This window comes from Pseudomonas sp. TE3644 (genome assembly GCF_056278815.1).
The window spans coordinates 5570069-5684341 of record NZ_JBWBQF010000001.1 but is presented as its reverse complement, the minus strand read 5'-3'; the positions used below and the strand labels follow the sequence as shown (position 1 = coordinate 5684341).

The window sequence follows — 114273 nt, the reverse complement described above, 5'->3', positions numbered from 1 at the left end:
ATCGACCAGTTTCTGGATCGGCGCCTTGGCCGCCTGGGCGTCCTCCACCAGCCGGATGATCTTCGCCAGCGTGCCTTCACGCCCCAGTGCCTGGGCCTGGACCAGCAGGCGGCCTTCGCCATTGATGGCGCCGCCAATCACCTTGTCTCCCGGCTGCTTGGCAACTGGCAGGCTTTCGCCGCTGATCAGGGATTCGTCGGCATGGCTGCGACCTTCCAGCACCTGGCCATCGACGGCAAAGCGCTCGCCTGGCCGCACCACCACTTGGTCACCCAGGCGTAATTGATCAATGGCCACATCCTGCTCCACGCCGTCACGCAGGCGCACCGCCCGCTCAGGGCGCAGTTGCTCCAGGGCGCGGATGGCGCTGGCAGTCTGGCGTTTGGCGCGGCTTTCCAGGTATTTGCCCAGCAGCACCAGGGCAATGACCACCGCCGAGGCCTCGAAATACAGGTGCGGCATGCCGCCTGCAGGTGTGCGGGCCCATTCATACAGGCTCAGTCCGTAACCGGCGCTGGTGCCCAGGGCCACCAGCAAATCCATGTTGCCGGCCCGGGCACGCACCGCCTTGAAGGCAGCAATGTAGAAGCGGGCGCCCAGAATGAATTGCACCGGCGTGGCCAGCGCCCACTGCAGCCAGGGCGCGAGCATCCAGTTGAGCCCGAAAGGCTGCACCAGCATGGGAGCGATCAGCGGCAGGGCCAGCAACAGCGCCGCCACCAGGGCCAGGCGCTCACGCAGCAGCGCAGGGGCGGGGTCGATGGGCGGCGCATCGGGCAGGCTGGCGTTATAGCCGGCCTTTTCCACGGCGGCCACCAACTGCGCCGGGTCCATGGCCTGGGTCAGTTCCACATGGGCACGCTCATTGGCCAGGTTGACGCTGGCCAGGCGCACGCCCTCGACTTTATTGAGGGCGCGCTCCACCCGGCCGGCGCAACTGGCGCATGTCATGCCGCTGATGGGCAATTCGAGGGTCAGGGTATCGGACATCCGGGGTCCTCCTTGGCAGAGGACCCTAGAATCAACCTTGCCACCTTGGCAAGGTCAAGTGTCGGCTCAGTACTGATCCGCGGGGGCGTTCTTCAGGTACAGCCCGTTGGGGCCATTGGCGATGCGGTACTTTTGCACCGCACCGGCACGCAGTTCGATGGCCGTGGCATTGGGAGCGGGCAGGCCGGGCGCGCAGCCCGGGGCCTGGCCAGGCTCCTGCATCAGGCGTACCACCACCTTGCCCGGCGGCAGGTTGAACGACACCTCCTGCTCCTGAAACAGGCGGCCCACCTTGTTGTCGCCGATATAGATGCCCAGCTCGCACGGCGTGCCGACTTCCAGGCGTTCACGGGAAATGATCAGGACACTGTAGTCCTGGATGCTCTCGGCCTGGGCCCAGAGCGACAGGGTCATCAAACCCAGGATGGCCGTCAGGCGGGAAAGGGACCTGCGCATGGCGCGTTGCTCCTGCTATGTGGATCGTCGATCACCCAGCTTGGCGGACCCGAGCATTAATTTCCAGCCCGGCAGGTTGCGCCAGAACTTGACCTTGTCATGATGGCAAGGTTGAAGCTATACCTTCATCCAGTATCAGGAGGCACCAGCATGCAAGAGTTCAACGTACAAGGCATGACCTGCGGGCACTGCGTGCGGGCCGTGACCCAGGCTGTTCAGGCGCTGGACGCGGCGGCCGTGGTGGAGGTCGATCTGGCCAATTCCAAGGTGCGCGTGCAAAGCCAGCAATCGCCGGCCGCCATTGTCGATGCCATTCAGGAAGAAGGTTACAAAGTCGCCGAGTGACATAGCGTCGCGGCTTTCGCCTTTGGGGATCCTGTGCGGTTAAACTGTCCCGTTGCCTTGTCTGCAACACTTCACTGGATCCTCGATGAACCTCAGAACCATCCTCATTCTCGGCGCGCTCAGCGCTTTCGGCCCGCTGGCCATCGACTTCTACCTACCGGGTTTCCCGGCGATGGCCCAGGCGTTCGGTACCGACGAGCAGCATATCCAGCTGACCCTGGCCGTGTACTTCCTCGGCCTGTCCATTGGCCAGTTGGCCTACGGCCCAATTGCCGACCGCTTTGGCCGCCGCACCCCGCTGTTGGTGGGTGTCAGCCTGTTCACCCTGGCGTCGCTGGCCTGTGCCTTCGCGCCAAACCTGGAATGGCTGATTGCTGCGCGCTTCGTCCAGGCGTTGGGTGGTTGCGCGGGCATGGTGCTGTCGCGGGCCATCGTCAGTGACAAGTGCGATGCCGTGGGCTCGGCCAAGGTGTTCTCGCAACTGATGCTGGTGATGGGCCTGGCGCCGATCCTGGCACCGATGCTGGGCGGCGCCTTGGTCAACACCCTGGGTTGGCAGTGGATCTTCTACCTGCTGACGGCGTTCAGTGCCCTGGCCGGCGCGGCCGTATTTATGGGCCTGCCGGAAAGCATGCCCGCCCACCACCCGCGTCAGCCGCTTAGCGGTGCGCTGGGGCGTTATGTAGGGTTGATCAAGGATCCGCTGTTCATGGGCAACGCCCTGACCGGCGGTATCGCCATGGCCGGCATGTTTGCCTACGTCGCGGGCTCGCCGTTCGTGTTCATCAAGCTTTACGGCGTGCCTGCCGAGCACTATGGCTGGCTGTTCGGCAGCAACGCCGCCGGCTTCATCCTGGTGGCCCAGGTCAACGCGCGGCTGCTGGCCAAGCGTGGTCCGGCCTGGTTGCTGGCGCGCGCGGTGTGGGTGTACCTGGCAGCGGCACTGGCGTTGTTGGGCGTCAGCGCCTTGCACACCACGCAGCTGTGGCCGCTGCTGATCCCGTTGTTCATCTGCATCGCCAGCCTGGGTTGCATCATCCCCAACGCCTCGGCCTGCGCCATGAACGGCCAGGGCGCCCGGGCGGGAAGTGCTTCGGCCCTGCTGGGTTGCCTGCAATTCAGCGTGTCGGCCGGCTCGGCGTCGCTGGTTGGCGCGCTGTATGACGGCAGCGCCATTCCCATGGCCCTGGTGATCAGCGGATGTGGCCTGTTGGCCGTGACGTTGGCGATGCTGACCCTGTGGGTACGACGCGCACGCGCAGCCTAGTTGGCGGCGCGCTGTTGGCGGTAGGGGAGTCTGTGCGGTGCGGCCAGGCGTGATTCCAGGGTCTGGATAAACGCCCGGGCCTCGGCTTCACTGCGGAAGGTCACTACGTGTTGGTCGAGGCGTACCTGCCAATGGCTGCCGTTTTCCCTCGCAAGTTCGGTAAGCGCAATCTTCATGGCGGATGCCTCCGGGGGTCAGAGGCCTCAAGTGTAGATCGGGTTGCTGCTGGATGGGTTGATCCAGAACAACCTTTGGACTGACGGTAGCCACCCACCCCGTGGGAGCGGGTTCTACCCGCGAAACGGCCACCGCATAATACCTGGGGTCACGCGGCGCCCTCTTCGCGGGCAGAGCCCGCTCCCACAGAATAATCTGCGGCGACGGCTCAGAAGCCTTCGAGGACGATCTTGCCGCGGGCCGTTCCGCTTTCCAGCAACGCATGGGCCCGCTTCAGATTGGTCGCATCGATGCGCCCGAAATGCTCGCCCACCGTGGTACGCAATGTTCCGGCATCAACCAGCTCCGCCACTCGATTGAGCAAATGATGCTGTTCAATCATGTCGGCCGTCTCGTACAGCGAGCGGGTGTACATGAACTCCCAATGCAGCGACAGGCTCTTGCGCTTCAGCAGGCCCACGTCCAGCGTCTTGGGGTCGTCGATCAACGCCAGCCGACCCTGGGGCGCCAAGGCCTCCACCAGTTCGGCCAGGTGCTGGTCGGTCTGGGTCAGGCTGGCCACATGGGTGACCGGCCCCAGCCCCAGGCGCTTGAGTTCTGCGCTCAGCGGTTGGCTATGGTCGATGACATGGTGGGCGCCCAGCTCCCGCACCCAGTCCTGGGTCTGCGGCCGCGAGGCGGTGCCGATCACGGTCAGCCCGGTGAGCTGGCGGGCCAGTTGCGTCAGGATCGAACCTACCCCGCCAGCGGCACCGACGATCAGCAGGCTTTGGCCTTCATCGGCCTGGCCTTGCTTGATCTGCAAGCGTTCGAACAGCAGTTCCCAGGCTGTAATGGCGGTCAGCGGCAGTGCGGCCGCGTCGGCAAAGCCCAGGCTGGCCGGCATGCGGCCGACGATACGCTCGTCCACCACGTGCAGTTCACTGTTGCCACCGGCACGGGCAATGGAGCCTGCGTAATACACGCGGTCGCCGGCCTTGAACAGGGTCACGTCGCTGCCTACGGCCTGCACCACGCCAGCCACGTCCCAGCCCAGTACTTTCGGGTTGCCGCCCTCAGGGGCCATGTTCAGGCGCACCTTGGTGTCCACCGGGTTGACCGAGATCGCCTTGACCTCCACCAGCACGTCGCGTGGGCCGGGCTGGGGGGCGGGCAGTTCGATGTCCTGCAGGGCGGCGGGGTCGGTGATGGGCAGCGAGGCGTAATAGGCAATGGCTTTCACGTTTGGGGCTCCAAAGTCAGGTAGCCGCTGCCGCCAGGCTGCGCTGGCCCGTATTACAACCTGGAATCATCGGGTGTACATCAGGGCCAGCGCAGCCTTCGGCAGCGGCTACGGAAGGTATAGGTCATCATTCGCTATTTCCAAGGCAGGTAAAACCGGCTAAAAGCACAGGCTCTTTCAATATTTTTTTGATAATGGCCATGCTGCGATTCGATGATCTGCAACTGTTTGTGCGTGCCGCCGACCTGGGCAGCCTGTCTGCCGCCGCCCGGGTCATGGACCTGTCGCCCGCCGTGGCCAGCGCCGCGCTCAAGCGCATCGAGGCGCAACTGGGCGCGCGGCTGCTGGCCCGCTCCACCCGCAGCCTGCGCCTGACTGCCGAGGGCGAGGGCTTTCTGGACTATGCCCGGTCGGCGCTGGGCAGCCTGGAAGAGGGCCGCCAGGTGTTGGCCCGTGGGCAGGCGCAGATCAGCGGTGTCATCCAGTTGTCGGCGCCCTCGGACTTTGGCCGCAACGTGCTGTTGCCTTGGCTGGACGAGTTCCAACAGCAATACCCCGAGCTGTCGGTGCGCCTGCTGCTGGGCGACCGCATTGCCGACCTGTTCCGTCAGCCCGTGGACCTGGCGTTGCGCTACGGCGAACCCGAAGATTCAAGCCTGGTGGCTTTGCCGGTCAGCCCGGACAATCGCCGCGTGCTGTGCGCCTCGCCTGCCTACTTGTTGGCGCATGGGCGCCCGCAACAGGTGGAGCATCTGGCCCAGCATAATTGCCTGCTGTTCATGCTGGGGGGCCGTGTGCATGATCACTGGCGCTTCGAGGACGGCAAGCGCGAGATCAGCCTGACGGTACGCGGCGATCGCTTCAGCGATGATGCCGATGTGGTGCGCCGCTGGGCCCTGGCCGGGGCTGGCATCGCCTACAAGTCCTGGCTGGATGTGGCGGCCGACGTTCTGGCAGGGCGCCTGGAGGTGTTGATGCCCCACCTGGCGGGCGAACGTACCCCACTCAATTTGCTGTGCGCGCACCGTTCCCAGTTAAGCAAAACCGTCAAATTGTTGCATGAGCGACTACGAAAAGGATGTACTGAACTGTCCGATAGTTGCCGTCGCCTGTAGTTGTCTTCAGACTTCTTTTGCAGGTTTTTTTTACTTTGGTTGTAGGTATTTACTACCTGTGATTAAAGTTACAGTAAGTTTCTCTCGCGGCAAGTCATTGCCGCGACTCGCCTGGCATCTTTTTCAAGGCAAGTTTCGTCTGTTTTATTTCCCTGTCCGCCATTGCTCAGCTTGGCGTACACATCGCCATTACTGGCAACGCGCGGCGTCTTATACCAACTTGTACAAAATCGCACGCTTATAATAGCCAGGCAGCCATTGCCATCGAGAGAGGACAGCCTTGGCCCGGTGCGCCCTCAATCCTTGCATGGGGCAACTTCCACGGGAAATGAAGTGCAGGTGCCTGCGCTTCCTTGACGGGCCCATATCAGGCTTCCACAGCCTCGTTCAGGTTGAACGCGGAATGCTATCCGGCTTTTGGCACTTGTAACCTCTTTCGTTGGAGCTGTTTCAGTGAGCGCTGATCGCAGCGATCAAATAGACGAATGTTTCGACAGGGAGTTATTACATGGAACATGCACCTAGCATTAGCCATATCGCCATGCTGTTGGCAGACCCCAAGCGCAGCGCGATGGTCTGGGCGTTGATCGATGGTTCGGCACGCGCCTCGGAGGACCTGGCAAAGCTTGCCGGCCTGACCCCGTCCTCGGCCAGCGCCCATTTGGCGCGACTGGCCGCAGGGGGGCTTTTGAAGCTTGAATCACGGGGGCGAAAACGCTTTTTCAAGCTGGCCACTCCCCAGGTAGGCACGGCGGTGGAGGCGTTGGCCAGTGTATGCGCCGGGCGCGGCGATATCCCCCAGGGGCTGGCGTTGGCCAGCCTGCCACCGGCTCCGCCATCCATGCGCAAGGCACGGTTGTGCCATGACCATTTAGGTGGCGAACTGGCGGTGGAACTGATGCAGAGGCTGCTGGAGGCGGCCTGGCTGGAGCAGCGTGATCATCGTCTGGAGGTCACGCGCAAGGGCGGCGAGCAACTGGCCCGCAAGGGTATCTACATACAGGCGCTGGCGCGGCATCAGGATCAGGCGGTGGGCAGTTGCTGCGATTGGAGCACCAATAGACCCCACCTGGGCGGGGCGCTGGGGGCCAGCCTGCTGAGGTTGTTCCTGCAGTCCGGCTGGGTGCGCATGAGTGATGAGACCCGGGTGCTGCAGGTCAATCAGGCCGGGCTGAGAGCCATGCGCAATTTTGCCTGCGAGGCGGCCCTGCCTGATGTGATTTAGCGGGTGCAGCCACGACGCCCGCAGGCCAGGGCTGTCGGCGTCGTTCACAGGGGCGGCGGGGTCGCTGTCAGGCATTGGCCATGGTGTCGTTCCCGCACACTCGCTGCAGGACAATGACAGCGAGGAGCGGCCCATGCCCATTCACGGTTTCAGTGCGGCGGAGCGGCTTGAACGGCTGCCCGTCAGTGGTTATCACCGCGTGATCTTCATCGTCATCGCCCTGGCGTTCCTGTTCGACTCCATGGACCTGGCGATGATGACCTTCCTGCTGGGCTCGATCAAAGCCGAGTTCGGCCTCAGCAGCGCCCAGGCCGGGATGCTGGCCAGCTCCAGTTTCTTCGGCATGGTGGTAGGCGCTTCCCTGTCAGGCATGCTGGCGGACCGCTTCGGTCGCAAGCCGGTATTTCAGTGGAGCATTGTGCTGTGGGGCCTGGCCAGCTACCTGTGTTCCACCGCCCAGGACGTGCACACCCTGACCCTGTTCAGGGTGCTGCTGGGGTTCGGCATGGGCATGGAATTCCCCATTGCCCAGTCGATGCTGTCCGAGCTGATCCCGGCGCGCCAGCGTGGGCGCTACATTGCCTTGATGGATGGATTCTGGCCGTTGGGGTTCGTTGCGGCCGGGGTGTTGTCGTACTGGCTGCTGCCGCTGATTGGCTGGCGCGACATTTTCCTGGTGCTGGCGGTGCCCGCGGTATTCGTGCTGGCGGTACGCTTTTGCATTCCCGAGTCGCCGCGCTGGCTGGAGCATTCGGGGCAGCATGACGAAGCGGACCGCGTGCTCAAGGGCATCGAAGCCAAGGTCCAGCGTTCGCTGGGCGGCGCGCCGCTGCCTGAACCTGTGGTCATGCCCCGCCAGGCGGCGGTACCCAATGGCTTTTTTGCAGCGTTCGCGGCCTTGTGGTCGCCGCAGTATCGCCAGCGCACGGTGATGATCTGGAGCCTGTGGTTCTTTGCCCTGCTGGGGTTTTATGGCCTGACGTCGTGGCTGGGTGCGCTGCTGCAGCAGTCCGGTTTTGCGGTGACCCAGTCGGTGTATTACACGGTGCTGATTTCCCTGGGCGGTATTCCCGGCTTTCTGATGGCGGCCTGGCTGGTGGAACGCTGGGGGCGCAAGCCTACGTGCGTGGTGACGTTGCTGGGCGGCGGGGCAATGGCGTTCGTGTATGGGCAGAGCGCGGTGTTTGGCGGCAACGTCGGGTGGCTGATCGGCTCGGGGTTGCTGATGCAGTTCTTTTTGTTTGGCATGTGGGCGGTGCTGTACACCTATACGCCTGAACTGTATCCCACGTCGGCGCGGGCCACGGGGTCGGGGTTTGCTTCGGCGATTGGCCGAGTGGGGTCGCTGCTGGGGCCCATGGTGACGGGGCTGGTGTTCCCGTTGACGGGGCAGGGCGGGGTGTTTGCGTTGGGGGCGCTGTGCTTTGTGCTGGCGGCGCTGGTGGTATGGCTGTTCGGGATCGAGACGCGGGGGCGGACCCTCGAAGAACTTACACAAACCCTGTAGCCGCTGCCGCCAGGCTGCGCTGGCCCTCGTGTACACCGAGGATCCAGCGCTGTAATACTGGCCAGCGCAGCCTGGCGGCAGCGGCTACAGGTTGCTTCAGGTCAAGGCTTGACCAGTCGCGCATCCAGGCTGTTCTGGGCCAGACGTTTGGCCTGGTCCTGGGTCATGCCCAGGTCCTTGTACAGCGCATGGAAGTTCTCGGTCACGTAGCCGCCGAAGTACGCCGGGTCATCGGAGTTCACCGTTACCTTCACGCCACGCTCCAGCATGTCGAGGATGTTGTGCTGGCTCATGTGGTCGAACACGCACAGTTTGGTGTTGGAGAGCGGGCACACGGTGAGCGGGATCTGCTCGTCGATGATGCGCTGCATCAGGCGCTCGTCTTCGATGGCGCGCACGCCATGGTCGATACGCTGGATCTTGAGCAGGTCCAGGGCTTCCCAGATGTACTCGGGCGGGCCTTCTTCGCCGGCGTGGGCCACGGTCAGGAAGCCTTCGCCGCGGGCACGGTCGAACACGCGCTTGAACTTGCTGGGCGGGTGGCCCATTTCCGAGCTGTCCAGGCCAACGGCAACGAACGCGTCACGGAACGGCAGGGCCTGGTCCAGGGTTTTCTCGGCTTCTTCTTCGCTCAGGTGGCGCAGGAAGCTGAGGATCAAACCGCTGCCGATGCCCAGTTGCTCACGGCCATCCTTGAGGGCGTGATTGATGCCGTTGAGCACCACTTCGAACGGGATACCGCGGTCGGTGTGGGTTTGCGGGTCGAAGAACGGTTCGGTGTGAATCACGTTCTGCGCCTTGCAGCGCTGCAGGTAGGCCCAGGTCAGGTCGTAGAAGTCCTGCTCGGTGCGCAGCACGTCGGCGCCCTGGTAGTACAGGTCGAGGAATTCCTGCAGGTTGTTGAAGGCGTAGGCCGCGCGCAGGGTTTCCACGTCGTTCCACGGCAGGGCGATCTTGTTGCGCTCGGCCAGGGCGAACAGCAGTTCCGGTTCCAGGGAGCCTTCCAGGTGAAGGTGCAGTTCTGCCTTGGGCAGCGCGTTGAGCCAATCGTACATAAAGGTGTCTCTTAAGGTGCAATGGGCCGCATTCTACAGAGGTTATCGCCCGGGCGAGCGATAACCTGACCAGCCGGTTCAGATCGCCTCGGCCTGCTCGCGTCGGTAGGCATAGGTATCGGCGAAGCGGGACAGTAGAAATTCGGCGCACGTGGTGGGCGGGTACTTGGCCGGATGACCGATATCCTGACAGCCCGGCAGGCACTCGATGGGCGTGTCGGGGTGGGGTTCGGCGAAGAACGGCATGGAGTAGCGGTGCACCCCCAGCGGGCTGATCACCCGGTGCGGCGTGGACACGTACTGGTCGTTGCTCCAGCGCGCCATCATGTCGCCCAGGTTGACCACGAAGGTGCCGTCGATGGGCGGCGCGTCAATCCACTGCCCGTCTACGTTGCGCACCTGCAGGCCGCCGGCGGCGTCCTGGTACAGCAGGGTGATGCAGCCGTAGTCGGTGTGGGCGCCGGCGCCTTGCTGCTCGGGCGAGCTGGCGGTCTGGCGCGGCGGGTAGTGGATCATGCGCAACACGCTGACCGGGTCCTTGAAACGCTGGTCGAAGAAGTGCTCGTCGATGTCCAGCGCCAGGGCGATGGCGCGCAGCAGGGTCTGGGCCAGGGCCTGCATGTCCTGGTAGTGGGTTTCCATCAGCGTCTGCCAGCCGGGCAGGCTGGGGTGGCGGTTGGGGCCGCGCAACGGCTTTTCGGCCAGTACCTCCGGGTGGTCGGCCGGCAGGTGCAGGCCCATGTCGAAGGTTTCCTTGAGGTCGCTGGGCAGGTTGGGGTCCAGCTGCTCGGTGGCGATGGCGCCGTAGCCGCGGTGATGGCGGGTCTGGGTGATGTCGATGCTCAGCTTGTCGGCCAGCGGCTGGGCGAAGAAGGCGTGGGCGGCGGCTTGCAGCTCGGCAATGCGCTGCGCACTGATCGGGTGGCCCTTGATGTAGAAGAAGCCCCAGTGCCGGCAGGCGTGGTCGATGGCCTTGGCCACGGCCAGCCAGCCCTGGCGGTCGCCCTGGTACAGCGGGGCGATGTCGATGATTGGAAGTGAGTCCATCAGCAGTGTCCTGTAGGGCCGCCCCGGGGCGGCCCGTGTTGTTGTTATTGGGGCAGCTTGGCGCTCAGGCCTTCGACGTAGTAGTTCATGCCGGCCAGGTCAGCCAGGGTGGCGGAACTGCCCGCCGGGATTTTCACGGTGCCGGCCTGGTCCTTGATCGGGCCGGTGAACGGCTGGAACTCGCCGCTCTTAATGCTGGCGATCAGTGTTTCGGCTTCGGCTTTCACGTCGGCCGGGACCACGTCGCTGATCGGCAGCTCCACTGTGCCGTCTTTCAGGCCGCCCCAGTAGTCTTCGGACTTCCAGGTGTGGTCGATGACGTGCTGGGTGGTCTGGGTGTAGTACGGGGTCCAGTTGTTGACGATCGAGGTCAGCACGGCCTTGGGCCCGAAGTGGGCCATGTCCGAGGCATAACCCACGGCGTACACGCCGCGGCGCTCGGCGGTCTGGATCGGTGCCGGGCTGTCGGTGTGCTGGAAGATCACGTCCGCGCCCTGGTCGATCAGGGCGTTGGCGGCGTCGGCCTCTTTGCCCGGGTCGAACCAGGAGTTGACCCACACCACTTTCAGTTCGGTGCCGGGGTTGTACTTGTTCAGGGCCAGTTGGATGGCGTCGATGTCGCGGATCACTTCCGGGATCGGGAACGAGGCCACATAGCCGATCTTCTTGGTCTTGGTCATCTTCGCCGCCAGGAAGCCGCCCACGTAGCGACCTTCATAGGTGCGCGCCAGGTAGGTGCCCAGGTTCTTGCCCTGCTTGTAGCCGGTGGCGTGTTCGAAGATCACGTTGGGGAACTGCTGCGCCACCTTGGCGGTGGGGTTCATGTAGCCGAACGAGGTGCTGAAGATCAGGTCGTACTTGTCCTTGGCCATGTTGCGGATCACGCGCTCGGCGTCGGCGCCTTCGGGCACGTTTTCCACGTAGGTGGTGTTGATCTTGTCGCCCATCTTTTCCATCAGTTGCTTGCGGGCCACTTCGTGCTGGTAAGTCCAGCCGTGGTCGCCGATCGGGCCCACGTAGACGAAACCGATTTTCAGCGGGTCGGCGGCGCTGACCGCAAGGCTGGTAGCCAGGCCGATGGCCACGGCGAGGGTCCCCAACAGCGTCTTCAACGGGCGGTTTTGCATGAGTGTTCGAAGCTCCATGTTGTTGTGTGTGCAGCAGGCCAATGCAAAAAATTGACCAACAGGACAACAACGCCGCTTCGGCAATCACCCCCACCCCGTAGCCGCTGCCGACACGCTGCGCTGGCCTGTATTCCAACGCTGGATTCTCGGGTGTATACGGGGGCCAGCGCAGCCTGGCGGCAGCGGCTACGGGTGTCGAGTAGTGCACGGTAGCGCAATGTTGCTTTGTACTGGTGCGAGGGAAACCATCCGCCCCGGTCTACAGTCACTAGCTCAACGCCCCAACGCCGAGCCCCCGATGCTGACCTTATTGAAACAAGAGAAATACCTGCTGCTGGCGTTGATCGTCACCTGCGCGGCCTACCCGCTTGAGCCCTGGCTGATGGGCCACGGCCACGGCATGGCGCTGCTGGCCGGCGTGGTGCTGGTAGCGGCCATCGTCTGCGCCTCGGTGCAGGTCGCCCAGCACGCCGAGTTGCTGGCCGAAAAGGTGGGCGACCCCTACGGCACCATGATCCTGACCCTGTCGGCGGTGCTGGTGGAGGTGGTGATCCTGGCGATCATGATGAGCAACGAGGCCTCGCCCACGCTGGTGCGCGACACCATCTATTCGGCAGTGATGCTCGACATCAACGGCATCCTCGGCCTGTGCGCCTTGATGGGGGGTATCAAGCACGGTGAGCAGGTGTACAACGACGATTCGGCGCGCTCCTACGGGGTGATGATCATGACCGCCATGGGCATTTCCATGGTGGTGCCCGAGTTCATTCCCGAGGCCGACTGGAAGCTGTATTCGGCGTTCACCATTGGCGCCACGGTGATTCTGTACACGGTGTTCCTGCGCATGCAGGTGGGCCCGCACAGCTATTTTTTCAGCTACAGCTACCCGGAAAAAAAGCGCCGCCAAAGCAGCGGTGCACAACCCAAGCCGGTCAACCTGCCGTTGTCGGTCGGCACCCTGGTGTTCGGCGTGGTCGTGATTGGTGCGCTGGCCGAGGTAATGTCCAAGACCCTGGACTATGGCCTGGAAGGCAGTGGGGCGCCGCCGGTGCTGATGGCGATCATCGTTGCCGCGATCTCGGCGGCGCCGGAGATTCTCACCGCGTTGCGGGCGGCGCTGGCCAACCGCATGCAGTCCACCGTCAACGTGGCGCTGGGGGCATCGTTGTCGACGGTGATCCTGACGGTGCCGGTGATGGAGGCCATGGCCCTGTACACCGGGCAGCCGTTTCAGATGGCGATGACGCCGGTGCAGACGGTGATGATCGCCATTACCCTGATTGTCAGCGCCATCAACCTGAATGACGGCGAGACCAACGCGATCGAGGGCATGACGCACTTCGTGCTGTTTGCCACCTTCATCATGTTGGCCTGTCTGGGTCTGTAAACCTGTAGCCGCTGCCGATAGGCTGCGCTGGCCCTCATATACACTGAAGATCCCCAGTGAAGCATAGGGCCAGCGCAGCCTGCGGCAGCGGCTACAGGATGAGTGCCTTGGCGGCTTGCCGGTGATCAGCTATCAACCCCTGCACATCCAGCCCATCCACCTGCCCATCCACCACCCGCCACACGCCACCCACCATCACCCGATCCGCCCGGTCTGCGCCACACAACAGCAACGCACTCAACGGATCATGACTCCCCGAAAACCGCAGTTCATCCAGCTTGAACAACGCCAGATCCGCCTGCTTGCCCACCGCCAGCTCACCAATGTCATCACGGCCCAGCAACCGCGCCGACCCCCGCGTGGCCCAGCCCAGCACCCCTTCAGGCGTGATCGCCTGAGCGCCGTAGCGCAACCGTTGCAGGTACAACGCCTGACGCGCTTCGAGGATCATGTTGGAGGCATCATTGGACGCCGAACCATCGACACCCAGGCCAATGGGCGCCCCAGCCGCCAGCAGATCCTGGGTTGGACAGATGCCAGACGCCAGGCGCATGTTCGACGTAGGGCAATGGCAGATACCGGTCCCCGCCGCCCCCAGCCGGGCGATCTCGTCGGGGTTGAAGTGGATGCCATGGGCCAGCCAGGTGCGCGGCCCCAGCCAGCCGACGCTGTCCAGGTAATCCACGGTGCGCAGGCCGAACCGTTGCAGGCAGAAGTCTTCTTCGTCCAGGGTCTCGGCCAGGTGGGTGTGCAGACGCACATCCAGGCTTTCAGCCAGCTCGGCGCTGGCCCGCATGATTTCAGGGGTGACCGAGAACGGCGAGCAGGGTGCCAGGGCGATCTGTATCTGCGCGCCCGCACCGCGCTGGTGGTAGCGCTGAATCAAGCGCTGGCTGTCGGCCAGGATCACTTCGCCTTGTTGCACGGTCTGTTGCGGCGGCAGGCCACCGTCGGCTTCGCCCAGGCTCATGGAACCGCGGGTGAGCATGGCGCGCATGCCCAGTTCGCGTACCACCTCGACCTGCACGTCGATGGCCTGCTCCAGACCGTCGGGGAACAGGTAGTGGTGGTCCGCCGCCGTGGTGCAACCGGACAGCAACAGCTCGGCGAGCGCGACCTTGCTGGCCAGCGCCAACTTTTCCGGCGTCAGCCGCGCCCACACTGGGTACAGGGTTTTCAGCCAAGGGAACAACGGCTGGTTGACCACCGGCGCCCAGGCGCGGGTCAGGGTCTGGTAGAAATGGTGATGGGTATTGATCAGGCCGGGCAGCACCACGTGCTCGCGGGCGTCGAATATTTGCTGGCAGGGCAGGGCGGGGCTTTGTCCGGCGGCCAGTACTTCGCTGATGACGCCATCGTGCAGCACCAGGCCGCCGCGACCATCGAGGTCGTTGCCGGTGAACAGGGCGAGGGGGTTCTTGATCCAGATACGGGGTGCGGGCATGAGCCGGCTCCTCTGAAAGTTATGTTCAGGTTAGCCAGCTCAGTGATTGCCCTGTCTGCTGATCCAGGGGCGCCGGGTCTTGCAACAACCGGACGCGGGCAGATGTTAGCGCATTACCAGGGAATCGTCTCGCCCCGGTAATTGACGAAATGATGGCCGCCTTTGCCGGCGTAATCGTTTACCTGCTGGACCAGGCCGCGGGTGCTGGTCTCCACGTCCAGGTCGGCGCCTTCGCCGCCCATGTCGGTCTTCACCCAGCCGGGGTGCAGGCTGAGCACCGTCAGCGCAGTGTCGCCCAGGGTGGTGACGAAGGTGCTGGTCATGGAGTTGAGCGCGGCCTTGCTGGCCTTGTACAGCGCCAGGTCCGGCGCGTCGGGCATGGTCACGCTGCCCAGTACCGAACTCATGAAAGCGATCACGCCGCCTTGGGCACGCACCTGGTCCTTGAAGTGGTTGGCCAGGCGAATCGGCGCTACGGCGTTGGTGTAGAACAGCGCGCCGATGTCCTCGGGGCTGACCTTGTCGGCGCTCTGATCGTTGGGGCCCTTGACCCCGGCGTTGACGAACAGCAGGTCCCAGGTCTGGCCTTTGAGGGTCTGGGTGAGTTCGGCCAGCTGGCTGGCGTCGTCCATGTCCAGTTTCTCGATACGCACGCCGGGCACAGCCTGAAGCGCTTCGGCGGTGTGCAGGTTGCGCACCGTGGCGGTGATGTTCCAGCCGTCCTCGTGCAGGCGTTGCACCAGGCCCAGGCCCAGGCCGCGGGAGGCGCCGATGATCAAGGCGTTCTTGCTCATGATGGGAGTCCGTTGTCAGGCAAAGAGCATCAGCATACACCCCGATATCTGTAGCCGCTGCCGCCAGGCTGCGCTGGCCCTCGTTTACACCCGAGGATTGAGCGTTGAAATACGGGCCAGCGCAGCCTGGCGGCAGCGGCTACAGTATTTCAGTGCCCAGGTTGCCAGGGCTGGCCCAGCGACACCGGCGCATACAGCCGCGTGCGCAGCGCATCGCGTGACAACAGCACCAGCACCACGATGGTCGCCACGTACGGCAGCATCGCCAGCAAGTTGGACGGAATCGACAAGCCGATCCCTTGGGCGACCAGGTGCAGAATGCTGGCCAGGCCAAACAGATAGGCCCCCAACAACACCCGCCACACCCGCCAGCTGGCAAACACCACCAACGCCAGCGCAATCCAGCCACGCCCGGCACTCATGTTCTCCGCCCACATCGGCGTGTACGCCAGCGACAGATAAGCCCCCGCCAGGCCCGCCATGGCGCCGCCGAACAGCACCGCCAGGGTACGCACCCGCAGCACCGGCAAGCCCATGGCGCTGGCCGCATCCGGATTTTCACCCACCGCCTGGACGATCAAGCCCACGCGGCTTTTCAGCACCACCCACGCCACCAGGGCAAACAGCGCGAACGATAGATACACCAGCAAATCCTGGGCAAACAGCATGCGCCCGATCAGCGGAATGCTGCTCAGGACGGGAATGGCCACCGGCTCGAACCCGGTCAGCGGCTTGCCCACCCAGGCGGCGCCGACAAAGGTCGACAAGCCCACCCCGAAGATGGTCAACGCAAGGCCCGTGGCCACCTGGTTGGCATTGAACACCAGCGCCACCAGGGCAAACAGCGACGACAGCAGCATGCCGGCGACCATGGCCAGCAGCACCCCCAGCCACAGGTTGCCGCTGTTGAACGCGACGATGAAACCCACCACCGCGCCAAACAGCATCATGCCTTCCTGGCCCAGGTTGAGTACCCCGCTTTTCTCGCAGATCAGTTCGCCCAGGGCCACCAGCAGCAGCGGCGTGCCGCAGCGCACCATGGCGTAGAGAATGTTGCTCAGCAGATCGATATCCATCACAAGGCTCCCACGGTCGCGACCGAGGTGGTACGGCGAGCCCAGCGCAGCTTCAGGCGCGGGCGGTAAAGGATCAGCACGTCACAGGCCAGCAGGAAGAACAGCATCATGCCCTGGAACAGCTGGGTGATTGCCTGGGGCAGGTTCATGGCCATCTGTGCGTTCTCGCCGCCCAGGTACAGCAGCGCCATCAACAGGCTGGAGAACACGATGCCGATCGGGTTCAGACGCCCGAGGAAGGCCACGGTGATGGCCGCGTAGCCGTAGCCCGGCGATACCTGCGGCACCAGTTGGCCGATTGGGCCGGTCACTTCGCACACGCCCGCAAGGCCTGCCAGCGCACCGCTGATCAGCAGCGCCAGCCACACCAGGCGTTTCTCGCGAAAGCCGACGAAACCGGCAGCGCGCTGGTCCAGGCCCAGCACCTTGATCTGGAAGCCCACAAAGCTTTTCTGCAGCAGCACCCACACCGCCACCAGCGCCAGCAGCGCGAAGTACAGGCCCGCATGCAGGCGTCCGCCTTCGAACACCAGCGGCAGGCGGCTGGCGTCGCCGAACATGGCTGATTGCGGGAAATTGAAGCCGGCCGGGTCTCTCAACGGCCCGTGGACGAAATACAGCAGCAGGTTCAGGGCGATGTAATTGAGCATGATGCTGGTGAGGATTTCATTGGCATTGAAGTGCGTGCGCAGCCAGGCGGTCAGCCCGGCCCAGGCCGCACCGGCCAGGGTGCCGGCCAGCAGCACCATCACCAGCGCCCAGCGGCTGTCCATGCCGATGATGTTCACCGCCACGGCGCTGCCGCCCAGGGCACCGATCAGCAACTGGCCTTCGGCACCGATGTTCCAGATGCGCGCCTGGTAGGCCACGGCCAGGCCCAGTGCGCACATCAGAATCGGCAGCGCCTTGACCAGCAGTTCGCTGACACCGTAAAGGTCGCTGATCGGCTCGATCAGCAGGGTATGCAAGGTGTGCAGCGGCTCATGGCCCAGGGCGATGAACAGCAGCGAGCCGCAGCCCAGGGTCAACAGCGCCGCCAGCAACGGCGAGCACCAGAGCATTAGGCGCGACTGCTGGCCACGGGGTTCGAGGGAAAGCAACATGAAGGGCTCCGTTATCCGGCCAGGGCGGGGGAAAGTTGTGGGCTATCGGCAAAGCGGCCGGCCATCCAGCCGCCCAGTTCCACCTGGGTGGTCTGGGCCGTGGCTTGCAGGGCGCTGAGGCGGCCGCCGCTGAGGGCGCCGAGGCGGTCGCTGATCTGGAACAGTTCATCCAGGTCTTCGGATATCACCAGGATGGCCGCGCCGGCATCGCGCAGCGCGATCAAGGCACGGTGGATGGTGGCCGCCGCGCCCACGTCCACGCCCCAGGTCGGGTGCGCAGCCACCAACAGGCGCGGCTGTTGGAGGATTTCGCGGCCCAGGATGAATTTCTGCAGGTTGCCGCCCGACAGGCTGCGTGCCGGGGCCTGGGCATTCGGGGTTTTCACGGCGAAGCGGCGGATGATCTCGTCAGCCAGGGCCAGTACCTTGGCCGTGCGCACCATGCCGTTCTTCACCAGGCCCTGCTGGAAGGCGGTGAGCAGGGCGTTGTCGGCCAGGCTCATTTCCGGAACGGCGCCATGGCCCAGACGTTCGGCAGGCACGAAGGCAAGGCCCTGGCTGCGGCGTTGGTCGGGGCGCAGATGGCCCACGGGCACACCAGCGAATTTGATGGTGGCGGCTGCCTGAGTGCGCTGCTCCCCGCTGAGCAGGGCCAACAGTTCGTCCTGGCCATTGCCGGCCACCCCGGCGATGCCGACGATCTCGCCGCTGCGCACTTGCAGGTCGACCCCGCGCAACGAGCAGCCGAATGGATCGGGGTTGTGCCAATCCAGTTGTTCCACTTGCAGGAACGCCGCGCCGCCGCTCGCCTTCGGGTATTGGGCGACCAGGCCTTCGGCGTCGCCGACCATCAGCCGCGCCAGTTCCAGGTCGCTGCAATCGGCCGGCACGCAGTGGCCCGACACGCGGCCGCCGCGCAGCACCGTGGCGCTGTGGCACAGGGCGCGCACTTCGCCCAGCTTGTGGCTGATGAACAGGATGCTGCAGCCTTCGGCCGCCAGGCGGCGCAGGGTGATGAAGAGCTCGTCGGCTTCCTGTGGGGTAAGCACCGAGGTCGGCTCGTCCAGAATCAGCAAACGGATGTCCTGCATCAGGCAGCGCACGATCTCCACACGCTGGCGCTCGCCGATGGACAGGCTGTGCACCAGCCGGTCCGGCTCCAGCGGCATGCCGTAGCGCGCCGACACTTCGCGAATCTTTGGTTCCAGTTGCGCGGGCGTCTGCCCCGGCCCCATGGCCAGCGCAATGTTCTGCGCCACGGTCAACGTTTCGAACAAGGAAAAATGCTGGAACACCATGCCAATGCCCAGTTGGCGGGCCTGGGCCGGGTTGCGCATCTGCACCTCGCGCCCCTGCCACAGCACGCTGCCGCTGTCGGCCTGGGTCACGCCGTAGATGATCTTCATCAGCGTGCTCTTGCCGGCACCGTTTTCGCCCAGCAGTGCACGAATCTCGCCCGGTTGTATGCTCAGGTCGATGTGGTCGTTGGCCAGGCAGCCGGGGTAACGCTTGCTGATCGCGCGCAATTGCAGGCGCGGGGTGTTCGCAGGGTTGGACATGACGGGCTCGGTTGAAATGGGACGCTGGTGCTTAAGCAATTTCCTGGCCAGTGGGTCAGGAAATGCATTTCAGAGCCTCGCGTCTGTTTTCGAGCCGGCTTGCTGGCACCAAGCCAGGGCAATGATGGCCACCGCGCCTCGGAACGGGGCTGATCAAAAAATGATCAGCTTGGTGCGGGAGCGATGCAGCCAGCGGCTTGCGCAGGCTTGCACGGCTTATCCACAGATTGATCCACCGTTTTTGTGCGAAAGGCCTGGGGGTGGGTATAAGCCGGGGCCGGCTATCTTCGAATGGCGATAACTGTGCATAAGTGATTGATCGGGCGTTGTTTTTGGTTGTGGACAAGCGGATTGATCAAAAAGTGATCAAAAGTCTGCAGCCCTTGATCTGCAAGGCCTGGAGCCTGTTGCGCAGAGGTTATCCACAATCGGGTGCACAGTAGATGTGGGCAGTTTCGCGCGGGCACCTACTGTCTGTGTGGGAGCGGGTTCTACCCGCGAAAAGCACACCGCGGTATGCCAGGGAGTCCGCGTTGCCTTCTTCGCGGGTAGAACCCGCTCCCACAAGGTAGGGCAGCCATTGCGCGGCGCCTGTGACGCGACCTGGCGGCCGCTGCTACGGGGTGTGTAGCAAAATGCGGCCGCGGCTCAGGTCTGCCAGTTGCTGCTGCAACCGCGGCACATGCTCACGCCCCAACGCCAACTGCAGGTCGACACCATTGGCCGTGAAGTCCTCCTGCACCACCAACCCATCCAGCTCCGCCACCCGCAGCTTCACCAACGCCAGCTCACTGAAACTGCACGAACACGTCACTGCAATCCGGCTCACCAGCACGCGCTTTTCCGCCTGCTGCAGGCACTTGTTAGCACCGCCACCGTACGCGCGCGCCAGGCCGCCGGTGCCCAGCTGAATCCCGCCATACCAGCGAATCACCAGCACCACCACCTGGTCGCACTCCTGAGCCTCGATGGCCGCCAGAATCGGCCGCCCCGCCGTACCGCCCGGTTCGCCGTCGTCATTGCTGCGGTATTGCTCGCCCAGCTTCCAGGCCCAGCAGTTGTGGGTGGCATCGGGCACGCTGTGCTGGTCGATGAACGCCTGGGCGTCGCCGACGCTGTCGATGGGGGCGGCGAGGGTGATGAAGCGGCTCTTGCGGATTTCTTCGCGAAACTCGCAAGGGCCGAGCAGGGTAGAGGGCATTCAGGGCAGATCCGCGCAAACAGTCATTGGACAGGGGTGAGGCCACAGCCTTTGAGGATTATACGGATCAATTGCTCGCCGGCTTCATCGAAGTCCTGCTTGGTCAGGCGCGTGCGGCCGGTGACGCGGCAGATCTGCGTGGCGAAGTCGGCGTAATGCTGGGTGCTGCCCCACAGCAGGAAGATCAGGTGCACCGGGTCTACCGGGTCCATCTTGCCCGCGTCGATCCAGGCCTGGAACACCCCGGCACGGCCCTGGAACCAGGCGCGGTAGTCCTGGCTGAAATAGTCGTTCAGGCACTGCCCGCCACTGATGATCTCCATGGCGAAGATGCGCGAAGCCTGCGGATGGCGGCGCGAGAACTCCATCTTGGCGCGGATGTAGCGGGTCAGCGCCTGGGCGGGGTCGTCATGGACGGTAAGGGTGTTGAAGGTGCTGTCCCACAGTTCCAGGATGTTGCTCAGCACCGCGATGTACAGGCCTAGCTTGTTGGTGAAGTAGTAGTGCAGGTTGGCCTTGGGCAGCCCGGCGTTGAGGGCGATGGTGTTCATGCTGGTGCCCTTGAACCCGTGGCGGGCGAATTCGTCCTCGGCGGCCTTGATGATGGTTTCTTCGTTCTTCTGACGGATACGGCTGGCAGGTTTGCCGTTGGCATGGGCGCTGTGCGCGGGGACTTCGAGGGTCATGGGGCGGTTCCGAACAGATCGTGTGGGTGCATCCTGATGCGTTGATAACGCACCCACACGTCGCAGACAAGTCCTGTGCGGCAAAACCTTCAAACGCGAGTTTCAAGTGCCTCGCTTTCCACCGGCGCTTGGCTGGCCTGGGGCTTTGCCTCGGGCAGCAGCAGGCACATGACCAAAGCGGTCAGGCCGCCACTGGTGATGGCCGAATCGAACAGGTTCTGTACCAGCTTGGGCAGCAGGTGGAACAGCGTCGGCTGTGCCGCCACGCCCAGGCCCACGCCGAAGGAGGTGGCGATGATCAGCATGCTGCGCCGGTCCAGCGGCCCCTGCGCCAGAATGCGCACGCCCGCCGCCGCGACGCTGCCGAACATCACCAGGGTGGCGCCGCCCAGCACCGGTTTGGGGATTTGCTGCAACACGGCGCCAATGGCCGGCACCAGGCCCAGCAGGAACAGGATGGCGCCGATGTACAGGCCCACGTAGCGGCTGGCCACGCCGGTAAGCTGGATCACGCCGTTGTTCTGGGCAAAGGTGGTGTTGGGGAAGGCGCTGAAGGTGGCGGCCAGCATGCAGCTGAAGCCGTCACCCAGCACGCCGCCCTTGAGCCGGCCGATGTAGCTGGGCCCCGTAATGGGCTGGCGCGACAGCATGCAGTTGGCGGTCAGGTCGCCCACGGTCTCGATGGTGCTGATCAGGTAGATCAGCGCCACCGGGAAGAACGCCGCCCAGTCGAAGCTGAAACCGAATTTGAACGGCACCGGCACGCTGAGCAACGGCAGGACCGGCAGCGCCTGGGGCACCAGCTTGCCGCTGAACCAGGCGGCGATGCTGCCCACGGCCAGGCCGATGATGATCGCCGACAGACGCACCCATGGGGTGCTTGAGCGGTTGAGCAGAATGATCACCAGCAGCACGAACGCGCCCAGTGCCAGGTTGCCGGGGGCGCCGTAATCCGGGGCGTTGAAGCCGCCACCCAGGTCGGTCATGCCCACCTTGATCAGGCTGATGCCGATCAGGGTAATGACGATGCCGGTCACCAGCGGCGTGATCACCCGGCGCAACTGGCCGATGAAGCGGCTGAGCACGATCTGCACCGCAGCACCGAAAAAGCACACGCCGAAGATCATCGCCATGATGTCCTCGGGGCTGCCCCCGCGCTGCTTGACCATGAAGCCGGCCGACAGCACGGCGCCCAGGAAGGCGAAGCTGGTGCCTTGCAGGCAGATCATCCCGGCGCCGATGCCGAACGGCCTGCGTGCCTGGATGAAAGTGCCTACACCCGACACCATCAGCGCCATGCTGATCAGGTAGGGCAGGTGTTCGGTCAGGCCCAGCGCCGAGCCGATGATCAGCGGCGGGGTGATGATGCCGACGAAACTGGCCAGCACATGTTGCAGTGCGGCCAGCACGGCGGCCATGGGGTTGGGGCGATCGTTCAGACCGTAGATCAGTTCGTTGGGCGACGATGATTCTGGTGGCATGGGAGGCTCTCGGCACGGGGTCGTGTATCAGATACACATCCCGTTGCAAAAAGCTGTCCAACTGCTCAGGTTTGAAATGAGTGTTTTATCTACAGGCCTTAAAAATCATAGGGTTGAGATATTTTTATTGAGTTGTGGAGGTGCTGGCCCTTGGGTTGCTTTGGCTAGCAATGCACTACCGTGTAGCCGCCAGGCTCTCCAGAAAGCTTTCCAGCACCAAATGCGGGCGGCGGCCCTTGCGCGTCACCCATGACAGGCTCAGGTCATAAAAGCGCTGCGCCGGCTTGAGCGCACGCAGGCGCCCCTGTTGCACCCAGAAGCTGGCGTAATGATCGGGCAGGTAGCCGATGAAGCGCCCGGTCAGGATCAGGAAGGCCATGCCCTCGCGGTCCGAGGCGCTGGCCGTGCAGTTCAGGGCTTGATAGTGCGCCTGGATCTCGGCCGGCAGGCGAAAGGTCGGCGCGATGGCGTCCTGGGCATTGAGGCGCTCATCGTCAAGGTCCGCGTCGGCGGCATAGAACAGCGGGTGGCCGACCGCGCAGTACAGAAGCGAGCGCTCGCTATACAGGGGCGCGTATTCCAAACCTGATAACGGACTGGCCTGGGGCACCACGCCCACGTGCAGGCTGCCGTCGAGCACACCTTGTTCCACCTGGCTGGGGGCGATCATGCGGATCTGGATGCGCACGTCCGGCCCCCGGTCCTTGAGCTGCGCCAGCGCGTGGGTGATGCGCATGTGCGGCAGGGTCACCAGGTTATCGGTCAGGCCGATGTTCAGCTCGCCGCGCAAATGCTGGTGCAGGCCGTTGACCTCGGTGCGGAAGCTCTCGATGGCGCTCAGCAATTGCAGCGCCGAGTGGTAAACCTCGCGGCCTTCCTCGGTCAGCGAAAACCCGGCGCGCCCGCGTTGGCACAGGCGCAGGCCCAGGCGTTGTTCCAGGTCGCTCATCTGCTGGCTGATGGCCGAGCGGCCAATGCCCAGCACGTTCTCGGCAGCCGAAAACCCGCCGCATTCCACCACGCTGCGGTAAATCTTCAGCAGGCGAATGTCGAAATCGCTGACTTGTGCCAAAGGATCGGGACGTCGGCTCATAGTTTAGTCATCGCCTAACCAAAGATTGGAAAAACAGGATTTTCCAGACTTTATCGCCGTGACAACGTAGCTGCAACAACACTCGTCCTTCCTGATTCGAGGTCTTGCACGCATGAACATGCCCGAAACCGCACCTAACGGCATCGCCAGCCAGCTCAAGCTGGATGCTCACTGGATGCCCTACACTGCGAACCGTAGCTTCCAGCGCGACCCGCGCATCATCGTCGCCGCCGAAGGCAGCTACCTGACCGACGACAAGGGCCGCAAGATCTACGACAGCCTGTCGGGCCTGTGGACCTGCGGCGCCGGGCATACCCGCAAGGAAATTCAGGAAGCAGTGGCGCGTCAGCTGGGCGTGCTGGACTACTCGCCGGCGTTCCAATATGGCCACCCGCTGTCGTTCCAACTGGCCGAGAAAATCACCGAGCTGACCCCCGGTGACCTGAACCACGTGTTCTACACCAACTCCGGTTCCGAGTGCTGCGACACCGCGGTGAAGATCGTGCGTGCCTACTGGCGCCTCAAAGGCCAGGCCACCAAGACCAAGCTGATCGGCCGTGCCCGTGGTTACCACGGCGTGAACATCGCCGGCACCAGCCTGGGCGGCGTCAATGGCAACCGCAAAATGTTCGGCCAGCTGATGGACGTCGACCATCTGCCGCACACCCTGCTGGCCAGCAACGCCTTCTCCAAAGGCGCGCCGGAGGAGGGCGGCATCGCTCTGGCCGACGAAATGCTCAAGCTGATCGAGCTGCATGACGCCTCCAACATTGGCGCGGTCATCGTCGAGCCCATGGCCGGTTCCGCCGGCGTACTGCCGCCGCCCAAGGGTTACCTGAAGCGTCTGCGCGAAATCTGCACCCAGCACAACATCCTGCTGATCTTCGACGAAGTGATCACCGGCTTCGGCCGCACCGGCAACATGTTCGGCGCCGACACCTTCGGCGTTACCCCGGATTTGATGTGCATCGCCAAGCAGGTCACCAACGGCGCCATCCCCATGGGCGCGGTGATTGCCAGCACCGAGATCTACCAGACCTTCATGAACCAAGCCACGCCTGAGTACGCCGTGGAGTTCCCGCACGGCTACACCTACTCGGCCCACCCTGTGGCCTGCGCCGCCGGCCTGGCCGCGCTGGACCTGCTGCAAAAGGAAAACCTGGTGCAGCAAGCCGCCGAATTGGCGCCGCACTTCGAAAAAGCGCTGCACGGCGTCAAGGGCAGCAAGAACATCATCGACATCCGCAACTTCGGCCTGGCTGGCGCTATCCAGCTGGCCCCGCGTGACGGCGACGCCATCGTGCGCCCTTACGAGGCCTCGATGAAGCTGTGGCAAGCCGGCTTCTACGTGCGCTTCGGCGGCGACACCCTGCAGTTCGGGCCAACCTTCAACGCCCAGGCCCAGGACATGGACCGCCTGTTCGATGCCGTTGGCCAGGCGCTGAACGCGATCGACTGATCCCTCTATATATAGGAAGCGGGACAGCCCGCTTCCTGGCACCCTTTTCCAGGAGTTCTACATGAGCAGCATTCAGCACCTGATCAATGGCGATCTGGTTTCCGGCGGCGACCGCACCGCTGACGTCTACAACCCATCGACCGGTCAGGTTATCCACAAGCTCCAGCTGGCTGACCTGCAAACCGTGCAGCAGGCCATCGACTCGGCCAAGGCCGCCTTCCCGGCCTGGCGCAACACCCCTCCGGCCAAGCGCGCCCAGGTGATGTTCCGCTTCAAGCAACTGCTGGAGCAGAACGAAGCGAAAATCTCGCAGCTGATCAGCGAAGAACACGGCAAGACCCTGGAAGACGCTGCCGGTGAACTGAAGCGCGGTATCGAGAACGTCGAGTACGCCAGCGCCGCCCCCGAAATCCTCAAGGGCGAGTACAGCCGCAACGTCGGCCCGAACATCGACGCCTGGTCCGACTTCCAGCCCCTGGGCGTGGTCGCCGGCATCACCCCGTTCAACTTCCCGGCCATGGTGCCGCTGTGGATGTACCCGCTGGCCATCGCCTGCGGCAACTGCTTCATCCTCAAGCCCTCCGAGCGCGACCCAAGCTCCACACTCTTTATTGCCCAGTTGTTGCTGGAAGCCGGCTTGCCTGCTGGCGTGCTGAACGTGGTGCATGGCGACAAAGTCGCCGTGGATGCCCTGATCCAGGCGCCGGAAGTCAAAGCCCTGAGCTTCGTGGGTTCGACGCCAATCGCCGAGTACATCTACAGCGAAGGCACCAAGCGCGGCAAACGCGTGCAGGCACTGGGCGGCGCCAAGAACCACGCCGTGCTGATGCCCGACGCCGACCTGGACAATGCCGTCAGCGCACTGATGGGCGCCGCCTACGGTTCGTGCGGCGAGCGCTGCATGGCCATCTCGGTAGCCGTGTGCGTGGGCGACCAGGTAGCTGACGCCCTGGTGGCCAAGCTGGTGCCGCAGATCAAGGCACTGAAAATCGGTGCGGGCACCTCGTGTGGTTTGGACATGGGCCCGCTGGTAACCGGCCAGGCCCGTGACAAAGTTGCCGGGTATGTCGAAGACGGCGTCCAGGCGGGCGCCAAGCTGGTAGTCGACGGCCGCAGCCTGGTGGTGCCGGGCAACGAAGATGGTTTCTTCCTGGGTGGCTGCCTGTTCGACAACGTCACCCCCCAGATGCGCATCTATAAGGAAGAGATCTTTGGTCCGGTGCTGTGCATCGTTCGGGTGAACAGCCTGGAAGAGGCGATGAAGCTGATCAACGATCACGAGTACGGCAACGGCACCTGCATCTTTACCCGTGACGGTGAAGCGGCGCGGTTGTTCTGTGATGAGATTGAAGTGGGCATGGTCGGCGTGAACGTGCCGCTGCCGGTGCCGGTGGCTTACCACAGCTTTGGTGGGTGGAAGCGGTCGTTGTTTGGTGACCTGCATGCCTATGGGCCGGATGGGGTGCGGTTCTATACGCGGCGCAAGGCGATTACGCAGCGCTGGCCGCAGCGGGCGAGTCATGAGGCTTCGCAGTTTGCGTTTCCTAGTCTTTGAGGTTGTAGGGTGAGACAGGGCGGGCCGTTAGGCCCGCCTTTTTTGGGTTTTGGGGGGCATGGTTGAAGGTTGCGTTATGGCTGCCAGGTGCCAGTCTTTGTCCTTCTAGCGCCCTTGAGATCGAGCGCCGCCCGCGCGGCGCTTCCCGGGCAGAGCCCGGTCCTACATCTGTTTCGGGCCAGTTATGCCAGTGCCATCGCCTGGTCCGCCTTGTCTGCCCACTGGAGATCTGTGTTGGTGCCGCCAGGCTGGCAACCCCACTCCTGAGCGGGGCACGTTGCAACAAATGTAGGACCGGGCTCTGCCCGGGAAGCGCCGCGCGGGCGGCGCTCGATGTCATGAGGCATGAAACTCTTCCGGCATGCACCTGGTGGCCCTGATACGGTGGGATGTGGGGAAGCTTTTGACTTTAAAGACAATTTGTTGAAATTACCCCTTGACCTCCCCCTGAATCTCTCTATAATTCGCCCCACTTCCGGCGCAGACCAAACGGAAAACTCCTTGAAACTCAATGAGTTAACCGAAGTAACCAGCCCTGAAGTGTTTCGATCTTAACGTCGAAAGCGGCAAAAAAAGGCAGTTGACAGCGACTCAAATCACTGTAGAATTCGCCTCCCGCTAACGAGAGATCGAAGCGAGCCAAGTGTTTGAAGTTCAACGAGAAATTCTGAAAAACTTCAAAATAAACGCTTGACAGGCCCTGAGGAAAGCGTAGAATGCGCGCCTCGGTTGAGACGAAAGAATCAACCAACCGCTCTTTAACAACTGAATCAAGCAATTCGTGTGGGTGCTTGTGACTCAGACTGATAGTCAGAAAGATTATCAGCATCACAAGTTACTCCGCGAGAAATCAAAGATGTAACCAACGATTGCTGAGCCAAGTTTATAAGGTTTTCTCAAAACCTAATTGCAGTATTAAACTGAAGAGTTTGATCATGGCTCAGATTGAACGCTGGCGGCAGGCCTAACACATGCAAGTCGAGCGGATGAGAAGAGCTTGCTCTTCGATTCAGCGGCGGACGGGTGAGTAATGCCTAGGAATCTGCCTGGTAGTGGGGGACAACGTTTCGAAAGGAACGCTAATACCGCATACGTCCTACGGGAGAAAGCAGGGGACCTTCGGGCCTTGCGCTATCAGATGAGCCTAGGTCGGATTAGCTAGTTGGTGAGGTAATGGCTCACCAAGGCGACGATCCGTAACTGGTCTGAGAGGATGATCAGTCACACTGGAACTGAGACACGGTCCAGACTCCTACGGGAGGCAGCAGTGGGGAATATTGGACAATGGGCGAAAGCCTGATCCAGCCATGCCGCGTGTGTGAAGAAGGTCTTCGGATTGTAAAGCACTTTAAGGTGGGAGGAAGGGTTGTAGATTAATACTCTGCAATTTTGACGTTACCGCCAGAATAAGCACCGGCTAACTCTGTGCCAGCAGCCGCGGTAATACAGAGGGTGCAAGCGTTAATCGGAATTACTGGGCGTAAAGCGCGCGTAGGTGGTTTGTTAAGTCGGATGTGAAATCCCCGGGCTCAACCTGGGAACTGCATCCGAAACTGGCAAGCTAGAGTATGGTAGAGGGTAGTGGAATTTCCTGTGTAGCGGTGAAATGCGTAGATATAGGAAGGAACACCAGTGGCGAAGGCGACTACCTGGACTGATACTGACACTGAGGTGCGAAAGCGTGGGGAGCAAACAGGATTAGATACCCTGGTAGTCCACGCCGTAAACGATGTCAACTAGCCGTTGGGGACCTTGAGTCTTTAGTGGCGCAGCTAACGCATTAAGTTGACCGCCTGGGGAGTACGGCCGCAAGGTTAAAACTCAAATGAATTGACGGGGGCCCGCACAAGCGGTGGAGCATGTGGTTTAATTCGAAGCAACGCGAAGAACCTTACCAGGCCTTGACATCCAATGAACTTTCCAGAGATGGATTGGTGCCTTCGGGAACATTGAGACAGGTGCTGCATGGCTGTCGTCAGCTCGTGTCGTGAGATGTTGGGTTAAGTCCCGTAACGAGCGCAACCCTTGTCCTTAGTTACCAGCACGTAATGGTGGGCACTCTAAGGAGACTGCCGGTGACAAACCGGAGGAAGGTGGGGATGACGTCAAGTCATCATGGCCCTTACGGCCTGGGCTACACACGTGCTACAATGGTCGGTACAGAGGGTTGCCAAGCCGCGAGGTGGAGCTAATCTCACAAAACCGATCGTAGTCCGGATCGCAGTCTGCAACTCGACTGCGTGAAGTCGGAATCGCTAGTAATCGCGAATCAGAATGTCGCGGTGAATACGTTCCCGGGCCTTGTACACACCGCCCGTCACACCATGGGAGTGGGTTGCACCAGAAGTAGCTAGTCTAACCTTCGGGGGGACGGTTACCACGGTGTGATTCATGACTGGGGTGAAGTCGTAACAAGGTAGCCGTAGGGGAACCTGCGGCTGGATCACCTCCTTAATCGACGACATCAGCTGTATCATGAGCTCCCACACGAATTGCTTGATTCATTGAAAAAGACGATAGAAGCAGCTTTAAGCTCCAAGCTGATAGCTGAACTAGCTAACAGTTACGCTCGAAATTGGGTCTGTAGCTCAGTTGGTTAGAGCGCACCCCTGATAAGGGTGAGGTCGGCAGTTCGAATCTGCCCAGACCCACCAATTTTTGTGTGGGAAATGCCTGTATACGGGGCCATAGCTCAGCTGGGAGAGCGCCTGCCTTGCACGCAGGAGGTCAGCGGTTCGATCCCGCTTGGCTCCACCACTTAACTGCTTCTGCGTTAAAGCTTAGAAATGAGCATTCCATCCAAGTGATGGTGAATGTTGATTTCTAGTCTTTGATTAGATCGTTCTTTAAAAATTTGGGTATGTGATAGAAAGATAGACTGAACGTTACTTTCACTGGTAACGGATCAGGCTAAGGTAAAATTTGTGATTCAAATTGCAAATTTTCGGCGAATGTCGTCTTCATAGTATAACCAGATTGCTTGGGGTTATATGGTCAAGTGAAGAAGCGCATACGGTGGATGCCTTGGCAGTCAGAGGCGATGAAAGACGTGGTAGCCTGCGAAAAGCTTCGGGGAGTCGGCAAACAGACTGTGATCCGGAGATGTCTGAATGGGGGAACCCAGCCATCATAAGATGGTTATCTTGTACTGAATACATAGGTGCAAGAGGCGAACCAGGGGAACTGAAACATCTAAGTACCCTGAGGAAAAGAAATCAACCGAGATTCCCTTAGTAGTGGCGAGCGAACGGGGACCAGCCCTTAAGTGGCTTTGAGATTAGCGGAACGCTCTGGAAAGTGCGGCCATAGTGGGTGATAGCCCTGTACGCGAAAATCTCTTGGTCATGAAATCGAGTAGGACGGAGCACGAGAAACTTTGTCTGAATATGGGGGGACCATCCTCCAAGGCTAAATACTACTGACTGACCGATAGTGAACTAGTACCGTGAGGGAAAGGCGAAAAGAACCCCGGAGAGGGGAGTGAAATAGATCCTGAAACCGTATGCGTACAAGCAGTGGGAGCAGACTTTGTTCTGTGACTGCGTACCTTTTGTATAATGGGTCAGCGACTTATATTCAGTGGCGAGCTTAACCGAATAGGGGAGGCGTAGCGAAAGCGAGTGTTAATAGCGCGTTTAGTCGCTGGGTATAGACCCGAAACCGGGCGATCTATCCATGGGCAGGTTGAAGGTTGGGTAACACTAACTGGAGGACCGAACCGACTACCGTTGAAAAGTTAGCGGATGACCTGTGGATCGGAGTGAAAGGCTAATCAAGCTCGGAGATAGCTGGTTCTCCTCGAAAGCTATTTAGGTAGCGCCTCATGTATCACTGTAGGGGGTAGAGCACTGTTTCGGCTAGGGGGTCATCCCGACTTACCAAACCGATGCAAACTCCGAATACCTACAAGTGCCGAGCATGGGAGACACACGGCGGGTGCTAACGTCCGTCGTGAAAAGGGAAACAACCCAGACCGTCAGCTAAGGTCCCAAAGTCATGGTTAAGTGGGAAACGATGTGGGAAGGCTTAGACAGCTAGGAGGTTGGCTTAGAAGCAGCCACCCTTTAAAGAAAGCGTAATAGCTCACTAGTCGAGTCGGCCTGCGCGGAAGATGTAACGGGGCTCAAACCATGCACCGAAGCTACGGGTATCACCTTAGGGTGATGCGGTAGAGGAGCGTTCTGTAAGCCTGTGAAGGTGAGTTGAGAAGCTTGCTGGAGGTATCAGAAGTGCGAATGCTGACATGAGTAACGACAATGGGTGTGAAAAACACCCACGCCGAAAGACCAAGGTTTCCTGCGCAACGTTAATCGACGCAGGGTTAGTCGGTCCCTAAGGCGAGGCTGAAAAGCGTAGTCGATGGAAAACAGGTTAATATTCCTGTACTTCTGGTTATTGCGATGGAGGGACGGAGAAGGCTAGGCCAGCTTGGCGTTGGTTGTCCAAGTTTAAGGTGGTAGGCTGGAATCTTAGGTAAATCCGGGATTCTAAGGCCGAGAGCTGATGACGAGTTGTCTTTAGACGACGAAGTGGTTGATGCCATGCTTCCAAGAAAAGCTTCTAAGCTTCAGGTAACCAGGAACCGTACCCCAAACCGACACAGGTGGTTGGGTAGAGAATACCAAGGCGCTTGAGAGAACTCGGGTGAAGGAACTAGGCAAAATGGCACCGTAACTTCGGGAGAAGGTGCGCCGGTGAGGGTGAAGGACTTGCTCCGTAAGCTCATGCCGGTCGAAGATACCAGGCCGCTGCGACTGTTTATTAAAAACACAGCACTCTGCAAACACGAAAGTGGACGTATAGGGTGTGACGCCTGCCCGGTGCCGGAAGGTTAATTGATGGGGTTAGCTAACGCGAAGCTCTTGATCGAAGCCCCGGTAAACGGCGGCCGTAACTATAACGGTCCTAAGGTAGCGAAATTCCTTGTCGGGTAAGTTCCGACCTGCACGAATGGCGTAACGATGGCGGCGCTGTCTCCACCCGAGACTCAGTGAAATTGAAATCGCTGTGAAGATGCAGTGTATCCGCGGCTAGACGGAAAGACCCCGTGAACCTTTACTATAGCTTTGCACTGGACTTTGAATTTGCTTGTGTAGGATAGGTGGGAGGCTTTGAAGCGTGGACGCCAGTTCGCGTGGAGCCATCCTTGAAATACCACCCTGGCAACTTTGAGGTTCTAACTCAGGTCCGTTATCCGGATCGAGGACAGTGTATGGTGGGTAGTTTGACTGGGGCGGTCTCCTCCTAAAGAGTAACGGAGGAGTACGAAGGTGCGCTCAGACCGGTCGGAAATCGGTCGTAGAGTATAAAGGCAAAAGCGCGCTTGACTGCGAGACAGACACGTCGAGCAGGTACGAAAGTAGGTCTTAGTGATCCGGTGGTTCTGTATGGAAGGGCCATCGCTCAACGGATAAAAGGTACTCCGGGGATAACAGGCTGATACCGCCCAAGAGTTCATATCGACGGCGGTGTTTGGCACCTCGATGTCGGCTCATCACATCCTGGGGCTGAAGCCGGTCCCAAGGGTATGGCTGTTCGCCATTTAAAGTGGTACGCGAGCTGGGTTTAGAACGTCGTGAGACAGTTCGGTCCCTATCTGCCGTGGACGTTTGAGATTTGAGAGGGGCTGCTCCTAGTACGAGAGGACCGGAGTGGACGAACCTCTGGTGTTCCGGTTGTCACGCCAGTGGCATTGCCGGGTAGCTATGTTCGGAAAAGATAACCGCTGAAAGCATCTAAGCGGGAAACTTGCCTCAAGATGAGATCTCACTGGAACCTTGAGTTCCCTGAAGGGCCGTCGAAGACTACGACGTTGATAGGTTGGGTGTGTAAGCGCTGTGAGGCGTTGAGCTAACCAATACTAATTGCCCGTGAGGCTTGACCATATAACACCCAAGCAATTTGAGCGGAAGCCAGATTGCGGTGTTGTGAAGATGATACGAACCGAAAGTTTGCTGATCCACAAATACCATCACATACCCGATTCGCTGGAATGCCACCCAAAGGGCATCCTGGCTACAGAATTTCTTGACGACCATAGAGCATTGGAACCACCTGATCCCATCCCGAACTCAGCAGTGAAACGATGCATCGCCGATGGTAGTGTGGGGTTTCCCCATGTGAGAGTAGGTCATCGTCAAGATTAAATTCCGAAACCCCCATCTGCGAAAGCAGGTGGGGGTTTTGTCTTTATGGCCTGGAATTCAGGGACAGCAGTCCTGGCCTCATCGCATCGTAGCCGCTGCCGCCAGGCTGCGCTGGCCCCAAGCCCCACCGAAGATCTCCAGCGCACACCAGGGCCAGCGCAGCCTACGGCAGCGGCTACAGATTTAGCGCAGCCTGGCGGTGGTGATATAGATCACCCTGGGAAATCCCCCACACAATTATCAGACCCATCAGCATGTAGCCCCCCGCACCACATCTGATAAGGTTCTCACCTGCCCAAGCCTCCCCATTGAAGGAATCATCCATGCCGGCCAACCCGCCCCTTACCCCAGGTTTCATGGTGGTTCACGGCAACCGCCTCGATGAACTGCGCAGCCTGGTGGTCAGCTGGATGCGGCGTTATCCGCTCGCGCCTTTGGAACACGAAATCGCCTTGGTGCAAAGCAACGGCATCGCTCAATGGCTGAAACTCGCCCTGGCGGAAGACGCGCAGGACGATGACCTGGGCGGCTGCGGGATTGCCGCCGCCATCGACGTGCAGCTGCCGGGCAGCTTCATGTGGCAGCTCTATCGCAGCGTGCTGGGCAAGGATGAAATCCCGCAAACCTCGCTGCTCGACAAGGCACCGTTGACATGGCGCCTCATGCGCCTGTTGCCTCAACTGATCGACCAACCGCATTTCGAGCCGCTGCAGCGCTTCCTCACGGATGACAGTGACTTGCGCAAACGCTATCAACTGGCCGAACGCCTCGCGGACCTGTATGACCAATATCAGGTATACCGGGCAGACTGGCTGGAAGATTGGGCCGCTGGCCGCCATCAGTTGCGCAACGTGCGTGGCGAAGCCAAGCCGCTGGCAGACGCCAACCGCTGGCAGGCAGAGCTATGGCGGGCCCTGTTGCATGACGTGGGTGAGGAGGGCATGGCCCAAAGCCGGGCCGGCGTGCATCAGCGTTTCATCGAGCGTATCAACGGTCTCGAACAAGCGCCCAAAGGCCTGCCAAACCGCGTAATCGTCTTCGGTATTTCCTCCCTGCCAGCCCAGGCCCTCGAGGCCCTGGCAGGTCTGTCGCGTTTCAGCCAAGTGTTGCTGTGCGTGCATAACCCTTGCCGCCACCACTGGTCCGACATCGTTGCCGACAAGGACCTGCTGCGTCACCAGTACAAGCGCCAGGCACGCAAGCAGGGCATGCCCGTGGTGATCGATGCCGATGCATTGCACCAGCATGCACACCCGCTGCTTGCCGCATGGGGCAAGCAGGGGCGCGACTACATCAACCTGCTGGACAGTTACGACGACCCCAACAGCTATCGGGTGGCCTTTCGCGAAGGGCGGATTGACCTGTTCAGTGACGGCCAGCCCACCACCCTGCTTGGCCAACTGCAGGACGACATTCTCGAGTTACGCCCGCTGGCAGAAACGCGCGAAACCTGGCCTGCGGTCAACATCGCCAAGGACCGCTCCGTCCGTTTCCATATCGCCCACAGCGCCCAGCGCGAAGTGGAAATCTTGCATGACCAATTGCTGGCCCGCTTCAGCGCCGACCCGCATCTGCGCCCGCGTGACGTTATCGTCATGGTCCCCGACGTTGACAGCTATGCGCCGCATATTCGCGCAGTGTTCGGGCAGCTGGACCGCAACGACCCGCGCTTCATTCCGTTCACCCTCACCGACCAGAATCAGCGTGGTCGTGACCCGCTGCTGATTGCCATCGAACACTTGCTCAAGCTCCCCGACAGCCGTTTCGCCGTCAGCGAAATTCTTGATCTGCTCGACGTGCCGTCGCTGCGCAATCGCTTTGGCGTGCAGGAAAGCGACCTGCCTACCCTGCATCGCTGGATTGAAGGCGCCGGCATCCGCTGGGGGCTCAACGCCGCTCAACGTGCAGGCTTGGGACTGCCAGAGCAGTTGGAGCAGAACAGCTGGCGATTCGGCTTGCGTCGGATGTTGCTTGGCTACGCAGTAGGTGGTGGCCAGGGTTACGGCGGTATTGAGCCGTATGATGAAATCGGCGGTCTGGATGCGGCCCTGATTGGCCCATTGGTCGCGTTGCTCGACGCCCTCGAAGTCGCCCATCAGGTGTTGTCCGCGCCTGCAGAACCCAAGGAATGGGGCGAGCGCCTGCAAGGCCTTACCCAGGTGTTCTTCCAGGCCAGCAACGAGCATGACGACTATCTGTTGGTGCAGCTTGAGGAGTTGCGCGAGCAATGGCTGCGCACCTGCGAGTCGGTTGACCTGCATGAGCCGTTGCCGCTGACGGTAGTGCGTGAAGCCTGGCTGGCCGGCCTTGACCAAGGCAAGCTGTCGCAACGCTTCCTCGCCGGCGCCGTGAATTTCTGCACGCTGATGCCCATGCGCGCCATCCCGTTCAAGATCGTCTGCCTGCTGGGCATGAACGACGGCGACTATCCGCGCGCGCAACCACCGCTGGACTTCGACCTGATGGGCAGCGACTACCGCCCCGGCGATCGTTCACGCCGTGAAGATGACCGCTATCTGCTGCTTGAAGCCCTGCTGTCGGCGAGAGAACAACTCTATGTCAGCTGGGTCGGCCGCAGCATTCGCGATAACAGCGAGCGCCCAGCCTCCGTGTTGATCGGCCAGTTGCGCGATCACCTCGCCAGTGGCTGGCAACTGCACGACGCCCAGGAAGGCGCCAAGCTCAATGCCGGCGAACAGTTGGTGCATGCCCTTAGCCTTGAGCATCCGTTGCAGCCTTTCAGCGCCCGCTATTTCCATGAAGGCAGTGGCCTGTTCAGCTTCGCCTCCGAGTGGCGGGTATTGCATACCGATCTACAGCCACAGGCCGCTGAAGAGGTGTTGCCAGCCCACGTCCAGGAAGAGCCGCTGGCCCTCACCCAGCTGCAGGACTTTCTGCGCAACCCGGTACGACATTTTTTCAGCCAGCGCCTGAAAGTATTCTTCGAGACCGCAGAAGCGCCGCTGGCCGACGAGGAGCCCTTCGTACTCGACGCGTTGGAACGCTACACCCTCAGCGACAAGCTGCTGACCACCGCCATGGCTGCCGCCGACGATGTTGATGCAACCCTTTACGCCCAGGCCCGCCGCATGCAAGGCAGCGGGCTGCTGCCAATGGCCGGTTTTGGCGAGTGTCTGCAGGAGGAGTTGATCGAGCCGTTGCCCGACCTGCTCCAGCGTTTCCAACAACTACTGGTGCTTTGGCCGACGCCGGTGGTAACCGCCAAGCCGGTGAACTTCGAATACCAGGGCCTGCGCCTGGATGGCTGGGTCAGCAACCTGCATCAACGCGGGGACGGCAATCTGCTCAGCGTCACCGCCATTGCCAATGCCATTGGCGGTGCCCGGTCACGCAAATGGCATCGCCTGGTTCGCAGTTGGGTTACGCACCTGGCGGCCTGTGCCGTTGGCCTGCCACTGACCACCGCCGTGGTCGCCAGTGACGACACCCTGGTGTTGGCGGCACTTCCCGCCGACAAGGCACGCGACGCATTGGGTGACCTGTTGCTGGCCTGGCAACAGGGCATGCGTCGCCCCTTGCCGGTAGCCGTGAAGACCGCGTTTGCCTGGCTTGGCCAAGGCGATCCGATCAAGGCCGAGGCCGCAGCCCGCAAAGCTTACGAAGGCGATGGCATCACCACCGATGGCGAGCGTCGCGAAAGCGTGGCGCTGGCCCGTCAGTTTCCCGATTTCAATGCCCTGATCGACAGCGAGGAGTTCGAAGGCTGGTGCGATGCGCTGTACCGCCCCATGTTCGAAGCCCCTTGGCGCTCCATCGACGGCGACGAGGCCCGCTCATGACCGACCACCACGAAAAGCCCTTGGCGCTGGCCTTCCCCCTGCGCGGCAGCCAACTGATCGAAGCCAGTGCCGGTACCGGCAAGACCTTCACCATCTCGGCGCTGTACCTGCGCCTAGTGCTGGGCCACGGCGGTGAACAGTCCGGCTTCGGCCGCGAACTGCTGCCCCCGCAGATCCTCGTGGTGACCTTCACCGATGCTGCCACCAAGGAATTGCGTGAGCGTATCCGCACCCGCCTGGCGGAAGCCGCGCGTTTCTTCCGCGACGAGATGCCCAGCCCCGATGACCTGATCAGCCAACTGCGCGACGAATTCGCGCCCGAGCAATGGGCCGGCTGCGCCAATCGCCTCGACATCGCCGCCCAGTGGATGGACGAAGCCGCGGTATCGACCATCCACAGTTGGTGCCAGCGCATGCTGCGCGAACACGCCTTCGACAGCGGCAGCCTGTTCACCCAGACCCTGGAAACCGACCACAGCGATCTGCTGGGTGAGGTGGTGCGCGACTACTGGCGGCGCTTCTGCTACGCCATGCAGGGCGACACGCTGAACTGGGTGCGCAGCAACTGGGGTGGCCCGGCTGCCTTGCTGCCACGGGTGCGGGCGCTGTTCGGCAGCCCGCGCCGCGCGGACGGCGGCCAGGAACCAGGAGCCTTGATCGAAGCCGCCTTGACCGAGCGCAAGCAGGCGCTTGAGCAGCTCAAGGCCCCGTGGGCCCAATGGGCCCAGGAGCTGCGTGTCATCTGCCTGGAGGCCGTTGCTGCCAAGGCCGTGGACGGTCGCAAAATGCAGGCCCGCTATTTCGAGCCCTGGTTCGACAAACTGGTGGCCTGGGCCGGTGACGAAAGCCTGGTCGAACTGGACATCGGCACCGGCTTCACTCGCCTGACCCCTGACGGCATGGCCGAGGCCTGGAAGGGCGATCCGCCCACGCACCCGGGCCTGGACGCCATGCAAGGCCTGGCCGATGCCCTGCGCAACCTGCCTACCCCTGACGCTGCAGTGCTTGAGCATGCGGCGCGCTGGGTGGGCGCGCGCTTCGAAGAGGAAAAGCGTCGTCGCGCCGAAATGGGCTTCGACGACATGCTGCTGCGCCTGGACGCAGCGTTGCAGGGGGCCGGCGGCGAGCGCCTGGCAGGGCTGATCCGCGAACAGTTCCCGGTGGCCTTGATCGACGAATTCCAGGACACCGACCCGGTGCAGTACCGTATTTTCGAGAGCATCTACCACATCGAGGCCAACCAGCCCGACAGCGGGCTGTTCCTGATCGGCGACCCCAAGCAGGCCATCTATGCCTTCCGCGGTGCCGACATCTACACCTATCTGCGAGCCCGCCAGGCCACCACCGGCCGGCTGCACACGCTGGGTACCAACTTCCGTTCCAGCCATGCCATGGTCGAGGCGGTGAACCACGTATTCGACGTTGCCGAACAACGTGCGCTGGGGCGTGGTGCCTTCCTGTTCCGGCACGGCGATGACAACCCGGTGCCATTCCTGCCGGTATTGGCCCAAGGCCGAAAGGAAAGCCTGAGCATCAACGGCCAGCCCGTGGCGGCCTTGAACCTGTGGCAACTGCCCAGCGATGCCCCGCTGTCGGGCCCGGTGTATCGCCAGCAACTGGCCGGTGCCTGTGCGTCTACCATCGTCGCCCTGCTCAACGGCGGCCAGCGAGGTACGGCAGGTTTCACCAAACCGGGCGAAACACTGAAACCGGTCACCCCCGCCGACATCGCCATCCTGGTCCGTGACGGCAAGGAAGCCCAGGCCGTGCGCGGCGAACTCGCCGCCCGCGGCGTGCGCAGCGTGTACCTGTCCGACAAGGACTCGGTATTCGCCGCCCAGGAAGCCCACGACCTGCTCAGCTGGCTGAAGGCCTGCGCCGAGCCGGACGCCGAGCGCCCTTTGCGCGGCGCGTTGGCCACCACCACTCTGAACCTGCCCCTCAGCGCCCTGGCGCAGTTAAACCAGGACGAGCTGGCCTGGGAGCGGCGCGTCATGCAGTTCCGCACCTACCGCACCCTGTGGCGTACCCAGGGCGTGCTGCCCATGCTGCGGCACCTGCTGCACGATTTCCAATTGCCCCAGGCACTGATGGCACGCAGCGACGGTGAACGCATACTGACCAACCTGTTGCACCTGGCCGAATTGCTGCAGCAGGCCGCCGGTGAGCTGGATGGCGAGCAGGCATTGATCCGCCACCTGTCCGAGCACCTGGCCACCTCCGGCCAGGCGGGTGAAGAACAGATCCTGCGCCTGGAAAGCGATGAGCAACTGGTCAAGGTGGTCACCATCCACAAATCCAAGGGCCTTGAATATCCGCTGGTGTTCCTGCCCTTCATCTGCTCGACCAAGCCGGTCGACGGCAAGCGCTTGCCGTTGTCGTTCCACGATGCGCAAGGCAGGGCGCAGGTCACCCTCAGCCCCACGGCGGAGCAGGTGGCTTTGGCCGACGACGAGCGCCTGGCCGAAGACCTGCGTCTGCTCTACGTGGCCCTGACCCGTGCCCAGCATGCCTGCTGGCTGGGTGTTGCCGACCTCAAGCGCGGCAATACCAAGGACTCGATACTGCACCGTTCGGCGCTGGGCTATTTGCTGGGCGGCGGCCAACGGCTGGACGAGTCCCAAGGTTTGGCCCGCTGGCTGCTGGACATGCAGGCCGGCTGCGCAGCCATTCACACCGCCCCCATGCCCGAAGCTGACGATCAGCGCTACGTACCGCCGCGCAACGAAGCCAGCCTGCTGGCCGCCAAGGTGCCCAAGCGCCGCGCCGCGGAAAACTGGTGGATCGCCTCCTACAGTGCCCTGCGTATCAGCGACAGCCTGGCCCCGGGCAGCGATCAGTCGCCAGACAGCCCCCAGGCACAGAAGCTGTTCGACGACGAGCGTCTGGACCCGGCTGCCCCGCGAGAGGTACAGGCCCTGAGCGGCGATATCCATCGATTCCCCCGTGGCCCCAACCCCGGTACCTTTCTCCACGGCCTGCTGGAATGGGCTGGGCGCGAAGGTTTCGCCACCGTCGCCGCGCAGCCTGAACTGCTGGCCGACACCGTGGGTGCCCGTTGCAACCTGCGCGGCTGGCAGGGCTGGATTCCCACCCTCAATGCCTGGCTGCAGCATTTGCTGCAGGCGCCGCTTGCCTTGGGTGATCAGACGGTGAGCCTGGTAAGCCTGGAGCATTACCAGATCGAGATGGAGTTCTGGTTCGCCAGCCATCGCGTCGACGTCAGCCAGCTCGATGCCCTGGTGCGCGAGCATACCCATGGCGGCGCACCACGCGCGCCAGCCGAAGGCGCCATGCTCAACGGCATGTTCAAGGGCTTCATCGACCTGACCTTCGAGCATGACGGCCGCTACTACGTGGTCGACTACAAATCCAACTGGCTGGGCGTCGATGAGAGCGCCTATACCGAGGACGCCATGACCCAGGCCATCCTCGACCACCGTTACGACCTGCAATACGTGCTCTACCTGCTGGCCCTGCATCGCCAGCTCAAGGCACGCCTGCCCGACTATGACTACGACCTGCACGTGGGCGGCGCGGTGTTCATCTTCCTGCGCGGCGTGCATGCGCCCAGCCAGGGCCTGGCCTTCGCGCGCCCGCCGCGTGAATTGATCGAGCGCCTGGACGAGCTGTTCCGCGGCATCGTCCGCCAACCCGAGCCCATGGGCGACTTGTTCGAAGGAGAACCGGCATGAGCCGTACATTTGCCGATCTGCTGCCCACTGCGCTGGAAGCCCGCACCCTGGCCGAGCTGGCGCCGCTGCAACGCGTCGATGACCTGCTGGCGTTGCTGGAGCGCTGGGCCGAGCGTGGCTGGCTGCGGGCGCTGGACAAGGCTTTCGTCGGCTTCCTCGCCGAGCGGGAGCCAGACGGTGATCCGCTGGTACTCCTGGCCGCCGCCCTGACCAGCCACCAACTGGGCCACGGCCACGTCTGCCTCGACCTTGCGCGCACCCTGGAAGAGCCCGACTTCGCCCTGTCGCTGCCGCCCGAGGGCGATGCATTGGCCGGCCCCGTGCTGCTGCCCTCGCAGTTGCTCGAACACCTGGCCGCCGAAACGTGGCGAGCCACCCTGGCCAGCAGCCCGCTGGTGGCCCTGGCCGAGGACGACAGCGGCGAGCGCCCGCTGGTGCTGGCCGGCCAACGCCTCTACCTGCGCCGCTACTGGGCCTACGAGCGTCGTATCGACCGTGCGCTTCGCCAACGCCTGGCCGAGCAGGAAAACACCCCCGACGACCTGCGCGCGCGCCTGGAACAACTGTTCGGGGCGCCCGGCGGCGAACAGATCGACTGGCAGAAACTGGCCTGCGCCCTGGCCACCCGCAGTGCTTTCAGCATTGTCACCGGCGGCCCAGGCACCGGCAAGACCACCACCGTGGTGCGTCTGCTGGCCTTGCTGCAGGCCCCGGCCGTGAACGCCGGCACCCCGCTGCGCATCCGTCTGGCCGCGCCTACCGGCAAGGCCGCCGCACGCCTGACCGAATCCATCAGCGCCCAGGTCAAGCAGCTCACCGTCAGCGACAGCGTGCGCGACAAGATCCCTACCGAGGTGACCACCGTTCACCGCTTGCTGGGTAGCCGACCGGGCACCCGGCACTTCCGCCACGACGCCAGCAACCCGCTGCCACTGGATGTGCTGGTGGTGGACGAAGCCTCCATGATCGACCTGGAAATGATGGCCAACCTGTTGGGCGCCATGCCCGCCCATGCGCGTCTGGTATTGCTGGGCGACAAGGACCAGTTGGCTTCGGTAGAGGCGGGCGCCGTGCTGGGTGACCTGTGCCGCGATGCCGAACAGGGTTGTTACAGCCCGCAAACCCTGGCCTGGCTGGAACAGGTCAGCGGCGAACGCATCACCAGCCTTGAAGTGGGCAGCGCCGAGCGCCATCCGCTGGCCCAGCAAGTGGTCATGCTGCGTCACTCACGCCGTTTCGGCGAAGGCAGCGGCATTGGCCAACTGGCACTGCGGGTCAACCGCCAGGAAGCCGAGCAAGCGCGCGAGCTGCTGACGGGGCGGCAGTTCGCCGACATCTTCAGCGTGCCATTGAAGGGCGAGCAGGATCGCAGCCTTGACCGTCTGCTGCTGCAAGGTCAGTCCAGCGATGGTGCGCAGGGCTACCGACATTACTTGAGCGTGCTGCAAGCCAACCGCCCGGCGCTTCGCACGCCGCTGGAAAGCGAAGCCTGGGCCACGTGGGCCAGGCAAGTGTTGCAGGCCTTCGAGGCCTTCCAGTTGCTGTGCGCCGTGCGCAAGGGGCCTTGGGGTGTCGAGGGCTTGAACCAGCGCGCCACGCGCGTACTGACGACGGCACGCCTGATCGAAGGGGACCAGCCCTGGTACGAAGGCCGTCCGGTGCTGATGACGCGCAACGACTATGGTCTGGGGCTGATGAACGGCGACATCGGCATTGCCCTGCGCCTGCCCGATGGCAGCGACACCGACCGTCAGGTACTGCGCGTGGCCTTCCCGCGCAACGACGGCCAGGGCGGCGTGCGCTTTGTATTGCCCAGCCGTCTCAACGACGTGGAAACGGTGTTCGCCATGACCGTGCACAAATCCCAGGGCTCGGAGTTCACCCACACCGCGCTGATCCTGCCCGACGCGCTGAATCCGGTATTGACCAAGGAACTGATCTACACCGGCATCACCCGCGCCAAGCAGTGGTTCAGCCTGATCGAACCGCGCAAGGGCGTGTTCGAAGACGCCGTGCAACGCAAGGTCAAACGCCTCAGCGGCCTGATGCTGGAAACCTAGCCACCGAACCCAACCGAACCGAACCCGTAGCCGCTGCCGCCAGGCTGCGCTGGCCAGCATGACCCCTGAAGATCTCCTGTGAAATTCAGGGCCAGCGCAGCCTGGCGGCAGCGGCTACAGGTTGCTCGCCAGCCGCACTGGCTCATCGGCCACCATCCCGATGAACCGCCGCACCCGCTCCGCCTCCGGCGCATGCCGAATACTCTCCGGCGCAGCATCCAACTGCACCTTGCCGTCTTCCATGAAAATCACCCGCGTCGGAAATCGACAGGGCAAAATCCATCTCATGGGTAACGATCAGCATGGTCATCCCTTCTCGCGCCAGGTCGGCAATCACCTTCAACACATCGCCCACCAACTCCGGGTCCAATGCCGAAGTCGGCTCGTCAAACAGCATCACCTGCGGCCGCATCGCCAGCGCCCGGGCGATGGCCACGCGTTGCTGTTGCCCGCCGGACAACTGATGCGGGTACTTGTTGGCATGGGCCAGCAGCCCCACCTTTTCCAGCAGCACAAACGCCTGTTGCCGCGACACGTGCCGTTCGCCACCGTGATACACCGGCGCCAGGATGATGTTGTCCACCAGGTTCAAATGCGGGAACAGGTTGAAGCTCTGGAACACCATACCGATGTGCCGCACCCCTCGACGCATCTGCGGGTTGTTGGGTGTGTCGCCGGCGTGAATGAAGCTTTCGCCGAACAGCACGATCTCGCCTTGATCGATACCCTCCAGGCCATTGACGGTGCGGATCAGCGACGTTTTGCCTGAACCCGAAGGCCCGATGATCGACACCACCTGGCCGCCGGCCACGGTCAGGTCGATGCCCTTGAGCACATGATGGTCGCCATAGCGCTTGTGGATATTCTGCAACTGCAATACGGGTGCAGCACCGGGCGCAACCTGGCGATTAACCACTAGAGCCTGCTTCGCCAGGCCTTGGCGCAACTGCGCCAGCGGGTTGGCTGCCAAGGTCTGTGGTTTGCGCTGGCTGAGATCCAGGTAGCTTTCCAGCCGCTGCAACAGCCAGCCAAACAGGCTGACGATTAGCACGTAGTACACGCCGACCGCCGCCAGGGTCTCCATGACCAGAAAATTCTGCGCGTACAACCGCTGCCCCACGGTCAGCAGTTCGGTGAGGGAAATCACCGAAATCAGCGAGGTCAATTTCACCACAGTGATGTATTCGTTGATCAACGTTGGCAACGAAATGCGAAACGCCTGGGGGATCACGATCAGCCGTTGCAGCCCCAGGCTGCCAATGCCCAGCGCGCGTCCGGCTTCCTTCTGCCCCTTGTGTACGGAGATCAGCCCGCCGCGGTGAATCTCGGCCATGTACGCCGCTTCGGTCACCACCAGCGCAAACAACCCGGAGTAGAACGGGTTGGACAGCACGCTGCCGGTGGCGGGGAATAGCTGCGGCAGGTTGTAGACGAACACCACCAGCACCAGCAACGGGATGCTGCGAAAGAACCAGATGTACACCCCGGCGGGCATGCTCAGCCATTTGACGCTGGACAGTTTGGCGCTGGCCAGGCCAAAGCCCAGCAGCATGCCGATAAACCAGGCCAGGGCGCTGAGCTCCACCACGGTGACGCTGGCCTCCCAGAACGCCGGCATGGAAAACAGCGAGAAAAAATAGGACCAGTCGAATTGCATAGGCACCCCCATGGCCGCCCCGCAATCGGGGCGGCCGGCTTCAAGATCAGTTGGAGGCTTCTTCCAGGTTGTACTTCTTCAGGATCGCCGCGTATTCACCGGACTGCTTGCTCTGGGCTACGGCCTTTAGCAGCGCCTGGTAGGTGTCGTCATTGCCCTTCTTCACGTAGATACCCAGGGTTTGCGGGTACACCAGTTGCTGCGAGGTCACCACCACGCGGCCCTTGGTCTTGTCGGCGATCATGTGAGCCGCGCCGGAAATCTCGACCTGCGCCTGGATATTCTTCGACAGCAACGCCTGGGTCACTTCCGGCGCAGACGGGAACTCGCTGACGCTGATCGCGCCCTTGTTGTTCGGCACGCAGTAGTCGGTGGACAGTTTCTTGAACTGCGCCACCCAGGTGGTGCCTTGCTCAAGGCCTACCTTCAGGCCGCACAGGTCTTCGGGCACGGCCGGTTTCAGTGTGCTGTCGGCCGGCACCATGATCGCCGCCCCGGTGCGCGCGTAAGGAATGGTCAGGGCCTGGGCCTGACGCTCGGGGGTGATGTACATGCCGGAAATGATCGCGTCGTAGTGCCCGGCATTGAGCCCCAGGATCAGGTTGGGAAACTTGGTGTCGACGAACTCGGCCTTGGCGGCCAGTTGCTTGGCCAGGGCGTGGGCCAGTTCCGGGTCGGAGCCCACCACGTTCTTGTCGCTGTCGTAGGACTCGAAGGGTGGATAGGTGATTTCCATGCCCACTTTCAACTGGCCGGGGGTGGCAGTGGTGGTGGCCAGGGCGGCACCGGTGCTCAGCAGGCAGGCGGCAAATAGGGCAAGGCGGGTCGGGTTGAACATGTCGTGTGCTCCAGGAATGAGGGAAGTCAGCAGCGTCAGGAAGGCAGCGCCTGTTTTTTCAGATGGCCGAAGCTCGAAGGCTTGCGGGCCTTGGCCGGCAGTTGCACCTCGCCGTTCTCCACGCGTTTGCGCAGGTACTGGTAGGTTTGCAACGCCTGGCCATACATGTGCTCGCCGATGGCGATTTCCTCGTACGCCTGATCGTCCTTGGCAAAACTGGGCAAAGGCCTGATCTGCGTGTGGTAGTCGCAGGCGTAGAACAACGGAAAGGAATAGCGCTCCTGGCTGACCTTGCGAACCCGGTGCGCCGTGGCCACGAAGGTGCCCGCGGTCATCACCTCCAGCATGTCGCCGATGTTGACCACGAACGCGTCGGCAATCGGCGGCGCGTCGATCCACTGGCCCAGGTCGTTCATCACCTCCAGGCCAGGCTGGTCGGCCTGCAGGATGGTGAAACACTCGTAGTCGGTGTGCGCGCCGATGCCCGGTGCATCCACCGCTTCGGCGTCGAACGGGTAATGGATCAGGCGCAGCTTTGAAGGCGGGCGGGTGACCAGGGCGTCGAAGTAGTTCTCTTCCAGGCCCAAAGCCAGGGCGAAGCCGCCGAACAGCTTGCGGCCCAGGGCAAACACGGCGGCGTAATAGGCCTGTACCGAAGGCTTGAAGCCCGGCACCTCGGGCCAATGGTTCGGCCCCAGCAGCGGCGTGTTGGCCAGTACCAGCGGGTCGTCGGCGGGCACTTCAAAGCCCACGTCGAAGGCTTCCTTGTGGTCGGGCTTGCCCTTGGAATACACCTCTTCACCTTCCGGCACGAAGCCCTTGTGGGTGTCGGAGGTGCCGATGTAGTGGCGCATCTTGGCGTCCAGCGGCTGGGCGAAGTAATCGCGGGCCGCCTGGCGCAGGTTGGCGATCAGCTCGGGGGCGATGCCGTGGCCGGTGATGTACAGGAAGCCGACCTCGCTGGCCGCCCGGCCCAGCTGTTCGGCCACCGCCAGGCGGTGTTCCAGTTCGACGCTGAACAGCCCGGCGATATTCACCACCGGGATGCTCTTGAAGTTGGCCTTGGGCTCAGTGTTGTTCATCAGGTTTCCTCAGCAGTGTGCGGCACGAAAGCGTTCGAAGTGGGCGCGCTCGGTGCGGGCCATCCACACGTTGAGCGACCACAGGTCAGCCACCGGAACATTGGTAAAGGGCAGGTGATGCAGGTAACCGTCGGCGCCGAATTCCGGGGTCAGGGTGCTGACCTGATAGCCGCGCGCCTGCTGGGCGGCCCAAATGGCTTCCCAGTGTTTCTGGTGGAAGGCCAGCTCGCGGCCGTACTCCGGGGCGCCGGGGTGCGGCACTTGCGGGCCCTGGTCATAGCCAACCCGGGCCTGCACGTGGTGCACGCGCTCGATGAAGGCGCTGAGGTCGTCGGCGGGGTCGTCCAGCAGCCGTTCGCAGGTCACTACCCAGTGGCTGATGTCACTGGTGAAGCGCAGGTCCGGCAGTTGGCGGATCAGCTCCAGGGTCACCCAAGGGTTGAACAGCGAGCGCGAGCGGTGGGTCTCGAAACTGAGGAACTGGCCGTGCTTGTGGCCCAGTTCCATGGCCCGGCCGAAGAAGTCCACCTGCTGGGCCAGCGACCAGCGATCATTGCCCGCCAGCACGTTGATAAAGCGCGGCGTCAGCTCGCCGGCCCAGGCCAGCTTGCTGTCCAGGTCGTTCAAATGCTCGGCGGGCAGGGCGGATTGCTGGGGCAGCACATCGTAGGCGGTGAACAGAGTACAAATGTACCCCAGCGAGTTGGCGCGCAGGAACGCGGCGAATTCGCTGCGCTCGCGGGCCACCAGCGGCAGCCGCGCCTCCATGCCATCGAAGCCGGCGGCCTGCAGTTCTTCCAGGGCCTGGGCCTTGCTGGCGGTGTAACCCCACAGGGTGCGGAATATCTCCAGTTTCATCGATGCTCCTCATGCTACGCAGCACCCCGACGGCATGGGCCGGGGCGTCATTGGGCTGGGCAGTAGCAAAAGGGCACAGGAGTGGCCGGGTCTCTGACGGAACCGGTCCGGGTTGATGGGCCGATCTTAGGCAGCCCGCGCGGCACAGAAGAATAGGAAAGCTCAAATCGATAGTTTAGAAATCCTTGAACCATTAGCCAGCTACCCACCGTCTGGCAACGGATAGGTTGTGCTATGGTTTTTGGCAGCATGGAGTATCGATGCCTGCGCGCGTGTTCACGAAGAGGGCTGTCTGGATGGCGGGTTTCGAGTGCTATGGAAAGCGGATGCAGGAGCATCGGCGATGAATGAACGCAGTGCTTTGCGACGTGCGCATCGGGTGCTGGCATTGACGGCCGCCGGGTTGGGCGCGGGCCTGTTTGCGCTGGCGCGGGTGCTGGATATCGGCCAGTCCGGCGCCTGGCTGGTGATGACGTTCGCCCTGTGCATGGGCGCGGGCAGCCTGGGCGCACTGGCCCTGTCGCGACGTACCTTGACGCAGGCCGTGGAGCCTCTGCAAAAGCTGGCCAGCCTGGCAGCGGCAGCTTCGCAGTTCTCCGCGAGCCTGCAGGCCGAGCAGCCGCAGCAGGCCAGCGTCGACCCGTTGACGGGGCTGCCCAACCGCGCCTTCTTCGAAGGACGGCTGGCGCGCAACCTCAAGGGATTGGGCAAACGCCAGGGTTACCTGGCGGTGTTGTACATCGACATCGACCATTTCCGCCAACTCAATGATCGATACGGTTACGAGGCGGCCGATGAAGTGTTGATTCGTCTCGCAGGTCGGATGCGTGCGCAATTGCGCGAGAACGATCTGCTGGTGCGCCTGGAAGGCGACGAGTTTGCCGTGCTGCTGCACCTTGAGCAGGCCGAACAGGCAAGGCAGATTGCCGATAACATCATTGCCAGTGCGTACGCGCCGATTGTGTTGCCTGACGGCGGTGAGGCAACCGCGTCGCTGAGCGTAGGCCTGGCGCAGGTGACCGCAAGCGAACACACCCCCACCGACGTGCTGGAAGAGGCCCATGTAGCCCTGTTGCACGCCAAACGCCAAGGCCGCGGGCGGCTGCACCAGCTTGTCTCCACACCTCTGTAGTTCGCCGTGCTGCTTGAAACCGCGTCGTCTGCATCGCGACTAAAGTCGGCTCCTACACCGTCCGTGGTAGGAGCCGGCCTTGGCCGCGATGCAGGCGACGCGGCCGTCAAACGGTGGGTGCGAACTTCAGCGCCTGGCTCTCACCCATCAAAACCGCCCCATTCAACTCCGTCACCTCGCGAATGTAATCCCACAACAAATTAATCCGCTTCAACTTGCGCAGATCCTCCCGGCAATACATCCAGAACTGCCGCGTAACGCTAATTTCCCCGGCCAGTACCGGCACCAGATCGTCAGCCTGCGCCGCCAGGAAGCACGGCAATATCGCCATCCCCCGCCCCTGCCTGGCCGCCACATACTGGGCAATCACACTGGTACTGCGCAGGCTGGCGCTGGCGTTGGGCAGCAGGTTCGCCAGGTACAGCAACTCCGAACTAAAGGCCAGGTCGTCGACGTAGCTGATGAACCGATGCCCCACCAGATCACGCCCCGTATGGATGGGCGGGTGACGATCCAGGTAGTCCTGGGTGGCGTACAACTGCAATCGGTAGTCGCACAATTTGCAGCACACATAAGGCCCATGCTCCGGCCGTTCCAGGGCGATGACGATGTCGGCCTCGCGCTTGGACAGGCTGATGAAGTGCGGCAGCGGGAGTATGTCGACGCTGATGGCCGGGTAGGTGTCGACGAAATGGCTTAGCTGCGGGGTGATGAAGAAGCTTCCGAAGCCTTCGGTGCAGCCCATGCGGATATGCCCCGACAACGCCACCCCCGAGCCCGACACCTGCTCGCAGGCCATGTGTAGCGTGCTTTCGATGGACTCGGCGTAGCCCAGCAGGCGCTGGCCCTCGGCGGTCAGGATGAACCCCGTGGTGCGCGATTTTTCGAACAGCAGAGTGCCCAGCGCCGACTCCAGTGACGTGATGCGCCGCGACACCGTGGTGTAGTCCACCCCCAGGCGCTTGGCGGCGTTGCTGGCCTTGCGCGTGCGGGCCACTTCGAGGAAAAACTTCAGGTCGTCCCAGTTCAGGGCGGCCAGCGACGTGATGTTTTTTTGCATGTTGGACCGGCTTTTATCCGCGTTCTTGTTGGATGTTTGCACATCTATACTCCAGGACAGAGCCATCACGCCATGCACAACAACAATTACGCGGAGGTCTTGATGAACGTTTCTGTAACGGCCGGTATCCAGACAGTCAAACTGCTGATCGACGGCGAATGGGTCGAGTCCCAGGCCAGCGAATGGCGCGACATCGTCAACCCGGCCACCCAGCAAGTGCTGGCCAAAGTGCCTTTTGCCACCCAGGCCGAGGTCGACGCGGCGGTGGCTGCGGCGCAAAAAGCCTTCGTTGGCTGGCGCAACACCCCAGTAGGTGCGCGCATGCGCATCATGCTCAAGTTCCAGGCGCTGATCCGCGAGCACAGCAAGCGCATCGCCCAGACCCTCAGCGCCGAACAGGGCAAGACCCTGGCCGACGCCGAAGGCGATATCTTCCGCGGCCTGGAAGTGGTGGAGCATGCTTGCTCAATCGGCAGCCTGCAGATGGGCGAGTTCGTGGAGAACGTCGCCGGTGGCGTCGACACCTACACCCTGCGCCAGCCCATCGGCGTGTGCGCAGGCATCACCCCGTTCAACTTCCCCGCCATGATCCCGCTGTGGATGTTCCCCATGGCCATCGTCTGCGGTAACACCTTCGTGCTCAAACCGTCCGAGCAGGACCCGCTGTCCACCGTGCAACTGGTGGAGCTGGCGCTGGAAGCCGGCATCCCGCCGGGCGTGCTCAACGTGGTGCACGGTGGCAAGGACGTGGTGGACGCGCTGTGCACCCACGCTGACATCAAGGCGATTTCCTTTGTCGGTTCGACGGCGGTAGGCACCCATGTCTACAACCTGGCCGGCCAGCACGGCAAGCGCGTGCAGGCGATGATGGGCGCCAAGAACCACGCCGTGGTGCTGCCCGACGCCAATCGCGAACAAACCCTCAACGCCTTGGTGGGCGCTGCGTTCGGCGCCGCTGGCCAACGCTGCATGGCAACCTCGGTGGCGGTGCTGGTGGGGGCGGCCAAGCAGTGGTTGCCGGAGCTCAAGGCGCTGGCTCAGCAGCTCAAGGTCAACGCTGGCAGCGAGCCGGGCACCGACGTCGGGCCGTTGATTTCACGCCAGGCCAAACAGCGCGTACTGGGCCTGATCGACAGCGGCGTGAAAGAGGGCGCCACCCTGGAACTGGACGGCCGCGAGGTGAAAGTGCCGGGCTTCGAGCAAGGCAATTTCGTCGGGCCAACGCTGTTCTCGGGCGTGACCACCGACATGCAGATCTACACCCAGGAAATCTTCGGCCCGGTGCTGGTGGTGCTGACCGTGGACACGCTGGACGAGGCTATTGCCTTGGTCAACCGCAACCCCTTCGGCAACGGCACGGGCCTGTTCACCCAAAGCGGCGCGGCGGCGCGCAAGTTCCAGAGCGAGATCGACGTGGGCCAGGTGGGCATCAACATTCCGATCCCGGTGCCGGTGCCGTTCTTCAGCTTCACCGGCTCGCGCGGCTCCAAGCTCGGCGACCTGGGCCCGTATGGCAAGCAGGTGGTGCAGTTCTACACCCAGACCAAGACGGTCACGGCGCGCTGGTTCGACGACGACAGCGTCAACGACGGCGTCAACACCACCATCAACCTGCGCTAGGAGTTGGCCATGAACATCGCATTTATCGGCCTGGGCAACATGGGCGCCCCCATGGCGCGCAATCTGCTCAAGGCGGGGCATCACCTGTACCTGTTCGACCTGAACAAGGCCGTGCTGGCCGAATTGGCGGCCATGGGCGGCACCATCAGCACCTCGCCCAAGGACGCAGCGCAAGCGGGTGACCTGGTCATCACCATGCTGCCGGCCGCCGCCCATGTACGCAGCGTCTATCTGAACGACGATGGTGTGCTGGCGGGGATCCGCGCCGGTACGCCAGCGGTGGATTGCAGCACCATCGACCCGCAGACCGCCCGCGATATTTCCACGGCAGCGGCGAAGCAGGGCGTGGATCTGGGCGATGCGCCCGTTTCAGGCGGTACCGGTGGCGCGGCGGCAGGCACCCTGACGTTCATGGTAGGGGCCTCGGCGGCGTTGTTCGACACCCTGCACCCGGTGCTGGCGCAGATGGGCCGTAACATCGTCCATTGCGGTGAAGTCGGCACCGGGCAGATTGCCAAGATCTGCAACAACCTGCTGCTGGGCATCTCGATGATCGGCGTGTCGGAGGCCATGGCCCTGGGCAATGCGCTGGGCATTGATACGGGTGTGCTGGCGGGCATCATCAACAGCTCGACGGGACGCTGCTGGAGTTCGGACACGTACAACCCGTGGCCGGGGATCATCGACACGGCGCCGGCGGCGCGGGGGTATAGCGGTGGGTTCGGGGCCGAACTGATGCTCAAGGACCTGGGCCTGGCCACCGAAGCGGCGCGCCAGGCGCATCAGCCGGTGATACTGGGTGCGGTGGCGCAGCAGCTGTACCAGGCGATGAGCCTGCGCGGCGAAGGCGGCCTGGACTTCTCGGCCATCGTGAAGGGCTACCAAAAACCGGAATGATACCGGCGACCTCCATCCTGTGGGACCGGGCGAAGCTCGGGAAGGGGCCTGCCCCAAATACCGAGGCGGCTGCTTCCCGAGCTTCGCCCGGTCCCACAAAGAAAACGCAATCAGGCGAAGACGAAGTACTTGCGCACGGTCTCGACCACTTCCCAAGTGCCCTTCATCCCCGGCTCCACGATAAAGATATCACCCGCGCGCAGATGCACCGGTTCCATGCCGTCCGGCGTGATCACGCAGTAGCCTTCCTGGAAATGGCAGTACTCCCACTTCACATAATCCACGCGCCACTTGCCCGGCGTGCAGATCCAGGTGCCCATGATCTTGCTGCCGTCCTCGCTGGTGTAGGCGTTGAGGTTGACGGTGTGCGGGTCGCCTTCCAGCTTCTCCCACTTGCAGGCATCCAGCACGGGCAGGGGATGGGTGTCGCGCAGTACAACGAGAGGCTTGGACATGACGGGCTCCGGCAGACATTTCAGGAGCCCGCATGCTGACGTGCCAGGTGGGGGGGCGAATGCCTGAGGTCGACATCCGGGTGCCCGCAAACGCCGTGGTCAGATATCGTCCTTGTGCACCACCGCGTGGAAGTCTGCGTGGTACACGTAATCGCCGGCTTCCAGGCTGTCGGCGTAAGCGCCCAGCAGCGCGCTGAAGCTGCTGGCCATCACCGGGCGGATGCCGTCGTCGTGCCACATTTCGATGATCTGGCCGGCGGTACCGTGCGGGCCGGGGGCCAGGTCGATGCAGAAGTGGTCGCCGCCGCCGTCGTGGGTGAAGGGAATCCACCCGGCATTCCACCAGTCCTTGCGCACCAGCAAGCCGTCGGCCTCGCTTTCGAAGTCGGCGAAGGTGTCCTGGTCCAACAGCTCTTTCCAGATCGACCACTGGGCTACAATCTCGGCCAACGGCAGGAATTCCCAGCCCAGCAGCAGGCAGGGGGCGTTGGTGTCCTGGCCATCGTGAAGCAGGTAGCTGGCGCGCACATCGTCGGGCAGGCGTACGCCCAATGTGCGTTCGGTTTCTTCGAGCCGGGCCTGGCTTGCAGGGCCATTCAAGCCGGCGAAGGCCTCGGGGGCATGGACGCTTAGCCAATCTTCAATGCGTTTCCATACATGTTTCATCGTTGCTCCTTGTGAGCGGCCATTCAGACAGGTTGGCATGGTACCCCATGAACGGATTTCTCTCGATGTATCAGGATTTGGGCTGGGCCGTGTCGCTGCTGGTGCTGGGCACTTTCCTGCTGGCCGGCACGGTCAAGGGCGTGATCGGCCTGGGGCTGCCCACGGTGTCCATGGGCCTGCTGGGCCTGGCCATGGCGCCCGCGCAGGCGGCGGCGCTGCTGATTGTGCCCTCGACCTTCACCAATATCTGGCAACTGTTGCTGGGTGGCCATCTGCGTGGCTTGGTGGTGCGCTTATGGCCGATGCTGTTGACCATTTTTGTCGGCACGGCCATTGGCAGCCTGTGGCTGGGTATCGACGGCGGGCAGTGGGTGGTGCGGGCGTTGGGCGGGGCGTTGGTGGTGTATGCGCTGTGCGGGCTGTTCCTGCCGGTGCTGCATGTGCCGGCGCGGCATGAGCGCTGGTTGGGGCCGCTGTGCGGCGTGGTCACCGGGATCATCACGGCGGCTACCGGTGTGTTCGTGATTCCGGCGGTGCCTTACCTGCAGGCCCTGGGGCTGAATCGGGATGAGTTGGTGCAGGCCCTGGGATTGTCGTTCACCGTGTCGACCCTGGCGTTGGCCGGGGGGCTGTTATGGCATGGGGAACTGGGCGGCGGCGAGCTGGGCGCTTCGTTGTTGATGCTGGTGCCGGCGCTGGTGGGCATGCAGGTGGGGCAGTGGCTGCGGGGGCGTATCAGTGCGGTGGTGTTCAAGCGGGTGTTCTTCGTGGGGCTCGCGCTGCTGGGTGCGCACCTGGCAATCAACGGCTGACCCGTAGCCGCTGCCGCCAGGCTGCGCTGGCCCTGTGGTTCACTGGAAATCTGCTGGGTTCACACCGGCCAGCGCAGCCTTCGGCAGCGGCTACGGTCAAGCGCGCACGGCACTGGCAGGGCTGAGCATCTCGATACGCTGGAACTCGAAATCACGCTCCAGGTACTCCATGCGCTGCTCGGCGAACGCCGCCATGTGCGGCAACGCCGAATGCACGTCCAGCGCTGCCTTCGATGCCCAGATCTCGTAGAACAGGAACAGCGTCGGGTCATCCAGGTCGCGCAGCATGTGGTACTCGATGCAGCCTGGCTCGCCGCGGCTGGCTTCGACATGGCCAAGGAACAGCGCGTGGAATGCGTCAGCCATGTGCGGCTTGGTCTTGGCCTTGACGATGAAACCGTATTGTTCGTTCATGGGCACCTCCGAATTAAGTGGCTCGCATTCTAAAAGCAATAATGAATAGCCATTCGTGCTTTTAAGGCAAATGTGATTTGCCCCACCAGGCCTTATTCCGCCCGCGTGGGGCCGGTAAAGTGCGCTCCATTCCTTTGCCGAGACCTTCCCCATGAAAAAGATTCTGTTGCTCAACGGCGGCAAGCAGTTCGCCCACTCCGACGGCCGCTACAACGCCACCCTGCACGACGCCGCCCTGGCGCTGCTGGACCACGCCGGTTTCGACGTGAAAACCACTTTCATCGATGGCGGCTACGACATCGCTGAAGAAGTGCAGAAATTCCTCTGGGCCGACGTGATCATCTATCAGATGCCGGGCTGGTGGATGGGCGCGCCGTGGACCGTCAAGAAGTACATCGACGAAGTCTTCACCGAAGGCCACGGCAGCCTGTACGGCAGCGACGGCCGCACCCGTTCCGATGCCTCGCAGAAATACGGCAGCGGCGGCCTGATCCAGGGCAAGCAATACATGCTGTCGCTGACCTGGAACGCACCACAGCAAGCCTTTGACGACCCCACCGACTTCTTCGAAGCCAAGGGCGTGGACGCCGTGTACTTCCCGTTCCACAAGGCCAACCAGTTCCTGGGCATGACCGGCCTGCCGACCTTCCTGGCGGTGGACGTAATGAAGCGCCCCAACATCGAAGGCGACGTGGAACGCTACAAGGCTCACCTGGCGCAGGTGTTGGGTTTCCAACTCTGAGGTAGAGTGGGTGACCATTGTGGTAGCCGGCGTGCCGGCAAGCGTTGCAGGGAAACCCAGGTTGAAAGCCAGATCCGACGAGCTCCAGGTATTTATCTCGGTCATCGAGTGCGGCTCCATTTCAGCGGCGGCCGAGCAGGTGGGGCAAACCCCGTCGGCCATCAGCCGCACGCTGGCGCGCCTGGAAAGCAAGCTCGACACCACACTGATCAACCGCACCACCCGGCGCATGGACCTGACCGAGGAGGGGCGGTTTTTCTTCGAGCGCGCCAAGCAGATCCTGCAGCAGATGGAAGAGCTGGAAGAGCGTCTGGCGGTTCGGCACCAGACGCCCTCGGGGCGCCTGCGGGTGAACGCCGCCTCGCCGTTCATGCTGCACGCCATCGTGCCGTATGTGGACGAGTTCCGCGCGCGCTACCCGGACATCACCCTGGAACTCAACACCGACGACCTGCTGATCGACCTGCTGGAACAGAGCACCGACATCGCCATCCGCATCGGCGTGCTGGCCGACTCCACGCTGCATGCACGCCTGCTGGGCCGCAGCCCGCTGAACATCCTGGCCAGCCCCGAATACCTGCGCCGCCGTGGCACGCCCCGACATGTGCAGGACCTCAGCGAGCACAGCCTGCTGGGCTTCACCCAGCCCGACCACCTGAACCAGTGGCCCCTGCGCCATGGCGACGGCGACCGCTGGCAAGTGCAGCCGCAGCTGTCGGCGTCCAGTGGCGAGACCTTGCGCCAGCTGGCGTTGGCCGACCAGGGCATTGTCTGCCTGTCGGATTTCATGACCCATCAGGACATCGAACACGGCCGCCTGGTGCCCTTGCTGGTCGAGGCCAACAGCGGCTATCGCCAGCCGATTCACGCCGTGTACTACCGCAACTCGCAACTGGCCCTGCGCATCCAGTGCTTCCTGGACTTCATGCAGGAAAAGCTCGCCTGTTACGCCCATACGGATATCTGACGAGTCATCGGGATTGAAAACGCGGCCTTGATGGTCCTAACTGTTGGCAGCTTTTCATAACAACAGTAAGGACACCCGATGCGTATTGTGTTGTTCAAGACCCTTGCCCTGAGTGCGGCGATTGTCGCCAGCTCCTCCTCGTACGCCGCGCTGCTGGACGCTGGCGCCGTGGCCGCCCCTGACCAGTACGGCGCCAAGGTGGCGGCGCAGATTCTCAAGAAAGGCGGCAACGCCGTCGACGCCGCCGTTGCCACCGCGTTCACCCTGGCCGTGACCTACCCCGAAGCCGGCAACCTGGGCGGCGGCGGGTTCATGACCCTGTACGTGAAGGGCAAACCCTACTTCCTCGACTACCGCGAAACCGCGCCCAAGGCCGCCAGCCGCGACATGTACCTGAACGAAAAGGGCGAGGTCATCGAAAACCTCAGCCTGGTGGGCGCCAAGGCCAGCGGCGTGCCCGGTACCGTGCTGGGCCTGTGGGAAGCGCACAAGCGCTTCGGCAAACTGCCGTGGGCCGAGCTGCTGACCCCGGCCATCGGCTACGCCAAGCAAGGTTTCACCGTGGCCGACAAGCAGTTCCAATACCGCCAGGATGCGCTGAAACTGTTCAACGGCCAGACCAACTTCAACGACTACTTCGGCACCATGAAGCCTGGCCAGACCTTCCGCCAGCCCGAGCTGGCGCAAACCCTGGAGCGCATCGCCGACCAGGGCGCCAAGGACTTCTACGACGGCAAGACCGCTGACCTGCTGGTGGCGCAGATGCAGGCCGACAAAGGCCTGATCACCAAACAGGACCTGCACGACTACAAGGTCAGCTGGCGCCAGCCGCTGCACATCGACTGGCGTGGCAACCTGATTTACACCGCGCCGCTGCCCAGCTCCGGCGGCATTGCGCTGGCGCAACTGCTGGGCATCAAGGACATCCGCAAGGCCGACTTCAAGGGTGTGCCGCTCAATTCCGCGCGCTACATCCACCTGCTGGCCGAGATCGAGAAGCGCGTGTTCGCCGACCGCGCCAACTACCTGGGTGACCCGGACTTCAACGATGTGCCGGTGAACAAGCTGATCGCCCCGGCCTACCTGCTCAAGCGCGCCGACGAGGTCAACCCCACGGCCATCTCCGCCACCGAGAATGTGCACCCCGGCCTCGAGGCACACCAGACCACGCACTTCTCGATCATCGACCACGATGGCAACGCAGTCAGCAACACCTACACCCTGAACTGGGACTACGGCAGCGGCGTGGTGGTGAAGGGCGCAGGCTTCCTGCTCAACGACGAAATGGACGACTTCAGTTCCAAGCCGGGCGTGGCCAACGCCTTTGGCGTAGTGGGCGGCGACGCCAACGCCATCCAGCCGGGCAAGCGCATGCTGTCGTCCATGAGCCCCACCCTGGTGACCCGCGACGGGCGCGTGACCATGGTCATTGGCACGCCGGGCGGTTCGCGGATCTTCACCTCGATCTTCCAGGTGCTCAACAACGTCTACGACTACCACCTGCCGCTGGCCAAGGCCGTGGCGGCGCAGCGCGTGCATCACCAGTTGCTGCCCAAGGACACCATTTACTACGACAGCTTCGCGCCGCTGACCGGCGAGGCCGCCGAGCAGTTGAAAGCCATGGGCTACACCCTGGAAGACCAGGGCTGGGAGATGGGCGATATCCAGGCCATCAAGGTGGATGGCCGCAAGGTCGAGACCGCCTCTGACCCGCGTGGCCGTGGGGTAGGGCTGTTGGCCAAGTGATTGCGCCGGGAAGTTCATGATGTAGATCGCGCTTAGCGGTAAGATAACTTCCTTTTCACCCGTAGCCGCTGCCGCCAGGCTGCGGCTACGGGTACGAAGCCCGCCTGCCGATCAGGACATTCCATGAAACGCGTTGCCCTTGCCCTCGCCATCGCAGCGACCGCCGCCTGCGCCCACCAGCCAGCTGCCGACCCGGCACCCAAGCCACCCGTGGCCAAGGCCCAGCCGACCATCAAAGTGCCGGCCCCGGTCGACAAGGCCAACCAGCTGATGTTCGACATGGTCAAGCGCACCCCCCTGAGCAACAGCGTGCTGCGCGATGGCGACCAACTCAGCTTCATGATCATCCGCGCCAAGGACGACACCCTGCGCCAGGACATCATGATGCAGATCCAGGCCTCTTGCGTGGAGCCATCGGCCAAGCTGATGTACTTCGACGGCGGCAAGCGGTCCTACGTGAAAAGCCAGGACGGCCTGTACATGCCCGCCGTGCGCATGCGCAAGGACGTGGCCGAGGCCCTGCTGAAGAACCCCGATTTCGTCGACGCCTGCCACAACACCCCGCTGCCCGACTGGCGCGTGGTGCACACTGCCGCCAACGGCCAGCAGACCCTGATCGACCGCGCCAGCATCAAGCCCCAGGGCGACACCCTGCGCTTCTGGACGGCCTGGGATGAGCCGGTCACCACCTTCGACCTGCCGTACTACGCGCCCATGGCGCAGAAGCGCGAATACGTGGCAGTGGACTGCAAGCAGCAGACCTTCAAAGTGCTGTCCGGTTTCGACCTGGACGAGCGCAACCGCGTGACCGACGGCGCCGTGCACTTCGTGCCCGATGCCCAGCAGATCGCCCGCGACACCGATAACCAGGCCACCTACAAAGCCATCTGCGGCAACCCCCAGGCGTTGGGCAAGCTGCCGGCCTTCAGCCCGCGCGTCAAGGCACCGCTGGCCGCGCCGTACCCCGGCGTGATGGCGCTGCCGTTGGCGGCCATTCACAAGCTGGGCATGCCCGCGCCGCGCAAGCCGCTGACTTACCTGTCCGAGACCGGCACCGCCAACGGTCCCAACGGCGCGATGCCGCTCAATGTCGAGACCTTCATCGAGCATGACCCGGTGACCGGCCAGTTGGCCGTGCGCTCCAGCAGCGACGGTTTCGACAGCAGCGAAGTGTCGTTCCGCGGCCTGTTCTCGCTGGCCAGCAAGACCACCTTCCATGGCCTGGACACCGTGTTCGAAAGCTCGGCGGTGATCGATGCGCAGTTCCATGGCAACTGGCGCACCCTGCCGGTGGGCAGCAACGTTGGCGTGACCCTGGACACCAGCGCCGTCAGCGCCCAGACCGGCGCCGTGCTCAACCGCGCCACTGTTGAATGCGCGGTCAAAAGCCAGGTTGCGGCCAGCCAGGTCAACCCGCGCCTCAGCGGGCAGGCCAAGTTGATGCGTTGCACCATCAACAGTGAAAAACGCCAGAGCGTCGATACCCTGTACTACCTGGAAGACTACGGTTACTTCTACCAGTCGGGCACCGACAAGAACGACCACTATTACAGCGAGCGCCAGCTGCAGAAGGTGCGCTAACCAGGAATCGCGTCGCCTGCATCGCGGCCAAGGCCGGCTCCTACCCCGGACGGTGTAGGAGCCGGCCTTGGCCGCGATGGCGTCAGTGTAAACACCGCCGATTTAGCTGTGTTTCATGGAGAAAATAGCTATGCAACGTCTGCCTCTAGCGCTGCTCATCACCCTGGTGGCCGGATGCGCCCAGCACCCGCCCACCCCCACGCCTGAAGCGCCCAAGCCTCACCCACTCACCGACGCCGAGAAAATGCTCAGCGACACCCTGGCCCTGCCGCCGGTGCCCGAGTCGGTGATGCGCGATGGCGACAACCTCAGCTACCTGGCCGTGCCGCCCGTTACCGAGCAGCAGCCGGTGCCGTTCGCCGCGCAGATCGAAGCCTCATGCACTCAATACCAGGCGCGTATCGCCTACGTGCAGGGCGAGAAACGGGTGTATTTCGGCAGCAGCAACGGCGGCTACATGACGCCACGCAATGTGCCTGAAGAACTGTCCGAACCGCTGAAGAACAACGCTGCCTTCAAGGCCGCCTGCCAGGCCACCACCGTCCCCGAGTGGCGGGTGATCAAGGGCGGCAACGATGTGTTCTGGGTGCTATTGGACCGCAACAGCATCAAGGCCGACGGCAGCGAGATCCGTTTCTGGTCGGCCCTGGACGAGCCCATCGTCACCGCCGGCAAGCCCTACCATGCCCCCAGCGCGCAGAAGCGCGAGCATTACGCGGTGGATTGCTCAAAGCAGACCTACCGCCTGCTGATGGGCTACGACGTCGATGAACGCAACACGGTAACCGACGGCAAATTGTTCAAGGACCCGCAGCCGCAACCGGTCAGCCGCAGCGTGCCCGAATACCAGATGCTGTTCAGCAGCGTCTGCGGCAAGCCCGAGTCGCTGGCGCAGTTGCCTGCCTACAGCCCGCGCAGCAAGGCGCCGATCGACACGCCGTTGCCCGCCGTAGGCGCGGTGCCGCTCACCGCCATCAAGCACCTGAACCTGGCGCCGCCAAGCAAACGCTTCAAGCAGACCCTGGAAACCGGCATGGCCAACACCGCCAAGAGCAACCTGCCGATCCGTGAGGAACGCTTCTTTGAAATCGACAAGGCCAGCGGCCAGTTGGGTATCCGCGTGCGGGGCGACAGTTACGAAGGCAAGGAAGTGAGCTTCCGTGGTTTGGTGTCGCTGGCGCAGAGCACGCGGTTCTTCGGCAAGACGGTGATGGCAGAGGAAGCGATGCTGACCAACCTCACCTTCATCGGCGACTGGCAGCAGATGCCGGTGGGCAAGGAACTGGCGTACATCACCCAGGGCAAACGCAAGAACTCGATGATGGGTGACCTGGGCGAGAGCCGCCAGGTGGTCAAGTGCATGGTGGACAGCGAGGCGTCGGCGGCGCAGATCAATGCCAGCCTCAGCGGCCAGGCGAAGAAGCTGCGGTGCAGCGGGGAGGGGGATCCGTACAACCGGGTGGATACGGTGTGGTACCTGGAGGACTACGGGTATTTCTTCAAGCAGGGCACCGACAAGAACGCCCTGTACTACGACGAGCGCACGCTCCAGACCGTGCAGTGAGGGCCCTCGTGGGAGCGGGCTCTGCCCGCGAAAAGAACACCGCGCTGTTCCAGGAACACGGTGGTGTCTTCTTCGCGGGCAGAGCCCGCTCCCACGTTTAAAAGCGTGCGGGGTGTTACACGCGGAAATGGCTGACCATCATCTGCAACTGATTGCCCAACCGCGCCAGCTCAACACTGGACGCCGCCGTCTCTTCACTGGCCGCTGCCGTCTGCTCCGACACGTCACGGACATTGATGATGCTGCGGCTGATCTCTTCAGCCACCGAGCTTTGCTGCTCGGCCGCCGCGGCGATCTGCTGGTTCATCAGCTGGATGTTCGACACCGTGCGGGTGATGTTCTCCAGTGACACGCCGGCCTGGCGGGTCAACGCCACACTGCTGTCGGTCAGTTGACGGCTGCTGAGCATCACGTTGGCCACCTGCTGGGTGCCGCTCTGCAAGCCAGCCACCAGGCCTTCGATTTCCTCGGTGGACTTCTGCGTGCGTTGCGCCAGGCCACGCACCTCGTCCGCCACCACGGCAAAACCACGACCGGCTTCACCGGCACGCGCCGCTTCGATCGCCGCGTTCAGCGCCAACAGGTTGGTCTGCTCGGCCACGGCCTTGATCACGTCCATGACCTTGCCGATCTTGTCGCTTTCCTGCTGCAGCTGGCCCATGGCTTCGGTGGAGCGATTGACCTCACTGGCCAGGCGCTCGATCTGGTCGATGGCCTGGTTGACCACTTTGTCGCCGTCACGGGCCTGGCTGTCGGCGTCGGTAGCCGCCATGGAGGCCTGCTCGGCATTGCGCGCCACTTCCTGCACGGTGGCCGTCATTTCGTGCATCGCCGTGGCCACCTGATCGGTTTCCACTTTCTGGTTGTTCACGCCGGCGCTGGTCTGCTCGGTCACGGCCGACAGTTCTTCGGCGGCGCTGGCGATCTGGGTCACGCCGTCGCGGATGCTGGTGATCAGCTCGCGCAGGGTGGTGCCCATGTTCTGGATGCCTTGCTGCAGCACGCCCAACTCGTCCTTGCGGGTAACGCGCAGGGTCTGGGTCAGGTCGCCATCGGCGATGCGCTTCACCGCGTCCAGGGTTTCCTGGATGGGGCGGGTGATCTGGCGGGTGATGATGACGGCTGCGGCAATGCCGAACAGCAGTGCCAGCAGGGTGGCGATCACCTGCACGCTCTGGGCCTGGCCACTTTCAACATCACGGCGATCCAGCTGCAACTGATACAGGGCGTCGCTGATGCGCACAATCTCGTTGCCTTCGTCGGTCATTTCCTTGCGGGCCTGGACGATGTCGGCGTTGGCTGCCTTGAAGCGGTTGAGCGCCGCGCGGTAGCTGTTGACGGCGCTCTCGTACAGCTTGATGCCGTCCTGTTGGCCCGGCAGCGCGCTGTACAGCGGAGCCACCGCCGCCTGGGCGGTATCGAGCTGGGCGAACGCGGTCTGTTCGTTGGCAGCGCTGGCATCACCCAGGTAGCCACGCACTTCGTAGCGCACTACCAGCAGCAGGTCCTTGGCTTTGCTCACCGCGACCACTTCTTCCATGCGGCGATCCGCCTGCACCGACAGGTTGACCTTGTCGATGGTCTGGAAAGCGGCAATGGCCGTGTCGTTCAGGTCCTGACGCGCCGCGTTGCTGGTGCGGTAGGCGGCGCGCATCTTGTTCAGCGAGACCTTGTAGGCTTCCAGTTGACCATTCTGCTCTTTGAGCAGCTTGATGTTTTCCGGGCTCTTGAAGGTATCGAGGATTTTTTTCTGCTGGGCCTCGAAGCCGTCCAGGGTGGTTTGCACCAATTGCGCTGCGGTGTCGTCGCCGTTGGCCAGCATGTACTGCAGGCGCGCCACGCGCAGTTTGGTCAAGGCAGAGTTGAGCTGGGTGATGTCACTCATCCAGTTACTGCGGTTAATCAGGCCACCCATGCTGTTCCAGCCGGCGGCGGCCAGCAGGGTGGTCAGTACCAGCACCAGGCCAAAACCCAGTCCCAGTTTTTTGTTCACGCTTATGTTGGCAAACCAACTGTTCATTATTCCCTCCGGAAACGTGTGCGCTTCTTGATCGTTGGTTGCTGGGGGTATTTTTTTATCGTTGGCAGCCAGCAGATTTTCTTTCTTCTTAGGCACGGTTTATCGGCGGGGAAAGCGCAAACATGAAATTTTAGTCATAAGCCTGTAGCCGCTGCCGTCAGGCTGCGCTGGCCCTGTGCCCCGCTGGAGAAGTCCAGTGAATGTGGGGGGCAGCGCAGCCTGGCGGCAGCGGCTACAGGTGGGCGGGGTGTCAGGCGAATTCTTGCAGGGCGTCTTGCACCGCCGCGATGAAGTACTCATGCGACGAACGGTCAAACAGCACGTCGAACGTCGGCACCTCGTCGCCTACGTTGATCACGATCACATTGATTCGCGCCGCCGAGGTCTGTGCCACCGCCCCCGCGCCAAACGCCTCGGGCCGCAGGTCCACGCCACACAATTTGGCCATCAACGCCGGCAGCAGGCTGCCGCTCAGCCGTATCCAGGCATGGCTGTCCTGCCGCGGCAGCAGGTAGTTGGCGCTGTGGTCCAGCTCCCAGCGCGCTTCTTCATCGGCAATGCGCTGGCCTTGGTCGCCCTGGCTGCCGAGTAGCAAATACTCGGTCTGCGACAAGCGCGCCACCCGGCTGCCATCGGCCTGCACCACGGCGCGGTTGGGCGCTGCGGGCAGTTGGAAGCCGCGCTGCTGCAGGTAGGCGGCGCTGTCGGCGCCACGAAAGCCCACCCGGGGCAGGTCGAGCAAATCCAGCAGGGCGCAGGGTTGCACGGCCTGCCCGATGTAATCTTCAGCTTTGAGACTGGACATGGCTTACAGCTCCTGGCGCAGGTTGTCGGGGTCGAAGAAGGGCAGCTTGACCACGGTGGCCTCGACCACCACACCGCCTTCCACGCGGATCGGGATTTTCTGGCCGGGTTGGCTCTGGTCAAAACCGGCATAGGCCAGGCCAATCACCTGCCCCAGGGTTTCGGAGTATTCGCACGAGGTGACGTTGCCGCTGATGTCCGGCCCGCTCAGTACCAGGTGGCCTTCCAGCGGTTGCAGCGAGCCTTTGGGCAGGGTGAAGCCCACCAGCTTGCGGGTCATGGGCTGGGCTTCGAGGATGTCTACCGAGCGTCGGCCCACGAAGAAGGGCTTGGTACGGCTGACCGCCCAGCCCATGTCGATCTCGGCGGGGTGGGTCATGCCGTCGGTGTCCTGGCTGATGATCACGTGGCCTTTTTCCAGGCGCAGCAGGCGCTGGGTTTCGACGCCGAAGGGGCGAATGTCGAAGGCCTTGCCGGCTTCCGTCAACGCGTCCCACAGCTTCGGCGCGTGGCGGGCCGGCACGTGGATTTCATAGCCCAGCTCGCCGACGAAGCCTACCCGCAACAGCCGCGCCTTGATGCCGGCGACGGTGCCCTGGCGCACGGCCAGGTAAGGGAAACCGGCGGGCGACAGGTCCAGGTCGGTGCACACTTTTTCCAGCACTTTGCGCGCATCCGGCCCCGCCACGTTCACCGCCGAAATGGCCGCGGTGACGTTGGCGATGTCGACGTTCAGCCGCCATTGCGCGTTCCATTTCAGCATCTGCTGGTAGATACGGTCGACGCCGCTGGTGGTGGCCGTGACGTAGAAATGATTCTCGGCAAACCGTGCGCACACGCCGTCGTCGATCACCACGCCGTGTTCGTTGGTCATCAGTGCATAGCGCGAGCGGCCCACCGGCTGCTTGAGGAAAGCGAAGGTGTACATGCGGTTGAGCAGCTCGGCCGCATCCGGGCCACGCACATCCAGGCCGCCCAGGGTGGAGACGTCGATGATGCCGACCTTGTTGCGCACATGCAGCGCCTCGGCCTGCATGCACAGCTCACGCTGCGACGCCCTGCCGTAATAGGCCGGGCGCTGCCAGATGCCGGCGGGCATCATCTTCGCCCCGGCTTCCAGGTGACGGCGGTGCAGCGGCGTTTGCCGATACGGATCAAAGGCGCGGCCGGCGACATGGGCCAGCTTTTCGGCCACGAAAGGCGGGCGCGCCGTGGTGACGCCGGTCTCGCTGATATTGCGCTGGGTGGCCTGTGCCACCAACCGCGCCGTGGGCAAGGCCGAGTGACGGCCCTGGGACGGGCCCATGCCGACGGTGGAGTAGCGCTTGACCAGTTGCACGTCGCGGTAGCCGATTTTGGTGGCGTTGATGATGTCCTGCACTTGCAGGTCTTCATCGAAGTCGACGAAGTCCTTGCCCTTGGGGTGCGGGAAGATCGGCCAGGCAAAGTTGACCCGCGCTTCGGGCGCCAGGTTGACGCGCACCTGGGCGTTCAGGCCCAGGGCCGTGACGATGTCGGCGGCGCAGTTGCTGGCGTCGCTGAGCACGTTGTCCAGGCTGTGGCAGCCGTTCACCGAGCCGGCCACATGCAGAATCTTCGGCAGGCCGCTGAGGCTGAATTCGGCCAGTTGGTCGTCGTAGGCCAGCTTGCCGCCGGCCTGGCACAGCAGTTGGTAGACCGGCATGTAGCCGCCGGACATACACAGCAGATCGCAGTCCAGTTTCAGCGCGCTGCTGGCCACCTGGCCCTGGCCGGTGATTTTGCGCAGTTCCACGCCGCTGACGTGGCGCATGCCGCTTTCGTGCAGGGCTTCGAACACGGTGGTGTCGACATGCAAGGGGATGGAGCGATGCTCCAGTGCGCGCAGCAGGGCGCGGTCGGCGGGGCCGTTGCGCAGGTCGACCACGGCGGCCACTTTCACACCCTGCTCGTGCAGGTCCAGGGCGGCCAGGTAGCCGTCATCGTTGCCGGTCAGCACCACGGCGGTGTTGCCTGGCTTCACCGCATACAGCTTCATCAGCCGCTGGGCGGCGCTGGTCAGCATCACCCCGGGCAGGTCGTTGTTGCGGAAAATCACCGGCTGGTCGAATGAGCCGCTGGCGATCAGGCACTGCTGGGCACGCACCTTGTACATCCGCTTGCCCTGAATCACCGGCAGGTAGTTGTCGGTAAACCAGGCGTTGCAGGTGGCCTGTTTGAGGATCTGGATATTGGCGTGGTTCTCCACTGCGCTCACCAGTTCGCGGCGCAGGGTTTCGGCGCGGCTGCCGTCGATGTCGAAGCGCGCGTACGTCAGCGAGCCACCGAGGATCGGGCTTTGCTCGATCAGCAGCACCTTGGCGCCGGCATTGGCCGCACTGAGCGCGGCTTGCAGGCCGGCGGGCCCGGCGCCGATCACGGCCAGGTCGGTGAACAGGTAGGCCTTGTCGTAATACTCAGGCTGGAACTTCAGGTCCAGCACACCCAGCCCGGCCTTCTTGCGAATGATCGGTTCCCACACCTTCCACATGCCCTTGGGCTTGTAGAACGAGCGGTAGTAGAAACCCACCGGCATGAACTTGGAGAATTTGCCCAGCCAGGCATCCTTGTCGTTATCCAGGCTGCCGTTGAAGTTCTGCCCGGTGGCGGCCAGGCCCTGTTCCAGCGGCTGCATGTCGGCCAGCACGTTGGGCTCGCGCGGCAGTTGCACCAGGCTGTTGGCGTCCTGCCCGGCCATGCTCAGCGGGCCGCGCGGGCGGTGGTATTTGAACGAGCGCGACAACAGGAAGCGACCGTTGGCCAGCAGCGCACTGGCGATGCTGTCACCGGCGAAACCCTGGTAGGGCTTGTCGTCGAAACTGAAAGTCAGTGGCTGGTTGCGGTCGATCAGCAGGCCCATGGGGGCGGGGAGGCGGTTCATCCTGCGATCTCCTTGGCGGCGAATTCCACGCGGGTGGTGAAGACTTCCTTCGGGTCGAAGGTGCGGATGATTTCGTCAGTGACTGTGTGGCGCTCGGCCAGGAACCAGTAGCTGGACGGGGTGTGCATCCACCATTCGCGCACCACGCCGGCGAGGTTCTCGCAGTTGAACACGTAGTCGGCCCATTCGGCGTCGGTGCAGGTGGCGGGGTCGGGCATGGCCTTGAACTCGCCGCCGTAGGTGAATTCGCTGATGTTGCGCGGCCCGTTGAGCGGGCAATTCATGATTTTCATCGTCCGATCCTCAGTGGCTGGCCGCGGTGGCGCCCATTTCGTTGACCTGCTTGAAGGTGCTGAAGCGCGCCAGGCTGAACGGCTTGATCAGCTCCGGCACCTTGCCGCCGCTGGCCACCAGTTCGGCCATGGTCTTGCCGCAAATGGGCGTGGCCTTGAAGCCCCAGGTGCCCCAGCCGGCGTCCAGGTAGTAATTCTTCACCGGTGAAAGGCCCATGATCGGGCTGTAGTCCGGGGTCATGTCGGTGATGCCCGCCCACTGGCGCATCAGCTTGGCGTTGGCCAGGAAGGGGAACATCTCGATGGCATGGGCCAGCAGGCTTTCCTTCAATTCCAGAGTGGAGCGCGTGTTGAACAGCGGGTACGGGTCGGAACCACCGCCGAACACCACTTCGCCACGGCTGGTCTGCTGCACGTAGCAGTGCAGCGCCGAGGAACTCACCAGCGGGTCGAGGAACGGCTTGAACGGCTGGGTCACCATGGCCTGCAGCGGGAAAGTCTGGATCGGCGAGCGGATGCCGGCCTTGGCCATCATCTGCGAGCTCATGCCGGCGATGGCTTGCACCGCGCAGCCACACTGGACGGTGCCGCGGTTGGTCTTCACCGCGGTGATGGCGCCGTTCTCGATCACCAGTTCCTGCACTTCGGTGAGCTGGTGGATCTCCACCCCGCGCTTGGCTGCCTGCTTGGCGTAGCCCCAGGCCACGGCGTCGTGGCGGGCGGTGGCGCCATCCATGTGCCACAGCCCGGCGATCACCGGCAGGTGGCCGGGGTCCAGGTTGAGGGTGGGCACCAGTTCGCGGATCTGCTGGCGGTCGATCATCTCGGTGCGGCCGCCGAAGTGCTTGTTCACTTCGGCGCGCTGGCGGAACGAGCGTACGGTGGCGTCGGTGTGGGCCAGGGTCAGCTGGCCACGGTGCGAATACATGATGTTGAAGTCGAATTCGTTGGACAGGCCTTCGAACATACGCACCGATTCGGCGTAGAACTTCACCCCTTCGCTGGTCAGGTAGTTGGAGCGAATCACCGCCGTGTTGCGTGCGGTGTTGCCGCCGCCCAGGTAGGATTTTTCCAGCACGGCGATATTGGTGATGCCGTGGTACTTGGCCAGGTAATAGGCCGTGGCCAGCCCGTGACCGCCTCCGCCAATGATCACCACGTCGTAGCGGGGTTTGAGTTCCTTGGGCGCGGGCAGGTCGACCTCGACCGGGTACTCCGCGCTCAGGCCATATTTCAACAGGTTGAAAGGCATGGGGCCTCCGACAGACTGCGTTGGGTATTGGCCTGCTGCAGCGCAGCGGTCAGGGTGTTTTTCATCAGGAAGGCGATGGTCATGGGGCCTACGCCACCGGGCACTGGGGTGATGGCGGCTGCCACCGGCAGCGCGCTGGCAAAGTCGACGTCGCCCACCAGGCGGCTGCGGCCGTTGTCGTCGATGCGGTTGATGCCCACGTCGATCACTACGCAGCCGGGCTTGAGCCAACCGGCGTCGATCATCTGCGGGCGGCCGACGGCGGCCACCACGATGTCGGCCTGGCGGCACAGCTCGCGGGCGTTGACGCTGCGCGAGTGCAGCACGGTGACCGAGCAATGGGCCTGCAACAGCAGGGCGGCCATGGGTTTACCGACGATGTTGGAGCGACCGATGACCACCGCGTGCTTGCCGCTCAGGTCGCCCAGGGTGGCCTGCAGCAAATGCATGCAGCCGGTGGGCGTGCAAGGGGTGAGCACGTCGCGGCCCTGGCTGAGGCCGCCGACGTTTTCGCTGTGGAAACCGTCCACGTCCTTGGCCGGCGCAATCGCCTGCAAGGCCAGGGCTTCTTCTATATGCGCCGGCAGCGGCAGCTGCAGCAGGATGCCATTGACGCTGCTGTCAGCGTTGAGCCGGGCGATCAATGCCAGCACTTCGGCCTGGGTGGTGTCCGCGGGCAGGCGGTATTCCAGCGAGCGGATGCCGGCTTCCTCGGCGCGCAGGATCTTGTTGCGCACGTACACGTGGCTGGCCGGATCATCGCCCACCAGGATCACCGCCAGGGCGGGGTGGATGCCGTGCCGGACGATGTCGGCTTTTACCTGGCGCAGCACCCCGGCCGCCGCCGTCTTGCCGTCAATCAACTTGAGACTGTTCACCGGAAGATCACCGTGCGGTCCTGGTTGAGGAACACGCGGTGCTGCAGGTGGTATTTCACCGCCTTGGACAGCGCCACGGTTTCGGTATCGCGGCCGATGGCGACCAGGTCATCGGGCAGGTAGGCATGGTCCACGCGCTGCACTTCCTGCTCGATGATCGGGCCTTCGTCCAGGTCGCTGGTGACGTAGTGGGCGGTGGCGCCGATCAGCTTCACGCCGCGCTGGTAGGCCTGGTGGTAGGGCTTGGCGCCCTTGAAGCCGGGCAGGAACGAGTGATGGATGTTGATGGCGCGCCCCGACAGTTGCTTGCACAGATCGTCGGAGAGGATCTGCATGTAGCGGGCCAGCACCACCAGGTCGGTCTGGGTTTCGTCCACCACCTTCATCAGCTCGGCTTCCTGGCGCGCCTTGGTGTCCTTGGTCACGGGCAGGTAGATGAAACGGATGCCCTCGCGCTCGGCCATGGGCCGCAGCTCCAGGTGGTTGGAGACGATGGCGGTGATGGTCATGTCCATCTCGCCCTTGTGGTAGCGGTACAGCAGGTCGGTGAGGCAGTGGTCGAACTTGCTCACCATCAGCAGCACGCGCATGGGCCGGCTGTTGTCGTGCAGCTCCCAGTCCATGTCGAACTGGCCGGCCACGTCGCCGAAACCGGCCTTGAGTTGATCGATATCGCCGAGGTGGCCGTCGTTGAAGCGAAACACCGCCCGCATGAAAAACCGCCCGCTGAGTTCGTCGTCGAACTGGGCCATCTCGCCGATGTAGCACGCGTTGCCCGCCAGGTACGAGGTCACCGCGGCCACGATGCCCGACGTGGCCGGGCAACTGATCTTGAGAATGAATTGGTGTTTTTCGTGTTGCATGGCTTGTCCTCGGGGGAAGGGTGGCGGCAGCGCATCGCAGGGCGAAAAAAGGCGTCCCACAGGAAATTGCCTGTGGGGAATAAAATATTCCTTGGTGGGTTTTATAGGGGAAAGCGCGGGGGGCGTCTAGAGGGTTGGTGAAAGTTTTTTAACTGGCAGGAATTTTTTGCGAGGGGTTAATCAGTCCCGTAGCCGCTGCCGCCAGGCTGCGCTGGCCCTGTGCCTCACTGAAAATCTTCAGCGTTCACACCGGCCAGCGCAGCCTTCGGCAGCGGCTACAGGTCAGGTGGCGTCTGGGCCGTAGTTCATGATCGACAACAGCTTGATCGGCACCTGCACCAACTGCTCCGGCCCATGGGGGATCTCGCCGTCGAAGGTCAGGCTGTCCCCAGCCTCCATGCGGTACAGCTGGTTACCGTGCCGATAGATCAACTCCCCTTCCAGCAAATGCAGAAACTCGGTGCCCGGGTGCGAGAAGGTCGGGAACTCCTCGCTGGCGTCGTCCATGCTGACCATGTACGCCTCGAAGCTCTTCTTCGGCCCGCGGGTGTGGTTCAGCAGGTGGTAGGTGTGGCCCTTCTCGGTGCCGCGGCGCACCACCTCCAGCCCTTCATCGGCCTTCACCAGCAAGGCGCTGCTGCCCTGCTGGTCATACTGGCTGAACAGCTTGGACATGGGCATGCCCAGCACGTCGCACAGGCGGCTCAGGGTATCGAGGCTGGTGGACACCTGGGCGTTCTCGATCTTGCTCAGCATGCCTTGGCTGATACCGGCGATGCGGGCCACGTCGGCCAGCTTGAGTTCCTGCGCCTGGCGCTGGCGCTTGATCTGCATCCCCAGGTACTGCTCCAGCTTGAGACGCGGTTGGGGGTCGATAGGCATGTTCATAAAGGCCTGCACGGTTTCTGTACATTAATATTAGTTTCGCACCACGAAAGTGCAAATTCGGGGACCTCCGCCGTTCGGCGTTTGGTGGTATTCCCCCTGGGAAAACTATATTCCCATATAGACAGCGCACAAAGCTCGTTTTCTCGTCGGCTGGGCGGCATCGGCAAATCTGGCAAGCGGCTTGCATTCCTATTGGGAAAGTAAGTTTCGTTAGCGGAATAATCGATCAGCCAGCCAGTCGCGAGGAGTGAAGTGCACATGTTGCCAGAAGAAACCCAGCGCATTATCGAGCAGCACGGGATCAAGTACGTGCTGGCGCAGTTCGTCGATATCCACGGTGCCGCCAAGACCAAATCGGTGCCGGTGTGTGGCCTCAAGACCGTGGCCGAGGAAGGCGCGGGTTTCGCCGGCTTCGCCATCTGCGGCATGGGCATGGAGCCCCACGGCCCGGACTTCATGGCCCGTGGCGACCTGTCCACCCTGACCCCGGTGCCGTGGCAGCCAGGCTACGGCCGCGTGGTGTGCATCGGCCATGTCGACGGCAAGCCGCACCCCTATGACAGCCGCTACGTTTTGCAGCAACAGGTGCAGCGCCTGGCCGACAAGGGCTGGACGCTGAACACCGGCTTGGAGCCCGAATTCAACCTGATGCGCCGCGACGCCGGTGGCAAGCTGCAACTGGTGGACGCCAGCGATAACCTCGACAAGCCGTGCTACGACTACAAAGGCCTGTCGCGCTCGCGTGAATTCCTCGAGCGCCTGACCGAAGCCCTGCAAAAGGTCGACTTCGAGATCTACCAGATCGATCACGAAGACGCCAACGGCCAGTTCGAGATCAACTACACCTACAGCGACGCCATGACCTCGGCGGACCGCTTCACCTTTTTCCGCATGGCCGCCGGCGAGATCGCCAACGACCTGGGCATGATCTGCTCGTTCATGCCCAAGCCCGACCCCAAGCGCGCCGGCAATGGCATGCACTTTCACCTGTCGATCGCCAGCGCCGACAACAAAAACCTGTTCCATGACGCCAGCGACCCCAGCGGCATGGGCCTGTCGAAACTCGCCTACCACTTTGCCGCAGGCCTGTTGGCCCACGGCCCGGCGCTGTGTGCCTTCGCCGCGCCCACGGTCAATTCCTACAAACGCCTGGTGGTGGGCAACTCGCTGTCCGGCGCCACCTGGGCCCCGGCGTTCATTGCCTTCGGTTCCAACAACCGCTCGGCCATGGTCCGCGTGCCCTACGGCCGCCTGGAATTCCGCCTGCCGGATGCCGGCTGCAACCCGTACCTGGTCACCGCCGCCATCATCGCCGCAGGCCTGGACGGCATCGACCGGCAGTTGATGCCCGACCAGGTGTGCAACGAAAACCTCTACAAGCTGAGCCTGGAAGAAATCGCCGCACGCGGCATCAAGACCCTGCCGCAATCGCTCAAGGAAGCCTGCGACGCACTGGAAGCCGACCCGCTGTTCAGCGAAGTGCTGGGCCAGGAAATCGTCGGCGAGTTCATCAAGCTCAAGCGCATGGAGTGGGTGGAATACAGCCGCCATGTCTCCGACTGGGAGATCCAGCGCTACACCGAATTCTTCTGATTATTTCCCTTCAATAAAGCGCTGGCGGCGCCTGTGCCGCACAGTGAAGGAGACCTGTTATGTGTGGAATCGTGGGGCTGTACCTGAAGAACCCGCAGCTCGAAGCCCAGCTGGGCAAGCTGTTCGAACCGATGCTGGAGGCCATGACCGATCGCGGCCCGGACAGCGCCGGCTTTGCCATCTACGGTGACGAAGTGGCCGATGGCTGGGTCAAGCTGACCCTGCAAAGCACCACCGAAGGTTTCGATTTTCACGCACTGATGAGCGCCCTTGAAGGGCAGTTGGGTTGCTCGCTGGACTGGTTCCAGAACGCCACGGCCGCGGTGCTCAAGGTCAACACCGACGAGGCCAGCGCCCGCGCCGCCCTGGCCGAGCTGGCACCTGAACTGCGCATCATGAGCGCCGGGCAGAGCATCGAAATCCTCAAGGGCATGGGCCTGCCACGGGAAATTTCCCAGCGCTTCGGCCTGGCCGGCATGAAGGGCAGCCACATCATCGGCCACACCCGCATGGCCACCGAGAGCGCGGTGACCATGGAAGGCAGCCATCCGTTCTCCACCGGCGCCGACCTGTGCCTGGTGCACAACGGCTCGCTGTCCAACCACTTCCGCCTGCGCCAGGAACTCAAGCGTGAAGGCATCAAATTCGAAACTGACAACGACACCGAAGTGGCGGCTGGTTACCTCACCTGGCGCCTGCAGCAGGGCGACTCGCTGAAAGAAGCGCTGGATAACTCTCTGGAAAACCTTGATGGCTTCTACACCTTCGCCATCGGCACCCGCAACGGCTTCGCGGTGATCCGCGACCCGATTGCCTGCAAACCGGCCATCCTCGCCGAGACCGATGACTACGTGGCCATGGCCTCGGAGTATCAGGCGCTGTCGAGCCTGCCGGGCATCGAAAACGCGAAAATCTGGGAGCCGGCACCGGCCACCCTTTACGTCTGGGAACGCGAGTCGGCCTAAGGAGCACGCACATGAAAACCATCGACCTTTCCACTGCCAGCGTGCGCGACCTCAACCAGGCGCTGCACGACCAGGTCAACAACGTTGAAGACCGCGAGTGGGTAGTCACCCATTCCAACGGCAAGCACAACCTCGCCGTCGGCGTGAACGAAGCGGTGTCCATCGATATCCAGGGCCACGCCGGCTACTACTGCGCGGGCATGAACCAGAAGGCCTCGATCACCGTGCACGGCAACGTCGGCGTCGGCTGCGCCGAGAACATGATGAGCGGTTACGTTCGGGTCAAGGGCAGCGCCTCCCAGGCGGCCGGGGCCACGGCCCATGGCGGTTTGCTGGTGATTGAAGGTGATGCCGGCGCGCGTTGCGGCATTTCCATGAAGGGCATCGACATCGTCGTTGGCGGCAGCATCGGCCACATGAGCTGCTTCATGGGCCAGGCCGGGCGCCTCGTCGTATGCGGCGATGCCGGCGATGCGCTGGGCGACTCGCTGTATGAAACCCACATCTACGTGAAGGGCAAGGTCGAGTCCCTGGGCTCGGACTGCATCGAAAAAGAGATGCGCGCCGAGCACCTGGAAGAGTTGCAGGAACTGCTCAACCGCGCAGGCTTCGCCCACCAGGCGGCGGACTTCAAGCGCTACGGTTCGGCCCGTCAGTTGTACAACTTCAAAGTCGATAACGCGTCCGCGTACTGAGGAGCATTGATATGAGCGAGAAGAACCCTCCGGTGCTGCGCGAGTCCGCCACCTTCGACCGCCTGACCATCCAGGAAATCCAGCGTGCCGCCGAAACCGGCATCTATGACATTCGCGGCGGCGGCACCAAGCGCAAGGTGCCGCATTTCGATGACCTGTTGCTACTGGGCGCCAGCGTGTCGCGTTACCCGCTGGAAGGCTACCGCGAGAAGTGCGGCACCGACGTGATCCTGGGCAACCGCTTCGCCAAGAAGCCCATCCACCTGAAAATCCCGGTGACCATCGCTGGCATGAGCTTCGGCGCGCTGTCGGCCAACGCCAAGGAGGCCCTGGGCCGTGGCGCCACCATCGCTGGCACCAGCACCACCACCGGTGACGGCGGCATGACCCCGGAAGAGCGCGGCCAGTCCCAGCAGCTGGTGTACCAGTACCTGCCGTCGCGCTACGGCATGAACCCGGACGACCTGCGCAAGGCCGATGCTATCGAGATTGTGCTCGGCCAAGGGGCAAAGCCGGGCGGCGGTGGCATGTTGTTGGGCATGAAAGTGACCGAGCGTGTGGCCGGCATGCGCACATTGCCGATCGGCGTTGACCAGCGCTCGGCCTGCCGCCACCCCGACTGGACCGGGCCGGACGACCTGGCGATCAAGATTGCCGAGATCCGCGAAATCACCGACTGGGAAAAGCCCATCTACGTGAAGATCGGCGCCAGCCGGCCGTATTACGACGTGAAACTGGCCGTGAAGGCCGGTGCTGACGTGATCGTGCTGGACGGTATGCAGGGCGGCACGGCGGCCACCCAGGAAGTGTTTATCGAGCACGTGGGCATCCCGATTCTGCCGGCTATCCCGCAAGCGGTACAGGCTTTGCAGGAGATGGGCATGCACCGCAAGGTGCAGCTGATTGTTTCCGGTGGCATCCGCAACGGCGCCGACGTGGCCAAGGCCATGGCCCTGGGCGCCGATGCGGTAGCCATCGGTACCGCCGCGCTGATCGCGCTGGGTGACAACCATCCGCGTCTTGACGAGGAGCTGAAGAAAATCGGCTCGGCGGCCGGTTTCTACGATGACTGGCAGAACGGTCGTGACCCGGCGGGCATTACCACTCAGGACCCGGAGCTGTCCAAACGCCTGGATCCGGTGGAAGGTGGCCGGCGCTTGGCCAACTACCTGCGCGTGCTGGTGCTGGAAGCGCAGACCATGGCGCGGGCGTGCGGCAAGTCGCACCTGCACAACCTCGATCCCGAGGACCTGGTGGCACTGACTGTTGAAGCGGCGGCCATGGCGCGGGTGCCGTTGGCCGGCACCAGCTGGATCCCCGGTTCCGGTTACTAACCCGTAGCCGCTGCCGCCAGGCTGCGCTGGCCCTCTGTTTCACTGGAAATATCCAGTGGGCACGGGGCCAGCGCAGCCTGACGGCAGCGGCTACAGCGTTTCGTACGAGAGGCCACGAAGGCCCATTGTTTAAAACCCATTTCGCTTGCTGCCAGACAACCTTCCATTCCTCGCAGGAGCTTCGAAAATGGTCAACCGTCTACCCGGCATTTCCCTCCTCGCATTAACCCTTCTATCCCCCCTGGCCCACGCCGCCGACACCCCCCCGCCGGTGCTGAACCTGGGTAGCACCGCCTGGATGATCACCGCCGCCGTGCTGGTGCTGTTCATGTGCCTGCCGGGCCTTGCGCTGTTCTACGGTGGCCTGGTGCGCGCCAAGAACATGCTTTCGCTGTTCACCCAATGCTTCGGCATCGCCGGTGTAGTGGGCGTGCTGTGGGTGATCTACGGCTACAGCATGGTGGTCGACACCACCAACATGGTTGATGGCCAGGTCACCTTCAACAGCTTCGTCGGCGGCCTGAGCCGGGTATTCCTGGCCGGCATGAACGCCGACAGCATCGTCGGCGACATCCCCGAAGGCGTGTTCGTGACCTTCCAGATGACCTTCGCCATCATCACCCCGGCACTGATCGCCGGCGCCTTTGCCGAACGCATGAAATTCTCGGCGGCGCTGATCTTCATGGCCGTGTGGTTCACCCTGGTCTACGCGCCCATCGCCCACATGGTGTGGGGCGGGGCAGGGGCCTTGATGCACAACTGGGGCACCCTGGACTATGCCGGTGGCACCGCCGTGCACATCAACGCCGGCGTCGCGGCGCTGGCCGCGTGCATCCTGCTGGGCAAGCGCAAGGGTTATCCACACACGCCCATGCCCGCGCATAACCTGAGCTTCACCATGGTCGGCGCGGCCATGCTGTGGGTAGGCTGGTTCGGCTTCAACATCGGTTCGGGCGGTGGCCTTAGCGGCATCTCCGGTATCGTCATGATCAACACCCAACTGGGCGCCTGCGCCGGCATCATCGGCTGGATGTTCACCGAATGGTTCAAGGCCGGCCGACCCAGTGCTTTAGGTTTGGCCAGCGGTGCCTTGGCAGGCCTGGTCGGTATCACCCCTGCGTGCGCCTATGTCGGCACGGGTGGTGCGTTGGCCATCGGCCTGCTGTGCGGGGTGATCTGCTACCTGGGGGCCACCAGCCTCAAGCGCCGCTTCGGTTACGACGACAGCCTGGACGTGTTTGGCCTGCATGGCATCGGCGGTATCGTCGGGGCGTTGCTGACGGGTGTGTTCTGCGTGCCGTCATTGGGTGGGTATGTGCCAAACGTCACCATCGCCGGGCAACTGCTGGCGCAGTTCAAGGGCGTGGCGTTCACCTTCGTGTACTGCTTTGCGGTGAGCTGGATCATCCTGAAGGTGATCAAGGTGGTGATTGGCTTGCGGGCAGATGAGGCGACGGAGGAGTTGGGGTTGGATCTGGGTGAGCATAATGAGAGTGCTTACAATCACTGACATATTCGATGTGACGACTGTCGGTCTGGAATTGACTCCGATGAAGGGCTGATCAAGAATGTCCGCTGAGGGCTCACATAAGAGCAGGGGTATCAGAGCATCAGGCGAATTGGCTCGGTACTGCGGATGTGCGAAACGCGCCAGTTTCGCGGTAGCGGTAACTCGGAGGCCTCGGCCAAACAGTTAGCACGTAACCCAGCTTTTTCGGAAGCTAGCTAAGCGAGCGCTGCGACTACCAGCCCTCCGTATTCCGCAATTAAGGCGCCTTGCTGGCGCCTTTTTTCGTATCAGGCCCTCACCACCGCGACTGCCCTGCCGTTGGTGGCTCGATTTCTATAAGCCGTCACCACGCTATAAAACATCTCGTCCGCGTCGATCAAATCTGCAAACGCGGCCAGCACCACACAACCTTTACGCCCTCTCAGTACGATCAGGCGATGGTGTCCTGCCATCTCATTGAACTCGCAAACAATGCTTGCTCCATCAACAATGATGTCACTCACGAAATGCGGTACGTCGTAGATGCTTGGGTATCCGAAGCGCGCCAAGTCGTGACCTCGCTCCTGCCAGATATGCCTGATGCCAAAACCTCTGTGCGGGCCGTAGTGCCGACCTGCTCGTAAAAGGATGGGGCCACCTGGCTGCTGTAGCAATTGGCTGGTTACTTCCACCTTTCCCCAGTGTTCCTTGCCTGTCAGCGGGTGACAGAAAGCATGATCTTCGTGGTAGTCAAAGCCATCGGGGACAGGCAGGGATTGCGGTGATCTGAAGCGAGACAATCGGCGGTCCTTGTACGACTGGATTGCCATTTTGCCATAGGGATTTGGGTACTCAGGTCCTGAAGCTGCCTGGTGTTATTTCTGGACGTTTCCAAGCGTGCCCGAATACCGTAGCCGCTGCCGTCAGGCTGCGCGGGCCCTCATGACCGCTGGAGATATCCAGGGTTCACGCGGGCCAGCGCAGCCTTCGGCAGCGGCTACGGTGGGTCTCAGTTGCCGCCGAACGGGCCGGCGGCTACGAAGGCGCCGCCTTGGTAGGCCGTGGCCGGGTCATCGGCTGGCGGCATTGGCTGCGCTTCCACCTTGGCTTGCGGGCAGATGAGGCGACGGGGGAGTTGGGGTTGGATCTGGGTGAGCATAATGAGAGTGCTTACAATCACTGATCAGAAACCGCGTCGCCTGTATCGCGGCCAAGGCCGGCTCCTACGCCGCCCGTGGTAGGAGCCGGCCTTGGCCGCGATGACGTCAGTGCGTGCTCCGAGCCGTAGCCGCTGCCGCCAGGCTGCGCTGGCCCTTATGTCCGCTGGAGATATCCAGGGTTCACGCGGGCCAGCGCAGCCTTCGGCAGCGGCTACGGTGGGTCTCAGTTGTCGCCGAATGGGCCGGCGGCTACGAAGGCGCCGCCCTGGTACACCATGGCCGGGTCATCGGCGGGCGGCATTGGCTGCGCTTCCACCTTGGCACGGAACTGTTCGCTGCTGTCCTTGGGCTGGTAGCCCAGGTGGGCGGCGTAGCGGTTGTCCCACCAGTTCGGGGTGTTGTCGGAGGCGCCGTACACCACGGTATGGCCGATGCTGTCGGTATAAAGCCCGCGCGCAATCAATTGCGTCAGGTCATCGAAGCTCAACCAGGTGCTGAGCATGCGGCGGTTCTGTGGTTCGGCGAACGAGGAGCCGATGCGGATGGTCAGGGTTTCGATGCCGTAACGGTCGAAGTAGAAGCTGGCCATGTCCTCGCCATAGCACTTGCTCAGGCCGTAATAGCTGTCCGGGCGGCGTGCGCTGTGGGCATCCAGCACTTCGGTCTGCTTGTGGAAACCGATCACGTGGTTGGAGCTGGCGAAAATCACCCGCTTCACGCCATGGCGGCGCGCCGCTTCATAAATATGAAACACCCCACAGATATTGGCGCCCAGGATTTCCTCGAACGGGCGCTCTACCGACACCCCGCCAAAATGCACGATGGCGTCCACGCCCTCGACCAGGTGGTGCACCGCCTGCTTGTCGGAAAGGTCGCACAGCTGGAATTCTTCGGTCTTGTCGTCCACGGCGCCAATGCTGGCGATGTCGGACAGGCGCAGGGTGCGGCAGAAGGGCTTCAGGCGCTGGCGCAGTTCCTTGCCCAGGCCGCCAGCGGCACCGGTCAGCAGCAGTCGATTGAGGGGTTTGCTTGGGGTGGTCATGGGCGGCTCTGGCCTCTTGTTCATTGTTATGGTTCAGATGTCATCGTACAACTTGTCGTGAATTATTGGGAGCGCAGCCCGTCGCTGTCAATCTCCCGAGCGCTGAATCGGCATTGACACCTAATCGCCAGTATCGCTATAAGGTGGTTATACGACAACGTATGACTAAATGTGTCGAAGGCGCGACTCCCTCCTGTGGATAACGCTCACCTAACAAAAATACAATCAAGGTGATGTGATGAAGATAAAAGGCATCCGTTGGTGGATGGTGGCCCTGGTGATGGGCGGCCTGATCGTCAACTACTTGGCCCGTAACACCCTGTCGGTCGCAGCGCCCACGATGATGAGCGAACTGACCATTACCACCGAGCAGTACTCCCACATCGTAGTCGCCTGGCAGATCTGCTACGCGCTGATGCAGCCGATTGCCGGTTACATCCTCGATGCCATCGGCACCAAGATGGGCTTTGCGGTATTCGCCGTGGCGTGGTCGCTGGCGTGTGCCGGCGCGGCAATGGCCACGGGCTGGCAGAGCCTGGCGTTCCTGCGCGGCCTGCTGGGGCTGACCGAAGCGGCCGGCCTGCCGGCTGGCGTCAAGGCCACCACCGAATGGTTTCCGGCCAAGGAGCGCTCCGTCGCCATCGGCTGGTTCAACATTGGTTCGTCGGTCGGCGCACTGCTGGCACCGCCACTGGTGGTGTGGGCGATCCTGCACAGCGGCTGGCAGCTGGCCTTCCTGATCGTCGGCGCGGCCGGCATCGTCTGGAGCGTGGGCTGGCTGTTCCTCTACAAACACCCCCGCGACCAGAAACGCCTGAGCGACGAAGAGCGCGAGTACATCCTCAGCGGCCAGGAAGCGCACTTCAAGGAAGAGCCCAAGCAGCGCGGCAGCTGGAAAAAAATCGTCGCCAGCCGCAACTTCTACGCCATCGCCTCGGCGCGCATCCTCTCGGAGCCGGCCTGGCAGACCTTCAACGCCTGGATTCCGCTGTACCTGATGACCGAACGGCACATGAACATCAAGGAAATCGCCATGTTCGCCTGGCTGCCGTTCCTGGCCGCCGACCTGGGCTGCGTGCTGGGCGGCTACCTGAGCCCGATCTTCCACCGCTACTGCAAGGTGTCGTTGTTCACCTCGCGCAAAATGGTCATGCTGTTCGGCTGCTCGTGCATGATCGGCCCGGCCTGCATCGGCCTGGTTGATAGCCCTTACATGGCTATCGCCCTGCTGTGCGTCGGCGGTTTCGCTCACCAGACCTTGTCGGGTGCGCTGTATGCCATTACCTCCGACTCGTTCGGCAAGAACGAAGTGGCGACCGCCACCGGTGCTGGCGGCATGTTCGGCTTCCTCGGCGCAGCAGCCTTCACCGCCGTGTTTGGCGTGCTGGTGACGCAGGTAGGTTACAGCCCGCTGTTCGTGGTGCTGGCGATTTTCGACATCATTGCAGCGATCATCGTGTGGACGGTGGCGCGGGAGGTGGTGCGCATCAAACCGGAGATAGAGGTCAGCAACAGCGTGGAAGGTGCGGTTGCAAGCTCGTAAGCTGAATGACCTGAGACCGGCCTGATGGCCGGTCTTGTTTTTGCCTCACCAATAGTCCGGCTTCAAAGCCGGGCGTTTTAGGGTAGGCACTCGGTCTGGAAACTGGCAGGCCTTTAGCTCATCGTTGGTGACGGTCCGTCGCATCCAGTCGGACAGGTTCTGCAGAGAACCTGGTGGTTCTCGTTTTATCCCCTCCCGATGCGGAAGGATTACGCCTAGGGTCAGGTTCGGAAAGTCTTCACGGATTGCCCGCAGTGCTGGCGTCATGTCGGTATCGGCAGACACCAGGACTATTTGCTCTATGCGCAAAGTCTCGGGAAGCACCTGCTGTTGCGAGGCAAGACGGTACATGCTGATCGCGATATGCACGTCGGTCTCCTTCTCCTCAAGACGCCATATATCGACTTGATCCGTCCTGGAGGCGGGTACTTTTTTGCTGATGAAACGTGGGGCGCGCCCAGGCTCCAGGCGGTGTCGGCCATGGCAAACGGTAACGTCGCGAGCGATAAGCGCACGTAGGTAACTGTCCTGCGCCTCTTTGGATTGGCGGCCCCGGCTGGCGAGGTCCGGCTTTACCCCTGCCGTAAAAAACGTGACCGATTGGAGTGTGCTGGAAGGCTGCTCGACATGAAGAATACGTTGTAGCAGCGTGGGAAGATCAAGCCATTTGTACTGTGTGCCGGCCAGCAAGCCATAGAACAGGTTATAGCCATCGACGAAAAAGGCGGTCCGCACAAAATTTGCCCTTGAAAACGAAAAAACCGGCCAAAGGGCCGGTTTCTTCACCTCAACAGCCAGCGAACTTAATCGCTGCGTACGAGGTTGAGTCGTGCGCCCATCATGGCCGAGCGTGCCGGTTGCGTCAATCGTGGCAAACCATGTGGCTAGCGGGCAAATGCTACTTGCCATGTACCGCCGGCCGGGCGCCCCGGGCAATTGGATGGGGCTGAGTGCGGATACCATAAAGCCATTCAGGAATCTTTCCATCGGGAAATGGTAAGGATATATTTGCGGCCGATGCCGAGTCGCGGTGAACGATCGGGTATCTGCGTCAAATACCACGCCAACACCCCCGCCACACTGGCCACAGCCGTCACCCCCACCATAGGCCCCAGCGTCCCATCCGACAGCCTGCCCACCCCATGACTGCACACAGCCGTCATCGTCATCTGGATAAAGAAAAACAACCCCGAAGCAGCCCCCGCCACATGCGCATAGGGTTGCAGCACAGCTATCTGACAGGCCGGGATCACCAGCCACACCGACACCATGATCCACAGCAACGGCTGCTGCAGTTGCCGGAGGGGGGTGATGCGCAGGCGTTCTGCAGGCGGGCTGCCGAGGTGGGGTTACGCCTGCAGCCGGTCAGTCAGTTCTGCCACCAGGCCCATCACCCGGGTGCCGTGGTGCTGGGTTATACGGCGCTGACCCTGGCGCAGATCAAATACCACGTCCGCCAGTTGGCACAGCTGTAGCCGCTGCCGCCAGGCTGCGCTGGCCCCCACATACACCTGAGATCTCCAGCGCACACCAGGGCCAGCGCAGCCTGGCGGCAGCGGCTTCAGGGCGCGGACTCAGCGGAAGGCGGGCATCACGTGGTCGATGAAGAGTTGGAGCGACTTGCGCTTCTCTTCATGCGGCAAGCTGTTGTCACACCAGAAGCTGAACTCGTCCACCCCCAGTTCCTGGTAGTACTTGATCCGCGCCACGATCTCTTCCGGCGTGCCGATCATGGTGTTCTTGCGGATGTTCTCCAGCTGGAACTCCGGGCGCTCGGCGAATTTCTCTTCCGGGCTTGGGTCGAGGAAGCCGTTCACCGGCACGGTCTTGTTGCCGAACCAGGCATCGAAGGTGCGGTAGAAGCGCGAGATGGCCTTGGCGCCCACTTGCCAGCCGTCCGGGTCGTCCTTGGCGTGCACGTGGGTGTGGCGCAGCACCATCAATTGCGGGCGCGGGATGCCGGGGTTGTTGGCCAGCGCCGCTTCGAATTTGTTCTTCAGGTCGACTACTTCTTCGTCGCCCTTCATCAGCGGTGTGACCATCACGTTGCAGCCATTGGCGACGGCGAAGTTGTGCGAGTCGGGGTCGCGGGCGGCGATCCAGATCGGTGGTGTGCGCACCGGTTTCGGCACGCTGGTGGAGGTGGGGAATTTCCAGATTTCGCCGTCGTGGGCGTAGTCGCCTTCCCATAGTTTGCGCACCACCGGCACCATTTCCCGTAGGGCATTGCCGCCGCTGCTGGCGGGCATGCCGCCGGCCATGCGGTCGAACTCTACCTGGTAGGCGCCGCGGGCCAGGCCCACTTCCATGCGGCCGTTGCTGATCACGTCCAGCAGGGCGCATTCGCCGGCTACCCGCAGCGGGTGCCAGAACGGCGCGATGATGGTGCCGGCGCCCAGGTGGATGGTGGTGGTCTTGCCGGCCAGGTACGCCAGCAGCGGCATCGGGCTAGGCGAAATGGTGTATTCCATGGCGTGGTGTTCGCCGATCCAGACGGTGCTGAAGCCGCCTTTCTCGGCCAGCAGGGTGAGCTCGGTCAGGTCTTCGAACAGCTGCCGGTGGCTGACTTGCTCATCCCAGCGTTCCATATGCACGAACAGGGAAAACTTCATGACGCGTACCTCGGATCTTTTGTTTTTGACCCGCCACAAGCGGGCCTGATGCGGTAGGGAGCGCTAGGCGCTGCGGTCGTATTATTGGTATACCATAATACCAATAATCTGCAATGTCTTTATGCGAAGGCCGGTAGCGCGCCCATCTTGCCGCGGCAGTACACCAGCGGGCTGTCACCCTGTTCGGGAACGATCAGGTTCTTCACCGCGCCGACCATGATGGCGTGGTCGCCGCCTTCGTATTCACGCCACAATTCGCACTCGATGATGGCCACGGCGCCCGCCAGCAGCGGGTTGCCCAGCTCGCTCAGGGTCCACTCGATGCCGGCGGCCTTGTCCTTGCCCTTGCGCGCAAACGCGTACGCCTCGGCCTGCTGCTGGCCGGACAGCAAATGGATGGCGAAGCGCTTGTTCTTGATCAGCACAGGGTAGGAGTCGGAGCTGTAGTTGGGGCAGAACAGCACCAGGGCCGGGTCGATGGACAGCGAACTGAAGGCGCTGGCGGTGAGGCCCACGATCTGGCCATCGTCGTCCAGGGTGGTGATCACGGTCACGCCCGAAGGGAAGGAGCCCATGACATTTTTGTAGACGGTGGCGTCGATCATTTGGTGTTCCTCGGTAGACGCGGCTGAATTGGTTTTATGCCGCTTTATTGTCTGATGGTATGCCAAGTTTCTGCTTGTGGAAAGCTTGGAATACCATAATATGGTGTTCGCTCGAGAGGGCGTCGATGAACGGCCTCCGAATTGCATTTCCATACAAAGACAAAAATAGAGAATCGAGTGCATCCATGTCCCAGAAAACCGAACAGACGCAGTTGATCGAAAATCATACGGTGGATTACGTGCCGTTAGCTGAGCGCCATGGGAAGGCGCGCGATCTCTTTACCTTGTGGTTCAGCACCAATATCGCCCCCCTGCCAATCGTGACCGGGGCCATGGTGGTGCAAGTGTTCCACCTCAATTTGCTGTGGGGGCTGATCGCGATTGTGCTCGGCCACATGATCGGCGGGGTGGTGATTGCCCTGGCCTCGGCCCAGGGCCCACGCATGGGCATCCCGCAGATGGTGCAAAGCCGGGGCCAGTTCGGCCGCTATGGGGCCCTGCTGATCGTGTTCTTCGCGGCGATTATCTACGTGGGTTTCTTCATCTCCAACATCGTGCTGGCCGGTGAATCGATTCATGGCATCGTCAATGCCGTGCCGCTGCCGGCGGGCATCATCATTGGCGCGTTGAGCGCCACCGCCATCGGCGTGATCGGCTATCGATTTATCCACACCCTCAACCGCATCGGCACCTGGGTGATGGGCAGTGCGCTGCTGGCCGGCTTCTTCATGATCTTCAGCCAAGACTTGCCGCTGGACTTCTTCAGCCGTGGCGCCTTTAACCTGTCGGGCTTTCTGGCCACTGTGTCGCTGGGCATCATCTGGCAGATCAGCTTCTCGCCGTACGTGTCGGATTATTCGCGCTACCTGCCGGCGGATATCGGCATTGCCCGGCCGTTCCTGGCCACCTACGCCGGCGCCTGCCTGGGCACCATCCTGTCGTTCAGCTTTGGCGCCGTGGCAGTGCTGGCCACGCCTGAAGGTACCGAGGCCATGGCGGCGGTGAAGCAGGCCACCGGTGGGCTGGGGCCGATTTTGATGGTGCTGTTCCTGGCCAATATCATCAGCCACAACGCCTTGAACCTGTATGGCGCCACGCTTTCCATCGTGACCTCGATCCAGACTTTTGCCGGCAACTGGACGCCGAGCATCAAGGTGCGGGTGGTGCTGTCGGCCATTGTGCTGGTGGGGTGCTGCTTCATGGCCTTGGGCGCTTCGTCGAACTTCATCTCGCACTTTATCGGGCTGATTCTGGCGTTGTTGCTGGTGCTGGTGCCGTGGGCGTCGATCAACCTGATCGACTTCTACCTGATCAAGCGTGGCTGCTATGACATCGCCTCGATTTTTGCGGCGGATGGCGGGGTGTATGGGCGGTTCAATCTGCATGCGATCGTGGCGTATTTCATCGGGATCGTGGTGCAACTGCCGTTTGCCAATACGTCGCTGTATGTGGGGCCGTGGGCGAATGTGATTGAGGGGGTGGATTTGTCGTGGTTGGTGGGGTTGGTGGTGACTTGTCCGTTGTATTGGTGCCTGGCTACGCGAGGCCATCAAGCCCAGACCTCCAAGCTTGAGTACGCCAAATAACGTAGCCGCTGCCGCAAGGCTGCGCTGGTCCTGAACCTCGCTGGAGATCTTCAGTGAACTTGAGGGCCAGCGCAGCCTGGCGGCAGCGGCTACGGAATGGGGCGGTAATGAAAAAGGCGCCTGGTCAGGCGCCTTTTTTGTAGCTGGCGATCGGGATTTAATGCGCGCCAGCCGCCTTGTTCAGGTCACCTTCGGCCCACTCGGTATACACGCACGCATCCGCGGTTGCCCAGCGCACCCGCACCGGATCGCCAGCCTTCAACGGCATCCCGGCCGCGCTCAGGGCCTTCACGGTCATGGCGGTGCCGCCTGCGGTAATCACACTGCAGGTCTGGCTTTCACCCAAAAACAGCACCTCAGTCACCTTGGCCGTCACTTCATTCCAGCCCGCCTGCAGCGGTTCGCTGATGGCCTGCGAGACGCTCAGCGCCAGGGCCTTTTCCGGACGCACCATCAATAGCACATCCTGATCAGTACGCAGGTTGGGCGTCAGGCGAATCGACAGCGCCTGGTTCTCGAAGGTGGCCGCCGCGTTGCCCTGGGCCTTGAGCTTGAGGAAATTGGAGTTGCCGAGGAACGACGCCACAAAGGCATTCGGCGGGTTCTGGTACAGGTCGTAGCCGGTGCCCAGGCCGACGATCTTGCCGTGGCTGAAGATGGCGATGCGCTGGGACAGGCGCATGGCTTCTTCCTGGTCATGGGTGACGTAGACGATGGTGATGCCCAGCCGGCGGTGCAACTGGCGCAGTTCGTCCTGCAGGTCTTCACGCAGCTTCTTGTCGAGCGCGCCGAGGGGTTCGTCCATCAGCAGAATGCGTGGCTCGTAGACCAGCGCACGGGCGATAGCCACGCGCTGTTGCTGGCCGCCGGACATCTGCGAAGGGCGACGGTGGGCAAATGGTTCCAGCTGCACCAGCTTGAGCATGGCATCGACGCGCTTTTTCACTTCCTCGGCCGAGTGCTTGCGGATGCTCAGCGGGAAGCCGATGTTGTCGCGCACCGACAGGTGCGGGAACAGCGAATAACGCTGGAACACCATGCCGATGTCGCGCTTGTGCGGCGGCACGTTGACCAGCGACTGGCCGCTGACCAGGATCTCGCCGCTGCTGGGCGTCTCGAAGCCGGCCAGCATCGACAGGGTGGTGCTTTTGCCCGAGCCGCTGGAGCCCAGGAAGGTGAGGAATTCGCCGTCCTGGATATCCAGGGAAATGTTATCCACAGCGGCGAAGTCGCCGTAATGCTTGTTCAGGTTACGCAGGCTGACCAGGGTTTTGCCCGGTTGCGCAGTTTCGTTGATCACGGCACTCATTTGGAAACTCCCAGACGCATTTCATTGCGCCGACGCAGGGCGGCGGCGATGACCATCACCAGCACCGACAGGCCGATCAGCAACGTCGAAGCGACGGCGATCACCGGGGTCAGGTCCTGGCGCAGGGTGGTCCACATTTTCACGGGCAGGGTTTGCAGGGTGGGGCTGGCCATCATCACGCTCAGCACCACTTCATCCCACGACACCAGGAAGGCGAACAGGCCGCCGGCCACCATGCCCGGGCGGATGCCGGGGAAGGTCACCTTGACGATCGCCTGCAAGCGCGAGGCGCCGCAGATCACCGCGGCGTCCTCGATGGACTGGTCGAACAGCTTCAGGGAATTGATGATGGAGATGATGGTGAACGGCAGCGCCACGATCACGTGGCTGACCACGAAGGCGAACAGCGTGCCGGTGTAGCCCAGTTTCAGAAACAACGCGTACACCGCCACGGCGATGATCACCAGCGGCACGATCATCGGCAGGGTGAACAGGCCATACAGCATTTCCCGACCGGGGAACTTGCCGCGCACTAGGGCAAAGGCGGTGGGCAGGCCCAGCGCCACGGCGAAGAAGGTGGTGAGTATCGCCACCTTCAGGCTCGACAGCGCGGCGTCCATCCAGTCGGCATTGGAGAAAAACTGCACGTACCATTTGGTGGTCCAGCCCGGTGGCGGGAACACCAGCCACTGGGATGAACCGAATGACAGCAGCACGATGAACACGATGGGCAGCAACAGGAACAGCGCGATGATGCCGGTGGTGGTGTAAAGGCCGACACGCAGGCGCGTGCTCATGGCATTGGGGGTCAGCAGCATGTCGGCTTACCTCGCGTTGCTGGAGCCGACCGGGCTTTCCGGTTGCAGCTTCAGGTAGAAGTAGAACAGCACCAGGGTGATGACGATCAACAGCGCCGCCGCCGCACTGGCCAGGCCCCAATTGAGGAAGGACTGCACCTGCTGGACGATGAACTCGGGCAGCATCATGTTCTGCGCGCCGCCCAGCAGCGCTGGCGTCACGTAGTAGCCCAGCGACATCACGAACACCATCAACGCCCCCGAGAACAACCCCGAGCGACACAGCGGCAAGAACACCCGGAAGAAGTTGGTCCACGGGCTGGCGCCGCAGATGGCACCGGCCTGCAGCACCATCGGGTCGATGGCCTGCATGGTGGCCTGCAACGGCAGCACGATGAACGGGATCATGATGTAGCTCATGCCGATCACCACGCCGGTGAGGTTATGCACCATCTCCAGCGGCTGGTCGATGATGCCCATGGCCATCAGCGCCTTGTTGATCACCCCGCTGGCCTGCAACAGCACCAGCCAGGAGTAGGTGCGCGCCAGCAGGCTGGTCCACATCGACAGCAGCACGATGTTCAGCAGCCAGCGGCCCCAGCCACGCGGTACCAGGGTGATCACCCAGGCCAGCGGGAAGCCCAGCAGCACGCTGAACAGCGTCACCAGGCCGGCCACCGAGAAGGTGTTGAACAGCACCCGGGCGTAGGCCGAGTTGGCGAACAGTTCCTGATAATTGCCCAGACCCGGTACCGGCTCCAGCACGCCGCGCAGCAGCAGGCCGATCAGCGGGGCGAAGAAGAACAGGCCCAGGAACAGCATGGCCGGCAGCAGGTTGCGGCTGCCGCGCCAGCGTTGGGCCAGGGTGGGTGTGTTCATGGCAGGCGCCTTGCCGTGGGGTGCGCCGACAGCGCTGGGGGCGCTGTCGGTGCTGTGACGGTGGGAAGCCGCCGTCATCTTTATTTGACCAGCCATTCGTTCCACCGTGTCGCAATAGCCGGGCCGTTTTTGGCCCAGTAGGCGAAGTCGAGGGTGATCTGATCCTTAGCGTAGGCAGTGGGCAGGTTGGGCGCGAGCTCAGGCTTGAGCAGGCTCACGCTGTCCTTGTTCACCGGGGCATAAGCGGTGAGGTTGGCGAAGTCCGCCTGGCCTTTGGCCGAGCTGGAATTGGCCAGGAACTTCATCGCCGCGTCCTTGTTTTTCGAGCCCTTGGGGATGACCAGGAAATCGGCCATGACCAGGTTCTGTTTCCAGCTGACGCCTACCGGCGCGCCATCCTGTTGCAGGGCGTAGATGCGGCCGTTCCAGAACTGGCCGATGCTGGCTTCACCGGAGGCCAGCAGTTGCTGGGACTGCGCGCCACCGCCCCACCAGACGATGTCTTTCTTGATGGTGTCGAGTTTCTTGAAGGCGCGGTCCAGGTCCAGCGGGTAGAGCTTGTCGGCGGCTACGCCGTCGGCCAGCAGGGCCAGTTCCAGCACGCCGGGGCTTGGCCATTTGTACAGGGCGCGCTTGCCGGGGTAGGTCTTGGTGTCGAACAGGGCGGTCCAGTCCTGGGGCTTGCCGGCGCCCAGCTTGCCCTCGTTGTAGCCCAGCACGAAGGAGAAGTAGAACGAGCCTACGCCGTGGTCGCCGACGAAGCGCGGGTCGATCTTGTCGCGGTCGATGACCTTGAAGTCCAGCGGTTCGAGCAGGCCTTCGGCGGCGGCACGCAGGGCGAAGTCCGCTTCCACGTCGACCACGTCCCATTGCACGTTGCCGCTGTCGACCATGGCCTTGAGCTTGCCGTAGTCGGTGGGGCCGTCCTGCACCACCTTGATGTTGAGGGACTTGCTGAAAGGCTCGGCCCAGGCGGCTTTCTGTGCATCCTGGGTGCTGCCACCCCAGCTGACGAAGCTCATGCTGTCGGCGGCAAATGCAACGCTCGTGGATACGGCCAGAATGCCGGCGGCGAGAACCGCGGTAGCACCTTTGTTGAACACCATTTGTACGCCCTCATTTGTTGTGTTTTGAGCGGGCTTTACATCGCCCGCCTTTCGGGAGCAGTGGGTCCAGGGGACCTGGTAATGGTCGACCGCGTCAGGGCTTGTTGTTTGTGCTGTCCCTGGCGGGCGCACCTGACACATTCTTTCGGTCTACTGGAATATCATATTATGGTATTCCAAGATTTGTACAAGAGTTTCGCCTTACCGGCTATCTTGTAGCCGCTGCCGCCAGGCTGCGCTGGCCCTATGTTCCACTGGAGATCTTCAGTGGGATGGAGGGCCAGCGCAGCCTGCGGCAGCGGCTACAGGGCGCGTCAGGGTTGGAAGGGAATGCTTTCCACCACCTCCAGGTCATACCCCGTCAGCCCCGCATACTTCAGCGGCGGCCCCAAGTGGCGCAGCTTGCCCACGCCAATGTCCTGCAATATCTGCGCACCCGTCCCCACCTCGGAGTAGATCCGCGACTGCGACCGGCTGTACTGCCGCGGCGGCTGGGTCAGCTGCGGTACACGCTCCAGCAACGCCTGGGACGACTCATGGTTGGCCAGCACCACCACCACGCCACGACCTTCCTCGGCCACCCGCTGCAACGCCGCCCACAGGGTCCAGTTGCTGGGCCCGCTGTATTCGGCACCCACCAGGTCGCGCAGCGGATCGATCACGTGCACGCGCACCAGGGTGGGGTCGTCGCGGCGGATGTCGCCCATCACCATGGCCATGTGCACGCCGCCTTCGATGCGGTCTTCATAGGTAATCAGACGGAAGGTGCCATGTACCGTGGGCAGGTCGCGCTCGCCGTTGCGCACGATGGTGTGCTCGGTGCTGAGGCGGTAGTGGATCAGGTCGGCGATGGTGCCGATCTTGATGCCGTGCTTGCGCGCAAACACTTCCAGGTCCGGGCGGCGGGCCATGGTGCCGTCGTCGTTCATCACTTCGACGATGACCGCGGCCGGGGTGAAGCCGGCCAGGCGCGCCAGGTCGCAACCGGCTTCGGTGTGGCCGGCGCGGGTCAGCACGCCGCCTTCGCGGGCGCGCAGGGGGAAGATGTGGCCGGGCTGGACAATGTCATTGGCGCTGGCGCCAGGCGCCACGGCGGCCTGCACGGTACGCGCGCGGTCGGCGGCGCTGATACCGGTCGTCACCCCGACAGCGGCCTCGATGGACACGGTAAAGGCGGTGGCGAACACGCTGCCGTTGGCCGGCACCATCTGCTCAAGGCCCAGGCGTTGGCAGTGCTCGTCAGTCAGGGTCAGGCAGATCAGGCCGCGGGCTTCGCGGGCCATGAAACTGATGTCGGCGGCGGTGCAGCGGTCGGCTGCCAGCAGCAGGTCGCCTTCGTTTTCTCTATCCTCATCATCCACCAGCAACACCATCTTGCCCTGACGGAAGTCTTCGATGATTTCTTCGGTGCTATTGAAGGCCATGTGTTGTCTCACCTATGACTGGCAGGCTTTATCGTTATTCTGGTATACCATAATACAATTTTAACCGGAACCGTCGAGGTAGTAATGAAGGCTTATTGGATCGCCCAGGTAGACGTCACCGACCCTGAGCAATACACCGAGTACACCCAGCGTGCGCCCACGGCATTTGCCCTGTATGGCGCGAAGTTCCTGGCCCGTGGCGGGCGCAGCATTGCCATGGAAGGGCGCGAGACACCACAGCGCAGCGTGGTTATCGAGTTTCCCTCGTACCAGCACGCCATCGATTGCTATAACTCGCCCGAATACCAGCAGGCCAAGGCGCAGCGCGAAACCGCAGCCACGGCTGAAATCATCATAGTCGAGGGGTACCCGCTGGGTGACGACACCGCGGTGTAGTCAGCGGATGAAGTGGATCTTGCCGCTGTCGTCGTTGCCCATGTAGATGCCGTAGACCCCAGCCTGGCGTTCCTCGATGTAGCGTTCGAGGATCTGCCGTATGGCCGGGTAGTAAATGGCGTCCCACGGAATGTCGTCCGGGGCGAAGAAGCGGTAGTCGAGGGTTTCCGGGCCGAAGGCGCCGGTGATTTCCACGGCGATGGCGCGGAAGATGATGTACACCTCGCTGATGCGCGGCACGCTGAAAATGGAGTAGGGCGAGACGATGTCGGCGCGCACGCCTGTCTCCTCCCACACCTCGCGCACGGCCGCCTGCTCGGTGGTCTCGCCGGCTTCCATGAAGCCTGCCGGCAGCGTCCAGGTGCCAGGGCGCGGGGGGATGGCGCGCTGGCACAGCAGGTACTTGCCGTCCTGCTCGATGATGCAGCCGGCGATGATCTTGGGGTTGATGTAGTGGATGTAGCCACAGCCCGTGCACATCAGCCGTTCATGGGTATCGCCGGCAGGCACCTGGTGAACCAGGTGGGCGGCACCGCACTGCGGGCAGAAGCGTGGGCTGGGCATGATCAACTCCCTATGCGCGGTTCTTTCTGGACGATGGGGGTGGCGATGTCACGCAGCTTGCTGGTGTCGTTCTGCTTCAGGCGCAGGTAGTCCAGGGCCACTTTTGCGGCGGCGCGTACGTGGTCCACCGAGGCCTGGTGGGCGGCCAGCGGGTCGCCGCTCTTGATGGCCGCAACAATGCGCTCCATTTCCTGGTTGCTGGCGCCGCGACGGTTTTCCTGGGACACGGACGTTGCGCGCAGGTAGCTGATGCGTGCCTGCAACTGACGCAACTGGGTGGCGGCCACGTGGTTGCCCGAGCCTTCCAGCAGCACGTCGTAGAAGCCCTGCACCGAGTCCAGTACCTGGGTCAGTTCGCCCTCGTTGAGCGCCCGGCGGTTCTCGTCCAGGGCCTTTTCCAGGGCGCGGATGTCTTTGGCTTTGGCGTTCAGGGTGAACAGCTGCACGATCAGGCCTTCCAGCACGCAGCGCAGCTCGTAGATGTCGCGGGCGTCTTCCAGGGTGATGATGGCCACGCGCGGGCCCTTGGCGTCGGCGAATTCCACCAGGCCTTCGGACTCCAGGTGGCGCAGGGCCTCGCGCACCGAGGTGCGGCTTACGCCCAGGCGTTCGCACAGGTCGCGCTCTACCAGGCGGTCGCCGGGCAGCAGCTGGAAATTCATGATGGCGCTGCGCAGTTTATCCAGCACGATTTCGCGCAGGGTGACGGGGTTGCGATTGACCTTGAAGCTGTCGTCGAGTGGCAGGCGTTTCATCGGGTCCGCTCTGATTAGTTGGGTGGGTACCTCAGGGCCGGAATGGGGGCCGGACAAGGGCCGAAAATCATGGGCGAGTTTATCATGGGCTCCAGGCTTGAGGGCCTCTCGCGAGCAAGCTTTGCTCCCACAGTGCAAGTCGCACCACCTATGTGGGGTCGTACACTGTGGGAGCAAAGCTTGCTCGCGAGGGGCCCTCAAGGTTCTCACACAATAGTAGGCAAAGCCCCCAACTTACCCTTGTGGTAAACCATCGGCGTCACCGGCTCCGTCGGCAATATCAGGTTTTTCACCTGGCCAACGATGATGGCATGGTCGCCACCATCATATTCACGCCACAACTCGCACTCGATGATCGCCGTGGCCTTGGCCAGCAGCGGGTTGCCCAGCTCGCTCACGTGCCACTCGATGCCCTGGGCCTTGTCCTTGCCCTTGCCGGCAAACGCGTAGGCCTCGGCTTTTTGGTCGGCCGACAGCAGGTGGATGGCAAAGCGCTTGCTGTCGCGCAGCACCGGGTAGGTGTCGGACGCGTAGTTGGGACAGAACAGCACCAGTGCCGGGTCGATGGACAGGGCGCTGAAGGCGCTGGCGGTGATGCCGACGATGCCGCCGTCCGGGCCCAGGGTGGTGACCACCGTGACGCCGGAAGGGAAGGACGCCATTACTTCTTTGTAGATGCCGGGTTCGATCATGGCAGTGGCTCTCTTAGCGCATCACAAAAGGATCGGGCATGGGCGCCTGCGAGAGGTTGATCCATACCGTTTTCAGCTCGGTATAGGCCAGCACCGAATCGATGCCGCTCTCGCGGCCGTAGCCGCTGTTCTTGAAGCCGCCAATCGGCGCCATGGCCGATACAGCGCGGTAGGTGTTGACCCAGATAATGCCTGAGCGCACGTCGCGGGCCAACCGATGGGCGCGGCCCAGGTCGCGGGTCCAGATGCCGGCCGCCAGGCCGAACTGCGAGTCGTTGGCAATCGCCAGCGCCTCGGCCTCGTCCTTGAAGCGGATCACCGAGGCCACGGGGCCGAACACTTCTTCCTGCATGATCTTCATCGAGTTGCTGTCGCACTCGAACAGGGTGGGCTCGTAGTACCAGCCATCGCTGTCACTGTGGGCGCGCTTGCCGCCGGTGCGCAGGGTGGCGCCTTCGGCCAATGCGGCAGCGACCAGGCCTTCGACCACGGCCAGTTGCTGGGCGGTGGCCATGGGGCCCATCTCGCTGGTTTCATCCTGCGGGTTGCCGATGCGGATGCGCTGGGCGCGTTCCACCAGGCGGGCGACGAATTCGTCGTAGATCTCGTCCTGCACCAGCAGGCGCGAGCCCGACACGCAGCTTTGCCCGGAGGCGGCGTAGATGCCGGCCACCGCGCCGTTGATCGCGCTGTCCAGGTCGGCGTCGGCAAAGATGATGTTCGGCGACTTGCCGCCCAACTCCAGCGACAGCTTGGCGAAGTTTTCGGCGCTGCTGCGCACCACGTGGCGGGCGGTGGCGGCGCCGCCGGTGAAGGCGATCTTGCGCACCAGCGGATGGCGGGTCAGCGCCGCGCCGGTGCTGGGGCCGTAGCCGGTGACCACGTTGACCACGCCCGGCGGGATGCCGGCCTCAAGGGCCAGGCGCGCCAGTTCCAGGATAGTCGCCGACGCGTGTTCGGACGGCTTGAGCACGATGGTGTTGCCCGCCGCCAGGGCCGGGGCCAGCTTGATGGCGGTGAGGTACAGCGGGCTGTTCCACGGAATGATGCCGGCGACCACGCCCATGGGCTCGTGCACGGTGTAGGCAAACAGGTCAGGCTTGTCCAGCGGCAGGGTGCCGCCTTCCAGCTTGTCGGCAAGGCCCGCCGTGTAGTGGAAGAACTCCGGCAGGTAGCCCACCTGGCCGCGGGTTTCGCGGATCAGCTTGCCGTTGTCACGGCTTTCCAGCTGGGCCAGTTGCTCTTTGTTTTCGGCAATCAGGTCGCCCAGGCGGCGCAGCAGTTTGCCCCGGGCGGTGGCGGTCAGGCCGCGCCAGGCCGGGCTTTCAAAGGCTTTCTGCGCCGCTTGCACGGCGCGTTCCACGTCGGCTTCGTCGGCGTCGGGCAACTGCGCCCAGGCTTGGGCGGTGGCCGGGTTGAGGCTTTCGAAGGTTTTGCCGGACAGCGCATCGACCCATTGGCCGTCGATGCACATCTGAAAGCGGGCGAGAGTCATGCAACGATCCCCTTGGCGTGGTTCTGGGTGGTGAGCGCGTGGGCCAGGAAGTCCAGCAGCATCTGGTTGACCAGGCGCGGCGACTCCACCGGCATCATATGCCGTTGTTCCTCAAGCACTGCAACTTGCGCGCCGGGAATGCGCTCGGCCAGTTGCTGGGCCATCAGCGGCGTGGAGCCGGGGTCCAGTTCGCCGGTGGCGATCAGCGCGGGCACGTGGATGCTGCCCAGGTCGTCGGCGCGGTACATGTCCTGGGTGGCGAACAATTCATAAGTGGTCAGGTAACCCTGGGGGTCATTGCTGGCCAGGGTCTGGCGAATGGCGGCGATCTGCGCCGGGTTGGCCGCCTGGTACTCGCGGCTGAACCAGCGCGACAGGGCCGCCTCGGCGTTGGCGTCGGGGCCGTGTTCGGCGGCCTGGGCGGTGCGGGCGATCACCCCGGCGCGCTGTTCGGCGCTGCGGTTGAACACACTGTTGAGCACCACCAGCCCCGACAGGCGCGTGGGGTGGTGCAAGGCAAAGGCGCGGGCCACCAAGCCACCCATCGAAAAACCGATGACGATGGCCTGGGGTATCTGCAGGTGGTCGAGCAGTTCCAGCAATTGGTCGGCATAGCCGCCCAGCGGCGTGCCCTGCGCGGGGCGCGGGCTGGCGCCGTGGCCCAGCATGTCGTAGGCAATGACGCTGTAATGCGGGGCCAGGCCGACCATCTGGCCGCCCCACATTTCTTTGTTCAGGCCCACGCCATGGATCAGGATCACGGGGTGGCCTTGGCCGGTCGCCAGGTAACTGGTGCCGGCCGGGGTGAGTTCAGCGGTAGGCCGAATCATGGAACGCTCCTGCAAGCCTTAGTTGTTTTTTTCTGCGGCCAGTTCTTCAAGGTCGATGTAGCGGTTGCCGATGCGCGGGTGCAGACGGCCGCCGTTGGCAGCGCCCAGTACCACCACGATCTCGTCGGCACGCGGCGCGTCTTCGATCTTCATTTCCAGGGTGATGTAGTGCGAGCGCAGGCCTTCGTCGTCCTTGTGCATCATCGGGATCTGGATGGAGGTGCCCGGGCCGCCGCGCTTGTTGGTGAAGCTCAGGTAGCTCTTGGCCTGCACCGCTTCGCGGTAGTGGTTGCCGAAGCGCAGGGTGTGGATAACCGCCGAGGCGTGCTCGATTTCACCGTCGGCGCCTACCACGGCAGCCTTGCCGTAGGCTTCGATCTTGTCGGCACCGCCGATGGCGGCAGTCAGGCGTTCCACCATCAGCGCGCCCAGTTCGGAGCAGTTGGCCTTGATCACGGGCTTGAGGTCTTCGACAAAGCCGTTGCCAACCCATGGGTTCTTGATCACCACGGCCAGGCCGACCATGGTCACGGGCTTGTCAGTGGCCTTGCCGCCTTCGATGAGGGTTTCCTCGGTGTAGCTGACGATCTTGCGGATTTCGAAACTCATGACCTGCTCCATTTTAGGGATGGGATTTGGTGTTGTTGTATGATGGTATACCATAATATTGTTCGTGCAAGCCCCTTTGTGCAAGGTGCAGGGGAGGGCAGACGACAAAAGGTATTCGGTATGCCAGAAGATGACATTCCAAGGATAATAGCGCAGAAGGGGGGAGGGGGATAAGGAGCAGATGGGTGGAGCAAAAAGCGGTGCAGCTGCAGCCGAGCTGTGGCCTTGAACGATCACCCTGTAGCCGCTGCCGCGAGGCTGCGCTGGCCCGCGTGAACACTGGAGATCTTCAGTGTGGTTGAGGGCCAGCGCAGCCTGGCGGCAGCGGCTACGGGGATTTAGTGTTTGGCGGGGGCGATCAGGGTGTTCAGGTAGTCGTACAACCCATCCGCCACCTTGAGGTAGCCTTCCTTGGTGAAGTGCACAAGATCCGGCCGTGCCAGGTTCTGCGCCTGCCAGCTGTTGATCGAACAATCCCCACCCATGAACGCCTGCCAGCTCCAGTACAACGTACGATTCTGACTGGCCACACGCTTCTGGCTGTCGATTACCCCATGCAGGCTGCGCGGCTGCCGCGCCTGGCAGCCACTGGCGCCTTTGTTCTTGATCGAATCCGGCGCGCCGACAATCAACAGCACGGTGCCCGGCAAGGCCTGGCGCAGTTGCTGGATGCGCTGGGTCTGCTGGCTTTCATACAAGCCTATGTCCAGGTCATCATCGAAGGCTTCATTGGTGCCGTAGGCCATGATCAGCAGGTCAGGCTTGAGTGCCTTCAAGGTGTCGAGCCAGCCGGCTTGCCACTTGTCCACCACGCTGAACTGCGCGCCATTGATGCCCAGGGTGGAGAACACCACGCCGCTGTTGTTCTGCGCCAGGATGTTCCAGCCACCCACGGCCAGGTTCTGGCCGCTGGCGAAGGTCAGGTCCATGGGCAAGGCCAGGTTGCCGATGGCTGGGCTCAGGCGCCATTCACCGTTGGTGGCGGGTAGCGGGCGTGCTATCTGGGTGTAGTCATCGCGGGCCTGCAGGGTGTTGTTGCTGGCGGCCTGGTACAGGGTGGAGACGCGGTAGCGCATGTCCGTGGCGGGGGTGGGCTCCAGGTGCACATGGGCGCCCGCCGTCTGCGCCACCGACAGGTAGCCGCCCAGGGGGAAGCGATCGCTGTGCTGGTTGCGCGCCGAGGTCAGGGCCCACTGGCTTTTCGCCGCGGTAATGCGCACCTGGTCATAGCGTGTGCCCGGCACGGCTGTGCCCGAGATAAAGCCGATGCCGCCGTTGCCGTAGTCCTGCTGGAAGCGCGTGCGCAGCTCCCCGGTCAGCAGGTCGGCGGCTGTGTGCGAGTCGCCCAGTTGCACGATGGTGACCGCCGAGCGCTGGGCGTTTTTCAGTTTGTTCTGCAGCAGGCGCAGGTTGGGGTCGGCGTCTGCCGTCTTGGCTACCCGCACCACTTTGGCAGGGCTGGGCGTGGTTTGCGTGGCGACGGCCGAGACCGGGCTGCAGCCGCTCAACAGCAGGGCGCTCAGCAGCGTCATGGGGCCAGGCAGTCGTTTCATTCAACGCTCCGTTAAGTCGTGGGTCTGGACATTGATCAGCGACATCACCCGTTCGGCGATGAGCTTCTGCCCGGTAGTAGTGAAATGGATGCCGTCATCGACGCGGGTCTTCACTTTCTTGCCGTCGGCACTTTCCAGGTATGGCGAGAAGGTGTCGTCGTGGTAACCCAGCACATCGTTGGCCGACAGGAACAGCTGGCCGTAGTGGCTGGCTTCGCTTTTGTACAGATCGCTGAGGTAGGCCATGGCAGTGGACAGCTTGTCCTTGCGCATGTTCGGTGGCCCCACCCAGATGACCTGCACGTGGTGCACCTTGGCCAGCTCGAAGATGCTTTCCACGCGCTGTCGGTAAGAGGCTTCCCAGTCGACGCTGTGGAAGCGCAGGAACGGTTTGCCCTTGGCCACCGGCATGTCCCACGGGTCGTTAGGCCCCATGAACACCACGATCAAACGGATATTGGGGTTGGCCTGCAAGGTCTGCTGCACCGTCAGCGGCCAATTGAAGAAGCCGGGGTAGGCAAGGCCGGTGCTTTGCTTGCTGAGGTTGACGCTGTTGATCTTGTAGCGCTTGAGCAGGGTGTTGGCCATATGCGGCGCCACACCCTGCATCAGCGAATCGCCAACGAAAAACACCTCGTCATTGCCGCTCAGGTTGGCGATGGTCAGGGGCGTGACCTTGACCGGTTCCTGCACCTTGGGCACCACCACCGGCTCGGGTACTTCCACCACCTGCGGCTGGGGCGCCACCACCGGTTCGATGACAACCGGCTCGGGCGGGGGCGTGCCGTCCATGCGGGCCAGGAACGCGCCGCGGGCGTCATCCATGGCCTGGGTCAGGGTGGCGCCGAAGGTCCAGGCGCCATTGTCACTGAGGCCGGGCACGCTGCAGGCGGCGTGGTATTTCTGCTGGCAATACAGGCGCACCGACGTCTGGTTCAGCCACAGCAGAATCAGCGCGGCCACCAGCAGGCCCAGGGTCACTTGCAGCGCCTTCACGGGCTGGCTGGCCCACCACTTAGAAACTGGCATAGATGAACCCCGGCACGCCCGATGGCGACGCAAAGATGACCACGGAAATGAACAGGCCCAACGGTACCGGGTACACCAGCCACGGGATGCGCTGGCTGGCGGCGAAGCCCTTGCGCAGGCTGGCGACCAGCCACGGGTAGCAGGCCACCAGCGTCAGGCAAGCCAGAATGCCGGCCCATGGGCCCTGGCTCAGACCTTCGAAAGACAAGTGGGTGAGGCCGGCCAGCATGTCCTGGGTGTCTTCCAGGGTGGCGCTGCGGAAGAAAATCCAGGCAAAAGCCACGTAATGGAAGGTCAGCAGGCGCGCCAGCAGGTCGGCGCCCAGCCACGTGCGCTGGCCGGGGAAGGCGCGGCTATAGAGCTTGTACACGATCAGGCCCAGGCCATGCAGCGCGCCCCAGATCAGGAAGTTGAGGCTGGCGCCGTGCCACAGGCCCGAAATCACCATGGCCGCGAACAGGTTCAGGTTGCTACGCCAGAAGCCTTTGCGATTGCCACCCAGCGGGATGTACACGTAGTCGCGGATGAACGTGGACAGGCTGATGTGCCAGCGGTCCCAGAACTCCTTGAGGTTGCGCGCCATGTACGGGTAGTCGAAGTTGCGCGGCAGGCGGAAGCCCAGCAACAACGCGATGCCGGTGACCAGGTTGGTGTAGCCGCTGAAGTTGAAATAGATCTGCAGCGAGTAGCCGTAAATGCCCAGCAGGATCTGTTCCGGCGAGAAGCCGGTAGGGGTGTCGAACACCGGGTCTACCCAGTTATTCGCCAGCCAGGTGCTGAACAGGAACAGCTTCACCACCGCCAGCGCCACCAGCCCCAGCGCCCGTTGCGGCTCCAGTATCTGGCGCGGCGCGGCGGGCAGGATCTGCGGCAGCAAGTGCTCGGCGCGGTTCACCGGCCCTGCGATCAGGCTGGGGAAGAACGCCAGGTACAGCGCCAGGTCCAGCGGCGCGGCAGGCTTGAGCGTGCCGCGGTTGATCGACATCAGATAGCTGACCGAGTGGAAAATGTAGAACGACATACCCACCGGCAACAGCACTTCAATCAGCGGCAACGCCATGTCCACGCCCATGGCCTGGAAGCCCTGCTGGGCATAGCCGACGAAGAAATCCTGGTACTTGAAGAAGTAGAAGCAGCCCAGCACCAGCACCATGATGGCGGCGTGGGTGAACCATCGCCCAGGGTGGCGGGCACTCAGTTTGCCCAGGCCGAACACGGCCACGGTGTACACCAGCAGGATGTTCAGGAAGTTCAGGTTGAAGCTGGCGAGGATGGCGTAGCTGGCGCCGAGCAACAGCAGGTTCTGGGCGCGCAGGCTGAAGCTCAGGCACCAGTACAGCAGGAAGAACACAATGAAACAGAGACCGAATTCGATCGAGAAGTAGCTCATCAACGTAGTCCGTTACGCAGTCTGCGGCCGCAGGGAGGGGGGCGTTTCAGGCGCCAGGCCGCAAATCAGGGCGCGGATTATGTCAGAGTGCCACAGGGTCGCCAATACGGTGTTGGATGAAGGTTGTTGAGCGCGCAACGCGGGCCGTGCGGCGGCAACGCCAAGATGAAAACTTGCCCATTAAGTGGATCCATTATTGATGTGGCGTGATATGGTCCAAGACCCGCCACTCGCTCCGACGGATCGCGAGCTGCACCTTGGCAAGTGTTTTGACGCACTTCAGTTTTTTCAACATCGAGTACTCGACCATGATGGTTACAATCTCTTTACCGGATGGAAGCCGCCGGGAATTTCCCCAGCCCCTCACTGTTCAGCAACTGGCCCTGTCCATTGGCACGGGCCTGGCCAACGCCACGCTGGCTGGCAAGGTCAACGGCACGCTGGTGGACGCCGGTTACCTGCTGGACACGGACGCCACGGTAGAGATTGTGACCACCAAAAGCACCGATGCCCTGGAGCTGGTGCGCCATTCCACTGCGCACTTGATGGCCCAGGCCGTGCAGCGCCTGTACCCGGGCACCCAGGTCACCATTGGCCCGGTCATCGCCAACGGTTTCTACTACGACTTCGTGGCACCGCGCCCCTTCACCGTGGATGACTTGGCGCTGATCGAGGCCGAGATGGCCAGGATCGTCAAGGAACAACTGCCCGTCAGCCGCAGCGTGCTGCCGCGCGACGAGGCCCGTGCGTTTTTCCTGGAAAAGGGCGAGGGCTACAAGGCCGAGATCATCGACTCCATCCCCAGCGACGAGCCACTGTCGCTGTACACCCAGGGCGAATTCACCGACCTGTGCCGCGGCCCGCATGTGCCCAACACCGGCAAGCTGGGCGCGTTCAAGTTGATGAAGGTGGCCGGTGCCTACTGGCGCGGCAACTCGGACAACATCATGCTCAGCCGTATCTACGGCACCGCCTGGTTGAACGACAAAGACCTCAAGCACTACCTGCAGCAACTGGCCGAGGCGGAAAAGCGCGACCACCGCAAACTGGCCAAGCAGTTCGACCTGTTCCACCAGCAGGAAGAGGCGCCGGGCATGGTGTTCTGGCACCCCAAGGGCTGGTCGCTGTGGCAGTCGGTGGAGAACTACATGCGCCGCGTGTACCGCGACAGTGGCTACCGCGAAGTGCGCTCGCCCCAAGTGGTGGACAGCACCCTGTGGAAGCGCTCGGGGCACTGGGACAACTACAAGGAAAACATGTTTGTCACCGAGTCCGAGAACCGCGAATACGCCTTGAAGCCCATGAACTGCCCCGGGCACATTCAGATCTTCAAGCACGGCCTGCGCAGCCACCGCGAACTGCCGATCCGTTACGGCGAGTTCGGCGGCTGCCACCGCAACGAGCCCTCGGGGGCGTTGCACGGCATCATGCGGGTACGCGCCTTTACCCAGGATGACGGGCATATTTTCTGCACCGAAGAGCAGATCCCCGACGAGATCAAAGCCTTCCACCAGCAGGCGTTGAAGGTGTACGCCGACTTCGGCTTCACCGACATCGCGGTGAAGATCGCCCTGCGTCCCGAGCCAGGCAAGCGCCTGGGCAGCGACGAGGTCTGGGACAAGGCCGAGGACCTGCTGCGCAACGCCATGCGCGATTGTGGCGTGCAGTGGCAAGAGCTGCCGGGGGAGGGCGCGTTCTACAGCCCCAAGATCGAGTACCACCTGCGCGACGCCATCGGCCGGGAATGGCAAGTGGGGACCATCCAGGTGGATTACCACATGCCGGATCGCCTGGGCGCCGAGTACGTCGACGAGCATTCCCAACGTCGTCGTCCGGTGATGTTGCACCGGGCAATCGTCGGTTCGCTGGAGCGCTTCCTGGGCATCCTGATCGAGCACCACGCCGGGGTGTTCCCTGCCTGGCTTGCGCCGGTGCAAGCGGTGCTGGTCAACGTCACCGATGCCCAGAACGACTACGTTCAGGCTACCCGCGAGCGGCTGGTGAAGATGGGCTTCCGGGTGGAAGCGGACCTTCGCAACGAGAAAATCGGCTACAAGATCCGCGAGAATACCTTGCAGCGCGTCCCCTACCTGCTGGTGGTGGGCGACCGCGAGAAAGAGCAGGGCCTGGTCACCGTGCGTGCCCGTTCCGGCGAAGACCTGGGCGCCATGACGGTTGCCGAGTTTGCTGAAAAACTGCGGCAGGAAACGGATTTCAGCGAACACGCTGAAGCCTGATCCTGATAAACGGCGGGCCTTGGGGCCCGCCGTTTTTTTTCGCCTGGCGTTTGCCCGGGTAACCGGATTTGTCTGACATTCCGACATGCGGCGCCGACGATGGCCGTCATCTTTTGACACCTGCGCTAGGCTTTTCCATTCAACCAAAAAGGAGGTGGTTATGGACCGCTCAAACAGTGATCGTTCACGTATGGCCGCTATGGATAGCGCAGTGGTCAGGGAAAATCTGTACCAGGAATGGGACAGCGGGGAAGTCATCGAGCAGCCCTGGGGCACCGCGCGCGGAGGGTCTGGCTACCTGAAGCATGAAGCGGGCTACGACATGGAAGAGGAAGAAGAGGAAGAGTAACGGCTGGGCGCGGCGGCGATGCACCGGGTGGGCATCGCCAGCCGCAAAGCCCTTAGCGCGGGGCTGAAAAAACGGTGTCGCACCAGCCATGCAGGCTATAGCGCGCCCGGATCGCTTCAGGCACCGGCACATACGCGCTTTCCAGAAACGCGCGAGGTATCTGCGGGTTCTGCTCGTCGATCACCAGAATGTTGGCCGGGTTGTAGAAGTCGTAATCCACCACCGACGCATTGTTGGTGATCACCTTCTTGCCATGCATCATCCCCTCGAACAGCCGGAAGCTCAGGCCGCTTTGCCGTGGGCGAATCAGGTCGATCAAAATGTCCGCCTCGGCGATCAGCCGGGTCACGTCATCCAGCCCCAGGCGCTCGCGGAAAAAGGTAATGCGGCTGCGCGCCTCGCCGGGCTTTTTGTATTGCACCATGAACAGATACTGGGGGAAGCCGGCCTGCTCCAGTTGCTGGCCAATGGCATCCAGCAGGGCCAGGCGATCCAGGCCAGCCATCACCAGGAACGCCTTGTACTTGGCGTGGCTTTGCGGGGTGGGCACGGCAAGGTCTTCATACATGAAGTTGTAGAGCTTGGTCAGGCCGTGGCGCCGGGCATCGGGCGCTTCGAAGCTGTACACCTGGTCATACCGCTTGAGCCAGCTGTCCGACACCGGGGAGCGTGCCAGGCTGTCATACAGATAAGCTTTTTTCACCCTGGCAATGGCCATGGCGCGCTCGATGGTGGCGGGCTCTATCTGCCCGGGGTTGACCACCAGCAGGTAATCCGCCTGGCCGAAGGCCTTGATCTTGCGGGCATCCAGCCATAGGCCCAGATGGTGCCGGGCCACCGAGCGCAACTTGCCCGAGAGCCAGTCCAGGCGTGGGCTGGACTGCGCCGTATCGAGGAAAAGGACCTGGTGGCCCTGGTGTTGCAGAAAATCGGACAGCTTGCGGATGTACCCGCCCATGTCCTTGCAGATCAGCAGAATGCGCATAAACGATTGGTGTTCCAGTAAGACCTGCCAGCCGCGCAGTTTACGATAACTGGAGCGGTCCGCCCTATGGTGGGTATCAACTATTTGGTCAGCGATGTGTCGCACCTGTTACGCAGTGGTTAAATGTTTGCGGTGATGGCGATGTAATGTCCAGGTAAGACAACTACCTCTGGAGATCGACCGTGTACATTTCAAAAAGCATTGTGGGGGCAGTCGTGCTGAGCATTCTGGCCCCGGCCGCCTTTGCAGATACACATTCCCGACACCAGAGCCAGGTGGGTGTGACCTTCCAACTGCCCTTCGGCCAGGGCGGAATCAACCTCGACAACGCGCGCGTGGGCCTGGCCTACCAGCATGTCTATTCTGAAAGCGCCGACACCGTGTACGGCGGTGCAGCGACCGTCACCACATCGCTGCATGCATTCGACCCTCGGGTTGGCGTGCAGGCGCTGGGCGGTGATCGCGACTTCTACGCCGGCGCCGGCGTGAGCTATGGCACCTCGGGCTGGGGTGTGCCGGTTTCGCTGCATGCGCCCTTTGTTGAAGTGGGCCTGGACAACATCGGCGAACTGGGTGGGTTCTATGGTGGCGTGAACACCATGAACGGCTTCAAGAAATACGAGAAGCGTGAATCCGCCCCGCAGCAGATCTTCGAATAAACGGTAGCCGCTGGCGCCAGGCTACGCTGGCCCTGTTGCATGCCGAAGATCTGCGGTGAGGCACAGGGCCAGCGCAGCCTGGCGGCAGCGGCTACGGTTGCATTTTGCTGGCGCTGGATTCGCGCCAATGCACGTTAAGTGCCTGCATCTTGCCGCTGCTCAAATCCACGGTACTGCGCATTTCGCGCCCGTCCAACTGGGCGACAATCACGTACTTGCCGGCCGGCAACTGCGCCAGCAGGATGGGCCCGACGTCACTCACGTTCAGCACTTCATGCCCCTGGGCGCCCTGGATCGCCACCTTGATGCCCGACTCATACTTGTTCTCGGGGCCGGCGGAAAAGGTGATGTGCAGGTTATAGCCACGCATCTTCTGGATGGCGCAGGACTCGTCCTGGCCAATACCGCCCGACACATAATTGATGCCGTTCTGCTGTTGCTGTTGCAGGTGTACGCCTTCCTGGTTGACCGGGTCGACGCAGGCGGCGTAGGCCGGCAGGGCAGCCACGCTGGCCAGCATGATGGCGGAGAAAACGAACCGTTGTGCAGCTTTCACGACGAACACTCCCGAGCCCGCGTGGGCTCTGTGACAGTGGTACAGCGTTGGACTGCCGTGGGGCCGGGGTCGTTCGACCGCAGGCTGTAAAAGTGCGCTTGAAAGCCAGTCATACGCGATCGCTGCTGAGAATGTTTTGCAGTTGTATCGGCGCTGCCAACAATTGATAATGGTTTTCATTAAATCGCTGCGGTCCTCCCCTATGCCCCCGACACCCGCCTTCAGCGCCCCCGATCTGAGACGTCATGTGTTGCACTGTTTGTTTGGTGACCATCACGGTTGGCTGGTGCAACGGTTGCGGGCGCGCCTGGGCTGTCAGCATGACGCTGCGGACATGGCGGCCGAGACGTTCATGCAGGTGGTGGCGCTGCCGGCGCCGGAGGCCATTCGTGAGCCCCGGGCCCTGCTGACTACCATCGCCAAGCGGCTGATGTACGACACCTGGCGCCGCCGTGACCTGGAGCGCGCTTATCTGCAGGCATTGGCGCTGCAGCCCGAGGCCGTCGAACCGTCGCCTGAAGAGCGGGCGTTGACCATGGACACGTTGCTGGCCATTGATGCCTTGCTCGATGGCCTGTCGCCGCGGGCCCGCACTGCTTTCCTGTGCAGCCAGTTGGACGGCATGAAATACGCCGATATCGCGGCCATGCTCGGCGTGTCCACCATCCGCGTGCGTCAGTACGTGGCCAAGGGGTTGAAGCTGTGCTGCCGCGAGTTGCTGGAGTCATGAGCCTGCCCCGTGCGGCCCTCGAACAGGCCATTGAATGGACGGCGGTATTGCGTGACGAGCCCTTGCCGGCCAACGAGCGCCAGGCATTCGAGCGGTGGCTGGGTGCCGACCCGGCCCACCCGCAAGCCTGGGCGCGGGTGCAGCAGCACCTGCATCGATCGCTGGCGCCGCTAACCACGCGCGAGGCACCTGCCCGGCAGGCTTTGCAGGCACCGCGCCCCAGCCGACGGCACTTTCTGCGCGGGGCACTGGCGCTGGCCGGCGTGGGTATCACGGGCGTGACCCTGACACGCCAGGGCATGCCGTTGGCGGAGCTGGGCGCCGACCTGCGCACCGGCACCGGCGAGCGCCTGTCCCGTGACCTGGCGGATGGCAGCCATCTGCAACTGGACGCGCGCAGTGCGGTGGACATCGATTTCAACGACCGTGAGCGGCGCCTGGTACTGCGCGGCGGCAAGCTCATCGTCAGCGCCCAGGCCGACCCGCGCCCGCTGCGTATCGTCACCCCGTTCGGCAGCGTGCAGACCTTCGACGGCCAGTGCATGGTAGCCAACCATGTGCAGTGTGCGCACGTCTGGGTGATGCGCTCCAGCGTCACCGTCGATCTGCCTGGCGGTAGCCAGCACGTGGAGGTCAAGGCTGATCACGGTGTGCGCCTGGGGCAAAGCATCGAAGCACTGGCCGCCACCGGCAACGACGAAAGCAGCTGGCAGAATGGCTTTCTCAACGTGGTGGACTGGCCCCTGGGCGACGTCATCACCGCCCTGCAACCCTACCGCCGCGGGGTATTGCGCATTACCCCGCAGGCCGCACGCCTGCGGGTGTCCGGGCTGTTTTCCCTGGACCACAGCGACCGCGCACTGGCGGCGCTTGAGCAGACCATGCCCCCCCCCCCCCCCCCCCCCCCCCCCCCCCCCCCCCCCCCCCCCCCCCCCCCCCCCCCCCCCCCCCCCCCCCCCCCCCCCCCCCCCCCCCCCCCCCCCCCCCCCCCCCCCCCCCCCCCCCCCCCCCCCCCCCCCCCCCCCCCCCCCCCCCCCCCCCCCCCCCCCCCCCCCCCCCCCCCCCCCCCCCCCCCCCCCCCCCCCCCCCCCCCCCCCCCCCCCCCCCCCCCCCCCCCCCCCCCCCCCCCCCCCCCCCCCCCCCCCCCCCCCCCCCCCCCCCCCCCCCCCCCCCCCCCCCCCCCCCCCCCCCCCCCCCCCCCCCCCCCCCCCCCCCCCCCCCCCCCCCCCCCCCCCCCCCCCCCCCCCCCCCCCCCCCCCCCCCCCCCCCCCCCCCCCCCCCCCCCCCCCCCCCCCCCCCCCCCCCCCCCCCCCCCCCCCCCCCCCCCCCCCCCCCCCCCCCCCCCCCCCCCCCCCCCCCCCCCCCCCCCCCCCCCCCCCCCCCCCCCCCCCCCCCCCCCCCCCCCCCCCCCCCCCCCCCCCCCCCCCCCCCCCCCCCCCCCCCCCCCCCCCCCACCCCCCCCCCCCCCCCCCCCCCCCCCCCCCCCCCCCCCCCCCCCCCCCCCCCCCCCCCCCCCCCCCCCCCCCCCCCCCCCCCCCCCCCCCCCCCCCCCCCCCCCCCCCCCCCCCCCCCCCCCCCCCCCCCCCCCCCCCCCCCCCCCCCCCCCCCCCCCCCCCCCCCCCCCCCCCCCCCCACCCCCCCCCCCCCCCCCCCCCCCCCCCCCCCCCCCCCCCCCCCCCCCCCCCCCCCCCCCCACCCCCCCCCCCCCCCCCCCCCCCCCCCCCCCCCCCCCCCCCCCCCCCCCCCCCCCCCCCCCCCCCCCCCCCCCCCCCCCCCCCCCCCCGGTGCGGGTACAGCGCTACTTCGATTGGTGGGTGAGCGTCGACGCCGTGTGAATTTTATTTTTCCGTGGCTATATCGCTTTTTCGATCTCGCGGCACATAGCTCAGGAACCGTATCCAAATGCGGACACACAATGGAGCTTGTCATGTACCGCCGTCGCCCCCGCTTCACCCTTTCGCCCCTATGCCTGGCCCTGCTGCTGTCGGGCGCGCCGCTGCTGGTGAGCCCGGCCAGCGTTGCCGCGCAGACCCAGGCCAGCTATGCGTTCAACCTGCCCGCCGGCCCTCTGGCCACCACCCTGGCGCGTATCGCCCAGACAAGCGGCAGTGAGATCGTCTACTCGCCGCAACTGGTGGCAGGCCGACAGGCCCCGGCGGTGCAGGGTGAAATGACCACGCAGATGGCGCTGACCCGCGCCCTGGCAGGGTCCGGGTTGGGGCTGGAAAGCACCCCGGGCGGCGTGCTGACCCTCAAGCCCTTGCCAGCGGGCGCGCTCAGCCTGGGCGAGGTCAACATCAACGGCGTTACCCAGAGCGACGCCGGCGACAGCGGCTACAGCTACGTCGCCAAGCGCAGCCGCGGCGCCAGCAAAACCGACACGCCGCTGGTGGAAGTGCCGCAATCGATCTCGGTGGTCACCCGCAAGCAAATGGATGACCAGGCCGTGCAGGGCGTGAGTGAAGCGGTGCGCTACACCCCGGGCGTATTCGGCGAGTACACCGGTGCCAACAACACCCGCGAACAGTTCCGCATCCGCGGTTTTTCGCCCTATGTGTTTCAGGACGGGCTGATGCTGCCTTACGGCGAAAGTGGCCAAGGCAGCATGTCCGAACCCTACGGCCTGGAAAGCGTGGAGGTGGTGCGTGGCCCAAGCTCCATGCTGTACGGCCAGAGCCGCCCCGGTGGCCTGATCAACCTGACCAGCAAAATGCCCACCGACACCCCCTTGCACCAGTTGCAGGTGCAGGGTGGCAGCCATGACCTCAAGCAACTGGGCTTCGACTTCGGCGGCCCGCTGGACGACCAGAGCACCCTCAGCTACCGCCTGACCGGCCTGGTCAAGGACAGCGGCACCCAGATCGACCACGTCGACAGCAACCGCCAGTTCATCGCCCCGGCCATCACCTGGCGCCCCGACGAAGACACCTCGTTGACCCTGCTGGCCCAGTACCAGCGCGACTGGGGCGGCACTACCGAGCAGTATTACCCGGCCAGCGGCAGCCTGCATGCCTCGCCGTGGGGGCACATCAGCAGTCATACCTTGCTGGGCGATCCTGACTTCGACAAGCTGCGCCGCGAGAGCTTCCAGCTGGGCTATCTGTTCGAGCACCATCTCAACGATACCTGGACCCTGCGTCAGAACCTGCGCTGGAGCAAGGTCAACGTGGAGAACCGTTCGGCCTACGGCAACGGCTACGTCAGCACCACCAGCCCGCTGCTGGCCCGCGCCACCTCGGACATCAAACGCAACCTGCAGATCTTCAACGTCGACAACCAGGCCCAGGCCAACTTCAACACCGGCGAACTGCAGCACACTCTGTTGCTGGGTGTGGACTACCGCCGCACTGGCCTGTTGAACACCGCGGTGAACGGCACGTACACCTCGATGAACCCCTATACCGGCGCCGGTACCGACGGCACCCAGGGCACTACCCGCGTAGGCCGTGACCTGTACCAGACCCTCAAGCAGACCGGCGTGTACTTCCAGGACCAGATCAAGCTGGACCACTGGATCCTGACCCTGGGCGGTCGTTACGACTGGGCCGATGCCGACAGCCACTTCCGTCCGGACGGCAGCAACCCCAGCGACCGCTACATCCGCCAGAACGATGAAAAAGGCACGTGGCGCGGTGGCCTGGGCTACCTGTTCGACAATGGCCTGATGCCGTACTTCAGCTATTCGCAGTCGTTCGACCCGATGCTTAACACCAGCGTCAGCGCCACCACGCCTATCTTCAAACCTACCGAAGGCGAGCAGTATGAAGCGGGGGTCAAGTACCAGCCGCCCGGCCAGGACAGTTTCATCACCGCCTCGGTCTACCAGTTGACGCAGAAAAACCTGACCACCGCTGACCCACTTAACATCAACAACACCGTGCAGATCGGTGAGGCGCGCAGCCGTGGCCTGGAGCTGGAAGGCAAGGCTGTACTTAACGAAAACCTCAGCTGGCTGGCCTCCTACACCTACACCGACAGCGAAGTGACCCAATCGGGCAACACCACTGCGCTGAACCACGACAAAGGCAACGAATTGCCCTTCACCCCGCGCCACCAGGCCTCGACCTGGTTCGACTACAGCTTCCATGGCGGTGCCCTGGACGGCTTTGGCGTGGGCCTGGGCGCGCGTTACACCGGCTCGCTGTGGGGCAGCAGTGTCAGCTCCACCAATGCCATCGCCAACCGCATCAAGACCGGCAACGTCACCGTCGCAGACGCCGCCTTGCACTATGACCTGGGCAAGCTGAGCCAGAGCCTGCACGGCACCCGCGTGGCGCTGAACGCCAGCAACCTGTTCGACAAGGACTACGTAGTGGCGTGCAGCAACGGCAACTCATGCTTCTACGCCCCGCGCCGCAACGTGATCGCCACGCTGACGTACGATTGGTAAAGCCTGGCAGCCGTGCACTCCCCTGTGGGAGCGGGCTCTGCCCGCGAAAAGTACGCCGCGTTTTATCCATTGGTGCGCGGCGTTCTTTTCGCGGGTAGAACCCGCTCCCACAGGGTGGACGAGGTCGCTATCTGGGCCAGCGCCAGGCTGGCTCCGCCAGGTGCTGGGCAAAGAAATCCGCCAGTGCCTTGATCTTCACCGGTCGCGCACGCGCCGACGGCGTGACGAAATACAGCCCGCCCCGCGCCATGTGCCACTCCGGCAGCAGCGCCACCAGGCGCCCGTCCGCCAGGTATTCACTGGCAATGAACTCCGGCAATTCGGCAATCGCCAGCCCTTCCAGCAACGCCGGCAACAAGGCATCCGAATTGGTTACCCGCAGCGGCCCGCTGGGTACCACGTCTTCTTCCGTACCGTCCTCATGGGTAAAGCGCCACACCTGGCTGCGCGCCCGATACGCATAACTCAGGCACGCCCGGCCCGCCAGCGCTCGCGGGTGCTGCGGGGTGCCGTGGGCTTGCAGGTAGGCCGGTGACGCCACCAGATACTGCGTAACCGCACAGATGCGTCGCGCCACCAGTGACGAGTCCGGCATCACCGCAATGCGCAGTGCCGCATCGAAGCCCTCGGCGATCAGGTCCACCGACGCGTCGGACAAATGCAAATCCACCGACAGCTCCGGGTACTGCCGCATCAGCTTGGGCATCAACGGCGCCACCCAGCGCAGCCCGAACGACATCGGCACCGCCAGCCGCACCTGGCCACGGGGCTGCACCGACAGTTCCTGCGCCTCGCTTTCCACTTCCTCGGCCTGGCGATAAATGTCACCGGCCTTGGCCGCCATGCTGGCGCCGAACTCGGTCAGCGCCAATTGCCGCGAGGTGCGGTTGAACAGCCGCCCACCCAGACGCTCCTCCAGCCGCGCCACCGCACGCGACACCGTGGGCACCGACACGCTCATCACCCGCGCGGCGGCGGCGAACGAACCTTCTTCTGCCACCTTGGCAAACATGGCCAGGCCTTCGAAATCGGGGAGTTTGCTCATTTCAAATCTGCAATGATGAGTTTCATATGATTCTATTTTGAAACATGACCGCCGTCGATATGCTTCTCCCACACCGCAACACAACCCACTGATTCAAACCTGGAGAAACATCATGGCTCGCAAACTCGAAGGCAAAATCGCACTGGTCACCGGCGGCACCACTGGCATCGGCCTGGCCACCGCCAAACGCTTCGCCGCCGAAGGCGCCCACGTCTACATCACCGGCCGCCGCCAGGCCGAGCTCGACGCCGCCGTCGCCGCTGTCGGCAACGCCACCGGCGTGCAAGTCGACTCGACCCGCCTGGAGCAACTGGACAACCTCTACAGCCAGATCGGCGCTGCCCACGGCCACCTCGACGTACTGTTCGCCAACGCCGGCGGCGGCTCGATGCTGCCCCTGGGCGACATCACCGAACAGCACTACGACGACACCTTCGACCGCAACGTCAAAGGCGTGCTGTTCACCGTGCAGAAAGCCCTGCCGCTGCTGGCCAAGAACGCCTCGGTCATCCTCACCGGCTCCACCGCCGGCAGCTCGGGCACCGCCGCCTTCAGCGTGTACGCTGCGTCCAAGGCCGCCGTACGCTCCTTCGCCCGCAACTGGATCCTGGACCTCAAGGATCGCCACGTGCGCATCAACACCATCAGCCCGGGCGCCACCCGCACCCCAGGCCTGGTGGACCTGGCCGGCCCGGATGCCGCGCAACAGCAAGGCCTGCTTGACTACCTGGCCTCGCTCATCCCCATGGGCCGCGTGGGTGAAGCCGAAGAAATCGCCAGCGCTGCGCTGTTCCTGGCTTCGGACGACGCCAGCTTCGTCAACGGTATCGAGTTGTTCGTCGATGGTGGTCAGGCCCAGGTCTGACCTACGCGCCGGGCGGCCTTGCTCAGGCCGCCCATGCGCAGGCGTGTACCGCGATCCCCTTGTGGGACCGGGCGAAGCTCGGGAAGCGGTCACCAACCATACCGAGTCGTACGCTTCCCGAGCTTCGCCCGGTCCCACAGGGGGACGTGTGGAACCTCTCGCTTTGACTTGCGCCCGCCCCCGACGAACGGCGAGTCAATATCTTCAACCCCCTGCATCCAATCCGCCTCCCCACGGGTAGTACAGGTAGTAGCCAACGCTGCTGACCTGATCCCCTCCCTGGAGAGCACCACATGAACAGCAAAAATATCGTGGGCATCATCGCCGCCACCTGCCTCATGACCGCCATCCCCGCCGCCTTCGCGCAAACCAGCCTGCCGGAAAACATCAAAGTCCCGGACGGCCACAAAGTCGCCCTGCAAACCACAGGCGTCGGCGAAATCACCTACGAGTGCCGCGACAAGGCCAACGCCGCCGGCCAGACCGAATGGTTCTTCGTGGGCCCCAAAGCCGTGCTCAACGACCGCAGCGGCAAACAGATCGGCACCTACTTCGGCCCACCCGCCACCTGGCAAGCCCAGGACGGCTCCAACGTGACCGGCACCCAACTGGCCGTCGCCCCTTCGGCCCCGGGCGATCTGCCCTACCAACTGGTCAAAGCCAACCCCACCCAGGGCAAAGGCGCCATGAGCAACGTCAGCTACATCCAGCGCCTGGCCACCAAAGGCGGTGTAGCCCCGAAAACCGAATGCACCGCCGCCAACAAAGGCGCCCGCGAAGTGGTGAAATACCAGGCGGACTACGTGTTCTGGGCCGCCAATTGAGCCAACCCCGGGCCTGAAGTCGTCTACGCTGCTGCCAAGCACCCCAGCCCATGTCGACGGCAGAACAAAGTGTCCTTACCCGAGCCCCTTTTCGACTACGAAGCCTGCCTGGCCTCGTGCAGCCAAGGCGACCGGCAAGCGCTGCGCGACCTGTACCAACAGGAAAGCGCACGCCTGCTGGGCGTCGCCCAACGCATCGCGCGCGACAACGCGCTGGCCGAAGACATCCTGCACGACGTCTTCCTGCGGATATGGACACGCGCCAGCAGCTTCGACCCTACCCGCGGCTCCGCCCGGGGCTGGATCTACAGCGTCACGCGCCACCTGGCGCTCAACTTGGTGCGCAACCACGGGCGGGAAGTGCACATCGACGAACAAGCCGAAACTGCAACGGCCGAGCACCTGGACACCTTCGAATACCAAGCCCGCTCGGGGCGCATCTACACCTGCCTCGAACACCTGGACCCTGCGCGTCGCAACTGCATCCTGCACGCCTACGTGGATGGCTACTCGCATTCCGAAATTGCGCAGAAAGTGGGTGCGCCACTGGGCACCGTCAAAGCCTGGATCAAGCGCAGCCTGGCAGCATTGCGGGAGTGCATGGGATGACAGACCCAATTGATGAACTGGCAGGCGAATACGTGCTGGGCACGTTGCCGGCCGAGCAGCGTCGCGAGGTAGAGGCGCGCCTTGCCCATGATGTCGAACTGCGGATGGCGGTCGATGCGTGGGAGCGTCGCTTGCTAGCCCTGACCGAACTGGCAGAACCACACACCCCGACGCCCCAGTTGTGGGGGCGCATCGAACGCAGCCTGTTCCGCGAAGACCTGCCAGCACCCCGGGCTTCGTGGTGGAACCTGTTGCCCCTGTGGCGCGGGTTGGCGGGGGCGGGGCTGATGGCGACGCTGGTGCTGGGGGGCTTATTGCTGACACAAACGGCGCCCGTGCATACGACCAACTACCTGGTTGTATTGGTGGCCCCGCAGGACAAGGCGCCGGGGTGGGTGGTGCAGGCCAGTGACACGCGGGAGATACAACTGATACCGCTGGCGGACACGCCGGTGCCCAGCGACAAGGAACTGCAGTTCTGGACCAAGGTGGATGGCTGGCAGGGGCCGGTGTCGTTGGGGTTGGTGAAGCCTGGGCAGGTGCTGTCGGTGCCTGTGGATAAGTTGCCGCCGTTGGAGGCGAATCAGTTGTTTGAGTTGACGTTGGAGGGGCGTGGTGGGTCGCAGACGGGGCGGCCTACGGGGGCGGTGCAGTTTATTGGGCGGGCGGTGAAGGTGATATGAGGTGCAACTGGCGACTGTAGCCGAGCCCGGACCTGTAGCCGCTGCCGCCAGGCTGCGCTGGGCCGCATATGCAGCCCCGATATCCAGTGTGGCCAAGCCATGACGGAGCCGACCACTCGTTAGTGATCGTTTCCTGCAAATCCCTAGGAAGGTTCCTACAGCCGTACCAGCCCCGTAGTGCGCTAGCATAGGCAACGTCCGACAGAGCCCTCACAACCCCCGATGCTAGTCTGGCCGAATCGCTGAAACATCAGCGTTCGGGTGTGAGAACCCGTCGGAAATTGGAATGCAGCCTGCCGTCGAGCAGGCTGTCCTTCACTGCATCTTAGCTTCATGGCAGCCGTGCGCGGGCGGGCTTTGGCCCGACCGGGTTTCCCGTATTTCCCTGGTTCTCACCCCGCGTACGGCCGCCACCCAGTTCTGTGAGAAGGATTGGGTGGTTGGTCCTAGGATTGGCTTTGATAATACGGAGATGTGCCATGAGTGACGTTTTTGCGGATCAACATTTTTCCTCATCCCCTTTTTGTGTGCGGCCTGATGTCAGTGCTGAGCAGGTGCTTCTGCATTTGTCGCAGGTGCTTCGGGCGGGGGAGGCTGCGGCTTATGAACTGACGGAGAGTCCTGGGTTTAATGCCGGAGGGTTGGCGTTGGCCGGTAGTGCAGGCGATGGAGGCGGCGCAGGTGTTGGTGGGGCGGTTGATTGATTTTGAGGGCGGTGCGGGAAGTCGATAGCCTATGACCTTTGTCACGATTTTCCGGAGTGGGCCTTGTTCATGGCGTAGGCGGAGAGCTGTGCGCAAGTCTTGATATGTACTCAAGCCTCTACGGG

The 114273-nt window shown here is 63.2% G+C and carries 95 protein-coding genes, 2 tRNA genes, 3 rRNA genes and 2 pseudogenes (1 of these 102 running past the window's edge); 45 read left to right on the top strand and 57 right to left on the bottom strand.

The features are described 5' to 3' along the window. Positions 1 to 990, bottom strand: partial view of a heavy metal translocating P-type ATPase gene (locus ACZ9GA_RS25145; RefSeq protein ID WP_457360012.1) — the 5' portion only. Its footprint begins 1194 nt before the window's first position; the window shows 990 of its 2184 coding nt (coding positions 1-990); its start codon is at positions 988 to 990; its stop codon lies beyond the left edge, outside the window. A 66-nt stretch (positions 991 to 1056) separates the two neighbouring features. Further along, complete coding sequence (locus tag ACZ9GA_RS25140; RefSeq protein ID WP_457360013.1) at positions 1057 to 1446, bottom strand: hypothetical protein; 390 nt, start codon at positions 1444 to 1446, stop codon at positions 1057 to 1059. 150 nt (positions 1447 to 1596) lie between these two features. On the opposite strand from ACZ9GA_RS25140, the gene ACZ9GA_RS25135 reads away from it, so the two are divergent. Together ACZ9GA_RS25135 and ACZ9GA_RS25130 are read left to right on the top strand one after the other, a co-directional pair. Beyond that, positions 1597 to 1791, top strand: coding sequence for a heavy-metal-associated domain-containing protein (locus ACZ9GA_RS25135; RefSeq protein WP_457360015.1), 195 nt, complete (start codon positions 1597 to 1599; stop codon positions 1789 to 1791). A gap of 85 nt (positions 1792 to 1876) precedes the next feature. Then, positions 1877 to 3058, top strand: a complete 1182-nt coding sequence (locus tag ACZ9GA_RS25130; protein ID WP_457360017.1) for a multidrug effflux MFS transporter — start codon at positions 1877 to 1879, stop codon at positions 3056 to 3058. Here ACZ9GA_RS25130 and ACZ9GA_RS25125 read toward each other — a convergent pair. Beyond that, a complete protein-coding gene (locus tag ACZ9GA_RS25125; protein WP_455924137.1) occupies positions 3055 to 3234 on the bottom strand; it encodes a hypothetical protein in 180 nt (59 codons plus the stop codon). The genes ACZ9GA_RS25130 and ACZ9GA_RS25125 overlap by 4 nt on opposite strands. Before the next feature lie 209 nt (positions 3235 to 3443). After that, the gene (locus ACZ9GA_RS25120) at positions 3444 to 4457 is read right to left on the bottom strand and encodes a zinc-binding alcohol dehydrogenase family protein (RefSeq protein ID WP_457360019.1); all 1014 of its coding nucleotides are present in this window, start codon (positions 4455 to 4457) and stop codon (positions 3444 to 3446) included. A 200-nt stretch (positions 4458 to 4657) separates the two neighbouring features. Between ACZ9GA_RS25120 and ACZ9GA_RS25115 the strand changes: the two genes are divergently transcribed. The 3 genes from ACZ9GA_RS25115 to ACZ9GA_RS25105 all read left to right on the top strand — a co-directional run bounded on the left by ACZ9GA_RS25115 (position 4658) and on the right by ACZ9GA_RS25105 (position 8304). Then, positions 4658 to 5572 (top strand): LysR family transcriptional regulator, encoded by a 915-nt coding sequence (locus ACZ9GA_RS25115; RefSeq protein ID WP_457360021.1) that lies wholly within the window; start codon positions 4658 to 4660, stop codon positions 5570 to 5572. 508 nt (positions 5573 to 6080) lie between these two features. Beyond that, the gene (locus ACZ9GA_RS25110) at positions 6081 to 6797 is read left to right on the top strand and encodes an ArsR/SmtB family transcription factor (RefSeq protein ID WP_457360023.1); all 717 of its coding nucleotides are present in this window, start codon (positions 6081 to 6083) and stop codon (positions 6795 to 6797) included. Positions 6798 to 6930: 133 nt separating this feature from the next. Continuing rightward, positions 6931 to 8304, top strand: a complete 1374-nt coding sequence (locus ACZ9GA_RS25105) for an MFS transporter (protein WP_457360024.1) — start codon at positions 6931 to 6933, stop codon at positions 8302 to 8304. 101 nt (positions 8305 to 8405) lie between these two features. On the opposite strand, the gene ACZ9GA_RS25100 is transcribed toward ACZ9GA_RS25105, so the two are convergent. The 3 genes from ACZ9GA_RS25100 to ACZ9GA_RS25090 form a co-directional block, all read right to left on the bottom strand. Beyond that, positions 8406 to 9359 (bottom strand): adenosine deaminase, encoded by a 954-nt coding sequence (locus ACZ9GA_RS25100; protein ID WP_457360026.1) that lies wholly within the window; start codon positions 9357 to 9359, stop codon positions 8406 to 8408. 78 nt (positions 9360 to 9437) lie between these two features. Next, positions 9438 to 10406 carry a 2-oxoglutarate and iron-dependent oxygenase domain-containing protein gene (locus ACZ9GA_RS25095; protein WP_457360028.1) on the bottom strand — a complete coding sequence of 323 codons (969 nt, stop codon included), beginning with the start codon at positions 10404 to 10406 and terminating at the stop codon, positions 9438 to 9440. A 44-nt stretch (positions 10407 to 10450) separates the two neighbouring features. After that, a complete protein-coding gene (locus ACZ9GA_RS25090) occupies positions 10451 to 11533 on the bottom strand; it encodes a BMP family ABC transporter substrate-binding protein (protein WP_457360029.1) in 1083 nt (360 codons plus the stop codon). Between the two features lie 298 nt (positions 11534 to 11831). Between ACZ9GA_RS25090 and ACZ9GA_RS25085 the strand changes: the two genes are divergently transcribed. After that, positions 11832 to 12920, top strand: a complete 1089-nt coding sequence (locus ACZ9GA_RS25085; RefSeq protein WP_457360031.1) for a calcium:cation antiporter — start codon at positions 11832 to 11834, stop codon at positions 12918 to 12920. Positions 12921 to 13011: 91 nt separating this feature from the next. Here the strand turns inward: ACZ9GA_RS25085 and ACZ9GA_RS25080 are convergent, their stop codons facing one another. From ACZ9GA_RS25080 to ACZ9GA_RS25040, 9 genes are all read right to left on the bottom strand, one after another. Next, positions 13012 to 14364 carry an 8-oxoguanine deaminase gene (locus ACZ9GA_RS25080; protein WP_457360032.1) on the bottom strand — a complete coding sequence of 451 codons (1353 nt, stop codon included), beginning with the start codon at positions 14362 to 14364 and terminating at the stop codon, positions 13012 to 13014. Positions 14365 to 14477: 113 nt separating this feature from the next. Beyond that, positions 14478 to 15158, bottom strand: a complete 681-nt coding sequence (locus tag ACZ9GA_RS25075; RefSeq protein WP_457360034.1) for an SDR family oxidoreductase — start codon at positions 15156 to 15158, stop codon at positions 14478 to 14480. A 149-nt stretch (positions 15159 to 15307) separates the two neighbouring features. Next, positions 15308 to 16234: an ABC transporter permease gene (locus tag ACZ9GA_RS25070; RefSeq protein WP_457360036.1), complete on the bottom strand. Its 927-nt coding sequence runs from the start codon at positions 16232 to 16234 to the stop codon at positions 15308 to 15310. Next, a complete protein-coding gene (locus ACZ9GA_RS25065; RefSeq protein ID WP_457360038.1) occupies positions 16234 to 17337 on the bottom strand; it encodes an ABC transporter permease in 1104 nt (367 codons plus the stop codon). Before ACZ9GA_RS25065 ends, ACZ9GA_RS25070 begins: the two co-directional genes overlap by 1 nt. A gap of 11 nt (positions 17338 to 17348) precedes the next feature. After that, positions 17349 to 18896, bottom strand: a complete 1548-nt coding sequence (locus ACZ9GA_RS25060; protein WP_457360040.1) for an ABC transporter ATP-binding protein — start codon at positions 18894 to 18896, stop codon at positions 17349 to 17351. 616 nt (positions 18897 to 19512) lie between these two features. Continuing rightward, positions 19513 to 20097, bottom strand: coding sequence for an IMPACT family protein (locus ACZ9GA_RS25055; protein WP_457360042.1), 585 nt, complete (start codon positions 20095 to 20097; stop codon positions 19513 to 19515). A gap of 23 nt (positions 20098 to 20120) precedes the next feature. Further along, positions 20121 to 20783, bottom strand: coding sequence for a TetR/AcrR family transcriptional regulator (locus ACZ9GA_RS25050; RefSeq protein WP_027979581.1), 663 nt, complete (start codon positions 20781 to 20783; stop codon positions 20121 to 20123). 89 nt (positions 20784 to 20872) lie between these two features. Then, positions 20873 to 22264, bottom strand: a complete 1392-nt coding sequence (locus ACZ9GA_RS25045) for a uracil-xanthine permease family protein (protein ID WP_457360044.1) — start codon at positions 22262 to 22264, stop codon at positions 20873 to 20875. A gap of 175 nt (positions 22265 to 22439) precedes the next feature. Then, positions 22440 to 23357, bottom strand: a complete 918-nt coding sequence (locus ACZ9GA_RS25040) for a LysR family transcriptional regulator (RefSeq protein ID WP_027979579.1) — start codon at positions 23355 to 23357, stop codon at positions 22440 to 22442. Positions 23358 to 23469: 112 nt separating this feature from the next. Here ACZ9GA_RS25040 and aptA point away from each other — a divergent pair, with 112 nt between their 5' ends. The 10 genes from aptA to recD all read left to right on the top strand — a co-directional run bounded on the left by aptA (position 23470) and on the right by recD (position 42072). Next, complete coding sequence (gene aptA / locus ACZ9GA_RS25035; RefSeq protein ID WP_027979578.1) at positions 23470 to 24816, top strand: omega-aminotransferase AptA; 1347 nt, start codon at positions 23470 to 23472, stop codon at positions 24814 to 24816. 61 nt (positions 24817 to 24877) lie between these two features. Then, a complete protein-coding gene (locus ACZ9GA_RS25030; RefSeq protein WP_457360046.1) occupies positions 24878 to 26371 on the top strand; it encodes a CoA-acylating methylmalonate-semialdehyde dehydrogenase in 1494 nt (497 codons plus the stop codon). A gap of 917 nt (positions 26372 to 27288) precedes the next feature. After that, a 16S ribosomal RNA gene (locus ACZ9GA_RS25025) occupies positions 27289 to 28825 on the top strand. Positions 28826 to 28948: 123 nt separating this feature from the next. Further along, positions 28949 to 29025 (top strand) — tRNA-Ile (locus ACZ9GA_RS25020). A gap of 27 nt (positions 29026 to 29052) precedes the next feature. Further along, positions 29053 to 29128, top strand: a tRNA-Ala gene (locus tag ACZ9GA_RS25015). A gap of 235 nt (positions 29129 to 29363) precedes the next feature. After that, positions 29364 to 32256, top strand: a 23S ribosomal RNA gene (locus ACZ9GA_RS25010). Between the two features lie 141 nt (positions 32257 to 32397). Further along, a 5S ribosomal RNA gene (gene rrf / locus ACZ9GA_RS25005) occupies positions 32398 to 32513 on the top strand. Together the 16S, 23S and 5S rRNA genes with 2 tRNA genes alongside form the textbook arrangement of a ribosomal RNA operon. A 327-nt stretch (positions 32514 to 32840) precedes the next feature. Continuing rightward, the gene (gene recC, locus ACZ9GA_RS25000) at positions 32841 to 36317 is read left to right on the top strand and encodes an exodeoxyribonuclease V subunit gamma (protein WP_457360048.1); all 3477 of its coding nucleotides are present in this window, start codon (positions 32841 to 32843) and stop codon (positions 36315 to 36317) included. Further along, positions 36314 to 40012 (top strand): exodeoxyribonuclease V subunit beta, encoded by a 3699-nt coding sequence (gene recB, locus ACZ9GA_RS24995; protein WP_457360050.1) that lies wholly within the window; start codon positions 36314 to 36316, stop codon positions 40010 to 40012. The genes recC and recB overlap by 4 nt, the downstream gene beginning before the upstream one ends. Then, positions 40009 to 42072, top strand: coding sequence for an exodeoxyribonuclease V subunit alpha (gene recD, locus ACZ9GA_RS24990; RefSeq protein WP_457360052.1), 2064 nt, complete (start codon positions 40009 to 40011; stop codon positions 42070 to 42072). Before recB ends, recD begins: the two co-directional genes overlap by 4 nt. Before the next feature lie 142 nt (positions 42073 to 42214). Here the strand turns inward: recD and ACZ9GA_RS24985 are convergent, their stop codons facing one another. Genes ACZ9GA_RS24985 through ACZ9GA_RS24970 form a run of 4 tightly spaced genes read right to left on the bottom strand, consistent with a single transcriptional unit; the run spans position 42215 to position 46507 of the window. Beyond that, positions 42215 to 43729 carry an amino acid ABC transporter permease/ATP-binding protein gene (locus tag ACZ9GA_RS24985; RefSeq protein WP_476227037.1) on the bottom strand — a complete coding sequence of 505 codons (1515 nt, stop codon included), beginning with the start codon at positions 43727 to 43729 and terminating at the stop codon, positions 42215 to 42217. 46 nt (positions 43730 to 43775) lie between these two features. Further along, the gene (locus tag ACZ9GA_RS24980; protein WP_457360056.1) at positions 43776 to 44567 is read right to left on the bottom strand and encodes a transporter substrate-binding domain-containing protein; all 792 of its coding nucleotides are present in this window, start codon (positions 44565 to 44567) and stop codon (positions 43776 to 43778) included. A gap of 35 nt (positions 44568 to 44602) precedes the next feature. Further along, on the bottom strand, positions 44603 to 45649 hold the full coding sequence (locus ACZ9GA_RS24975; protein WP_457360058.1) for an isopenicillin N synthase family dioxygenase: 1047 nt from the start codon (positions 45647 to 45649) through the stop codon (positions 44603 to 44605). 9 nt (positions 45650 to 45658) lie between these two features. Beyond that, on the bottom strand, positions 45659 to 46507 hold the full coding sequence (locus ACZ9GA_RS24970; RefSeq protein WP_457360059.1) for a sugar phosphate isomerase/epimerase family protein: 849 nt from the start codon (positions 46505 to 46507) through the stop codon (positions 45659 to 45661). A 343-nt stretch (positions 46508 to 46850) separates the two neighbouring features. Between ACZ9GA_RS24970 and ACZ9GA_RS24965 the strand changes: the two genes are divergently transcribed. Further along, on the top strand, positions 46851 to 47639 hold the full coding sequence (locus tag ACZ9GA_RS24965) for a GGDEF domain-containing protein (RefSeq protein WP_457360061.1): 789 nt from the start codon (positions 46851 to 46853) through the stop codon (positions 47637 to 47639). A gap of 106 nt (positions 47640 to 47745) precedes the next feature. Here the strand turns inward: ACZ9GA_RS24965 and ACZ9GA_RS24960 are convergent, their stop codons facing one another. Further along, positions 47746 to 48699 (bottom strand): LysR family transcriptional regulator, encoded by a 954-nt coding sequence (locus tag ACZ9GA_RS24960; protein ID WP_457360063.1) that lies wholly within the window; start codon positions 48697 to 48699, stop codon positions 47746 to 47748. A 102-nt stretch (positions 48700 to 48801) separates the two neighbouring features. Here ACZ9GA_RS24960 and ACZ9GA_RS24955 point away from each other — a divergent pair, with 102 nt between their 5' ends. Both ACZ9GA_RS24955 and mmsB read left to right on the top strand, forming a co-directional pair. Beyond that, on the top strand, positions 48802 to 50319 hold the full coding sequence (locus ACZ9GA_RS24955) for a CoA-acylating methylmalonate-semialdehyde dehydrogenase (RefSeq protein WP_457360065.1): 1518 nt from the start codon (positions 48802 to 48804) through the stop codon (positions 50317 to 50319). Between the two features lie 9 nt (positions 50320 to 50328). Next, on the top strand, positions 50329 to 51216 hold the full coding sequence (mmsB, locus tag ACZ9GA_RS24950) for a 3-hydroxyisobutyrate dehydrogenase (protein ID WP_457360066.1): 888 nt from the start codon (positions 50329 to 50331) through the stop codon (positions 51214 to 51216). A 110-nt stretch (positions 51217 to 51326) separates the two neighbouring features. On the opposite strand, the gene ACZ9GA_RS24945 is transcribed toward mmsB, so the two are convergent. Both ACZ9GA_RS24945 and ACZ9GA_RS24940 read right to left on the bottom strand, forming a co-directional pair. After that, the gene (locus ACZ9GA_RS24945) at positions 51327 to 51671 is read right to left on the bottom strand and encodes a cupin domain-containing protein (RefSeq protein WP_008373643.1); all 345 of its coding nucleotides are present in this window, start codon (positions 51669 to 51671) and stop codon (positions 51327 to 51329) included. A gap of 99 nt (positions 51672 to 51770) precedes the next feature. Beyond that, entirely contained in the window at positions 51771 to 52337 is a 567-nt protein-coding gene (locus ACZ9GA_RS24940) for an SMI1/KNR4 family protein (protein ID WP_457360068.1), read from the bottom strand. Between the two features lie 47 nt (positions 52338 to 52384). Between ACZ9GA_RS24940 and ACZ9GA_RS24935 the strand changes: the two genes are divergently transcribed. Beyond that, positions 52385 to 53149, top strand: a complete 765-nt coding sequence (locus ACZ9GA_RS24935; RefSeq protein WP_457360070.1) for a sulfite exporter TauE/SafE family protein — start codon at positions 52385 to 52387, stop codon at positions 53147 to 53149. 96 nt (positions 53150 to 53245) lie between these two features. Here the strand turns inward: ACZ9GA_RS24935 and ACZ9GA_RS24930 are convergent, their stop codons facing one another. After that, complete coding sequence (locus ACZ9GA_RS24930) at positions 53246 to 53563, bottom strand: putative quinol monooxygenase (protein WP_455922425.1); 318 nt, start codon at positions 53561 to 53563, stop codon at positions 53246 to 53248. 151 nt (positions 53564 to 53714) lie between these two features. On the opposite strand from ACZ9GA_RS24930, the gene mdaB reads away from it, so the two are divergent. The 5 genes from mdaB to ACZ9GA_RS24905 all read left to right on the top strand — a co-directional run bounded on the left by mdaB (position 53715) and on the right by ACZ9GA_RS24905 (position 60163). Then, on the top strand, positions 53715 to 54305 hold the full coding sequence (mdaB, locus tag ACZ9GA_RS24925; protein WP_027981979.1) for an NADPH:quinone oxidoreductase MdaB: 591 nt from the start codon (positions 53715 to 53717) through the stop codon (positions 54303 to 54305). A 61-nt stretch (positions 54306 to 54366) separates the two neighbouring features. Further along, positions 54367 to 55272 carry a LysR substrate-binding domain-containing protein gene (locus ACZ9GA_RS24920; RefSeq protein ID WP_457360072.1) on the top strand — a complete coding sequence of 302 codons (906 nt, stop codon included), beginning with the start codon at positions 54367 to 54369 and terminating at the stop codon, positions 55270 to 55272. 78 nt (positions 55273 to 55350) lie between these two features. Continuing rightward, positions 55351 to 57018 (top strand): gamma-glutamyltransferase, encoded by a 1668-nt coding sequence (gene ggt, locus ACZ9GA_RS24915; protein ID WP_457360074.1) that lies wholly within the window; start codon positions 55351 to 55353, stop codon positions 57016 to 57018. A 123-nt stretch (positions 57019 to 57141) separates the two neighbouring features. Next, positions 57142 to 58599: a surface-adhesin E family protein gene (locus ACZ9GA_RS24910; RefSeq protein ID WP_457360076.1), complete on the top strand. Its 1458-nt coding sequence runs from the start codon at positions 57142 to 57144 to the stop codon at positions 58597 to 58599. Positions 58600 to 58729: 130 nt separating this feature from the next. Next, on the top strand, positions 58730 to 60163 hold the full coding sequence (locus ACZ9GA_RS24905) for a hypothetical protein (RefSeq protein WP_457360078.1): 1434 nt from the start codon (positions 58730 to 58732) through the stop codon (positions 60161 to 60163). 115 nt (positions 60164 to 60278) lie between these two features. Here the strand turns inward: ACZ9GA_RS24905 and ACZ9GA_RS24900 are convergent, their stop codons facing one another. The 9 genes and pseudogenes from ACZ9GA_RS24900 to ACZ9GA_RS24860 form a co-directional block, all read right to left on the bottom strand. Then, positions 60279 to 60992: a methyl-accepting chemotaxis protein gene (locus ACZ9GA_RS24900; protein WP_476227672.1), complete on the bottom strand. Its 714-nt coding sequence runs from the start codon at positions 60990 to 60992 to the stop codon at positions 60279 to 60281. Between the two features lie 141 nt (positions 60993 to 61133). Further along, a pseudogene (locus ACZ9GA_RS24895) lies at positions 61134 to 62048 on the bottom strand (methyl-accepting chemotaxis protein); the annotation flags it as partial. Positions 62049 to 62433: 385 nt separating this feature from the next. Continuing rightward, the gene (locus ACZ9GA_RS24890) at positions 62434 to 62988 is read right to left on the bottom strand and encodes a sarcosine oxidase subunit gamma (RefSeq protein WP_457360080.1); all 555 of its coding nucleotides are present in this window, start codon (positions 62986 to 62988) and stop codon (positions 62434 to 62436) included. Positions 62989 to 62991: 3 nt separating this feature from the next. Next, the gene (locus ACZ9GA_RS24885) at positions 62992 to 65886 is read right to left on the bottom strand and encodes a 2Fe-2S iron-sulfur cluster-binding protein (RefSeq protein ID WP_457360081.1); all 2895 of its coding nucleotides are present in this window, start codon (positions 65884 to 65886) and stop codon (positions 62992 to 62994) included. After that, the gene (locus tag ACZ9GA_RS24880) at positions 65883 to 66179 is read right to left on the bottom strand and encodes a sarcosine oxidase subunit delta (protein WP_457360083.1); all 297 of its coding nucleotides are present in this window, start codon (positions 66177 to 66179) and stop codon (positions 65883 to 65885) included. Before ACZ9GA_RS24880 ends, ACZ9GA_RS24885 begins: the two co-directional genes overlap by 4 nt. A gap of 10 nt (positions 66180 to 66189) precedes the next feature. Then, entirely contained in the window at positions 66190 to 67431 is a 1242-nt protein-coding gene (locus ACZ9GA_RS24875) for an FAD-dependent oxidoreductase (protein WP_457360085.1), read from the bottom strand. After that, positions 67413 to 68309: a bifunctional methylenetetrahydrofolate dehydrogenase/methenyltetrahydrofolate cyclohydrolase FolD gene (gene folD / locus ACZ9GA_RS24870; protein WP_457360087.1), complete on the bottom strand. Its 897-nt coding sequence runs from the start codon at positions 68307 to 68309 to the stop codon at positions 67413 to 67415. The genes ACZ9GA_RS24875 and folD overlap by 19 nt, the downstream gene beginning before the upstream one ends. After that, positions 68306 to 69172, bottom strand: coding sequence for a formyltetrahydrofolate deformylase (gene purU / locus ACZ9GA_RS24865; protein ID WP_457360089.1), 867 nt, complete (start codon positions 69170 to 69172; stop codon positions 68306 to 68308). Before purU ends, folD begins: the two co-directional genes overlap by 4 nt. 282 nt (positions 69173 to 69454) lie before the next feature. After that, positions 69455 to 70060 carry a helix-turn-helix domain-containing protein gene (locus tag ACZ9GA_RS24860; RefSeq protein WP_457360091.1) on the bottom strand — a complete coding sequence of 202 codons (606 nt, stop codon included), beginning with the start codon at positions 70058 to 70060 and terminating at the stop codon, positions 69455 to 69457. Positions 70061 to 70318: 258 nt separating this feature from the next. Here ACZ9GA_RS24860 and glnT point away from each other — a divergent pair, with 258 nt between their 5' ends. From glnT to ACZ9GA_RS24835, 5 genes are all read left to right on the top strand, one after another. Then, entirely contained in the window at positions 70319 to 71653 is a 1335-nt protein-coding gene (glnT, locus tag ACZ9GA_RS24855; RefSeq protein WP_027981966.1) for a type III glutamate--ammonia ligase, read from the top strand. A gap of 59 nt (positions 71654 to 71712) precedes the next feature. Further along, the gene (locus ACZ9GA_RS24850; protein WP_457360093.1) at positions 71713 to 72618 is read left to right on the top strand and encodes a class II glutamine amidotransferase; all 906 of its coding nucleotides are present in this window, start codon (positions 71713 to 71715) and stop codon (positions 72616 to 72618) included. A gap of 11 nt (positions 72619 to 72629) precedes the next feature. Then, a complete protein-coding gene (locus ACZ9GA_RS24845; RefSeq protein ID WP_457360095.1) occupies positions 72630 to 73313 on the top strand; it encodes a GltB/FmdC/FwdC-like GXGXG domain-containing protein in 684 nt (227 codons plus the stop codon). An 11-nt stretch (positions 73314 to 73324) separates the two neighbouring features. Further along, the gene (locus ACZ9GA_RS24840; RefSeq protein WP_457360097.1) at positions 73325 to 74647 is read left to right on the top strand and encodes an FMN-binding glutamate synthase family protein; all 1323 of its coding nucleotides are present in this window, start codon (positions 73325 to 73327) and stop codon (positions 74645 to 74647) included. Positions 74648 to 74834: 187 nt separating this feature from the next. Then, on the top strand, positions 74835 to 76157 hold the full coding sequence (locus ACZ9GA_RS24835; RefSeq protein ID WP_457360098.1) for an ammonium transporter: 1323 nt from the start codon (positions 74835 to 74837) through the stop codon (positions 76155 to 76157). A 287-nt stretch (positions 76158 to 76444) separates the two neighbouring features. Here the strand turns inward: ACZ9GA_RS24835 and ACZ9GA_RS24830 are convergent, their stop codons facing one another. From ACZ9GA_RS24830 to ACZ9GA_RS24820, 3 genes and pseudogenes are all read right to left on the bottom strand, one after another. Then, positions 76445 to 76936 carry a hypothetical protein gene (locus ACZ9GA_RS24830; protein WP_457360100.1) on the bottom strand — a complete coding sequence of 164 codons (492 nt, stop codon included), beginning with the start codon at positions 76934 to 76936 and terminating at the stop codon, positions 76445 to 76447. A 209-nt stretch (positions 76937 to 77145) separates the two neighbouring features. Further along, positions 77146 to 77241: pseudogene (locus ACZ9GA_RS24825) on the bottom strand (NAD-dependent epimerase/dehydratase family protein); the annotation flags it as partial. A 278-nt stretch (positions 77242 to 77519) separates the two neighbouring features. After that, positions 77520 to 78338: an NAD-dependent epimerase/dehydratase family protein gene (locus ACZ9GA_RS24820; RefSeq protein WP_457360102.1), complete on the bottom strand. Its 819-nt coding sequence runs from the start codon at positions 78336 to 78338 to the stop codon at positions 77520 to 77522. Positions 78339 to 78576: 238 nt separating this feature from the next. Between ACZ9GA_RS24820 and ACZ9GA_RS24815 the strand changes: the two genes are divergently transcribed. Continuing rightward, positions 78577 to 79881 (top strand): MFS transporter, encoded by a 1305-nt coding sequence (locus ACZ9GA_RS24815; RefSeq protein WP_457360104.1) that lies wholly within the window; start codon positions 78577 to 78579, stop codon positions 79879 to 79881. 45 nt (positions 79882 to 79926) lie between these two features. On the opposite strand, the gene ACZ9GA_RS24810 is transcribed toward ACZ9GA_RS24815, so the two are convergent. Beyond that, positions 79927 to 80616, bottom strand: a complete 690-nt coding sequence (locus tag ACZ9GA_RS24810) for an NYN domain-containing protein (protein WP_457363652.1) — start codon at positions 80614 to 80616, stop codon at positions 79927 to 79929. Between the two features lie 236 nt (positions 80617 to 80852). Beyond that, positions 80853 to 81164 (bottom strand): hypothetical protein, encoded by a 312-nt coding sequence (locus ACZ9GA_RS24805; protein ID WP_476227025.1) that lies wholly within the window; start codon positions 81162 to 81164, stop codon positions 80853 to 80855. A gap of 60 nt (positions 81165 to 81224) precedes the next feature. On the opposite strand from ACZ9GA_RS24805, the gene ACZ9GA_RS24800 reads away from it, so the two are divergent. After that, positions 81225 to 81356 (top strand): hypothetical protein, encoded by a 132-nt coding sequence (locus ACZ9GA_RS24800; RefSeq protein ID WP_476227023.1) that lies wholly within the window; start codon positions 81225 to 81227, stop codon positions 81354 to 81356. A 99-nt stretch (positions 81357 to 81455) separates the two neighbouring features. Here the strand turns inward: ACZ9GA_RS24800 and ACZ9GA_RS24795 are convergent, their stop codons facing one another. Next, entirely contained in the window at positions 81456 to 82493 is a 1038-nt protein-coding gene (locus tag ACZ9GA_RS24795; protein ID WP_457360107.1) for an LLM class flavin-dependent oxidoreductase, read from the bottom strand. A 119-nt stretch (positions 82494 to 82612) separates the two neighbouring features. Beyond that, complete coding sequence (locus tag ACZ9GA_RS24790) at positions 82613 to 83098, bottom strand: flavin reductase family protein (protein WP_457360109.1); 486 nt, start codon at positions 83096 to 83098, stop codon at positions 82613 to 82615. Positions 83099 to 83283: 185 nt separating this feature from the next. On the opposite strand from ACZ9GA_RS24790, the gene ACZ9GA_RS24785 reads away from it, so the two are divergent. Beyond that, the gene (locus ACZ9GA_RS24785) at positions 83284 to 84684 is read left to right on the top strand and encodes a purine-cytosine permease family protein (RefSeq protein WP_457360110.1); all 1401 of its coding nucleotides are present in this window, start codon (positions 83284 to 83286) and stop codon (positions 84682 to 84684) included. Positions 84685 to 84841: 157 nt separating this feature from the next. Here the strand turns inward: ACZ9GA_RS24785 and ACZ9GA_RS24780 are convergent, their stop codons facing one another. From ACZ9GA_RS24780 to ribBA, 5 genes are all read right to left on the bottom strand, one after another. Then, entirely contained in the window at positions 84842 to 85993 is a 1152-nt protein-coding gene (locus tag ACZ9GA_RS24780) for an ABC transporter ATP-binding protein (RefSeq protein WP_457360112.1), read from the bottom strand. Beyond that, on the bottom strand, positions 85990 to 86811 hold the full coding sequence (locus tag ACZ9GA_RS24775) for an ABC transporter permease (protein ID WP_457360113.1): 822 nt from the start codon (positions 86809 to 86811) through the stop codon (positions 85990 to 85992). Before ACZ9GA_RS24775 ends, ACZ9GA_RS24780 begins: the two co-directional genes overlap by 4 nt. A 6-nt stretch (positions 86812 to 86817) precedes the next feature. Beyond that, positions 86818 to 87765, bottom strand: a complete 948-nt coding sequence (locus ACZ9GA_RS24770) for an ABC transporter permease (RefSeq protein ID WP_457360115.1) — start codon at positions 87763 to 87765, stop codon at positions 86818 to 86820. Beyond that, a complete protein-coding gene (locus ACZ9GA_RS24765; protein WP_027981952.1) occupies positions 87750 to 88775 on the bottom strand; it encodes an ABC transporter substrate-binding protein in 1026 nt (341 codons plus the stop codon). The genes ACZ9GA_RS24770 and ACZ9GA_RS24765 overlap by 16 nt, the downstream gene beginning before the upstream one ends. A gap of 314 nt (positions 88776 to 89089) precedes the next feature. Next, the gene (gene ribBA, locus ACZ9GA_RS24760; RefSeq protein ID WP_457360117.1) at positions 89090 to 90199 is read right to left on the bottom strand and encodes a bifunctional 3,4-dihydroxy-2-butanone-4-phosphate synthase/GTP cyclohydrolase II; all 1110 of its coding nucleotides are present in this window, start codon (positions 90197 to 90199) and stop codon (positions 89090 to 89092) included. A gap of 84 nt (positions 90200 to 90283) precedes the next feature. On the opposite strand from ribBA, the gene ACZ9GA_RS24755 reads away from it, so the two are divergent. Then, positions 90284 to 90595: a DUF1330 domain-containing protein gene (locus ACZ9GA_RS24755; RefSeq protein ID WP_027981950.1), complete on the top strand. Its 312-nt coding sequence runs from the start codon at positions 90284 to 90286 to the stop codon at positions 90593 to 90595. Here ACZ9GA_RS24755 and ACZ9GA_RS24750 read toward each other — a convergent pair whose 3' ends face one another. From ACZ9GA_RS24750 to ACZ9GA_RS24710, 9 genes are all read right to left on the bottom strand, one after another. Next, a complete protein-coding gene (locus tag ACZ9GA_RS24750; RefSeq protein ID WP_457360119.1) occupies positions 90596 to 91159 on the bottom strand; it encodes an NUDIX hydrolase in 564 nt (187 codons plus the stop codon). A 2-nt stretch (positions 91160 to 91161) separates the two neighbouring features. Continuing rightward, a complete protein-coding gene (locus ACZ9GA_RS24745) occupies positions 91162 to 91914 on the bottom strand; it encodes a GntR family transcriptional regulator (RefSeq protein ID WP_457360121.1) in 753 nt (250 codons plus the stop codon). Positions 91915 to 92120: 206 nt separating this feature from the next. Then, entirely contained in the window at positions 92121 to 92606 is a 486-nt protein-coding gene (locus tag ACZ9GA_RS24740; protein WP_457360123.1) for a flavin reductase family protein, read from the bottom strand. A gap of 13 nt (positions 92607 to 92619) precedes the next feature. Next, on the bottom strand, positions 92620 to 94101 hold the full coding sequence (locus ACZ9GA_RS24735) for an aldehyde dehydrogenase (RefSeq protein WP_457360125.1): 1482 nt from the start codon (positions 94099 to 94101) through the stop codon (positions 92620 to 92622). Further along, complete coding sequence (locus ACZ9GA_RS24730) at positions 94098 to 94931, bottom strand: alpha/beta fold hydrolase (protein WP_457360127.1); 834 nt, start codon at positions 94929 to 94931, stop codon at positions 94098 to 94100. The genes ACZ9GA_RS24735 and ACZ9GA_RS24730 overlap by 4 nt, the downstream gene beginning before the upstream one ends. Positions 94932 to 94949: 18 nt before the next feature. Beyond that, positions 94950 to 95540 carry an amino acid synthesis family protein gene (locus tag ACZ9GA_RS24725; RefSeq protein ID WP_457360129.1) on the bottom strand — a complete coding sequence of 197 codons (591 nt, stop codon included), beginning with the start codon at positions 95538 to 95540 and terminating at the stop codon, positions 94950 to 94952. 338 nt (positions 95541 to 95878) lie between these two features. Next, complete coding sequence (locus tag ACZ9GA_RS24720; protein ID WP_457360131.1) at positions 95879 to 97093, bottom strand: SGNH/GDSL hydrolase family protein; 1215 nt, start codon at positions 97091 to 97093, stop codon at positions 95879 to 95881. After that, positions 97094 to 98122 (bottom strand): SGNH/GDSL hydrolase family protein, encoded by a 1029-nt coding sequence (locus ACZ9GA_RS24715; protein WP_457360133.1) that lies wholly within the window; start codon positions 98120 to 98122, stop codon positions 97094 to 97096. Beyond that, positions 98109 to 99512 carry an MBOAT family O-acyltransferase gene (locus tag ACZ9GA_RS24710; RefSeq protein WP_457360135.1) on the bottom strand — a complete coding sequence of 468 codons (1404 nt, stop codon included), beginning with the start codon at positions 99510 to 99512 and terminating at the stop codon, positions 98109 to 98111. The genes ACZ9GA_RS24715 and ACZ9GA_RS24710 overlap by 14 nt, the downstream gene beginning before the upstream one ends. A gap of 311 nt (positions 99513 to 99823) precedes the next feature. On the opposite strand from ACZ9GA_RS24710, the gene thrS reads away from it, so the two are divergent. Together thrS and ACZ9GA_RS24700 are read left to right on the top strand one after the other, a co-directional pair. Next, complete coding sequence (thrS, locus tag ACZ9GA_RS24705; protein WP_457363653.1) at positions 99824 to 101749, top strand: threonine--tRNA ligase; 1926 nt, start codon at positions 99824 to 99826, stop codon at positions 101747 to 101749. A 160-nt stretch (positions 101750 to 101909) separates the two neighbouring features. Further along, positions 101910 to 102098: a hypothetical protein gene (locus ACZ9GA_RS24700; protein ID WP_027981939.1), complete on the top strand. Its 189-nt coding sequence runs from the start codon at positions 101910 to 101912 to the stop codon at positions 102096 to 102098. 52 nt (positions 102099 to 102150) lie between these two features. On the opposite strand, the gene ACZ9GA_RS24695 is transcribed toward ACZ9GA_RS24700, so the two are convergent. Next, complete coding sequence (locus ACZ9GA_RS24695; RefSeq protein ID WP_457360137.1) at positions 102151 to 103083, bottom strand: WaaS/CpsH family glycosyltransferase; 933 nt, start codon at positions 103081 to 103083, stop codon at positions 102151 to 102153. Positions 103084 to 103265: 182 nt separating this feature from the next. On the opposite strand from ACZ9GA_RS24695, the gene ACZ9GA_RS24690 reads away from it, so the two are divergent. Further along, positions 103266 to 103742 (top strand): hypothetical protein, encoded by a 477-nt coding sequence (locus ACZ9GA_RS24690; RefSeq protein WP_457360139.1) that lies wholly within the window; start codon positions 103266 to 103268, stop codon positions 103740 to 103742. Positions 103743 to 103833: 91 nt separating this feature from the next. Here the strand turns inward: ACZ9GA_RS24690 and ACZ9GA_RS24685 are convergent, their stop codons facing one another. Next, positions 103834 to 104298: a hypothetical protein gene (locus ACZ9GA_RS24685; protein ID WP_457360141.1), complete on the bottom strand. Its 465-nt coding sequence runs from the start codon at positions 104296 to 104298 to the stop codon at positions 103834 to 103836. Positions 104299 to 104500: 202 nt separating this feature from the next. Between ACZ9GA_RS24685 and ACZ9GA_RS24680 the strand changes: the two genes are divergently transcribed. The 3 genes from ACZ9GA_RS24680 (at position 104501) to ACZ9GA_RS24670 (ending at position 109418) form a co-directional block, all read left to right on the top strand. Next, on the top strand, positions 104501 to 105028 hold the full coding sequence (locus ACZ9GA_RS24680; RefSeq protein ID WP_457360143.1) for a sigma-70 family RNA polymerase sigma factor: 528 nt from the start codon (positions 104501 to 104503) through the stop codon (positions 105026 to 105028). Continuing rightward, positions 105025 to 106863, top strand: coding sequence for a DUF4880 domain-containing protein (locus ACZ9GA_RS24675; RefSeq protein WP_476227669.1), 1839 nt, complete (start codon positions 105025 to 105027; stop codon positions 106861 to 106863). The genes ACZ9GA_RS24680 and ACZ9GA_RS24675 overlap by 4 nt, the downstream gene beginning before the upstream one ends. A gap of 92 nt (positions 106864 to 106955) precedes the next feature. Then, entirely contained in the window at positions 106956 to 109418 is a 2463-nt protein-coding gene (locus ACZ9GA_RS24670) for a TonB-dependent siderophore receptor (RefSeq protein ID WP_457360147.1), read from the top strand. A 127-nt stretch (positions 109419 to 109545) separates the two neighbouring features. Here the strand turns inward: ACZ9GA_RS24670 and ACZ9GA_RS24665 are convergent, their stop codons facing one another. Then, complete coding sequence (locus ACZ9GA_RS24665; protein WP_457360148.1) at positions 109546 to 110463, bottom strand: LysR family transcriptional regulator; 918 nt, start codon at positions 110461 to 110463, stop codon at positions 109546 to 109548. A gap of 112 nt (positions 110464 to 110575) precedes the next feature. On the opposite strand from ACZ9GA_RS24665, the gene ACZ9GA_RS24660 reads away from it, so the two are divergent. The 5 genes from ACZ9GA_RS24660 to ACZ9GA_RS24640 all read left to right on the top strand — a co-directional run bounded on the left by ACZ9GA_RS24660 (position 110576) and on the right by ACZ9GA_RS24640 (position 114148). Next, positions 110576 to 111328: an SDR family NAD(P)-dependent oxidoreductase gene (locus tag ACZ9GA_RS24660; RefSeq protein WP_457360150.1), complete on the top strand. Its 753-nt coding sequence runs from the start codon at positions 110576 to 110578 to the stop codon at positions 111326 to 111328. A gap of 293 nt (positions 111329 to 111621) precedes the next feature. Beyond that, positions 111622 to 112152, top strand: a complete 531-nt coding sequence (locus tag ACZ9GA_RS24655; RefSeq protein WP_457360151.1) for a DUF3455 domain-containing protein — start codon at positions 111622 to 111624, stop codon at positions 112150 to 112152. Between the two features lie 69 nt (positions 112153 to 112221). Then, a complete protein-coding gene (locus ACZ9GA_RS24650) occupies positions 112222 to 112761 on the top strand; it encodes a sigma-70 family RNA polymerase sigma factor (RefSeq protein WP_457360153.1) in 540 nt (179 codons plus the stop codon). Then, positions 112758 to 113444, top strand: a complete 687-nt coding sequence (locus ACZ9GA_RS24645; RefSeq protein ID WP_457360155.1) for an anti-sigma factor — start codon at positions 112758 to 112760, stop codon at positions 113442 to 113444. Before ACZ9GA_RS24650 ends, ACZ9GA_RS24645 begins: the two co-directional genes overlap by 4 nt. A 479-nt stretch (positions 113445 to 113923) precedes the next feature. Continuing rightward, positions 113924 to 114148 (top strand): hypothetical protein, encoded by a 225-nt coding sequence (locus ACZ9GA_RS24640; protein ID WP_457360157.1) that lies wholly within the window; start codon positions 113924 to 113926, stop codon positions 114146 to 114148. Positions 114149 to 114273 lie beyond the last annotated feature (125 nt).

Excerpts from the sequence above, each read along its gene's own strand:
- ACZ9GA_RS24675 (WP_476227669.1), top strand. The coding sequence starts at position 105,025 with ATGAGCCTGCCCCGTGCGGCCCTCGAACAGGCCATTGAATGGACGGCG.
- ACZ9GA_RS24960 (WP_457360063.1), bottom strand. The coding sequence starts at position 48,699 with ATGCAAAAAAACATCACGTCGCTGGCCGCCCTGAACTGGGACGACCTG.
- ACZ9GA_RS24640 (WP_457360157.1), top strand. The coding sequence starts at position 113,924 with ATGAGTGACGTTTTTGCGGATCAACATTTTTCCTCATCCCCTTTTTGT.
- ACZ9GA_RS25040 (WP_027979579.1), bottom strand. The coding sequence starts at position 23,357 with ATGAGCCGACGTCCCGATCCTTTGGCACAAGTCAGCGATTTCGACATT.
- ACZ9GA_RS24795 (WP_457360107.1), bottom strand. The coding sequence starts at position 82,493 with ATGAAGTTTTCCCTGTTCGTGCATATGGAACGCTGGGATGAGCAAGTC.
- ACZ9GA_RS24900 (WP_476227672.1), bottom strand. The coding sequence starts at position 60,992 with ATGCACGAAATGACGGCCACCGTGCAGGAAGTGGCGCGCAATGCCGAG.
- ACZ9GA_RS25115 (WP_457360021.1), top strand. The coding sequence starts at position 4,658 with ATGCTGCGATTCGATGATCTGCAACTGTTTGTGCGTGCCGCCGACCTG.
- ACZ9GA_RS24835 (WP_457360098.1), top strand. The coding sequence starts at position 74,835 with ATGGTCAACCGTCTACCCGGCATTTCCCTCCTCGCATTAACCCTTCTA.
- ACZ9GA_RS25140 (WP_457360013.1), bottom strand. The coding sequence starts at position 1,446 with ATGCGCAGGTCCCTTTCCCGCCTGACGGCCATCCTGGGTTTGATGACC.
- ACZ9GA_RS24890 (WP_457360080.1), bottom strand. The coding sequence starts at position 62,988 with ATGTCCAGTCTCAAAGCTGAAGATTACATCGGGCAGGCCGTGCAACCC.
- recB (WP_457360050.1), top strand. The coding sequence starts at position 36,314 with ATGACCGACCACCACGAAAAGCCCTTGGCGCTGGCCTTCCCCCTGCGC.
- mdaB (WP_027981979.1), top strand. The coding sequence starts at position 53,715 with ATGAAAAAGATTCTGTTGCTCAACGGCGGCAAGCAGTTCGCCCACTCC.
- ACZ9GA_RS24660 (WP_457360150.1), top strand. The coding sequence starts at position 110,576 with ATGGCTCGCAAACTCGAAGGCAAAATCGCACTGGTCACCGGCGGCACC.
- ACZ9GA_RS24745 (WP_457360121.1), bottom strand. The coding sequence starts at position 91,914 with ATGAAACGCCTGCCACTCGACGACAGCTTCAAGGTCAATCGCAACCCC.
- ACZ9GA_RS24905 (WP_457360078.1), top strand. The coding sequence starts at position 58,730 with ATGCAACGTCTGCCTCTAGCGCTGCTCATCACCCTGGTGGCCGGATGC.
- mmsB (WP_457360066.1), top strand. The coding sequence starts at position 50,329 with ATGAACATCGCATTTATCGGCCTGGGCAACATGGGCGCCCCCATGGCG.
- ACZ9GA_RS24765 (WP_027981952.1), bottom strand. The coding sequence starts at position 88,775 with ATGGTGTTCAACAAAGGTGCTACCGCGGTTCTCGCCGCCGGCATTCTG.
- ACZ9GA_RS24985 (WP_476227037.1), bottom strand. The coding sequence starts at position 43,729 with ATGCAATTCGACTGGTCCTATTTTTTCTCGCTGTTTTCCATGCCGGCG.
- ACZ9GA_RS25045 (WP_457360044.1), bottom strand. The coding sequence starts at position 22,264 with ATGCCACCAGAATCATCGTCGCCCAACGAACTGATCTACGGTCTGAAC.
- ACZ9GA_RS25105 (WP_457360024.1), top strand. The coding sequence starts at position 6,931 with ATGCCCATTCACGGTTTCAGTGCGGCGGAGCGGCTTGAACGGCTGCCC.
- purU (WP_457360089.1), bottom strand. The coding sequence starts at position 69,172 with ATGCAACACGAAAAACACCAATTCATTCTCAAGATCAGTTGCCCGGCC.
- ACZ9GA_RS24775 (WP_457360113.1), bottom strand. The coding sequence starts at position 86,811 with ATGCTGCTGACCCCCAATGCCATGAGCACGCGCCTGCGTGTCGGCCTT.
- ggt (WP_457360074.1), top strand. The coding sequence starts at position 55,351 with ATGCGTATTGTGTTGTTCAAGACCCTTGCCCTGAGTGCGGCGATTGTC.
- thrS (WP_457363653.1), top strand. The coding sequence starts at position 99,824 with ATGGTTACAATCTCTTTACCGGATGGAAGCCGCCGGGAATTTCCCCAG.
- ACZ9GA_RS24860 (WP_457360091.1), bottom strand. The coding sequence starts at position 70,060 with ATGAACATGCCTATCGACCCCCAACCGCGTCTCAAGCTGGAGCAGTAC.
- ACZ9GA_RS24680 (WP_457360143.1), top strand. The coding sequence starts at position 104,501 with ATGCCCCCGACACCCGCCTTCAGCGCCCCCGATCTGAGACGTCATGTG.
- aptA (WP_027979578.1), top strand. The coding sequence starts at position 23,470 with ATGAACATGCCCGAAACCGCACCTAACGGCATCGCCAGCCAGCTCAAG.
- ACZ9GA_RS24665 (WP_457360148.1), bottom strand. The coding sequence starts at position 110,463 with ATGAGCAAACTCCCCGATTTCGAAGGCCTGGCCATGTTTGCCAAGGTG.
- ACZ9GA_RS24735 (WP_457360125.1), bottom strand. The coding sequence starts at position 94,101 with ATGACTCTCGCCCGCTTTCAGATGTGCATCGACGGCCAATGGGTCGAT.
- ACZ9GA_RS24965 (WP_457360061.1), top strand. The coding sequence starts at position 46,851 with ATGAATGAACGCAGTGCTTTGCGACGTGCGCATCGGGTGCTGGCATTG.
- ACZ9GA_RS25130 (WP_457360017.1), top strand. The coding sequence starts at position 1,877 with ATGAACCTCAGAACCATCCTCATTCTCGGCGCGCTCAGCGCTTTCGGC.
- ACZ9GA_RS24770 (WP_457360115.1), bottom strand. The coding sequence starts at position 87,765 with ATGGCTGGTCAAATAAAGATGACGGCGGCTTCCCACCGTCACAGCACC.
- ACZ9GA_RS24930 (WP_455922425.1), bottom strand. The coding sequence starts at position 53,563 with ATGAACGAACAATACGGTTTCATCGTCAAGGCCAAGACCAAGCCGCAC.
- ACZ9GA_RS24845 (WP_457360095.1), top strand. The coding sequence starts at position 72,630 with ATGAAAACCATCGACCTTTCCACTGCCAGCGTGCGCGACCTCAACCAG.
- ACZ9GA_RS24885 (WP_457360081.1), bottom strand. The coding sequence starts at position 65,886 with ATGAACCGCCTCCCCGCCCCCATGGGCCTGCTGATCGACCGCAACCAG.
- ACZ9GA_RS25090 (WP_457360029.1), bottom strand. The coding sequence starts at position 11,533 with ATGCAAAACCGCCCGTTGAAGACGCTGTTGGGGACCCTCGCCGTGGCC.
- ACZ9GA_RS24710 (WP_457360135.1), bottom strand. The coding sequence starts at position 99,512 with ATGAGCTACTTCTCGATCGAATTCGGTCTCTGTTTCATTGTGTTCTTC.
- ACZ9GA_RS24645 (WP_457360155.1), top strand. The coding sequence starts at position 112,758 with ATGACAGACCCAATTGATGAACTGGCAGGCGAATACGTGCTGGGCACG.
- ACZ9GA_RS25075 (WP_457360034.1), bottom strand. The coding sequence starts at position 15,158 with ATGAGCAAGAACGCCTTGATCATCGGCGCCTCCCGCGGCCTGGGCCTG.
- ACZ9GA_RS24970 (WP_457360059.1), bottom strand. The coding sequence starts at position 46,507 with ATGAAACTGGAGATATTCCGCACCCTGTGGGGTTACACCGCCAGCAAG.
- ACZ9GA_RS25070 (WP_457360036.1), bottom strand. The coding sequence starts at position 16,234 with ATGGATATCGATCTGCTGAGCAACATTCTCTACGCCATGGTGCGCTGC.
- ACZ9GA_RS25065 (WP_457360038.1), bottom strand. The coding sequence starts at position 17,337 with ATGTTGCTTTCCCTCGAACCCCGTGGCCAGCAGTCGCGCCTAATGCTC.
- ACZ9GA_RS24695 (WP_457360137.1), bottom strand. The coding sequence starts at position 103,083 with ATGCGCATTCTGCTGATCTGCAAGGACATGGGCGGGTACATCCGCAAG.
- ACZ9GA_RS24945 (WP_008373643.1), bottom strand. The coding sequence starts at position 51,671 with ATGTCCAAGCCTCTCGTTGTACTGCGCGACACCCATCCCCTGCCCGTG.
- ACZ9GA_RS24755 (WP_027981950.1), top strand. The coding sequence starts at position 90,284 with ATGAAGGCTTATTGGATCGCCCAGGTAGACGTCACCGACCCTGAGCAA.
- ACZ9GA_RS25055 (WP_457360042.1), bottom strand. The coding sequence starts at position 20,097 with ATGCCCTCTACCCTGCTCGGCCCTTGCGAGTTTCGCGAAGAAATCCGC.
- ACZ9GA_RS24820 (WP_457360102.1), bottom strand. The coding sequence starts at position 78,338 with ATGACCACCCCAAGCAAACCCCTCAATCGACTGCTGCTGACCGGTGCC.
- ACZ9GA_RS24670 (WP_457360147.1), top strand. The coding sequence starts at position 106,956 with ATGTACCGCCGTCGCCCCCGCTTCACCCTTTCGCCCCTATGCCTGGCC.
- ACZ9GA_RS24980 (WP_457360056.1), bottom strand. The coding sequence starts at position 44,567 with ATGTTCAACCCGACCCGCCTTGCCCTATTTGCCGCCTGCCTGCTGAGC.
- ACZ9GA_RS25125 (WP_455924137.1), bottom strand. The coding sequence starts at position 3,234 with ATGAAGATTGCGCTTACCGAACTTGCGAGGGAAAACGGCAGCCATTGG.
- ACZ9GA_RS24740 (WP_457360123.1), bottom strand. The coding sequence starts at position 92,606 with ATGATCGAACCCGGCATCTACAAAGAAGTAATGGCGTCCTTCCCTTCC.
- ACZ9GA_RS24750 (WP_457360119.1), bottom strand. The coding sequence starts at position 91,159 with ATGCCCAGCCCACGCTTCTGCCCGCAGTGCGGTGCCGCCCACCTGGTT.
- ACZ9GA_RS24730 (WP_457360127.1), bottom strand. The coding sequence starts at position 94,931 with ATGATTCGGCCTACCGCTGAACTCACCCCGGCCGGCACCAGTTACCTG.
- ACZ9GA_RS24790 (WP_457360109.1), bottom strand. The coding sequence starts at position 83,098 with ATGATCGACGCCACCGTCTACAAAAATGTCATGGGCTCCTTCCCTTCG.
- ACZ9GA_RS24725 (WP_457360129.1), bottom strand. The coding sequence starts at position 95,540 with ATGAGTTTCGAAATCCGCAAGATCGTCAGCTACACCGAGGAAACCCTC.
- ACZ9GA_RS24875 (WP_457360085.1), bottom strand. The coding sequence starts at position 67,431 with ATGCCTTTCAACCTGTTGAAATATGGCCTGAGCGCGGAGTACCCGGTC.
- glnT (WP_027981966.1), top strand. The coding sequence starts at position 70,319 with ATGTTGCCAGAAGAAACCCAGCGCATTATCGAGCAGCACGGGATCAAG.
- recC (WP_457360048.1), top strand. The coding sequence starts at position 32,841 with ATGCCGGCCAACCCGCCCCTTACCCCAGGTTTCATGGTGGTTCACGGC.
- ACZ9GA_RS24940 (WP_457360068.1), bottom strand. The coding sequence starts at position 52,337 with ATGAAACATGTATGGAAACGCATTGAAGATTGGCTAAGCGTCCATGCC.
- ACZ9GA_RS24715 (WP_457360133.1), bottom strand. The coding sequence starts at position 98,122 with ATGCCAGTTTCTAAGTGGTGGGCCAGCCAGCCCGTGAAGGCGCTGCAA.
- ACZ9GA_RS24700 (WP_027981939.1), top strand. The coding sequence starts at position 101,910 with ATGGACCGCTCAAACAGTGATCGTTCACGTATGGCCGCTATGGATAGC.
- ACZ9GA_RS24780 (WP_457360112.1), bottom strand. The coding sequence starts at position 85,993 with ATGAGTGCCGTGATCAACGAAACTGCGCAACCGGGCAAAACCCTGGTC.
- ACZ9GA_RS25085 (WP_457360031.1), top strand. The coding sequence starts at position 11,832 with ATGCTGACCTTATTGAAACAAGAGAAATACCTGCTGCTGGCGTTGATC.
- ACZ9GA_RS25060 (WP_457360040.1), bottom strand. The coding sequence starts at position 18,896 with ATGTCCAACCCTGCGAACACCCCGCGCCTGCAATTGCGCGCGATCAGC.
- ACZ9GA_RS24955 (WP_457360065.1), top strand. The coding sequence starts at position 48,802 with ATGAACGTTTCTGTAACGGCCGGTATCCAGACAGTCAAACTGCTGATC.
- ACZ9GA_RS24935 (WP_457360070.1), top strand. The coding sequence starts at position 52,385 with ATGAACGGATTTCTCTCGATGTATCAGGATTTGGGCTGGGCCGTGTCG.
- ACZ9GA_RS25030 (WP_457360046.1), top strand. The coding sequence starts at position 24,878 with ATGAGCAGCATTCAGCACCTGATCAATGGCGATCTGGTTTCCGGCGGC.
- ACZ9GA_RS24840 (WP_457360097.1), top strand. The coding sequence starts at position 73,325 with ATGAGCGAGAAGAACCCTCCGGTGCTGCGCGAGTCCGCCACCTTCGAC.
- ACZ9GA_RS25080 (WP_457360032.1), bottom strand. The coding sequence starts at position 14,364 with ATGCCCGCACCCCGTATCTGGATCAAGAACCCCCTCGCCCTGTTCACC.
- ACZ9GA_RS25100 (WP_457360026.1), bottom strand. The coding sequence starts at position 9,359 with ATGTACGATTGGCTCAACGCGCTGCCCAAGGCAGAACTGCACCTTCAC.
- ACZ9GA_RS25110 (WP_457360023.1), top strand. The coding sequence starts at position 6,081 with ATGGAACATGCACCTAGCATTAGCCATATCGCCATGCTGTTGGCAGAC.
- ACZ9GA_RS24655 (WP_457360151.1), top strand. The coding sequence starts at position 111,622 with ATGAACAGCAAAAATATCGTGGGCATCATCGCCGCCACCTGCCTCATG.
- ACZ9GA_RS24785 (WP_457360110.1), top strand. The coding sequence starts at position 83,284 with ATGTCCCAGAAAACCGAACAGACGCAGTTGATCGAAAATCATACGGTG.
- ACZ9GA_RS24815 (WP_457360104.1), top strand. The coding sequence starts at position 78,577 with ATGAAGATAAAAGGCATCCGTTGGTGGATGGTGGCCCTGGTGATGGGC.
- ACZ9GA_RS24850 (WP_457360093.1), top strand. The coding sequence starts at position 71,713 with ATGTGTGGAATCGTGGGGCTGTACCTGAAGAACCCGCAGCTCGAAGCC.
- ribBA (WP_457360117.1), bottom strand. The coding sequence starts at position 90,199 with ATGGCCTTCAATAGCACCGAAGAAATCATCGAAGACTTCCGTCAGGGC.
- ACZ9GA_RS25050 (WP_027979581.1), bottom strand. The coding sequence starts at position 20,783 with ATGACCCTCGAAGTCCCCGCGCACAGCGCCCATGCCAACGGCAAACCT.
- ACZ9GA_RS24720 (WP_457360131.1), bottom strand. The coding sequence starts at position 97,093 with ATGAAACGACTGCCTGGCCCCATGACGCTGCTGAGCGCCCTGCTGTTG.
- ACZ9GA_RS24910 (WP_457360076.1), top strand. The coding sequence starts at position 57,142 with ATGAAACGCGTTGCCCTTGCCCTCGCCATCGCAGCGACCGCCGCCTGC.
- recD (WP_457360052.1), top strand. The coding sequence starts at position 40,009 with ATGAGCCGTACATTTGCCGATCTGCTGCCCACTGCGCTGGAAGCCCGC.
- ACZ9GA_RS24880 (WP_457360083.1), bottom strand. The coding sequence starts at position 66,179 with ATGAAAATCATGAATTGCCCGCTCAACGGGCCGCGCAACATCAGCGAA.
- ACZ9GA_RS25135 (WP_457360015.1), top strand. The coding sequence starts at position 1,597 with ATGCAAGAGTTCAACGTACAAGGCATGACCTGCGGGCACTGCGTGCGG.
- ACZ9GA_RS24975 (WP_457360058.1), bottom strand. The coding sequence starts at position 45,649 with ATGAACAACACTGAGCCCAAGGCCAACTTCAAGAGCATCCCGGTGGTG.
- ACZ9GA_RS25095 (WP_457360028.1), bottom strand. The coding sequence starts at position 10,406 with ATGGACTCACTTCCAATCATCGACATCGCCCCGCTGTACCAGGGCGAC.